At 51.3% G+C, this 115,343-nt stretch carries 103 protein-coding genes (2 of these 103 only partly in view); 56 read left to right on the top strand and 47 right to left on the bottom strand.

The window, feature by feature from the left end; translation table 11 throughout:
• The 6 genes from rpmI to ACKU4E_RS01830 form a co-directional block, all read left to right on the top strand.
• Positions 1-6, top strand: partial view of a 50S ribosomal protein L35 gene (gene rpmI, locus ACKU4E_RS01855; RefSeq protein WP_320169391.1) — the 3' end only. Its footprint begins 192 nt before the window's first position; only the last 6 of its 198 coding nucleotides appear in the window; the start codon falls outside the window, past its left edge; its stop codon occupies positions 4-6.
• 90 nt (positions 7-96) lie between these two features.
• Positions 97-450, top strand: a complete 354-nt coding sequence (rplT, locus tag ACKU4E_RS01850) for a 50S ribosomal protein L20 (protein WP_320169390.1) — start codon at positions 97-99, stop codon at positions 448-450.
• A 1-nt stretch (position 451) separates the two neighbouring features.
• Positions 452-1,501, top strand: a complete 1,050-nt coding sequence (locus ACKU4E_RS01845) for a phenylalanine--tRNA ligase subunit alpha (protein ID WP_320169389.1) — start codon at positions 452-454, stop codon at positions 1,499-1,501.
• Between the two features lie 422 nt (positions 1,502-1,923).
• A complete protein-coding gene (gene pheT, locus ACKU4E_RS01840) occupies positions 1,924-4,323 on the top strand; it encodes a phenylalanine--tRNA ligase subunit beta (RefSeq protein WP_320169388.1) in 2,400 nt (799 codons plus the stop codon).
• Between the two features lie 208 nt (positions 4,324-4,531).
• Complete coding sequence (locus tag ACKU4E_RS01835; RefSeq protein WP_320169387.1) at positions 4,532-5,149, top strand: TetR family transcriptional regulator; 618 nt, start codon at positions 4,532-4,534, stop codon at positions 5,147-5,149.
• A complete protein-coding gene (locus tag ACKU4E_RS01830) occupies positions 5,131-5,946 on the top strand; it encodes a hypothetical protein (protein WP_320169386.1) in 816 nt (271 codons plus the stop codon). The genes ACKU4E_RS01835 and ACKU4E_RS01830 overlap by 19 nt, the downstream gene beginning before the upstream one ends.
• Positions 5,947-6,181: 235 nt before the next feature.
• Here the strand turns inward: ACKU4E_RS01830 and ACKU4E_RS01825 are convergent, their stop codons facing one another.
• Complete coding sequence (locus tag ACKU4E_RS01825; protein ID WP_320169385.1) at positions 6,182-7,381, bottom strand: aminopeptidase; 1,200 nt, start codon at positions 7,379-7,381, stop codon at positions 6,182-6,184.
• Between the two features lie 342 nt (positions 7,382-7,723).
• Between ACKU4E_RS01825 and ACKU4E_RS01820 the strand changes: the two genes are divergently transcribed.
• The 7 genes from ACKU4E_RS01820 to pgm all read left to right on the top strand — a co-directional run bounded on the left by ACKU4E_RS01820 (position 7,724) and on the right by pgm (position 13,210).
• Positions 7,724-7,912, top strand: a complete 189-nt coding sequence (locus ACKU4E_RS01820) for a ferredoxin (protein WP_320169384.1) — start codon at positions 7,724-7,726, stop codon at positions 7,910-7,912.
• A 338-nt stretch (positions 7,913-8,250) separates the two neighbouring features.
• Positions 8,251-9,021, top strand: a complete 771-nt coding sequence (locus ACKU4E_RS01815; RefSeq protein WP_320169383.1) for a YkgJ family cysteine cluster protein — start codon at positions 8,251-8,253, stop codon at positions 9,019-9,021.
• Between the two features lie 76 nt (positions 9,022-9,097).
• A complete protein-coding gene (locus ACKU4E_RS01810) occupies positions 9,098-9,400 on the top strand; it encodes a hypothetical protein (protein WP_320172603.1) in 303 nt (100 codons plus the stop codon).
• Positions 9,401-9,468: 68 nt separating this feature from the next.
• Positions 9,469-10,089 carry a tetratricopeptide repeat protein gene (locus ACKU4E_RS01805; protein ID WP_320169382.1) on the top strand — a complete coding sequence of 207 codons (621 nt, stop codon included), beginning with the start codon at positions 9,469-9,471 and terminating at the stop codon, positions 10,087-10,089.
• A 272-nt stretch (positions 10,090-10,361) separates the two neighbouring features.
• The gene (locus tag ACKU4E_RS01800; protein WP_320169381.1) at positions 10,362-10,823 is read left to right on the top strand and encodes a DUF3795 domain-containing protein; all 462 of its coding nucleotides are present in this window, start codon (positions 10,362-10,364) and stop codon (positions 10,821-10,823) included.
• A 14-nt stretch (positions 10,824-10,837) separates the two neighbouring features.
• Complete coding sequence (locus tag ACKU4E_RS01795; protein WP_320169380.1) at positions 10,838-11,281, top strand: hypothetical protein; 444 nt, start codon at positions 10,838-10,840, stop codon at positions 11,279-11,281.
• Between the two features lie 279 nt (positions 11,282-11,560).
• Positions 11,561-13,210, top strand: coding sequence for a phosphoglucomutase (alpha-D-glucose-1,6-bisphosphate-dependent) (gene pgm, locus ACKU4E_RS01790; protein WP_320169379.1), 1,650 nt, complete (start codon positions 11,561-11,563; stop codon positions 13,208-13,210).
• 148 nt (positions 13,211-13,358) lie between these two features.
• On the opposite strand, the gene ACKU4E_RS01785 is transcribed toward pgm, so the two are convergent.
• The 13 genes from ACKU4E_RS01785 to ACKU4E_RS01725 all read right to left on the bottom strand — a co-directional run bounded on the left by ACKU4E_RS01785 (position 13,359) and on the right by ACKU4E_RS01725 (position 29,519).
• Positions 13,359-15,836, bottom strand: a complete 2,478-nt coding sequence (locus tag ACKU4E_RS01785; RefSeq protein WP_320169378.1) for a response regulator — start codon at positions 15,834-15,836, stop codon at positions 13,359-13,361.
• Positions 15,837-15,839: 3 nt separating this feature from the next.
• Positions 15,840-16,895: a chemotaxis-specific protein-glutamate methyltransferase CheB gene (gene cheB, locus ACKU4E_RS01780; RefSeq protein ID WP_320169377.1), complete on the bottom strand. Its 1,056-nt coding sequence runs from the start codon at positions 16,893-16,895 to the stop codon at positions 15,840-15,842.
• Positions 16,896-17,144: 249 nt separating this feature from the next.
• Entirely contained in the window at positions 17,145-19,469 is a 2,325-nt protein-coding gene (locus tag ACKU4E_RS01775; protein ID WP_320169376.1) for a response regulator, read from the bottom strand.
• A gap of 21 nt (positions 19,470-19,490) precedes the next feature.
• Positions 19,491-20,063 (bottom strand): chemotaxis protein CheW, encoded by a 573-nt coding sequence (locus ACKU4E_RS01770; protein ID WP_320169375.1) that lies wholly within the window; start codon positions 20,061-20,063, stop codon positions 19,491-19,493.
• An 8-nt stretch (positions 20,064-20,071) separates the two neighbouring features.
• Positions 20,072-21,619, bottom strand: a complete 1,548-nt coding sequence (locus tag ACKU4E_RS01765) for a CheR family methyltransferase (protein ID WP_320169374.1) — start codon at positions 21,617-21,619, stop codon at positions 20,072-20,074.
• Positions 21,620-22,102 (bottom strand): chemotaxis protein CheW, encoded by a 483-nt coding sequence (locus tag ACKU4E_RS01760; protein WP_320169373.1) that lies wholly within the window; start codon positions 22,100-22,102, stop codon positions 21,620-21,622.
• A gap of 103 nt (positions 22,103-22,205) precedes the next feature.
• Positions 22,206-22,748, bottom strand: a complete 543-nt coding sequence (locus ACKU4E_RS01755; RefSeq protein ID WP_320169372.1) for a lytic transglycosylase domain-containing protein — start codon at positions 22,746-22,748, stop codon at positions 22,206-22,208.
• 121 nt (positions 22,749-22,869) lie between these two features.
• A complete protein-coding gene (locus tag ACKU4E_RS01750; RefSeq protein ID WP_320169371.1) occupies positions 22,870-25,284 on the bottom strand; it encodes a tetratricopeptide repeat protein in 2,415 nt (804 codons plus the stop codon).
• Positions 25,285-25,396: 112 nt separating this feature from the next.
• The gene (locus ACKU4E_RS01745; protein WP_320169370.1) at positions 25,397-25,975 is read right to left on the bottom strand and encodes a hypothetical protein; all 579 of its coding nucleotides are present in this window, start codon (positions 25,973-25,975) and stop codon (positions 25,397-25,399) included.
• 348 nt (positions 25,976-26,323) lie between these two features.
• On the bottom strand, positions 26,324-26,794 hold the full coding sequence (locus ACKU4E_RS01740) for a hypothetical protein (RefSeq protein ID WP_320169369.1): 471 nt from the start codon (positions 26,792-26,794) through the stop codon (positions 26,324-26,326).
• A 168-nt stretch (positions 26,795-26,962) separates the two neighbouring features.
• Positions 26,963-27,235, bottom strand: coding sequence for a hypothetical protein (locus ACKU4E_RS01735; RefSeq protein ID WP_320169368.1), 273 nt, complete (start codon positions 27,233-27,235; stop codon positions 26,963-26,965).
• A gap of 230 nt (positions 27,236-27,465) precedes the next feature.
• Positions 27,466-28,566 carry a radical SAM protein gene (locus tag ACKU4E_RS01730; protein ID WP_320169367.1) on the bottom strand — a complete coding sequence of 367 codons (1,101 nt, stop codon included), beginning with the start codon at positions 28,564-28,566 and terminating at the stop codon, positions 27,466-27,468.
• Complete coding sequence (locus ACKU4E_RS01725; protein ID WP_320169366.1) at positions 28,566-29,519, bottom strand: ParB N-terminal domain-containing protein; 954 nt, start codon at positions 29,517-29,519, stop codon at positions 28,566-28,568. Before ACKU4E_RS01725 ends, ACKU4E_RS01730 begins: the two co-directional genes overlap by 1 nt.
• Positions 29,520-29,718: 199 nt before the next feature.
• Between ACKU4E_RS01725 and fusA the strand changes: the two genes are divergently transcribed.
• The 13 genes from fusA (at position 29,719) to ACKU4E_RS01660 (ending at position 43,492) form a co-directional block, all read left to right on the top strand.
• Positions 29,719-31,782 (top strand): elongation factor G, encoded by a 2,064-nt coding sequence (fusA, locus tag ACKU4E_RS01720; protein WP_320169365.1) that lies wholly within the window; start codon positions 29,719-29,721, stop codon positions 31,780-31,782.
• A 244-nt stretch (positions 31,783-32,026) separates the two neighbouring features.
• A complete protein-coding gene (locus ACKU4E_RS01715) occupies positions 32,027-32,644 on the top strand; it encodes a lysophospholipid acyltransferase family protein (protein ID WP_320169364.1) in 618 nt (205 codons plus the stop codon).
• An 87-nt stretch (positions 32,645-32,731) separates the two neighbouring features.
• The gene (locus tag ACKU4E_RS01710) at positions 32,732-34,435 is read left to right on the top strand and encodes a ribonuclease J (RefSeq protein WP_320169363.1); all 1,704 of its coding nucleotides are present in this window, start codon (positions 32,732-32,734) and stop codon (positions 34,433-34,435) included.
• 111 nt (positions 34,436-34,546) lie between these two features.
• Positions 34,547-35,302, top strand: a complete 756-nt coding sequence (locus ACKU4E_RS01705) for a fumarylacetoacetate hydrolase family protein (protein ID WP_320169362.1) — start codon at positions 34,547-34,549, stop codon at positions 35,300-35,302.
• A 192-nt stretch (positions 35,303-35,494) separates the two neighbouring features.
• Positions 35,495-36,277 carry a 30S ribosomal protein S2 gene (rpsB, locus tag ACKU4E_RS01700; RefSeq protein ID WP_320169361.1) on the top strand — a complete coding sequence of 261 codons (783 nt, stop codon included), beginning with the start codon at positions 35,495-35,497 and terminating at the stop codon, positions 36,275-36,277.
• Between the two features lie 2 nt (positions 36,278-36,279).
• Positions 36,280-36,900, top strand: a complete 621-nt coding sequence (gene tsf, locus ACKU4E_RS01695; protein WP_320169360.1) for a translation elongation factor Ts — start codon at positions 36,280-36,282, stop codon at positions 36,898-36,900.
• A 438-nt stretch (positions 36,901-37,338) separates the two neighbouring features.
• On the top strand, positions 37,339-38,058 hold the full coding sequence (gene pyrH, locus ACKU4E_RS01690; protein ID WP_320169359.1) for a UMP kinase: 720 nt from the start codon (positions 37,339-37,341) through the stop codon (positions 38,056-38,058).
• Positions 38,059-38,064: 6 nt separating this feature from the next.
• On the top strand, positions 38,065-38,622 hold the full coding sequence (gene frr, locus ACKU4E_RS01685; RefSeq protein ID WP_320169358.1) for a ribosome recycling factor: 558 nt from the start codon (positions 38,065-38,067) through the stop codon (positions 38,620-38,622).
• Positions 38,623-38,626: 4 nt separating this feature from the next.
• On the top strand, positions 38,627-39,322 hold the full coding sequence (locus ACKU4E_RS01680) for an isoprenyl transferase (RefSeq protein ID WP_320169357.1): 696 nt from the start codon (positions 38,627-38,629) through the stop codon (positions 39,320-39,322).
• A gap of 408 nt (positions 39,323-39,730) precedes the next feature.
• Positions 39,731-41,473, top strand: a complete 1,743-nt coding sequence (locus ACKU4E_RS01675) for an SH3 domain-containing protein (RefSeq protein WP_320169356.1) — start codon at positions 39,731-39,733, stop codon at positions 41,471-41,473.
• A 21-nt stretch (positions 41,474-41,494) separates the two neighbouring features.
• Entirely contained in the window at positions 41,495-41,707 is a 213-nt protein-coding gene (locus tag ACKU4E_RS01670; protein ID WP_320169355.1) for a hypothetical protein, read from the top strand.
• A 4-nt stretch (positions 41,708-41,711) separates the two neighbouring features.
• A complete protein-coding gene (locus ACKU4E_RS01665; protein WP_320169354.1) occupies positions 41,712-42,827 on the top strand; it encodes a hypothetical protein in 1,116 nt (371 codons plus the stop codon).
• A 23-nt stretch (positions 42,828-42,850) separates the two neighbouring features.
• On the top strand, positions 42,851-43,492 hold the full coding sequence (locus ACKU4E_RS01660) for a hypothetical protein (protein ID WP_320169353.1): 642 nt from the start codon (positions 42,851-42,853) through the stop codon (positions 43,490-43,492).
• Positions 43,493-43,533: 41 nt separating this feature from the next.
• On the opposite strand, the gene ACKU4E_RS01655 is transcribed toward ACKU4E_RS01660, so the two are convergent.
• Positions 43,534-45,270, bottom strand: a complete 1,737-nt coding sequence (locus tag ACKU4E_RS01655) for an HD domain-containing phosphohydrolase (protein ID WP_320169352.1) — start codon at positions 45,268-45,270, stop codon at positions 43,534-43,536.
• Positions 45,271-45,721: 451 nt separating this feature from the next.
• Here ACKU4E_RS01655 and ACKU4E_RS01650 point away from each other — a divergent pair, with 451 nt between their 5' ends.
• The 17 genes from ACKU4E_RS01650 to rpe all read left to right on the top strand — a co-directional run bounded on the left by ACKU4E_RS01650 (position 45,722) and on the right by rpe (position 64,067).
• Positions 45,722-46,525: a phosphatidate cytidylyltransferase gene (locus tag ACKU4E_RS01650; protein ID WP_320169351.1), complete on the top strand. Its 804-nt coding sequence runs from the start codon at positions 45,722-45,724 to the stop codon at positions 46,523-46,525.
• A gap of 38 nt (positions 46,526-46,563) precedes the next feature.
• On the top strand, positions 46,564-47,766 hold the full coding sequence (locus tag ACKU4E_RS01645; protein ID WP_320169350.1) for a 1-deoxy-D-xylulose-5-phosphate reductoisomerase: 1,203 nt from the start codon (positions 46,564-46,566) through the stop codon (positions 47,764-47,766).
• A 9-nt stretch (positions 47,767-47,775) separates the two neighbouring features.
• Complete coding sequence (rseP, locus tag ACKU4E_RS01640) at positions 47,776-48,843, top strand: RIP metalloprotease RseP (RefSeq protein ID WP_320169349.1); 1,068 nt, start codon at positions 47,776-47,778, stop codon at positions 48,841-48,843.
• Positions 48,844-49,656 carry a tRNA (adenosine(37)-N6)-threonylcarbamoyltransferase complex dimerization subunit type 1 TsaB gene (gene tsaB / locus ACKU4E_RS01635; RefSeq protein WP_320169348.1) on the top strand — a complete coding sequence of 271 codons (813 nt, stop codon included), beginning with the start codon at positions 48,844-48,846 and terminating at the stop codon, positions 49,654-49,656. It abuts the gene before it with no gap.
• A 215-nt stretch (positions 49,657-49,871) separates the two neighbouring features.
• The gene (locus tag ACKU4E_RS01630; RefSeq protein WP_320169347.1) at positions 49,872-50,753 is read left to right on the top strand and encodes a flagellin; all 882 of its coding nucleotides are present in this window, start codon (positions 49,872-49,874) and stop codon (positions 50,751-50,753) included.
• Positions 50,754-50,895: 142 nt separating this feature from the next.
• Positions 50,896-52,629 carry a flagellar filament capping protein FliD gene (gene fliD / locus ACKU4E_RS01625; RefSeq protein ID WP_320169346.1) on the top strand — a complete coding sequence of 578 codons (1,734 nt, stop codon included), beginning with the start codon at positions 50,896-50,898 and terminating at the stop codon, positions 52,627-52,629.
• Positions 52,630-52,703: 74 nt separating this feature from the next.
• Complete coding sequence (fliS, locus tag ACKU4E_RS01620; protein ID WP_320169345.1) at positions 52,704-53,246, top strand: flagellar export chaperone FliS; 543 nt, start codon at positions 52,704-52,706, stop codon at positions 53,244-53,246.
• 218 nt (positions 53,247-53,464) lie between these two features.
• Positions 53,465-54,580 carry a glycosyltransferase family 4 protein gene (locus ACKU4E_RS01615; protein ID WP_320169344.1) on the top strand — a complete coding sequence of 372 codons (1,116 nt, stop codon included), beginning with the start codon at positions 53,465-53,467 and terminating at the stop codon, positions 54,578-54,580.
• Complete coding sequence (locus tag ACKU4E_RS01610) at positions 54,577-55,761, top strand: glycosyltransferase (protein ID WP_320169343.1); 1,185 nt, start codon at positions 54,577-54,579, stop codon at positions 55,759-55,761. Before ACKU4E_RS01615 ends, ACKU4E_RS01610 begins: the two co-directional genes overlap by 4 nt.
• 90 nt (positions 55,762-55,851) lie before the next feature.
• On the top strand, positions 55,852-56,940 hold the full coding sequence (locus ACKU4E_RS01605; RefSeq protein WP_320169342.1) for a zinc-ribbon domain-containing protein: 1,089 nt from the start codon (positions 55,852-55,854) through the stop codon (positions 56,938-56,940).
• A gap of 20 nt (positions 56,941-56,960) precedes the next feature.
• Entirely contained in the window at positions 56,961-57,296 is a 336-nt protein-coding gene (locus tag ACKU4E_RS01600) for a hypothetical protein (protein WP_320169341.1), read from the top strand.
• Positions 57,297-57,439: 143 nt separating this feature from the next.
• Positions 57,440-58,570, top strand: a complete 1,131-nt coding sequence (locus tag ACKU4E_RS01595) for an OmpA family protein (protein WP_320169340.1) — start codon at positions 57,440-57,442, stop codon at positions 58,568-58,570.
• A 449-nt stretch (positions 58,571-59,019) separates the two neighbouring features.
• Entirely contained in the window at positions 59,020-60,204 is a 1,185-nt protein-coding gene (gene ahbC / locus ACKU4E_RS01590; protein ID WP_320169339.1) for a 12,18-didecarboxysiroheme deacetylase, read from the top strand.
• 535 nt (positions 60,205-60,739) lie between these two features.
• A complete protein-coding gene (gene hemB, locus ACKU4E_RS01585; RefSeq protein WP_320169338.1) occupies positions 60,740-61,723 on the top strand; it encodes a porphobilinogen synthase in 984 nt (327 codons plus the stop codon).
• Entirely contained in the window at positions 61,723-62,934 is a 1,212-nt protein-coding gene (ahbD, locus tag ACKU4E_RS01580) for a heme b synthase (RefSeq protein WP_320169337.1), read from the top strand. Before hemB ends, ahbD begins: the two co-directional genes overlap by 1 nt.
• Positions 62,935-63,399, top strand: coding sequence for an AsnC family transcriptional regulator (locus tag ACKU4E_RS01575; protein ID WP_320169336.1), 465 nt, complete (start codon positions 62,935-62,937; stop codon positions 63,397-63,399).
• Positions 63,399-64,067, top strand: a complete 669-nt coding sequence (gene rpe / locus ACKU4E_RS01570) for a ribulose-phosphate 3-epimerase (protein ID WP_320169335.1) — start codon at positions 63,399-63,401, stop codon at positions 64,065-64,067. The genes ACKU4E_RS01575 and rpe overlap by 1 nt, the downstream gene beginning before the upstream one ends.
• A 102-nt stretch (positions 64,068-64,169) precedes the next feature.
• Here the strand turns inward: rpe and ACKU4E_RS01565 are convergent, their stop codons facing one another.
• The 12 genes from ACKU4E_RS01565 to ACKU4E_RS01510 form a co-directional block, all read right to left on the bottom strand.
• The gene (locus ACKU4E_RS01565) at positions 64,170-64,793 is read right to left on the bottom strand and encodes a 2-oxoacid:acceptor oxidoreductase family protein (protein WP_320169334.1); all 624 of its coding nucleotides are present in this window, start codon (positions 64,791-64,793) and stop codon (positions 64,170-64,172) included.
• The gene (locus ACKU4E_RS01560) at positions 64,793-65,629 is read right to left on the bottom strand and encodes a 2-oxoacid:ferredoxin oxidoreductase subunit beta (protein WP_320169333.1); all 837 of its coding nucleotides are present in this window, start codon (positions 65,627-65,629) and stop codon (positions 64,793-64,795) included. The genes ACKU4E_RS01565 and ACKU4E_RS01560 overlap by 1 nt, the downstream gene beginning before the upstream one ends.
• A 2-nt stretch (positions 65,630-65,631) precedes the next feature.
• Positions 65,632-66,783, bottom strand: a complete 1,152-nt coding sequence (locus tag ACKU4E_RS01555; RefSeq protein ID WP_320169332.1) for a 2-oxoacid:acceptor oxidoreductase subunit alpha — start codon at positions 66,781-66,783, stop codon at positions 65,632-65,634.
• A gap of 11 nt (positions 66,784-66,794) precedes the next feature.
• Complete coding sequence (locus tag ACKU4E_RS01550) at positions 66,795-67,121, bottom strand: 4Fe-4S dicluster domain-containing protein (RefSeq protein ID WP_320169331.1); 327 nt, start codon at positions 67,119-67,121, stop codon at positions 66,795-66,797.
• A gap of 417 nt (positions 67,122-67,538) precedes the next feature.
• Positions 67,539-70,364 carry an EAL domain-containing protein gene (locus tag ACKU4E_RS01545; protein ID WP_320169330.1) on the bottom strand — a complete coding sequence of 942 codons (2,826 nt, stop codon included), beginning with the start codon at positions 70,362-70,364 and terminating at the stop codon, positions 67,539-67,541.
• 161 nt (positions 70,365-70,525) lie between these two features.
• Positions 70,526-71,200, bottom strand: a complete 675-nt coding sequence (locus tag ACKU4E_RS01540) for a precorrin-8X methylmutase (RefSeq protein WP_320169329.1) — start codon at positions 71,198-71,200, stop codon at positions 70,526-70,528.
• A 3-nt stretch (positions 71,201-71,203) separates the two neighbouring features.
• Positions 71,204-71,857 carry a deoxyribose-phosphate aldolase gene (gene deoC / locus ACKU4E_RS01535; RefSeq protein WP_320169328.1) on the bottom strand — a complete coding sequence of 218 codons (654 nt, stop codon included), beginning with the start codon at positions 71,855-71,857 and terminating at the stop codon, positions 71,204-71,206.
• A 425-nt stretch (positions 71,858-72,282) separates the two neighbouring features.
• A complete protein-coding gene (locus ACKU4E_RS01530) occupies positions 72,283-72,978 on the bottom strand; it encodes an amino acid ABC transporter permease (RefSeq protein WP_320169327.1) in 696 nt (231 codons plus the stop codon).
• A 12-nt stretch (positions 72,979-72,990) separates the two neighbouring features.
• Positions 72,991-73,692, bottom strand: coding sequence for an amino acid ABC transporter permease (locus ACKU4E_RS01525; protein ID WP_320169326.1), 702 nt, complete (start codon positions 73,690-73,692; stop codon positions 72,991-72,993).
• A gap of 88 nt (positions 73,693-73,780) precedes the next feature.
• Complete coding sequence (locus ACKU4E_RS01520; RefSeq protein ID WP_320169325.1) at positions 73,781-74,596, bottom strand: ABC transporter substrate-binding protein; 816 nt, start codon at positions 74,594-74,596, stop codon at positions 73,781-73,783.
• Between the two features lie 57 nt (positions 74,597-74,653).
• Complete coding sequence (locus tag ACKU4E_RS01515) at positions 74,654-75,382, bottom strand: amino acid ABC transporter ATP-binding protein (RefSeq protein WP_320169324.1); 729 nt, start codon at positions 75,380-75,382, stop codon at positions 74,654-74,656.
• Between the two features lie 565 nt (positions 75,383-75,947).
• On the bottom strand, positions 75,948-77,750 hold the full coding sequence (locus ACKU4E_RS01510; RefSeq protein ID WP_320169323.1) for a DegV family protein: 1,803 nt from the start codon (positions 77,748-77,750) through the stop codon (positions 75,948-75,950).
• Between the two features lie 223 nt (positions 77,751-77,973).
• On the opposite strand from ACKU4E_RS01510, the gene ACKU4E_RS01505 reads away from it, so the two are divergent.
• Entirely contained in the window at positions 77,974-79,125 is a 1,152-nt protein-coding gene (locus ACKU4E_RS01505) for an efflux RND transporter periplasmic adaptor subunit (RefSeq protein WP_320169322.1), read from the top strand.
• A gap of 2 nt (positions 79,126-79,127) precedes the next feature.
• Positions 79,128-82,211 (top strand): efflux RND transporter permease subunit, encoded by a 3,084-nt coding sequence (locus tag ACKU4E_RS01500; RefSeq protein ID WP_320169321.1) that lies wholly within the window; start codon positions 79,128-79,130, stop codon positions 82,209-82,211.
• Positions 82,212-82,292: 81 nt separating this feature from the next.
• Here ACKU4E_RS01500 and ACKU4E_RS01495 read toward each other — a convergent pair whose 3' ends face one another.
• The 4 genes from ACKU4E_RS01495 to gdhA all read right to left on the bottom strand — a co-directional run bounded on the left by ACKU4E_RS01495 (position 82,293) and on the right by gdhA (position 88,134).
• Positions 82,293-82,700, bottom strand: coding sequence for an STAS domain-containing protein (locus ACKU4E_RS01495; protein ID WP_320169320.1), 408 nt, complete (start codon positions 82,698-82,700; stop codon positions 82,293-82,295).
• Between the two features lie 176 nt (positions 82,701-82,876).
• Complete coding sequence (locus ACKU4E_RS01490; RefSeq protein ID WP_320169319.1) at positions 82,877-83,281, bottom strand: STAS domain-containing protein; 405 nt, start codon at positions 83,279-83,281, stop codon at positions 82,877-82,879.
• A gap of 209 nt (positions 83,282-83,490) precedes the next feature.
• Positions 83,491-86,442, bottom strand: a complete 2,952-nt coding sequence (locus ACKU4E_RS01485) for a PEP/pyruvate-binding domain-containing protein (protein ID WP_320169318.1) — start codon at positions 86,440-86,442, stop codon at positions 83,491-83,493.
• A 345-nt stretch (positions 86,443-86,787) separates the two neighbouring features.
• Positions 86,788-88,134: an NADP-specific glutamate dehydrogenase gene (gdhA, locus tag ACKU4E_RS01480; RefSeq protein ID WP_320169317.1), complete on the bottom strand. Its 1,347-nt coding sequence runs from the start codon at positions 88,132-88,134 to the stop codon at positions 86,788-86,790.
• A gap of 616 nt (positions 88,135-88,750) precedes the next feature.
• Between gdhA and ACKU4E_RS01475 the strand changes: the two genes are divergently transcribed.
• Positions 88,751-88,912 (top strand): symporter small accessory protein, encoded by a 162-nt coding sequence (locus ACKU4E_RS01475; protein ID WP_320169316.1) that lies wholly within the window; start codon positions 88,751-88,753, stop codon positions 88,910-88,912.
• Complete coding sequence (locus tag ACKU4E_RS01470) at positions 88,912-90,510, top strand: sodium:solute symporter family protein (protein ID WP_320169315.1); 1,599 nt, start codon at positions 88,912-88,914, stop codon at positions 90,508-90,510. Before ACKU4E_RS01475 ends, ACKU4E_RS01470 begins: the two co-directional genes overlap by 1 nt.
• Before the next feature lie 321 nt (positions 90,511-90,831).
• On the opposite strand, the gene ACKU4E_RS01465 is transcribed toward ACKU4E_RS01470, so the two are convergent.
• The 16 genes from ACKU4E_RS01465 to ACKU4E_RS01390 all read right to left on the bottom strand — a co-directional run bounded on the left by ACKU4E_RS01465 (position 90,832) and on the right by ACKU4E_RS01390 (position 107,020).
• Complete coding sequence (locus ACKU4E_RS01465) at positions 90,832-91,395, bottom strand: type I restriction enzyme HsdR N-terminal domain-containing protein (protein WP_320169314.1); 564 nt, start codon at positions 91,393-91,395, stop codon at positions 90,832-90,834.
• 190 nt (positions 91,396-91,585) lie between these two features.
• Positions 91,586-93,082 (bottom strand): MFS transporter, encoded by a 1,497-nt coding sequence (locus ACKU4E_RS01460; RefSeq protein ID WP_320169313.1) that lies wholly within the window; start codon positions 93,080-93,082, stop codon positions 91,586-91,588.
• 264 nt (positions 93,083-93,346) lie between these two features.
• On the bottom strand, positions 93,347-94,768 hold the full coding sequence (locus ACKU4E_RS01455; RefSeq protein WP_320169312.1) for an NADH-quinone oxidoreductase subunit N: 1,422 nt from the start codon (positions 94,766-94,768) through the stop codon (positions 93,347-93,349).
• 19 nt (positions 94,769-94,787) lie between these two features.
• Positions 94,788-96,323, bottom strand: coding sequence for an NADH-quinone oxidoreductase subunit M (locus ACKU4E_RS01450; RefSeq protein ID WP_320169311.1), 1,536 nt, complete (start codon positions 96,321-96,323; stop codon positions 94,788-94,790).
• A 15-nt stretch (positions 96,324-96,338) separates the two neighbouring features.
• Positions 96,339-98,111, bottom strand: coding sequence for a Na(+)/H(+) antiporter subunit D (locus ACKU4E_RS01445; protein WP_320169310.1), 1,773 nt, complete (start codon positions 98,109-98,111; stop codon positions 96,339-96,341).
• Positions 98,101-98,361, bottom strand: coding sequence for a hypothetical protein (locus tag ACKU4E_RS01440; protein WP_320169309.1), 261 nt, complete (start codon positions 98,359-98,361; stop codon positions 98,101-98,103). The genes ACKU4E_RS01445 and ACKU4E_RS01440 overlap by 11 nt, the downstream gene beginning before the upstream one ends.
• Positions 98,362-98,372: 11 nt before the next feature.
• Positions 98,373-99,866 carry a monovalent cation/H+ antiporter subunit D family protein gene (locus ACKU4E_RS01435; RefSeq protein ID WP_320169308.1) on the bottom strand — a complete coding sequence of 498 codons (1,494 nt, stop codon included), beginning with the start codon at positions 99,864-99,866 and terminating at the stop codon, positions 98,373-98,375.
• A gap of 4 nt (positions 99,867-99,870) precedes the next feature.
• Positions 99,871-100,179: an NADH-quinone oxidoreductase subunit NuoK gene (gene nuoK / locus ACKU4E_RS01430; RefSeq protein WP_320169307.1), complete on the bottom strand. Its 309-nt coding sequence runs from the start codon at positions 100,177-100,179 to the stop codon at positions 99,871-99,873.
• Complete coding sequence (locus ACKU4E_RS01425) at positions 100,176-100,691, bottom strand: NADH-quinone oxidoreductase subunit J (protein ID WP_407944122.1); 516 nt, start codon at positions 100,689-100,691, stop codon at positions 100,176-100,178. The genes nuoK and ACKU4E_RS01425 overlap by 4 nt, the downstream gene beginning before the upstream one ends.
• Positions 100,691-101,269, bottom strand: a complete 579-nt coding sequence (locus tag ACKU4E_RS01420; RefSeq protein ID WP_320169305.1) for a 4Fe-4S binding protein — start codon at positions 101,267-101,269, stop codon at positions 100,691-100,693. Before ACKU4E_RS01420 ends, ACKU4E_RS01425 begins: the two co-directional genes overlap by 1 nt.
• Positions 101,270-101,428: 159 nt before the next feature.
• On the bottom strand, positions 101,429-102,397 hold the full coding sequence (gene nuoH, locus ACKU4E_RS01415; RefSeq protein ID WP_320169304.1) for an NADH-quinone oxidoreductase subunit NuoH: 969 nt from the start codon (positions 102,395-102,397) through the stop codon (positions 101,429-101,431).
• A gap of 13 nt (positions 102,398-102,410) precedes the next feature.
• A complete protein-coding gene (locus ACKU4E_RS01410) occupies positions 102,411-103,562 on the bottom strand; it encodes an NADH-quinone oxidoreductase subunit D (protein ID WP_320169303.1) in 1,152 nt (383 codons plus the stop codon).
• A gap of 133 nt (positions 103,563-103,695) precedes the next feature.
• Complete coding sequence (locus ACKU4E_RS01405; protein WP_320169302.1) at positions 103,696-104,235, bottom strand: NADH-quinone oxidoreductase subunit C; 540 nt, start codon at positions 104,233-104,235, stop codon at positions 103,696-103,698.
• On the bottom strand, positions 104,235-104,771 hold the full coding sequence (locus tag ACKU4E_RS01400) for an NADH-quinone oxidoreductase subunit NuoB (protein ID WP_320169301.1): 537 nt from the start codon (positions 104,769-104,771) through the stop codon (positions 104,235-104,237). The genes ACKU4E_RS01405 and ACKU4E_RS01400 overlap by 1 nt, the downstream gene beginning before the upstream one ends.
• Positions 104,750-105,127 carry an NADH-quinone oxidoreductase subunit A gene (locus tag ACKU4E_RS01395; protein ID WP_320169300.1) on the bottom strand — a complete coding sequence of 126 codons (378 nt, stop codon included), beginning with the start codon at positions 105,125-105,127 and terminating at the stop codon, positions 104,750-104,752. The genes ACKU4E_RS01400 and ACKU4E_RS01395 overlap by 22 nt, the downstream gene beginning before the upstream one ends.
• 573 nt (positions 105,128-105,700) lie before the next feature.
• The gene (locus ACKU4E_RS01390) at positions 105,701-107,020 is read right to left on the bottom strand and encodes a diguanylate cyclase domain-containing protein (RefSeq protein ID WP_320169299.1); all 1,320 of its coding nucleotides are present in this window, start codon (positions 107,018-107,020) and stop codon (positions 105,701-105,703) included.
• Between the two features lie 150 nt (positions 107,021-107,170).
• Between ACKU4E_RS01390 and ACKU4E_RS01385 the strand changes: the two genes are divergently transcribed.
• The 9 genes from ACKU4E_RS01385 to ACKU4E_RS01345 form a co-directional block, all read left to right on the top strand.
• Complete coding sequence (locus ACKU4E_RS01385; RefSeq protein WP_320169298.1) at positions 107,171-108,118, top strand: UDP-glucuronic acid decarboxylase family protein; 948 nt, start codon at positions 107,171-107,173, stop codon at positions 108,116-108,118.
• Positions 108,119-108,633: 515 nt separating this feature from the next.
• A complete protein-coding gene (locus ACKU4E_RS01380) occupies positions 108,634-109,050 on the top strand; it encodes a GtrA family protein (RefSeq protein WP_320169297.1) in 417 nt (138 codons plus the stop codon).
• Between the two features lie 86 nt (positions 109,051-109,136).
• Positions 109,137-109,631, top strand: coding sequence for a YkgJ family cysteine cluster protein (locus tag ACKU4E_RS01375; RefSeq protein WP_320169296.1), 495 nt, complete (start codon positions 109,137-109,139; stop codon positions 109,629-109,631).
• Between the two features lie 111 nt (positions 109,632-109,742).
• Positions 109,743-110,138, top strand: a complete 396-nt coding sequence (locus tag ACKU4E_RS01370) for an OsmC family protein (RefSeq protein ID WP_320169295.1) — start codon at positions 109,743-109,745, stop codon at positions 110,136-110,138.
• A 188-nt stretch (positions 110,139-110,326) separates the two neighbouring features.
• Positions 110,327-110,719: a cupin domain-containing protein gene (locus tag ACKU4E_RS01365; RefSeq protein ID WP_320169294.1), complete on the top strand. Its 393-nt coding sequence runs from the start codon at positions 110,327-110,329 to the stop codon at positions 110,717-110,719.
• Between the two features lie 6 nt (positions 110,720-110,725).
• The gene (locus ACKU4E_RS01360; protein WP_320169293.1) at positions 110,726-111,580 is read left to right on the top strand and encodes an AraC family transcriptional regulator; all 855 of its coding nucleotides are present in this window, start codon (positions 110,726-110,728) and stop codon (positions 111,578-111,580) included.
• Positions 111,581-111,709: 129 nt separating this feature from the next.
• The gene (locus ACKU4E_RS01355) at positions 111,710-112,021 is read left to right on the top strand and encodes an iron-sulfur cluster biosynthesis family protein (protein ID WP_320169292.1); all 312 of its coding nucleotides are present in this window, start codon (positions 111,710-111,712) and stop codon (positions 112,019-112,021) included.
• Positions 112,022-112,176: 155 nt separating this feature from the next.
• Positions 112,177-114,411 carry a transglutaminase domain-containing protein gene (locus tag ACKU4E_RS01350; protein ID WP_320169291.1) on the top strand — a complete coding sequence of 745 codons (2,235 nt, stop codon included), beginning with the start codon at positions 112,177-112,179 and terminating at the stop codon, positions 114,409-114,411.
• Positions 114,412-114,458: 47 nt separating this feature from the next.
• Positions 114,459-115,343, top strand: partial view of an EAL domain-containing protein gene (locus ACKU4E_RS01345; protein ID WP_320169290.1) — the start only. It continues 2,235 nt past the right edge of the window; the window shows 885 of its 3,120 coding nt (coding positions 1-885); it begins with the start codon at positions 114,459-114,461; the stop codon falls past the right edge of the window.

Raw genomic sequence — 115,343 nt, 5'->3', positions numbered from 1 at the left:
TCCTAATACGCTGTCTGCAAGAACAACAATAATTGAACACTCCAGTTCGCGGAACTACGTTCGTGGCTGGTTTTAGAAGATTCCTGGAGGAATACAATGAGAGTAAAACGTGGTATTGCCGCTAAGAGGCGTCATAAAAAATATTTGAAGATGGCCAAGGGGTTCCGTGGCTCCGGATCCACCCTTTACCGTACCGCCAGAGAGCGTGTTGAACGCTCGCTCTGCATGGCCTACGTCGGCCGCAAACAGCGCAAACGTCAGATGCGCAATCTCTGGATCCAGCGTATCAACGCTGCAGCACGCCTCAACGGCATGTCCTACAGCCGTCTCATTCACGGGCTGTCCGCTGCCGGTGTGATCCTGAACCGTAAAGTCCTCGCCGATCTGGCCGTAAGCGATGCAGCAGCATTCGCCAAAGTGGTTGAGACCGCTAAAGCTCAGGTAAACTAAAGTGTCGGACGTAAAGTCCCTGTTACAGGAACTTGAAGGCCTGGTCCCGGAGTGCGAAGCTCGCCTGGATCAGGCTTCTTCTTTGTCTGAACTGGAAGAAATCCGTGTCGATCTGCTTGGCCGCAAAGGCCGCGTTGCAAAGATCATGTCCGGACTGCCCTCTCTTCCGAATGAAGACAAACCAGTAGCAGGTAAAAAAGCAAACGAGGTTAAGGCCGCTCTCACCGACATAATTGAGGGAAGACAGAGCCAGCTTGAAAAAGCAGCTGCCGCTGAGAGCCTTTCACGTTTCGACCCGACCATGCCCGGCCGCAGACCGCCCGAGGGTTCTCTGCACCCGGTTACCCTTGCCATGGATGAAATCTGCGATGTTTTCATCGGGCTGGGCTTTGAAGTAGTCTCAGGACCGGAAGTCGAAAACGACTGGTACAACTTTGAAGCACTGAACATGCCGCCGGAACACCCTGCCCGCGATATGCAGGACACGCTCTACATTTCCGACTCCATACTGATGCGCACCCATACATCTCCTTTGCAGGTACGCACCATGCTGGCCAATGTTCCTCCTGTGGCAGCCATTGCACCGGGAAAGGTCTACCGTCGTGATTCCGACCTGACCCATACCCCGATGTTCCATCAGATCGAAGGTCTTCTGGTTGACCGGAACGTAAGCATGGCCGACCTGCGCGGAACGCTTACCGCGTTCGTGCAGCAGCTTTTCGGCCCCAAAACAGCTGTGCGCTTCCGCCCCAGCTTTTTTCCCTTTACCGAGCCCAGCGCGGAAGTGGACATTTCCTGCGTTATGTGCGGAGGCAAAGGAACCGTGGACGGGAAACCCTGCCGCGTCTGCAAGCAGACTGGATGGGTGGAAATTCTCGGCTGCGGTATGATTGATCCCAATGTTATGAAAGCAGTTGATTACGATACCGAGAAATTCTCCGGTTTCGCTTTCGGACTCGGCATCGAACGTGTGGCCATGCTCAAATACGGCATCGGCGACCTGCGCATGTTCTTTGAAAACGATGTCCGGTTCCTTGAACAGTTTTCCTGATTATAGATTCGCTGCAACTTGACGTTGACAGCTTCCGGAAGCCCCACAGGGCTGATTTTGAGATATTGATGATTTGATTTCGCCTCCGGCGGGCAAAGGGGCTAACCCCCTCTGCACTCCCTAGCAGGCTTTCGCTCCTGATAAACGGCACATTGCGCAGAGAAGTAAAACAAGCTTCCTTATCAATGTCCACCTTACGGAATCTTTCTTCAATCCATATCCGGATAATTTTAACGTCAACGCCTGGCGAAGCCATAATAAAAGTTTTTGAAGAGTCCAGAGAAACTTTTTACAAAAAATTTCTTTGGCCCCCGGAGGGCCGCCGGAGGCATAAAACCGTAGGCGGCTCACCGGGTAAAACTGTTTTGCTTTCAGATAAATATAAATATCACGCAGTGAGATAAAGACTGCTGGAGGCTCAAATGCTTTTAAGCATGCAATGGCTGCGGGAGTTCGTTCCTTACGAGGGCGAAATCCAGGAGCTTGGCGACAGGCTGACCATGCTCGGCCTTGAGCTGGAAGAAATTTTCAATCCGTTTGAAGCGATCAAGGACATCGTTGTCGGCCATGTTGTGGAGTGCGGCAAGCACCCCGAAGCCGAAAAACTGTCCATCTGCAAGGTTGATGTTGGTGAAGGCGAGCTTCTCGACATCGTCTGCGGTGCGCCGAACGTGGCGCAGGGCCAGAATGTGCCGGTCGCCAAGGTGGGCGTTACCATGCCCGGCGGTCTCAAGATCAAAAAGGCCAAACTTCGCGGAGTAAAATCACACGGAATGATCTGTTCCGAACGCGAACTTGAACTTTCGGACAGCCATGAAGGCATCATGGTGCTCCCCGAAGGTATTAAGCCTGGCGCAAAATTCACCGAAGCCATGAACATGGAAGACACAGTGCTGGATCTGGGTATCACCCCCAACCGTGCCGACTGCCTGTCCATGCTTGGAATCGCCCGTGAAGCCAGCCTCGCTTTCGATATTCCGCTGACCCTTCCGAAGCTGAACCTTACGGAATCCGGCGGCAATGCCAACAACCTGCTCAAGATCGAAATAGATGATCCGGATATCTGCCCGCTCTATCAGGCCAGAATACTTCAGGGAGCGAAGATCGCGCCCTCTCCGGACTGGATACGCTACCGCCTGCTCTCCGTGGGAGTCCGGCCCATCAGCAATATCGTTGATGTAACCAACTACATACTTTTCGAACTGGGCCAGCCCCTGCACTCTTTTGACGGAGATCTGGTCAAGGGTGGCAAAATCCGTGTGGGCTTCGCACCCGACGGAATGAAGTTCACCACTCTCGACGAGCAGGAACGCAAACTTATCGGTTCCGACCTGCTGATCTGGGATGCGGAACGCCCTGTTGCCCTGGCCGGAGTTATGGGTGGGATGAACTCTGAAATCAGCGACAATTCCACCAACGTCATCATTGAATCCGCTGTGTTCAAACCGGCTTTGATCCGCAAGACGGCCCGCCGTCTGGCACTGCCTTCCGAAGCATCCTACCGTTTCGAACGCGGTGTCGATCAGGTGCTGAACACCTATGCCATGGACCGTGCCGCTCAGCTGATGAGCGAACTGTCCGGAGCAAAAGTGGTTTCCGGGGTGGTCAAAAACGAACCTGCTCCGTGGCATGACCGCACCCACAAGTACCGCCATGCCCGCTGCAACGCATTCCTGGGTCTGGAACTTGAACCGGAATTCAGCAAAAAGGCTTTCACACTTATGGGGCTTGACGTTGACGACTCGGATTCCGAATGCTGGAAGGTAAGCACGCCTTCATACAGGCTCGACCTGGAACGCGAGGCCGACCTTTACGAAGAGGTTGCCCGTTACTACGGCATGGACAAAATTCCATCCGTGCTGCCCCGCATATCCAAAACATTCGAATCCTCCGTTGCGGCTGATACTCCGTACGGCTTCAATCGCCGCCTCAAATACTGGGGACGCGGGGTAGGTCTGCACGAAGCCATCAACTACAGTTTTGTGGGAGATGAGGATCTGGACCTGCTGGGTCTCCCGAAAGAAGGCCGCGTCAACATCGCCAACCCTCTTAGCGAAGACCAGAATGTTCTGCGCACCGAGATCGCTCCCGGTCTGCTCGGCACCGTCAGACACAACATAGCTCAGGGCAACTCGCATATCCGTATTTTTGAGATAGCCAAAAAATTCCTCAAAGACCCGGAATCCGATACCGAGACCAGAGAACAGTCCCGTCTGGGAATAATGCTTACCGGCTCACGCAGCAAGGCCGAATGGCCGAACGAGCACGGCGATGCCGATTATCTTGATGTGAAAGGACTTGTCGAGCATCTGCTGGTCAGCCTTAAACTGGGTGAAGCGCAATTTTCTCTCGCAGAAGAAAGCAGCTACCTCGAACCGTGTGTCAAAGTATCGCTGGGTGACAGGGAAATAGGAATTATCGGAATGGTCACACCGGCCATTGCCGACAAATACCACGCCAGAAAGGAAGTATGGATGGCCGATCTGAATGCTGATCTGCTGCGCGAACTTGTAATGGCGCATAAAATCCAGTTCTCTTCCCTGCCGGTATTTCCGCCCTCCAGACGCGATGTGACCGTTATCGGTCCGATATCCCTGCATGCGGAAACCATCAACAAGGCAATCCTTGATCTCAGACTGCCCCTGCTGGAATCCGTGGAACTGGTCAATGTCTTTGTTCCCGAAGGACAGGACGAGGAACGCAATCTGTCGTTCCGCCTGACCTACCGCCATGGACAGAAGACCCTGACCGACAAGGCTGTAGACAAGGAACACGCAAAAGTTCTTGCTGCCCTTGAAAAAGCTCTTCCGATCAGGTTCTAGCCTCCGCAAGTCATAGCAATAAATCACCCCCTGTGCAGCGCTCGTTGTGCAGGGGGTTCTTTGTAGGAAAAATCTCCGGCAACACCGCTAATAGATTATTACTGTGAAGCTTGCCGTATTCCTGCTCATCGGCTGGACTTTGCCTCCATCTCCTTGTAATAGATGTGATCTACATAAAAATAATCAGATTTTATACATAGGAATAGAAATGGCCAGAAAAACAAAGGAAGAAGCCGAAAAAACCCGCCAGGCTCTGCTGGATTCGGCTTTCAAGGTATTCAGCGAAAAAGGTTACGCCAAAACAACGCTGCAGGATATAGCTCAGGATGCAGGCGTTACCAGAGGAGCAGTGTACTGGCACTTCAAGAACAAGACAGATCTTTTCGAAAAACTCTTCGACTGTGCGTTCATGCCGGTCCGTGATCTGCTGTTCAGCAAATTTGAAGAGGACCTGTCTCCGAAGGAAATGCTTGCCGGGCTCATGAGAGTCTGGATTCTGCATGCCGGCGGAGATAATAATTTCAGGGCCGCCTTTGAGATAATGTTCAATAAAACAGAATGGTCCGAGGAACTCATGCCCTTTAAAATGAAGTTTCGGGAATATGAATACAAATTCATCAAACGGGCTGAAAAGATTATAGAACAGGGACAGGCAGACGGTGTATTCAGGGAAGATCTGGTCCCCGAAGTAGCTGCTGCGCAGTACTTTTCCATTCTTCTGGGACTGGTTCAGTACACGCTCATTTTTCCCAAAGAAGTTGATATTGAAAAAGAAGTTGAACCTTTAATAGCGATGTTCATGAACTCATGTTTAAAAGAAAACTGATTCTGTTTGTCACTGCAGTTCTGCTGCTTGTCTCGTCTGCCGCATTCGCAGGCGAAAAAGGACTGTTCCCGCAAAGCGAGTTCAAACTCGGCTACGAGGGAATGTACATGTATTACGATGAGCCGGACATAATGCATGAAAAAGGATTCCTCAACGGCGGATTCGGTTCCTGGACAGGATATTTCTCCGAGTACAATATCATGGCCAATGCGGAGCTTGAAGGGCTTATGGGATCGCTGAAGTATGACGGCCAGTACAGTGACGGCACCAAGGCTACTGCGGATAATGACGATTATTTCATCAGCGGCAGGGCCACCGTGGGAATGGGTTTTGATTACGGCAACACCGGAATAACGCCCTACACCGGAATCGGGATGCGCTACTGGTACGACAAGATAAAATGCTCCGGCGGTTATGAACGCAAAATCAGCCAGTACTATCTTCCGCTCGGCGTCAATATCCTTACCAGAATGGACGACGGCTGGTCCATAGGCGGTACGCTCGAAGCGGACCTACTGCTTGGCGGTACCGTTAAAAGCAAGCTTTCACAGGTAGGCTCTTCCTATGAAGACGCCGAAAATACGCAGGACTTCGCATCCGGTGGCGGCGGACGCATTTCCGCATTCCTTGAATATGACTTTACGAACTACGCACTGGGGTTTGAGCCCTACTTCCGCTACTGGTACATAGGTGAATCGGACAAGGATAATGTCCGCTACGGAGCAGGCAACGCAGATGTTGTCGAGCCCGAAAACAAATTCTACATGTCCGGGGTCAGGATATACGTCAAATTCTGATATCCTGATTAGATAATTTCATGTGGAGGCCGGGCGTCTGTAGGATTGACCTTTTCCGCCCTGCCGGACATGAAGCCTGAACAGACAAGAAACGGGCCGCGATATTAAATATAGCGGCCCGTTTTTCATATTTAAACCAGCTGGGATTCCAAAGGGTCGCGGCCCCTTTGGCCGCCGGCGGCGAAATCAAATCATAAGAAACGCGAAGCGCTTCAAATAATAAAAACAGGCTTCCTTAAATCTGAAACTCTCCGGACTTGTATATGACGACCTCGCTGCCGTCTTTGAGTCTGGCGTAGACAGTCTTGTCCTGAGTATTGACCAGATCCCAGTGCAACGCGGATGTGTTGTAGCCGAGTTCATCCTTGCGGGACTCGTCCAGTTCTTCCTGATCCCCGGCATAAGTATCGGCATAGGAAGCGCCGACAGCAACATGGCAGTTTCCGAATTCACCACCGTAGTTTTCATCATAGAGGGTGTTGGCCATAAACTTGTCTATGCGGGAAAAACGACGGTCGGTAAGTGAAAATTCGCCAAGACGGGAAGCCCCGATATCCATGGCCAGTTGTTTTTTAACAAACTCCTCGCCTTCCTTTGCACTTATCTGTGTTGCCACACCGTCCTCGAAAACGAGCCTTACGCCTTCCACGTAGTTCCCGGACCGGAATGAGGGCTGATCGGCATAGTACACACCGGATGTGCCCCGCCAGTCAGGGGATATGAAGAGTTCAAAGCTCGGAATATTGTGCCCGGATACACCTATCCACTGGCGCAACTCGCCGTGCTTTACCACCAGATCCATATCCTCGGTAACCACACGGTACGATTCTATGCCCAGGCCGTTCAGCCAGGACTTCACTTCTGCGGCCTTCTCGAATACTCCGTTCCAGCACGCGGCCGGATCTTCCTCGTCAAGATAGCAGGCTTTGACTATCTGCGCGGTGAATTCCTCAATGGACAGTCCTGCGGATTCGGCCATGGCCTTTGTGGGATAGGAACAAAGGGTCCAGCCCAGTTCGCCCTTCTGCTCGCGCACTTCCATTATGTCGCGCAGAACCTTGCGGGCCACAGCGCATTTTCCCATGCGGGAGGGATCCACTTCGGCAAGGTGGGTCAGGGAAGCCGGTGCCAGCAGCACAATAAGTCCATGAAGATTGTCGGTGAACTCCTTGTCACCCGGCGCAATAAATTCAAGCTGGTCATCGTTCCCAAGACCGTAAAAACTCTTTTCCATGTCCGGGCTCAGCGAAAGACGCGGAACCGGATTCATTCCCTTTTCAATAAGGTGGCGGAACATGACCTCGGCAAGCGGCTGTGCCTCCGCTTCGTAACGGATTAAAATCATATCGCCTTTTTCGTAAGGCTTTGTTCTGGCGGTTGTAAGTCCCCACCACAGGGCATCAACATATTTCTCAAGCTGTTCCTTGCTCAGCATAGCTACTCCTGAAAAATTCGGCTAAAATTACTGGTAAAGAATTCTATTAAATAAATGCTCCGCCAAAGTCACCATTCTGCGGCCCTAAAAATATCTTTCGTCAAATGTATTTAAATTCACGGTTTAGCCGAGCCGAAAACGATGGCAGGTTTATTGTATTTTTCCCCGATGTGTTCTTGACATGGACAGGTGTTGTGGATATCCCAATTCCAATAGCCCTGTGTCGGGGTATAGACCGGGATTGTCCGGCAAAACCTTAAGAATATATACTGCGTCGCCGTATGGCATAGTGTACGCAGGCGATCAGTGGCTGAAAAAATCAATCTTTTGGAGGGTAACACTATGAGCTACGTTATCACTATTGATACCGACAAATGTAACGGCGACGGCGAATGCGTTGACGTATGTCCTACCGAAGTTTACGAACTTCAGGACGGTAAGGCTGTAGCAGTAAACGAAGACGAATGTCTCGGCTGCGAATCCTGCGTTGAAGTATGTGAGCAGGGCGCTATCACTGTTGAAGAGCAGTAAGAAGCTCTTTTTCAGCAGAAAGACCGAAAAGGCGGGAATCATGGGTAACCGGATTCCCGCCTGCTCTTTAATTGACGGATGCAATCCACAGCAATAATTTGATCCTGCCGGTGTCTAGATTCCATATTCGCCTGTCTCCCCCTTCCAATTTTTTGCGCCGCAACGGTTTTCTACTCGTACCGGGACGGAAATTCATTCCGCATGCTGCACACATGAAAGAACCGTTGATTATTTTCATGCAGGCGATTGACTGCTGGACTTTAAGACTTAGTTTATTTGAGTTTACGCTTTTTTCGCGTCATGCTCTCCGGTCATATACGTTTTAGGGAGGTTTTACTTTGGAGTTCAAAGAAGTTTTTGAAAAATATGAAGCTCTTGTCGCAGAGGTGGACAAGGCCTTCAATAAAATCGCTGAACAGACAGACGGCGGCATCAAATGCGGGAAAGGATGCAGCGACTGCTGTCACGCCCTTTTCGACCTTACACTTGTGGAAGCCGTTTACCTGAACCACAAGTTCAATGAAAAATACAGCGGTATGGAACGCTCTGACATCATGCAGAAAGCGGACGTTGCCGACAGGCAGGTGCACAAGATCAAAAGACGCGCTTTCAAAGCAAGCCAGGCCGGGAGTTCCGCAACTGAAATTCTCAGGGAAGTATCACTGGCTCGTGTCCGCTGCCCGCTCCTGAATAAGGATGACCTCTGCGCAGTTTACGAATCCAGACCCCTTACCTGCCGTATTTACGGCGTACCCATGAATATCGGAGGAGAAGCACACTCCTGCCAGAAATCAGGATTCGCACCGGGTAAATCATACCCCACAATGAATATGGATACCCTGCAGTCCAAGCTTATGGAATTAAGCGAGGAACTGGCTGCATCCGTAAACTCAAGCCTGCGGGAACTGCCCGAAGTGCTGGTTCCGGCATCCATGGCCCTGCTTACCGACTATACTCCGGAATATCTGGGAGCCAACACAGGTGAAAAGGTTGAAAAACCGGCTCCGGCCAAGGCTCCGTCCGAGGCGTGCAGCACATGCAATGAAGACAAATCGGCATGCGCCACCTGCAACTACTCCGTTGAACTCGGTGCTGCGCCGAAACAATAACCCCAGTTCGTTTACGCAGAGGAGCTATCAAGTGGCCAACCCCAGCCTGGAAGAAATTGAAGAACAAAAGCGGATCATGTACGAAAAACTGTCGCCGCGTCGGCGCAGGTTTGTTGACAAAATCGGATATGATGAATGGGATCCGTTCCAGTTGCCTTTCGACCCTATCGATATGCGCAAAGACATTACCGGAAGAACTTCCCAGCAGCTCTGCGAGGAATTTGTCCGCGAAGTCAAGGCGAACCGCAACTCCGAGTATGCTCAGGCAGCGGCTGAGTTCGGAGTAATGCTGGCCATGAACTTCGAAAGAGTCCGCCCCATTTTTGACTTTTGTGTATGGTATAACGAACTGCTTGAAAAAGAAGGCAAAAAGGTTTGATCCCCTTCACGGCAGTACGCCCCGGCCACGACGGCAACAGAACTTTTGAAATATTATGAGGTGATTCCGTGCAGAAATTTGATAATCTTGATGACTATATAGCAGACCTGAAAAAGAAACAGGAAGCAAGTCCCACCTGCAGCAACACCCGCTACAATCTGGGTGTGGCATATCTTGCAAAACGGGATTTCATGGAAGCGGAACGCGAGTTTCTCGCCGCCATCGATGAATCTCCCAAAATGGCCGAAGCCTACGTTCAGCTCGGCGGAATTGCAATGCAGCGCGGCGACCTTGACGGCTGCCTGCGTTACAACATATCCGCCACACAGCAGCGCCCCTTCTTCGCCGTCCCCTGGGGCAACATCGGCTATGTTTACATGCAGCAGGGTGAAGTGGACAAGGCTATCAAAGCCTTGAAACGCGCCGTCAAATACGACCCCAACTTCATCCAGGCCCTGTCCACACTCGGCAGTGCCTACTACAATGAAGGAGAGATAGACGACTGCATGGAAGTATGTGAAAAAGCCCTGAAGCTTGAAGAAAACTTCGGCCCTGCCTGGAACAACCTTGCCCTGTGCTATGTTGAAAAGAAAGACTACAAAAAAGCCGTTGAATGTGTAGACAAGGCCATAAAAACCGGCTTTGAAGTATCTGCCGACTTTCTCAAGGAACTGGAACAGTACCGCTAGAGTCGCAACCGGCAGATAAAATCCGGTGCCTACAGACAGTCTCGGTCAAACGAATTTCTTTCATGACCGGAAAAAACAAATAGGCCGCCCGGATTAACATATTATCAGCAAAAGCCTCCTTCTCTTCAGGAAGGAGGCTTTTCTCTATCTGCCGGCCACAATAATTTTTCAGCGCCGATACCTCTCGTAATTTACGGTGATCTGATTTATATTCGGACCTACAGGCCAATTACAATCATTAATCTTTCCAATCCTGAACCTGGATATTGAAAATGCACACTCCACAACCATTCCCAAGACATCTGCTTTCTCCGTGCGGCCTGGACTGCTCCCGCTGCGTAGGCTGCGCCGAAGGCACTGTTTCCAACCATGCAAAGAAAATAGCAGAGATTCTCGGTCCGAACTTTGAAGTATACGCTCAACGCCTGGAAAGCTTCAATCCGGCCATGAGTCACTACGCGGAATTCCGAGCACTTCTGGAAAGCCTGGCCGCACCGAAATGCGGCGGTTGCAGATCCGAAACCAGAATATGTCTGCCACAATGCAAGGTGGAACAATGCGTACGGGAACACGAGATCGAATTCTGTTTCCAATGCAGAGAATTTCCGGACTGCGGAAAGACCGGGTTGCCGGAAAATCTGCTGGGCAGATGGCAGCGGAACAACCAGCTCATGCAAAAACACGGCGTGGATGAATTTATAAGATTCCAGGCCGATAAACCGCGTTATCCCTGAGACGGATCAGGCACATGTTTAATCCCGCACACCTGCTTAATCTGGGTGGAACAATCTGTTTTTTGGTAGCGATACTGCACGTGGCCATTATAATCGCAGGCCCTGCCGCCTACCGCTATTTCGGTGCAGGTGAAGACCTGAGTTCAATGGCAGAACGAAACTCCAGCATCCCGGCGCTGGTTACCGCATTCATAGCCACGGTAATCGCCACATTCGGACTTTACGCCTTTTCCGGAGCAGGCGAAATCCACAGACTGCCCTTTCTGGGGCCGGTGCTGCTGCTGATCGGCACAATCTTCGGCCTGCGCGGACTTGCGCTTCCCCTCCAATTGTACTTTGTTATGACCGGATCTCGCAGGGTGCAGCCCAGGGAGATTGCCTTCTCCTTGGTATCGCTGCTGACAGGTTTCTGTTTTCTTTACGGGACAAAACTGAACTGGGACTTTATATTCAACTGATCACGCCACCAAATACAACAAAATCACAGGCACCCCGCACGGAATAAAAATCCGGTTCAATCGGGAAAACAAACCTGAGAACCACTGAAGCTCAATGATTTTCACCGGACTGGGTCTGCAGGCGTTATAGACAAAGGGAGGCCCGACCTGTTAACTGTAACAGATACACGAGCACAAGGATTGCCGGAAGTTACAATCAATCAAAAAAAATCCGGCAACTGTTGTTTTTTTATATTTCTTTGATATTCTCCACTCGTACAGATAACACCGGAGGACGAAATGTCACTCAGCGCACTAGCAGGAAAGCCGGCACCGGCTGAAATCCTTGAAAACATACCAAAACTTGTCTCGGCCTACTATACCGTCAAGCCTGATCCTTCCGTAGACTCCCAGCTCGTGTCTTTCGGGACTTCCGGACACAGAGGATCATCGCTGGACGGTTCATTCAACGAAGACCATATCCTGGCCATAGCTCAGTCGATTTGTGAATACAGAAAATCCATGGGCTACACCGGCCCGCTCTACATGGGTAAAGACCCGCACGCCCTTTCCGAACCGGCACAGATTTCCGCGCTGGAAGTCTTTGCCGCAAACGGCGTCACCGTTCTTATCAACGACAAGGGATATACCCCGACACCGGCAATTTCTCACGCCATCCTGAGGTACAACAAAGTACGCAAGGACGGTTTTGCCGACGGCGTTGTAATAACTCCATCGCACAACCCCCCGCGGGACGGAGGATTCAAATACAACCCTCCGAGCGGCGGGCCTGCCGGAACGGCCGTAACCAGCACCATACAGAACAGGGCCAACGAAATTCTGAGGAACGGTCTCAAGGATGTCAAAAGGATACCGAGAGGCAGGGCCATGGCCGCGGAGACAACCCGCGAATATGATTTCGCCACACCCTATATCAACGACCTTGAAAACATCGTGGACATGGAGTCCATTGCTGCGGCAGGACTTAGCATCGGGGTGGACCCTCTCGGCGGCGCAGCCATAGATTTCTGGGAACCCATTGCGGAACGCTACAAACTCAACCTGAGTGTCGTGAACAAGAAACTTGATCCCATGTATGCCTTCATGCACGTGGACAAGGACGGCAAAATCCGCATGGACTGCTCTTCCCCCTATGCAATGGCCGGATTGATAGAACTCAAGGACAAATTCGACATCTCTTTTGCCAATGACCCGGATACCGACCGCCACGGGATAGTCACCAAGAGTCGCGGACTTATGAATCCGAACCATTACCTTTCCGTTGCCATAGAATACCTGTACAAGAACAGGCCCCAATGGCGGGAAGACCTTACCGTGGGCAAGACTCTGGTTTCAAGCTCCATGATAGACCGGGTGGCAAAATCCATAAACAGACCGCTTATGGAAGTACCGGTCGGTTTTAAATGGTTTGTAGACCCTCTTTTTGCCGGGACATGCGGATTCGGCGGAGAAGAAAGTGCCGGAGCATCATTCCTGCGCAAAGACGGCACGGTCTGGACTACGGACAAAGACGGAATCATAATGAACCTCCTTGCCGCAGAAATAACCGCGACCACCGGGAAAGATCCGGGAGAACATTATACCGCCCTTGAAAAAGACTTCGGAAGTCCGGTTTATAAACGACTGGATACTCCAGCCACTGAGGAACAGAAAAAAGCCTTCAGCATCCTTACTCCTGAAATGGTCCAGGCCAAGACCCTTGCCGGAGAAAAAATTGAGGAACGGCTGACCGCTGCTCCGGGTAACGGCGAAGCCATCGGCGGACTGAAGGTGGTCACTGAAAACGGATGGTTTGCAGCACGCCCTTCCGGCACGGAATCAATATACAAGATTTACGCGGAATCATTTAAAGGACTTGCCCATCTCGTGGCAATTCAGGAAGAAGCGGCGACCATTGTCAACGCTGCGTTCAAGGTCGCATTGAAATAAGAAGTGATTAAAAAAATAAACCAATAAGGGCTGCGGGAATCCTCGCAGCCCTTATTGGTTTCGAATTGAAAAAAATTACCTTGCAACAAACTATGCCGGGCAGATCTGGAGAACAACGGACCTCGGCACATGTCGCGCCCTCGCCCTGTTACTGTTCGGTGGTAGCCAGCGCAGTTCTGATCTTTTGCGACTGCTCCCTGAAACGCTCCAGACAGTAGTTGACGGCATTCGGATCATCAGCCAGAACGGCCTTTTCCAACTCCATTGCAACAACCCGTGCGTGCGGAGCGCAAATCGCCGCGCAACTGCTCTTCAGGGTATGGGCAATCCTGCGCGCGGTGTCCCGGTCGTCAGCGCTCCAGGCGTGATCAAAACTTTTTATCTCGTCTTCAACATCGGTGAGAAACATGGAACATAATTCGGAATAAAGCTCGGAATCTCCGTGATACATGTCGGACGCTTTTTCCAGATCTAAAATCGGAGCCGTCTGGACTCCGCTGATGACCTCAACCGCAGGTTCCTCCGTCCTTGTTTTCATAGTATCCTGAACAATCCGATGCAGTTCATTATACCGTACGGGTTTTGCTATGTAATCGTTCATGCCGTACTTAATACATTTTTCCTTGATTCCGGACATGGCATGAGCCGACATTGCTATTATGGGGACATCCCTGTTGGCCTCCCCTGCAATGCCCATCCGAATATTCCTGGATGCGTTGAAACCATCCATTTCAGGCATTTCAAGATCCATCAGGACAAGGTCCACAGACAGCCCCGGCAGCATACTTATTGCTTCCACACCGTTACCGGCAACCGTTACACTGTGTCCCATCTTGGTCAGAAGGCTGGTGGCCACTTTCACATTTATGGGGTTGTCCTCAACCAGCAGAATGCTGACCTTGCTGTCGGCTCTGGAAACAGTCTTCTTTTCCTTCCCGTTGGATATAAGGGTTGAAGGATCTCCGGGCTGCAAGAAAACCGTAAAGGTAAAAACACTGCCGCACCCTTCGGAACTGCGCACTCCGATCTCGCCCCCCATCATCTCCACCAGTTCTCGGGAAATGGCGAGTCCGAGTCCGGTTCCCCCGAACTTTCTAGTGGTGGTGTCGTCGGCCTGACGAAAACTTTCAAAAATAACGGCCTGCTTATCCTCTGGTATGCCTATGCCGGTGTCCCTTACGGAAACCTGCAGCAGCACCTGCCCGGAATGAATGCATCCGTCCAGAGTTGAAACCTGAACGAAGATTCCGCCCTGATCGGTAAATTTGAGCGAGTTGCCGACCAGATTGTACAGAATCTGTTTCAAACGCCCTTCATCGCCGCAAACCACTTCAGGCACATCTTCATCAAGATCCAGACTGAGAACCAGCCCTTTATCCTTTGCCTGCTGCTCCATGCTTTTCACCACGGCATACAGGGCTTCGCTAAGGCTGAAGTCGTTTTTCTCAAGCTTCAGCATCTTTGCTTCAACCTTGGAAAGGTCCAGAATATCGTTAATAAGGGTCAGCAATTGCGAGGCGGAAACGCGTACAATATCCAGATTCTCAACCTGCTCGGCAGTGAGTTCCGAACGCAGGGTCAAATCGGTCATCCCGATAACAGCGTTCAGCGGGGTGCGTATCTCGTGGCTCATGGAAGCGAGAAAACGGGATTTAAACCGATTGGCCTTTTCCGCGGCATCCCTGGCCTCGATAAGCTCCCTCTCCATATTCTTGCGTTCGGTTATTTCAATAAAAGACGCAACCGCCCCGCCGGATTTCCCGCGCATGGGGGTCACCTCAAGCATATACCATGAAGCTTCCGCTCCGGCCTTATGCTCAATGGAATACTCATGCGAAAACTTACCCGTGCTACCGGTGATGACTGACCTCACCCCCTCAAGCAGGGCGTCAAGGGATTCCGGCATGCACCCGGATTCGGCAATGGCTTCCGCAAAATCACGACCGGTAATATCGGTCTCGCTCTGGCCGGGAATAAAAAGAGCACGCCAGGACTCATTGGTGGCCATAATCTTCAAATCAGGACCAAGAACCGCGATTTTAGCCGCCATGGAAGATAGAACCGAACTGAGTTGCTCTTCATGGGAAACAAGTTTGCGGTGGGCTGCATCAAGCTGGCGGGATTGCAGCAACGTGTTCTCATAGGTAGTAAGCAGCAAATGAAAAACCTGACTGAAATCGGCCCGTAAAACATGTTTTTCACCATGAAAATCAAAACTTACTTCCTGTGTTGCACGCTGATCCAGATCAAACCGGCCGTCTCTCAGCACAGAATTGATACGGCCCAGCAGAAAATCTTCATCATAAGGCTTGGTTACAAAGTTGGTGGCTCCACTTTTCAAGCCCTTGATAATATCTCCCGGATCGGAAAGGCTGGTCAGCAGAATAACCGGAACATTACCGTAGTTGGAATTGCCGCGGATACTCTCGCACAATTCGTAACCATCCATACCCGGCATTATTACGTCGCTTATAACCAAATCTATATTTTTGCCGGCCATAAGTTCAAGGGCATCTTCACCGGTTGACGCAAGTGATACCGTGTACCCTTTGCCAACCAGAAAGAACTCAAGCTTGACTGCCTGTGTAAGACTGTCCTCAACTATCAGGATATGGCTGTTTAACACTACTTATTCTCCCGCCCCGGAATAAACTATTTTCGTGATCTCCGGGCCGATTCTGTCAAGAGGCAGCACTGAAACGGCCCCCCCTATTTTTACTGCCTCTCCGGGCATTCCGAACACAATCGATGTCTCTTCGTCCTGGGCTATTGTATGGCCGCCCATTTTGCGTATTTCAAGTAATTCAGCAGCACCGTCCCGCCCCATTCCCGTCAGCAGTACTCCTACACAGGCCCGCCCCAGATTCCTAGCAGCAGAGGCAAAAAGAGATGATACAGACGGCCTGATGCCGTTCATGGGCGGATCTTCGGACAGAACGGCAGTGCGAGTAGCGGAAATTTCAAGGTGATATCCTTCCGGTGCGAAATAAACGACACCGGGCTTGAAAACATCACCGGCCTTGGCAATCATTATATCGTGCCCGGTATTTTCGCGCAGCCAGTTGACCATGCCCTGAGTAAATCCGCAGGACATATGTTGAACAATAATTACGGGAGCGCTGAATCCGACTGGAATATCCATGAGCACCTGTTTGACTGCCTGCGGCCCCCCTGTTGACGCTCCTATGCAGACAACCTTGCGCGTGTTTCCGGAAAACGCAGTCCGTGCCGGAGCAACTTTTCCGGATTCCCTGCTGCTGTGCCGGAAACGGCTTTTACGTCTTACCACCCGGACTTCGGACATAAGCCGCACAGACATGATAATTTCCTTCATGCTGTCATGGAAATCAGGGCTCCCGTATGCGGGCTTGTCATGAAAAGCCAACGCCCCTGTATCAAGCAGTCTGAATCCCAGTTCGGCATCCTGGGAACTGTAAAAGGCGCTTACAATAACTATCGGAACCGGACACTCTTCCATAATCATGCGCGTAACGCTGAAACCGTCACATCCCGGAAGGTTAACATCCATGGTGACGACATCAGGGCGGAGTTCTCTGACTTTCTGCAGAGCCTCGTCACGATTTCCGGCGCACCCGACCACCTCGAAATCACCTTCACGCCCGAACATTTCCGTAAACAATTCCTGCACCACGGCTGAATCGTCCACAATCAATACCTTGATCACTTCCACCCCGCAGCAATAAGCAAATAACAATACGAGAATGAATTCCACGTACTGAAAAATTCAATCATCCAGAACATGATCTTCATCCAATATTCGGTAGCACACCCAACTGACATGTTCCTGTAAAAGGACATGCCTTACGCAACACCAAAAAACAAACATCCATTACCATAACCTTCAAATCAGCGATCCCGGTAACAGGAAAAATTTCTGAAAATTCCGACCCTACGCACGAGCCTGAATACAAACTCATCCTATCAACCTGGAAACAACATCCAGCAGGCTGCCCTGATCAAAGCTTGATTTGATGATATAAGCATCTGCACCGGACTCAACACCGCGTTTACGGTCCTCCTGTGATCCCAGAGATGTAACCAGCACGATAGGCAGACTCGCAGCCTGAGGCATTTTCCTTATGGATGCCGTCAGTGTAAAGCCGTCCATGTGCGGCATTTCCACGTCCGAGACCAGAATGTCCGGCAACTCCTGCTTTATGGAGCTTAAAGCGTCACGCCCGTCCACGGCAGTGCGCACATTATACCCGGCAGCTTCCAGCACATTCTTAAGCAGCATACGCGAAGTAATTGAATCCTCTGCAATCAGGACCGTCTTTTTCTCCTTTTTACCGGCCAGATGCGAGAAAGAGTGTGTCCTTAACCCGGACCCGACACCAAGGGCGGTACGAATCATATCCGGACCGTGCAGGATAGGTGCAAGTTCTCCGCTGCCGAGCATTGAAATACCTGAAATGTTGCGCACCCTCTTCAACATGGGCCCCATGGTTTTGGCCATTACGTCCTCTTCGCCGCAGAGTCCCTCCAGACTTATCGCCACTGTCTTCCGACCCTTGCCCATTATAAAAACAGGAAATGACTTGCGCTCTGTCTCCCCGGAATCAAGTTCCAGAATATCGGCAAGCCCGACCAGCGGAACAGGACGCCCGGAAAACACAATCGTTTCTCGTCCCCCGGCTGTACCTATATCCTCCTGCCGAATCAGCAGAACCTTGCGCACCACGGACTTGGGTACCACAAAAGACCTTCCGCCGGCCTCTGCCACTATTCCCCGGAAGGAGGTCAGGGCTACCGGGATATTAATAACTATTCTTATCCCCTTTCCCTCCGGACTGGCAACCACTACGCTGCCTCCAACCGACTCGATCTTGTCCCTGACGATGGACATACCAAGTCCGCGCCCGGAAATATCCGTAATTATTTCACTGGTGGACATGCCCGACACAAAAACGAGCTCCAGAATTGATCGCCGGTCCATTCCCTCAACTTCGTCAGCGGAAAAAAAGCCCTGTTTCACTGCTTTTTCACGCAGTTTCGCGTAGCTCACCCCTCGTCCATCATCACCGTAAACGATCTTAACCACATCCCGGTCTGTCTGGGTGACGGAAAACATAATCTTTCCCGCCTCGGGTTTACCGGCTTCTACACGCTCATGAATACTCTCAATGCCGTGGTCTATTGAATTCCTGACCATGTGCATGAGCGGATCATTCAGAATATCCAGAATTCTCCGGTCAATACGCACATTTTCACCGGAAATTTCCAATTCGCACTTTTTGCCCTGCTCCGCTGCCAAAGAACGGACCATACGCGGAAACATTTCCAGCAGTGAAGAAAAAGGCAGCAACATTGAACTCTTGAAATCAGCCAGAAGAGAATCAACCTTGGAGCCCAGCTCCCACTGGGCCTTGCGGGTTGTTGCGGCAAGCTGAGACAACCTGCGAGCGAAGGCGTCAAGCTTCTTGTCTGCGTCAGCGTAGGCGGAAACCTGTTCTTCATCCGCTCCCTGCCTGCCATCCCCCAAAATATCCTGAAAAGCGGTACGGTAGTCGGCGAAAACCTTTTCAAGATCACGAATGTCCCGCACCCGTTCAGCCTGAGCATTTTTTACGGAAATCAAATCCTCGGAGCGAAGCAGCAGCCCGGTTATAAATGAAGAACTCAGGCGCACGTAGTCATTTCGAGCAGCCCGCATTTCAACCGGAACCACTTTTTCGGGAAGACCTTTTCCCTTCGCCGGTCCGGTTTGTACAGCAGCCCGATTTCCGCCTTTTTCCAATATCCCGGCGGGCGGAACTGTCTCAGAAACTACCGTGGCACCGGTCTGCTCCTCTGGAACATATTCCGGCACATCATTTCCGGAATCCCGTCCCTCGGCCATGTCCTGCATCCGGGACATGGCAACGGCAACAGCCGGACCGGATAAAGCCGACTCGGACTCATCCTCCCCGGCCATGAGATCTTCAAGTATGTCCAGCCAGCCCAGCATTACCGAACAGACATGCTTAGACGGAATCGCACGCTTTTTCTTGAATGCGGAAAAAAAAGATTCGAAGGCCTGGCAGAATTTTTCCAGTGAACCAAGGCCCACAGCACGAGAAGCTCCCTTGAGACTGTGCAACTCCCTGTATGAAGACTCGATCAATTTCAAAGCCTCGTCCTCTGGAGCGCCTTTTTCCAGCCGTAAAAAATCGGAAGAAAGCACACGCATCCGCTCCGCGCTCTCACTTCTGAAAGCAGCCAGCAGTCTCTTCTTCAATTCTTCTTCGTTCATGGACATCTTACGCCTTCCGCGAAAACCTTAAATTCCACCGACAAATTCATTGACCACAAAAGCCTCTTCTCCAAGCAGCACCTTGGCCCGCAAAAGCACCATACGATTCTCGGTCATACCGAAGGAATAGCGGGATATGGCACTTTGTCCTTCTGCCAGCGGCTTGTGGGCGAAATCATCAACAGGGATTACATCCCTTATTTCATCCACAGCAAGCGCTAACTCCGTATCTCCGTCATTTAGCAGGATAGCGCTAGGAAGTGACCCGGATGACAGCCGACCTATCCCCCAAAAACGACAAAGATCTATCACCGCCCAGATTCTCCCGCGGACACTGATCACCCCGGACAGAAATTCGGGAGTGCATGGAAGCTGAACCAGATTTTCCGGTTCATACACCTCACTTACATACGCAGCCTCAATGCCGTAAAGGTCTCCCCCCATAACAAAGGTAACGTAATCCTTGGCATGGACCGAGCGCACCTCGCCGATTTTTTCAGCTTCTACCTTGCGGGCCAGCCTGGCGGCACGCTCACGCAATAATTCGCGGTCACTTTCCCTGCAAAAAAATTCCAAAGACCTGCTATCTTCCATGGTCATCAAGCTCCCTAGGCGAGACTACGCTGTACAACACCGACCATACTTATCAGTCCGGCAGCAGTGGTTCCGTCAGAATACGGTACTATTTCAACGGCATCCAGAACTTCCAGTTCCTGCAACGCTATACGAAAATGGCGTACGGCAGAAGGATAATCATTCTGTTCAACAAAAATATTACCCATCAGGACGTGCGCCATAATAAATGCGGGATCAAGAAAAACAGCATTGCGCAACTCGGCCAGTGCCTGCTCCGTCCGGCCCTGCAATTCCCTGATCTGCCCCATCAGAAAATGAAATTCGGAAACTATCTGATCGATATCGATTGCGTGCTCACAGCATTTTGCGGCCTCTTCAAGCCTGCCCGTATCTGCCAGAATCCCGGCCATTGCAAAATAAACCGAAGCTTCAGAGGCTCTGCCACCGCGTTCAATTTCATTGCGCAGCAAAGCCAAAGCTTTTTCCTCCTCCCCATTTTGCTGAAGCCTTGCCGCTTCGGCCAGGCAGTCATTACATTCCGCAGGAGAAACTTCGGAATCATTTTCACTCCTGCTCTCAAAATACCCGGAACTCTCCTCATGCATAAAGTTCCCGGCAGGGTCTTCAAAATCGCTTTCACCGAGACAGAATCCGGCACCGGACTCATAACTGCAAACTTCTGCATACGGGGCTTCCGAGTCTGAACCCTCCTGCACAGAGAAGGCCGGATAAAGACTTTCCGGGACATAGCCTTCATTCTTGCGAAAAAAAGTTACCTGATCATGAAGGACCGGCTCGAACCGCCCCCTTGACGAGACCAGGGCAGACTCGCTCGGTGTTACTACCAGCAGGCCTCCCGGAGCCAGGCTGGACCATATTTTCCCCAGCACCTTATCGACCCCGGAATTTGAAAAATACATCAGCACGTTACGGCACAGGACAATATCCATATTCATAAATGAAGACGGGACCTCATCACCGATGAGGTTGAACCTTGAAAGGGCAACCATGCCCCGTATGGATTTGTCGAGCAGAAAACCGTTAGGCCCTGTACTGCGGAAATACATGTCCCGAAAGGCCATGGACCCGGTACGGAACGACCATTTCCGGTAGCAGCCCTCAGCGGCCTTAGCCAGAGCCATGCTGTCTATATCCGTGCCGATAATTTCGCTGCGAATATTCGACCTCCGGCAGATCATGGCCATGGTGTACGGTTCCTCGCCTGTAGCACAGGCCATGGACCAGATACGCACAGCTCCGCCCATTCCGCTGCCACGCCCGTTCATTCCGCGCAGCACTTCGCGCTCAAGTACATCAAGGGCTTGAGGGTCCCTGAAAAAATAAGTTTCCCCGATTGTAAGCCGATTGATGAACATCTCCAGATCGCGACTGGAAACACCTGTGGAGAGGATGTATTCCAGACACTCCTCTGCAGAAGAGAACCTGTCGCAATCTGTATGAAAATTCTGTACTGCCTGTCTGAGGTCGCGCCACCGGTCCGGGCCGAAATCAAGTCCGTATCTGCCGCGTACCATTTCCGCCAGTTTTCGGATATGTCCATCATCAAGAATGTCACACATCTAGTCGACTTCCTCCGTCGACCGCAGCCGCAAAGCCCTTAAAATATCATCCAGCTTGAGTTCCAGTTCCGAATTCAAAACAGCATCCATATCCTGCACAAGCACAACGTCCCCATCAATATCGGCCACGGACTCGATAAACAGAACTCCCGGCCATATTTCTGCAGAACTGCGGCACTTTTCCGGGGCAATCTCGCTTACGGCTTGAACACTATCGGCAATGACCGCAATTCTCCTTCCGCAACTGCGGCAGAAAAGCAGCCTGTCGGAAAGGCGGATATCCCGTTCCTTCATCCCGAACCGGGTACGCAATCCTAGAACAGGCACTATTTCGCCACCGTCACTGACCACTCCGAGAACAGACTCCGGACCGTCAGGAACGGCTGTAAGCTGCACGGCACGCTCCACCTTGTCCACCACGGAGGAAGGCACTGCCAGACGGACATCATCTATCTCGAAAACCACATAGTCGTATTCATTCATATCATTACGCCGTAAACAGGTTCAGGGCTGCAACCGGCAGGCAAAAGAACCGCACAGTCCTGCCCTTCACAATTATTTAAACTTTCAGAGCATGCTCATGCAATCATTTTCCGTTACCGGATTCCGCCAGCAGATCACGATACCTGTTCATGACTTCCACTGCGTAGGCTCTGGACCTTTCGGGAAGATTTTTCGGAGAACCGGTATGATAGGCCCCCACGGCTTTCCAGTTATAACCGTACCGATCAAGACAATAGCGAAGAATCCAGGCTCCCAGACGCAGATTTTCCTCCGGCTCCAGCGCGTCCTTCACGCTCAGTCCGAACTTGTCAATCCAGTAGGAATTCACCTGCATCAAGCCGACATCGAAACTTCTTCCGCGATTCTTTTCTATAATCTTAAGCGCCTCTTCACGCGTCTTCGGATATACGCTGCGTCCTTCAATATTCAAAGCCCAAGGGTTGTACCCGCTTTCATAGGCCGCTATGGCATGCAGAATTTCCGGCTGCAGGGAAAACTCTTCCGCAACCTGACTGAAAAGAGGAGTAACCGGCCTGCGTTCCTTTCCGGCCACAAGAACCCTCTGCTGCACCTTGAACCGCATGCCCGGAGCATAACTGCGCTCGGCTTCATCCGGTATAATCATGCGGAAAAGCAATACTCCGCTGATAATCAGGTACAATACAACCGCAATCCTCAACAAGGGTCCGATACCTTTCCTCTGTTTGTCCCCGCTGCCGCCACAGCCAGCACGTTATGCCGAAAAATCAGAACCGGGAACGAACTTCGGCCGCTTCCTCGTATTTTTCCTGCACCTCAAGAGCCTGTGCCAGTGTTTCCCAGAACTGGTCCTTCCCGGGTTTCAGTGCCGCACTCTGCCGGGCAAGCACTTCGGCAATCTGGGGATCCTCCCCGCATTCAAGGTAAATCCGGGCCAGCATATTCATGGCCGCGGCATCGTTGTGGTTGGCATTCAAAGCGCGGTGCAGATACTCACGCGCCTTGTCCACATCCTTACGCGCATAAGCGATCCGGGCAAGATGCCGCATGGCCAGGGAATCTCCTCCCTTCAGTTCCGCAGCACGCAGAAAATAGGCCTCGGCCTCTTCAAGTCCCTGATCATGCTCGGCCAGAACTCCCAGCCTTACGAGAGAAAAGACATTGTCCGGCTCAAGCTCCAGACAGCGTTCGTAAGCTTCACGGGCTTTTTCCGGGTTACCGAGCATCTGGCAGGTCCACCCGAGATTATACAGGGCCATTATGTTGCGCGGAGTTATGGACAGCACTTCCTCGAACTGCTTGCGGGCCTGCTCCGGCTTGCCGACCTGAGCATAACATATCCCAAGTGAATTGCGGGCCAGAATATTATCCGAGTCAGCCAGCAGCGCCAGACGAAATTCTTCGATGGCACCGTAAATATCGCCGTCAACGTACAGGCGGTCTGCGGAAATATTGAGCGAAACGGAATCGAACTGGGCCACCATGGGCTTCTCAAGCATGAGGGAATGATCCAGCCCCTTGCGGCAGTTATCCAGAATTTCACTGCGCCGGTAATTAAGAAAAGGAAAAGAGGCCACCCCGGCGGCGAGTTCTATTTCAAAGTCGTTTGAACATTCGCGCACCAGCCGCAGAATATTTTCCACAACCGCATCGGAATCCTCATGCGGGAAAAAATAAATCAGGCTGTTCAGGCTGTAACGTCCGCCCATGCATGATTCGCAGAAAAAGGTTTCAGCACGTGAGGAGACCTTCTGGACCTGGGCATCGGTCAGCTTCTGGAAGTTACCGCCGTGTTCGGTCGGATTGGAAGCAAGGCGAAGGACGGCGACGGAAAACCTGTCCATGTTCTGGCGCATCCGGCTGTAGCGGCTTATGAATTCCCGGTAATTATACAGCCCGGTAACCATATCGCGCTGCGGCCCGCCAGGAGCTTCCGGCCCTGCCTGCACATCGAAAAAGCTGTCTTTTTCATTGAGCATGGTCAACCGGTCGCCCTCTGCAACAGGCCATGCGGGATCACTCAGATGCAGAATCTCGGCAAAGGCTATTTCTTCCTGCACCTCTATTATCACCACCTCAGCCTTGTACATGGTCGGGTAGGAACCGGAAATTCTCTCGTCCTCGGTAATGCGAACCTGCGTCCCGGCCTGATAATCAGGTGACCAGACCAGAAAACGTCCGCCCTCACGCGCATCAACACTTCCGCCGATGCTCAGGGCCAGACGCTGCAGGGGCAGCACCTCAAGTACTTTCGCGCCCTTCTTGAGAATATCGGAATAAGCAAAAACGCAGTTGCGACCGAAATCCTTGGCTGTTGCAACGGCCTTGGCCCCCTTCCTCATGAGGATACGGGCCTGCTCCCCGGCACTGCGTTTGAAATGCGGCCCGGACAATGACTGCGGATAATTGGCAAACCCCGCGCTCGCGCTGATCCGAATCACATCCCCGGTTACAGGATCGGTTATGTTCATCGATTCTATCAGGGCACGCAGTTCCCCGGCCAGACCGGCACAGGTCTTCGGGCGCCCGTCCGGTATAAGCAAAGCAAATTTATCGTCAAAAACGCGGGCACAGACAACGGACTCGAACACGGCATCACTGATCCGGGAAGCGACATCGGCGATAATATCGTCGCCCAGCTTGTATCCGTAGCGGTCATTGATGCGCTGAAAATTGTCCATATCCAGCAGCACAATCCCTACCGAACCGCTGAATGTGGGAATTCCGGGGTCCTTGCAACCTCCCGGAGCCGGCATCATGCAGTTCTGGATAAGGTCAAGCTCCTTGATCAGTTTCGACATGAAATAATCACTTGTCACCATGCCGGTCAGAGGATCGGTGATTGACCCCTTGTACAGAAGCATCTTTTCAAGGACGGATTCACCCAGAGCTTCCAGATACGGAGCCGCAAGTTGCGAATTCTCCAGAGTTACGCCCCTGGCTATGAAATAGCACATTCCTCGTCCGCGCAGACGCAGCGGCAGCATCAGCTGTCCGCTGTCTTCATTGTAGTCAAAAGCAAATTCCGCACGGAATTTACCCTTTGGCGGGCGGGGAAAAAAAAGGCTGTATGATTCAAAGGGCAGGAACTCCCGAATCAGGTCCTTGAGCATATGTTCGTAGCGAATCAGATCCTGCGGGGCAAGATTGATCCCTTCTTTGAAAAGGTTGTCCTTGTGCATGGCAAGGGCATAACCCGCAACAGGATTCAAGACAAGCGGGAGTAAAGGATGGAGGGCAATTATGTGGGAACAGGCAGGCCCGATAAAATGTACCGGGACATAGAGCCAGGAACTATCGGCCCCGCTTTTTCTTCGAGTTCTTATACCATTCCTGTTCCCCGTAAAGCTCGTCTGCACACGATTCGCAAAGTCCGTGGCTGAACTGCGACTCGGTATGGCTTTCTATATATGTTTCAAGTTCCTTCCAGTAGCCGTCATCATCTCGGACCTTTCTGCACTTGGCACATATGGGCAGCAGGTCGTTCAAGGTCTTTATACGGTCTTCCTGCGTTTCAATCTGCCTGATTTTGCCGGACAGAATAAGACCAAGGTAGACCACCGAAACAAGGGACAGTACTGTGACAACAAATCCTGGAACTTCGCTCAATGCGTTTGTCAGCTGATTTCGGGGAAGAACATTTGTCCAGAGCAGAAAAGTCATAGCCTGCCTGACCGCCATGAGTAAAAACATGCCCCCCAGAAACAGAACCTTCCACTCCCTGTATTTCAATGCAACATATACGGCGATGAAAAAGGAAACCAGCCTGATAAGAATGGAAACAACTATTTCGGGCCTGGGCACGGAAAACCAGACGGCAAAAAAGACTGCAACAAAGGCTGAAATTGAAAATATTATTGTATTGCGAGACATGTTGCTCCAGTAGAAAAGTCGGCAGTCATAGATTTTAAGACAATCTCAACTGTTTGTTTTATACCCCACAAGCACAATAAAAACCAGAATGATTCTGCAAGACCAAAACAACATATTACTATCATAATAAATGTTACCAGATACAACAAAAGATGACAGCGTTATGTCATGACAGAACAAAAAAGAGATCAAGACCGGGGCATCACTTTACATAGTGGCTCTACATTACATTTTCAGCAAGGTTATGCATTTATAGGGAAACAAATTAGCGGCTGGAAACGTTAAGAAAAAAAGAAATATTCCTAAAAAGGACCGAACGCGCACTCACAGCCCATTGACGGGCGGAACCTAATCCACAAAAGCTACGGATTTCAAAAGGGTCCGTTCCCCGAAAAACTTTTCCAGTCTTTCCCGCTCGGAAGACAGTATACGGATTTCGGCCAGACCGATCTCTGCCTTCACCCCGCCGTAAATCTTGAGGGCCTGATCTATAAATCCGGATTCCACGAAACAGACCTGCATGGAATAGGTTCGCTCGTCCCACTTCATACGTATTTTTACAATCGGATTGCGCGTCTGCTGATCCGTGACCAGATTGCCGGTACGCACGAGGGTATCCCGCACGTTCTTCTGCAGCATCACCCCGAAACGGCTGAGATTTTCCGTGAATGCAGGTTCAAAAGCCACGTAATAATAAGGGTCAACCTTCAGGGCAATGGATTTCCCCGGAATGTTCAGGATAAAAGGATTTTCTGCAAAGGCCTTGCCGAGGCCTTTCTGGAGGCGGTCTATTCTGCTTTTGTAATCTTGCAAGGACATAGGTATAATCCCCCTTTAATCGAGTTATTACACCAAGTTTTGCAGTATATCAAACCGGATTATGCCCGGTGCGGTCATTGAAAGAGAATATACACCCTTACAGCGGAACGGACTCTTGTCTTTACAAAAAAAGCCCGCCGCTGAAGATATATCAAGGTGCGGAATGAGCTACCTGAGCTCGTCCTTCATGCGGGTATAGATGCTCTCGTCAATTTCACCGGAAGCATAGCGCTTCTTCAGAATATCAAGAGACGTATCCGAACGGACTCCGGTATCAGGCCGACGGAACAAGCGTACGGTAAAATAAATAATCAGGCCGATGACCAAAAGCTGCAGAATGCCTCCGAAATGAAACGGCATCCATCCGCTCATTCCGTACCCTGCGCCGTGACCGAATGAAAGACCGCTGCACCAGTTGCCGAAAGAACTCAGAATTTCCATAACACACCTCGCTGTTTCCTTTTACCTGAACAAATACATATAGTGTGCCATGCCAAAATATGATGCAATAGCGGCAAGATACGCAAATGGATAGAGCCTTCCCCCGTAACAATGTGCACCATCCTGCACAACAAACAGACAAAACCTGCACATTATTTTGTGCAATACGGCTTTTATCTTTCAAAACAAAGGAATGCTCTGCAAGACTGCAACAGCAAACAATCTCGGTATCAGTCTCCGAAGGCCTGACTCATCAGATGACGACCCAGCCCGCCAAGATCCTTTGGCGTGTATCCGAAAACATCCTGCCAGTTTTCAGTGGATTCCATGCAGAAATAAAGCTGCCTGTCCATCCCATGGCTGCGCAATCTGTCGACCATGAATTTGAACTGGCGAACGCGCAAAGGCCGGAGCAACCGCAACTTGTTGTCATTCCCGGTAATGAACTCATCGTAGATGTAGGTTGTTTCTGGAAAGTTGCGTTCAATAATCGGCTTCAAGTGCGGCATATGCCGGAACGATCCGAGACTCATGTAAGCGATCTGTTCGGGCTTCAGGTAATCGAAAATCATGTCGATAATCTCAGCGTATCCCTCCCGCCAGCCTTGAAAACGGATGATCGGGTCGAAATGCAGACAGACCCGGAAACCGGCTTCCGCACAAGTTCGCGCGGCCTCAAGACGCTCCCGCAGGGTGGACACCCCGAACTCCTCATGCTCGTTAACAAACGGTGCATTGAGCGACCATGCCGGCAGCACCCGGTCAACTCGTTTGACCACGTCCATCCAGGAAAGATCAATCACCTTGGACTTGAGTTCCAGACAGACATTGGGATGATCGCCGAGAAATTCGATCAGATCACGGCTGTATTCGGTTACCGCCTCGAGGGCCAGAGAATCGGTGAACTCTCCGGTTCCGACCCTGTAGCGGGTGGACGGATCGGCGGAAAACGCCTTGCCCAGTTCGCTGAACAGATCACTCTGATTGGCCCAGACCTTGAGCAGCCGGTCCTGAAAATAAGCCTGCAGAATGCAGTAGGAACAGGCCATGGGGCAGTTTTCCCCGATGTGAATAATCCGGTAGCCGCAGCAATGATAGTAGCGCGTACCGGGGCAGAAACGCAGGAACTTTCCCTTGTATTCCTTGAGGTACAGAGCCTGTTTCCCACCGGCTTCAGCATGAGGAAAATCGTCCGGGTCGACAATTTCCACGGGCAGGTCCGGCAACCGGGACTGTACCCTTGCACTGAGCGGGGTTTCGGCCATGCTCCGGTCAATATAAATTTTTTCCAATCCCTTCAGGTGTGCGGGAAGCTGAAATGTACCTGCCATTACTTATCCCTGCCCAGATCGAAAATATCTTCCCAGCCGGCAAACTTTTCGATTGTTTCAAGGTCGGCCACGGCCTTGCGCATCATCTCACGGGATTTGAAACGGGTCTGCATAACCACCTCGCCGGTCTCGAATATTCCGGATGGCTCCACCTTCCAGCGGGTTCCGGCACATATCTCGGAGACCAGTTTCGCATGAGCGCACTCAAGCTCGACCAGATGCGGATATCTGAGCATCCTTGCCGCCCTGCACAAACGGGACACGGCATCCTTCGGGGATTCGCCTTCCGTGGCAGGCGCAAGTCCTGAAGATTCTATGAGTCCCGAAACGGTCTGGCCTTCCCGCCTGGCTGTTTCATATAACCAGGTAAGAAAATTCACTGCATTGGATCGGGACCAGCCGATCTTTTCAAAAAACGGCAGCACAGCCGCTCTGTCTCCTGCCGACATGCGGCCGAGAACGGCAACCGCAGGCAAAGGGATATTTCCGGCTGCGAGCAGGGTGTCAAAAACAGGTTCCAGATCCAGCCAGTCCAGCCGGAACGTCATTTCCCGCGAATTGGGACTGATCCCGAAAAGCGCTCCAAGCGTCTTTGCCATGTCCGCTTTTTCCATGCGCTCGGCAAAAAATCTGAAGGTATTACTTTTTACGCATTCGTCGGCTGTTCGAGAACTGTTTTCTTCAAGATGCGCAACAGCACGTGAAATATCGTCCGGGGCATCAATGTATATTCCAGTGACTTTTCTTCCCAGTTCACGGGCGGCAGCCACACGCGCCCGGCCTGCAACGAGCAACGTCTTTTCACCGTCTTTTACCAGCAGAACAGGAACAAGCTGTCCCCTTTTCGCAAAGGACGGAACAATATTCGCCACAGGCGTGGAATCATGAAGAAGCCACGGCCCGGAACACTCTATTTCAGCCGGATCAAGGCTGTATACTATTGGATCATTCAATTTATCAAACCTCTCAAAAAGAAAAAAGACATGTACAGTGACCCGTTGTGCACGAAATTAAATAAATTATCTACGCTTGACATGTTAGCAGGGGTGTACCTATAGGGATCATTAGGAAGAATTATAAGTTGCACCTTTAGACCTTTAAGCCGGATTGAAAAATCCAGGCTGGAACATTCAGAAGAAACGGAGTTGTTGAATGTCTGAAGCTTTACAAAATCAAAGGACTTTTGCACTTGTAGGCCACGGCGGTTGCGGCAAAACCTCCACCGCCGAGATGATTCTTTTCAGTACCGGGGTCATAGACAGACTCGGAAAAATAGAGGACGGAACTACCGCCCTTGACACCGAGCCGGAAGAGATAAAACGCCGCGGCTCCATTCAATCCGGTTTCGCAGGATACAAGTGGAAAAAAAACGACCATTATCTCATCGACACTCCGGGTGATGCGAACTTCTGCGGAGACCTGCCCTACTCTCTAGCGGCGTCCGACGGCGTTGTCTTCACCATTGACGCCGTGGACGGAGTAAAACCGCTTTCCCGCAAAGCCTGGGCCGCTGTTGAAAAGGCCGGACTTCCCACCGTTATCTTCATCAATAAAATGGATCGTGACCGTGCAGATTTCGATGCAGCATTCAACAGCATCGGCAACTCCCTCGGAATCAGCCCTGTACTGCTCCAGTATCCGATAGGAAGCAAGGAAAATTTCACCGGCGTGGTTGATATGCTTTCCGGACAGGCCTACAAGTTCGAAGAGAACGGAGAGGCCTCCAAATGCGATATCCCCGCCGACATAGCCGAGGAGATTGAAGTCCTCCGCGAAACCATGATTGAGAACATCGCTGAAAGTGATGAAGATCTTATGGAAAAATACCTTGAAGAAGGTGAACTTACCGAAGAAGAAATAGCTAAAGGCCTGAGTGCCGGAGTAAAAACACGCTCCCTCTTCCCGGTCTGCATCGGCTCCGCATTAGAGAACAAAGGCGGCAGCCTCCTTCTGGATGCAATCCAGACATATCTACCCTCCCCGCTCGAACATGCCCAATGGACAGGTGAAGACGGCTCAACTCTTGATTCTTCCCCGGAGGCCCCGGTGGCCTGCTTTGTATTCAAAACACTGGCGGACCCTTTTGCAGGGCAACTGACCATCTGCCGCGTGCTTTCAGGAACGGTTTCCGGAGACCTCACCCTTTTCAACTCCAATACCGATGCCCATGAACGCCTCGGCAACATACAGCTAAGGACCGGCAAGGACCAGAAAGCTGTAAAAGGATCGGTCGGTCCCGGCGCTATCATCACTCTCGCCAAGCTCAAGGAGACCTTCACGGGTGATACCTTAAGTGATGAAAAGCATCCCTTCACCCTTGAAAAGCCGACTCTGGCCCCGCAGTTGATCACCTTCGCCCTTTCTCCTGCGGAAAAAGGGGATGAGGATAAGGTCTTCCAGGCCATCCAGAGACTGCTGGCCGAAGACGTCAACCTGAGTCTGTCCCGCGATGAGGAAACAGGAGATATCCTGCTTTCCGGCATGGGTCAGAACCATATTGAAATCTCCGTTGAAAAAGCCAGAAGGCGTTACAAGGCTGAAATTGTGCTCAACGCACCCAAGGTTCCTTACAGGGAAACCATCAAGGGGTCTGCGGAAGTGCAGGGCCGGTTCAAGAAACAGTCCGGCGGGCGCGGACAGTTCGGCGACTGCTGGATCAAGCTTGAGCCCATGCCCAAGGGCGGGGGCTACGAATTCGTCAACAGCATTGTCGGCGGTGTAATTCCCAAGCAGTACATTCCGGCGGTAGACAAGGGAGTACAGGAAGCTGCTGCCAGAGGTTTTCTGGCCGGTTCACCGATCATAGACTTCAGGGTAACCCTGTATGACGGCTCCTACCATACTGTAGACTCCTCAGAAATGGCCTTCAAAGTCGCCGGTTCCATGGCTTTCAAAAAAGCCTGTGAACAGGCCGGGGTATCTCTTCTTGAACCGCTGATGAACGTCATCGTCGAAGTTCCGGATGAATTCATGGGCGACATAATCGGCGACCTTTCCAGCCGCCGGGGCAAGGTGCTCGGTTCCGACTCCACAGCCGGAGTCACGGAAGTCAAGGCCCATGTGCCCATGTCCGAAATCCTGAAATACGCACCGGACCTGCGCTCCATGACCGGCGGACAGGGAACATTCACAATGGAAATGTCCCATTATGAAGAATGCCCGCCGCAGATAGCGGAAAAGGTCATTGAAGAGTACAACATCGGCAAAGAAGAATAACCGCTTCTGCACATCAGGCAAAACATCCGGGCCGGAGCTTCAGTTCCGGCCCTTTTTTGGTTATTTTACCATGCCCCCTTGTTTACCGACAAAAATTAAACTACTTATTTGGTTGCTTTTGAGTGAAAAAAATTTCATGAACGGGCTTTGCTTTCGCAAAACGCAAAACATCAACTCCCCCGGAACCCTGCCGGGATGGAGGAATTTTGCGCGTATTTTAAACCCTCAACCACATGTAACAGCCGTGAGTTTTTTAAGAACCTTATTTTTTTATCTGGTGTTTTTCCCGGCAACTATTTTTTTCTCCGTTGTTGCCATAATAGGACGCAACCAGACTTCAAGCCACTGGTGTGAACGCAACTGGGGCAAACTCGTTGTATGGCTCTGCGCGAGCAGAAATCATGTGGACCTGAGCGCCCTTGATGAAAACCAGACTTACGTTTTCATGGTCAACCACCAGAGTTTTTACGATATCCCGGTACTGTTCAAATTTCTGGAGCCATGGCAGTTCAAATTCGTGGCCAAGAAATCTCTCTTTGACTTCCCGGTATTCGGCCACGCCATGACAGCAGGCAACCATATTTCCATCGACCGCGAAAACCGCAGACAGGGAATGCGGGACATTCAGAATGCAATAGATGTGGCCAACAACGGAAACTCTCCGCTGATCTTCCCGGAAGGAACCCGAAATCCCGATCCGGCCCAGCTCCTTCCTTTCAAAACAGGCGGACTTGTGCTGGCCCTCAAATGCCAGAAGCCGATCGCCCCGATCGTCATGTGCGGAGCAGACAAGGTCTGCCCAAAGGGAAGCCTGTGGATGAACCCCTTCATGGACATCAAAATCAAGGCCCTCCCCCGATAGATATTTCCGAATACAAGGTGCGGGATCGCAACAAACTCAAAGAGCAGCTTGAAGACGTCATGGGAAAAGCCTATGCGGAGCTGAAACATGAGTGATGCCCAACTGACGGTCTGTCCTCTGGGAGGACTTGGTGAAATCGGCCTCAACTGCATGGTTCTGAGCACCGAAGAGTCGGTCGCCATCGTGGACTGCGGGCTGATTTTCCCGGATGACTCCCTGTTCGGCGTAGACATAGCAATACCGCGTTTCGACCATATTCTGGCCATAAAGAACCGGATAAAAGGGATCGTGCTTACGCATGGGCACGAAGACCATATCGGCGCCCTGCCCTGGCTGCTTCCTTATATAGATGTACCGGTCTACGGTTCCAAATTCACTCTCGGCCTGGTGGAAAACAAGCTGCGTGAGCATAATCTGGACGCGTATGTCGACCTGCGCGAAGTAAAACCGTATGACCGGGTGAAACTCGGCGATATGACTTTCAATTTTTTCCCTGTCTGCCATTCCATAATAGACGGATACGCGCTTGGAATCGAAACCCCGGTCGGCAGAGTGGTTCATACGGGAGATTTCAAGATCGACCGCAACCCTCTCGGCGGACACGCCACCGACCTTGAGGCAATCCGCAATTTTTCCGAACAGGGAGTAACGCTTCTTTTTTCCGACTCCACAAACATAGAGCAGGACGGATACGCGCTTACAGAACGCGAAATCAAAAGCTCCATGCGCGATATTTTCGAAGAAGCCGAAGGCAGAATTCTGGTAACGCTCTTCTCCAGCCACATCCAACGCATGCAGGAAATATTCGATCTTGCCGATGAAACAGGCAGGGTTGTCGGCATCAGCGGGAAATCCCTGTCCAGAAACATAGAACTGGCCCGCGAAATGGGTAAATTGCGAGTACCTTCCCGCAACATCATCGATCTGGAAAATCTTTCCGACTATCGCGACGACGAAATAGTGCTGCTGGTGACCGGCTCTCAGGGAGAATCCCTGGCCTCGCTTTCCCGGCTATCCACAGGCGACCACCGCCAGCTTTCCATAAAGGAAGGGGACCTTGTCCTCATGTCCTCGCGCTTTATACCCGGAAACACCAAGGCCATCACCAAGGTCATCAACAGGCTCTACAAGCTGGGGGCCGAAGTCCTTTATGAAAAGGTACAGGGCATTCATGCTTCCGGCCATGCGCATCGCGAGGAACTGCGCATAATGCTGGAGACAGTCCGACCCAAATATTTCATCCCGGTTCACGGCGAATACCGCCATCTCATCAAACATTCACGCCTTGCAATTGAAACAGGCGTGGCCCCGGAACGGTCACTGGTAATTGAGGACGGCGAACCGGTAACCTTCCTGCTCCACGGCATCCGCCTTGAAGAAAACGTACCGGTTCAGTGTACTCTCGTAGACGGGAAAGGCGTCGGAGATGTCGGCCAGACAGTCCTCAAGGAACGCCAGTTGCTGGCCGGAGAAGGACTGGTCATAGTCGCCATCGTAGTCGATGTGGAAACAGGAGAAATTCTGCGCGGCCCGGAAGTTACGTCCAAAGGATTCGTATTCGAGCAGCAGTATTCGCATCTGCTGGAAGATGCCAAATGCATTGTCCTTGACGTATACGAGAATATTCCTCCGGGCCAGACCGGCAAACTGAAAGAAAGAATCCGCTCCGCCCTGCGCCGGTTCTTCCGCAAAATCCTTGGTCGCGACCCGGTTGTGATTCCCCTTGTCATTTCGATCACCGGAGACGAAGACAAGGACATAGACGCCAAATGCGAGAAATGCATTCTGTAGAACAGTCCGCAATGTTCCGGCATTTAACGCCCCGCAACATCCGAGGTTGGGCTTTATCCGCAGATTGTGATACGGTTCCTCTTATGCCCAAACAAACAACGGAGTAACCTGATGAAGGTATTCAGAATCAAGCATGGCGAAAAAGTATTTTACGCATCTCTTGACGGTGACCACTTCCGGAGCCTGATAGCGGGACGGACCGAAGACAACCCCATTCCACTGACAGAATGCCTTATCCTGCCTATAGTCGTCCCTTCCAAAATAGTGTGTGTCGGACTTAACTATAGGGAACACGCCGAAGAACTGAACATGGACATGGAAGAAGATCCCATGATTTTCCTCAAGCCGTCTTCAGCGGTCATAGGCAACAACGATGCCATAGTTCTACCTTCCGTCTCGGAGCAGGTGGATTACGAAGGAGAGCTTGCGGTTGTCATCGGGCAGACAATAAAAAATGTTGCCCCGGACAAGGTTGCTCCGCTGATATTCGGGTACACCTGCGCAAACGATGTCACCGCGAGGGACTTCCAGCGCAAGGACAAACTTTTCACCCGCGCCAAGGGATTTGATTCCTTCGCCCCGGTCGGCCCCTGCATTAAAACAGACCTGAATACAGCCTCTCTTGGAATCCGAACCATAGTAAACGGAGTCGTCCGCCAGGAGGGAAACACTTCCGACATGATCCGCACACCGGCGGAACTGATCAGCTTCATCTCGCACATAATGACCCTCAACCCCGGCGATGTGGTCATGACCGGCACTCCCAAGGGAATCGGCACTCTCAATGAAGGAGATACGGTCGAGGTGGAAATTGAGGGAATCGGAAAACTAAGCAACAAGGTCATTGCGGAGTCGCCGGTCCAGTAACAGGTGTGTATACGACCTGTTTGAGACATTATGTAAAATATTTTTTCAAAAACCGCACCGGGACTTGATTTTGAGTTCATTTCCCTGTAATGGTGCGTAGCCAAATTCGCACATCCCGCCTTTTACAAGGGTGCCCGCAACGGTTGCGGGTTCAATGGTCGGCGGGATGGAGGAAAAACCCAGGAGGAAATCATGGCATACGTAACTATGAAACAAATGCTGGAGACCGGTGTTCACTTCGGTCACCAGACCCGCCGCTGGAACCCCAAAATGCGCCCCTACATTTTCGGCGCACGCAACGGCATTCACATCATGGACCTGCAGCAGACCGTAAAACTGTTCCGCAAGGCTCATGACTTCATCGCCGATACCGTTGCAAAAGGCGGAAAAATCCTTTTCATCGGCACCAAGCGTCAGGCTCAGGAAGCGATTGCTGCAGAAGCATCCCGTGCAGATATGTTCCACGTAACCCACCGCTGGATGGGTGGAACTCTCACCAACTTCCAGACCATCAAAAAGAGCATTGATCGCCTCAAAAAGCTTGAAGAAATGTTCGAAGACGGCTCCATCAACCGTTTCCCCAAAAAGGAAATCGTAATGATGGGTCGCGAGGTAAAGAAACTGAACCTCGCACTCGGCGGCATCAAGGACATGAACGGTTCTCCCGCAGCAGCATTCGTCATCGACCCCAAGCGTGAACAGATCGCTATTCAGGAATGCCGCAAGCTCGGTATCCCCGTAGTTGCAGTAGTAGACTCCAACTGCGATCCCGATATGGTTGACTACATCATTCCCGGTAACGACGACGCTATCCGCGCCATCAAACTCTTCGCAGCCCACATGGCTGATGCCTGCCTCGAAGGCGCCGCTCGCTGCAAAGAAGACAAGGCAATGGAAGCAGAATCCACCAAAGCAGCCGAGAAAGCTGTAGAAACTGAAGAAAAAGCAGAAGAAACTCCTCAGGAGGCAGAATAGTCATGGCTATTACCGCACAGATGGTTAAGGCCCTGCGCGAAAAAACAGGCGTAGGAATGATGGATTGCAAAAAAGCTCTCGCCGAATGCGACGGAGACGAAGAAAAAGCAATCAAATACCTGCGTGAAAAAGGTCTTGCCAAGGCAGCCAAAAAGGCCGGACGCGCAACCAGCGAAGGTCTTGTCGGCACCTACATGCACAACAACGGCAAACTCGCAACCATGGTTGAACTCAAGTGCGAAACCGACTTCGTTGCCAAAGCCGAGCAGTTCATTCAGCTCGCCAAGGACCTCGCAATGCAGGTTGCAGCAACCAACCCCATTTGCGTAAGCCCCGAAGAGCTGCCCCAGGATCTGCTGGAAAAGGAAAAAGAAATATACAAGCAGCAGGCCATCGCTGAAGGCAAACCTGAGAAGATTGCCGAAAAGATCGTCGAAGGCCGCGTCAACAAATACTACAAGGAAGTATGCCTTCTTGAGCAGCCCTTCATCAAGGACGACAAGAAGACCATCAAAGACCTCGTCAATGAAACCATCGCGGTTCTCGGCGAGAACATGCAGGTCGGCCGCTTCGCCCGCATCAACCTCGCGGAAGCAGCAGCCGAAACACCGGCTGAAGACTAGAACTTCAAACGGGCCGCAAGGCCCGTTTTTTTTGTCCGATTTTTAACAAGCGGACCAATATCCAGACAGGGACGACATTTGCAAAGACGAAACTCGCTCCCAACTGAACCGGATTATTCATACAAGCCTGTCTCCGCAAACCGGTATCCGGCAAAGGAAACAGGATGTATGCAGATTACGCGTATTTCAAAGCTCAAATTCAATACGGACTTTCCGTTTTGGATTTGAGCTTTTTAAAGGGCAAATATTTATGGGCAGCAGGATATCCCGGTCAGTATCGGCCGAAGTTTCCATGCCCGGAACAGGAAAATGAAGCGGCCCGCATTAAACAAAACCGGGCACCGACAATACGCAGGAACAAACCGGACTAAATAATCCGGGAAATAACACTCCAGCATTCACAAACGGACAAGTTCCGCTTAAAAAACGGGGGAAACTATGGACAAATTGCACTATTCACGGGTAATGATCAAACTCAGCGGAGAGGCACTGGCCGGAGATCAGCAGTTCGGTATTGAGCCTTCGGCCATCAGCCAGTTTGCAGGCGAAATTGCCGAAGTGGCCAAGAAAGGTCTGCAGGTTGCTCTGGTCATCGGCGGCGGTAATATTTTTCGGGGTATGTCCGCTTCTGCAAAAGGCATGGACCGTGCTTCTGCCGACTATATGGGAATGCTCGCAACCATCATGAACGCCCTTGCTGTACAGGACGCGCTTGAAAAAATGGGCTGCGATACCCGGGTGATGTCCGCAATTCCCATGCAGGCTGTTGCCGAACCGTATATTCGCCGCAGAGCCGTGCGCCACCTTGAGAAAGGCCGGGTTGTTATCTGCGCTGCCGGGACAGGCAACCCCTACTTCACAACCGATACCGCTGCAGCACTGCGGGCCATGGAACTCAAGACCGAGGCGATCATTAAAGCCACAAAGGTCGACGGAGTATACGATAAGGACCCCATGAAGCATGACGATGCAGTAAAATTTGAATCTATCACCTACATCGAGACTCTGGAAAAGAGACTTGGCGTAATGGACTCCACCGCCACTTCTCTGGCCATGGACAACAATATGCCCATCATAGTCTTCAACCTTTTCGAAAAAGGTAATATCGAACGGGTTGTCAAAGGTGAAAAGATCGGAACAATTGTTCACGGAGGATAATTTTTTATGATTAATGAAGTTCTTGCCGACGGTAAAAAAAGAATGGACGGTGCACTCAGCGCCCTGGAAAACGACTTCGGAAAACTGCGCACCGGACGCGCTTCCACATCTCTGGTGGATCAGGTTCTGGTCGATTATTACGGCACCCCGACTCCCATCAACCAGCTGTCGTCCGTAGCCGTCCCCGATTCCCGTTCTATTACCATTCAGCCATGGGATAAGGGTGCTTTTCCGCTTATCGAAAAAGCCCTTATGCAGTCCGACCTGGGACTCAATCCCGTTAATGACGGCAAGCTCCTGCGCATAAGCATTCCTCCCCTTACCGAGGAACGCCGCAAAGAACTCGTCAAGATAGCCAGAAAATATACCGAAGAATCCAAGATCGCTATCCGCAATGTGCGCCGCGACATGAACGACACCCTGAAAAAGCTGGAAAAAGACAAAGATATCTCAGAAGATGAACAGCGCAAGGCTCAGGACAACGTACAGAAAATCACGGATGATTACGTTAAGAAATGCGATGGCGCATGCGCCGAGAAAGAAAAGGAAATAATGGAAATCTAATAGAATGCTGCCCCGACATTTAGCCGTTATAATGGACGGTAATGGACGGTGGGCCAAAGCACGCGGTCTGGATAGAAGTGAAGGTCACAGAGCCGGAACCGAGGCCGCAAAGAATATCGTTACCCGATGCAGGGAGCTTGGAATCAGGCATCTGACCCTCTATACGTTTTCCAAGGAAAACTGGGCCAGACCCAAAGATGAAATAAGCACCCTCTTCGATCTGCTGACGATTTTTCTGAAAAAAGAACTGACCAACCTGCGCGAGCAGGATATCAGCCTGAAAATATTGGGCGAACTTTCCGAGTTCCCCTTCGGTGTCAGGCAGGTTGTGGCCCACACCATAAAAAAAACCGAAAACTGCAAGTCCATGACTCTCAACCTGGCACTCAACTATTCCGGCCGGGATGAACTGGTCCGGGCCTGCAGAAAAATGATCGCAGAAGGAATCAGCGAAGAACAGATTACAGAGGAAACGCTGTCGGATTATCTGTACACCGCCGGGCAGCCGGACCCGGACCTGATAATACGCACCAGCGGAGAACAGCGGCTCTCCAACTACCTGTTGTATCAGGCCGCCTACTCTGAACTGTACTTCACCGATGTCTTCTGGCCGGACTTCACTTCCGAAGAACTAGACAAGGCCCTGGATGACTTTAAAAGTCGCCAACGCCGCTTCGGAAAAACCGGAGACCAGATCTGAACAGCCCCGTGGAGTTGACTCCACGGGGTTTTTCAATACCTGCCGACACCCTCCCCGTATTCAGAGAAATTTTTAACCGCAAATGTTTCTCCGTGACTCTTCAAAAATTATCAACAAGATTCGCCCGTAGGACCAACCAGACGTTATTTCTGCTGGATTGTTTTATTCTGTCCCTATTTTTTACGGACATATCGGAAATTACTCAGCGCCACGCGAAACGTAAATGACGCACTCTACAGATGACAGCACTATTTTTTTTTGCTGTATGGCCCAAAAAAAATGGCAAACCTCTTTATAATAACTACAAAATGTGCAAAGTATTTTCTTTAGAAAGCTTATAAAAACTTTTTCTAATAACAAGTTGATCCAGTCCGCTTCATTTCAACCGCACGATCATGGGGAGGTTTTATGTCATCAAAATTGTGGGGCTGCATAGCCATATCCATCATCCTTTTTCTGCTGCCTGCCGGCTGTATACCAAAACAGCAGAAAAAAACACCTGAAGCCCCGGTAACCACCGCCGTCAGGACCGAAACAGTAGTTATTACCCCGATAGTCACAGGACGCAGTGTCATGAAAAGCAATGTCCGTGAAGTCTCATCATCCAAATCAGACATTGTTGATGTCCTGGCCAAAGATACCCAGGTCGAAATTACGGGTAAAAACGGTAACTGGTATAAAATACAACGAACCGACGGAACAGGTACTCCGGGATTCGTGTATCATAAACTGGTCACGCTTGATTTCGGAAACTATATGGGAACAAGAGGAAGCAACAAGATAAAAGCCACTGTTCACGATGCTCCGTCCAAAAGCCGCCCCACTCCTTTGACTCTGCCCCCGCACACTCAGTTTGACATTATCGGCTACGAACAGGGTTACTACGAAGTGAAAGGTGAAAATTTTACCGGCTGGCTGGATTCGGAAGTATGCGTTGCCGATCCGCTCGCGCCCATAGCCAAAACCGAAACACGCACCGTTACCTGCAAAGCCGGAACGGCTACGGTTAAACATTCAAGCAGCGGAAAACAGATTGCCTCTGCTCCGGAAAAACCCAAGAGTACGAAATCAGCTTTCAGGTCCAGCACCAAGACCAAAAAAACCACCAAAACCAAAACGTCCTCGGATAACAGTGTGGGCGCGGCCCTTTTCGGAGCATTTGCATCCGCTCTGCTGGGCGGACCTCAGCAGAATGCACAGCCGCAATCACAAAACGATGCCCTCAAGGACATTCTCAAAAGTATCAGCGCCAGTAAGGAGCTTGCTCAAAAAACAGTCGAGATACGCGAACAGATGCTGAGCGCTTTGAACGAAACAAGAGCCCTGCAATCACTTGTGGGCGCAACAGTTGCGGCAATGAACAACAACTACAAGGCTGCTGCTGATACCGCCCGCGGAGTCCGCAACACCGGCATGCAGAAAATATCCATAAAGGCATTTATTCAGGACCTGTCATATGAACCGACCACATCCATTGAGGGTGCGGCGGTAAAAATAGCTGAAAACGGCAGGATGCTGAGCGCACTGGAAACAAAAATCAAGTCGGAAGCCGACAGTTTTTCCCAGTTGAATGCAGAACAGATTCAAAACCTCAACTCCATAATAGATGCATTTTCAGCAAACCTGCACGCTTCAAACGCCCTCTATGACCTGAGCATCGACAAATCCGGCAACGTAATTGTCGGCATCGACAGGGCTATGACCGCATATGACGAGAAAGCAGGACCCATGGCTGCAGAAGTAACCAAACAGGCCGGGATCATAGCCCTGGCCACGGCTGAACTTGTGGCCCAGATCAGTAACGCCCAGAACAACCCGATAGGCGCCCTTACGGCAATTCCACGGCTCATCGAGATTCAGGAGGAATTGACCAACCTCACAACACTGTTCAGCGACTTCCAGCAGGATTATGAATACATTGAAAACAACTCGGCCCTGATAACCGGACAAGGCCGGGAAATCAGCAAGATAATCATGACCGCAAGGAGAAAAAACACCCAGGTGACAACCATGCTGGAGGCATACTACCAGCAAAGACTGAGCCTGAGCAAAAGACTCAAGGATAAACTGGCCGGACAGGCCGTGGCCGGATTCAAGCAGGTTGAGAAGAAGGCCTCCTCTGTCGCTTTGGCGGAAGACATGTTAGACTGATAAAAAACAAGGAGTTTACCGGTGAAAAAAATCTATCTCATCATCCTTTGCATAACACTGATGCTGGCATTTGCGGGCTGTGGATTCAAGAATGCCGAGTCGGCAAAAGCATCAATGCATGATGTCAACCAGTCCGCGGAAGGACTCAAGGAAGAAACTGAATCATCCAGAGAAAAAACCGAGGAACTCAAGGAACAGGAAACCAATGACTCCGTGCAGGGTCATCAGTGGTAAGGTCATGACCTGCAGATTCTGCTGCATACTGGTTCTGTTTGCCGCGCTTTTTACTGCCGTATGTGCCGAAGCGGGAGAACTCTATATCATCCCCTCGGCCATCGGCAAGGTGCGCAACAAGGAGAACGACAGACACAAAGCAGAGCTTGAGGTAATTCTGAAGAACAAGGACTTCCGCAAATCTCTGCGCAAGGGAGTGCTGGGATTCCTCAGAAGAGCTGCGGCCAAGAATGAAGGGGTAAATATCAAACGGGCGGAATACAATACCGAATTCGACCCGAATTCCATATTGGTCCCCCTGCTTTTTGTGGATAATGTAGTTTCCTTTGTTGATGAATTCGGTTCTTCCGAGCAGAAGCTCTACAAAGGCAGTGTATACATCGGCCTCAACTTCCTGCTTTTTCAGGCTGCGTCCGAATCACTTGTATATTCGGCTCCGATGCTTGTTTCAGTGCCATACCTGAACAAGACTCCTAACTTCAGTCTGGAGCCTCTGGCAGGTCAGATACGCGCAGCCATAGTCGGATTCTTTACCGACAAGAAAAGACTCAAAGTAAATGCGCAGGACGAACTCGGAAAATGCCTTGCCGATCTTGACCATCTGTTTTCCAGCAGTACCTGCGAGATTAAAAGCATCTCGCTATCCAAGGGAACGCAGAAAAGAATCGAAAACCAGGATAAATACAAGGCACTGGCCCAGATGCTGGCCTCACAGGCCCTGTCATCCGAACACATGGTCCTGCCGCCGAAATCAAGGTTTCCGGCTTTCCGCAGGGGACTGCACGCAGCAGTATCCATGTTCGGCATATCCTTCCAGCAGGGAGCGGAAAAATCAGGCTTTTCGGAACGGGACAACGTCTACCAGACAAGCATGCGCATGCCCAAACCCCAGACCGAATACTCTCTGACCATAAAAACCGGGACAAAAGACAATGACCTGGGTCCGTTCATTGAACGGAATTACACGACTGCCGCAATCCTGCAGGGAGACGGTGAGACGATAAAATGCATCAAAGGGGTTGTGGCAACAATTGCCAAGCGGCATAATAAAGTTTCGGATGTCTATTTTTACAACAGCCTGATCAACGCCTTGAGCGATCTGAACCAATGCAAACGCTGACCCTGGAAAGCAAGGAGAAGAAGATGAGCAAGACCAAGTTTACCCTGTCCGCCCTGCTAGGGATAATAATGCTGTCCGTTTTCGCCACAACAGGATTCTGCGGCAGCAAGGACGGGTACAAGATATACGCCCGTAAGGGCAAACCGACCATAGTATTTTCATTGGTTCCGCGCATCAAGGGAGAGAACCTTTCCCCGCAGGAATGTGAGAACCTGATCCGCAACCTCAACAACTCCCTGCAGCAGGAATTCAACGAAGCCGGGTTCGAAACACATCGGGACCGCATGATTACCGGTTTTCTGCTCGATTCCTGCAAGCGGTCTTACGCCACATCGCAACAGACCGTAACAGAAGATGAAATAATTGATATCGCCCGCGAAAATTACGTGGACTATGTGGTCATTGGCGCATCGGAAGTCGACATTCAGTTTGACGAAGATTACGAGCAGTACTCGGCGCTGGTTGATATCAACGGTGAGTTTCTCGGAGTGGAATCAGATCCCCCCACCTCATATGCCCTGAACCTCACCGGGGAATACATGCACCCCAACAAGGACAGGCTGATCAAACTGGCTATGATTGATATCGCAAGGAAAATAGCAAGATTAAGGACCATAGATACCGTGCTCAAACACTGGGAGCAAAACAACAAAAAGAAAAAATAACGGTCCGGCAGCCGCTCACGGCTGTCGGATATGCTTAAAAATCAATCGTCTTCAAGCTGCGTGGGATCAAGTTCCGCCTTTGCGTAATCCATATGCATTCCCGAATCTATGAACAAGCTGCAGATATCGGGATCAATGTGGCGGTCTTTGACCATGAAACCTAAAATTTTAACGGCCTGTGAGAGTTTCATGGGCTTCTTGTACGGCCGGTCCTTGGCAGTGAGCGCCTCGAAAATATCGGCAACAGCCATTATTCTGGCCTGCAGAGGCAGTCTGCTTTCGTCCAGACCGTTCGGATATCCCGATCCATCCAGCTTTTCATGATGGCCTGCTGCATATTCCGGAACACGGGTAAGTCGTTTGGGGAAAGGCAGTCGCGAAAGCATTTCATGAGTAATGCGGGCATGGCTTTCTATGACCTTGCGTTCTTCGTCTGTGAGAGTTCCCTTGCGGATACAGAGGTTTTTCACCTCATCCTCAGTAAGCCAGTTGAAAGTTTCGCCGTTGCTCTGGTAGGTCCGGGCAGCTATTTCCTTCACCCGCTCTATGCGGTCATCGGACATGAATTCCTTGGGGATATTGCAGCCAAGAATAAAATTGCGGGCTTCCTCCGTCTCGCTCAACACATCGGCATAACGGGAATCTATTTCCGAAATTTCATCTTCTCCCGCCCCGTTCTTCATGGCCTCGACGGTATCCTGAAGCTTTCTGGTCTTTATTGTTTCGGCAATAAGCCTGAACCGGGCATCCACAAGTTCGGCACGGTCGAAAATGGTTTCGAGCTTGGTGGACTTGTCCACCACATGCTCCGGAATGGAAATCTTGCCCACATCGTGCATCCATGCCGCAAGCTTCAATTCTTCCATCTCATCTTCGCTAAAGCACACATCGGCATATTTACCATCAGTCATGGAGTTGACCTTCTCGGCGATCATCATGGTAATGGTCACGACCCGTTCGATATGCCCGTTTGTATAAGGAGACTTTGCGTCAATTGCCGCTGCGATACTCTGGATTACAGAATAAAGCAGTTCCTTGAGCCCCTGGATAAGCTGGGTATTGGTCAGCGCAATTGCCGCCTGTGAGGCCAGGGAACCTATAATATCAACCACGTCCCCGGAAAATTCTATAACCTCGCCGTCTTCGGTCAAAGCGTTGAGGAGCTGAAGAACGCCTATTATGTCCTGCTCGTGGTTCTTCAGGGCAATGACAAGCATTGACTTGGAACGATAGCCAGTAGCGGCGTCATACTTGCGGGGACCGGTAAAGTCGAAACCTTCAGCTTCGTAAACATCTGCAATGTTGACGGTCTCCCCTGTCAGCGCACAATAGGAGGACACATTCGATTTGTTGGGCTTATTGCCGGGGCCGTAAAGGGGTACGGGAGGAAGGGTTATCTCGTTTCCGCTTGTTCCGCCCATCCGTACTTTCATGGTATCATTCTGGAGAATGGAAAATTCGAGTCTGCGGTTTTCCCGGTCTACAATGTAAAGAGTTCCCGCATCGGCACGGGTCAATACGCGCGCCTCATCAACAATCATTTCCAGCAGCCGTTCCAGGTTGGTTTCCCCTGAAAGGGCCAACCCTATCTCGGTAAGCCTGTCCACCAGATTCAGCTGCATCCCGAAAAGATCGCTGACACTGTTGCGCAAGGGACACGAACCGCTCTCCATAGCTCTGCGGCAACCGGCCTTACCGGACTTCTCGACCACCTCGTTGAGAACATCCTCAATGCCGGCAGAACCGATAGCAGTCATATCAACCTTTATTTTCGACAAGACAAAATCCTCCGAGAATAGCAACCACGACCACCCAACATAAATATATCTTCATAATCCAATACAACCAAAACCTGCATAGAGCAAATTTAAATATAAAGTTCAACCGGTCAGGGACACGGGAACAAAATTTCTTCAACAGACAAAGAGCCGCCCATTCAAGCTCCTTTTAGTTGTGACACCATTTTTCAGCAGGCCAAAAACAGCTTCAAACAACGCATGCCGGACCAATTATCCTTTCTTTAACACACAAAATTAACTCTGGATAACTTGCCCCTCATCAGTTAATGGATTATAAAAATGGAGTTTTTTGCGGATATAAATTCAATTTTGCCACACAGAACAGATATTTTCTATTTTTCGCGAGTTGTTTTTTCCGCCGATTACATTATATAAAACTAAATGATCGAGGTCCTTCAATCATATTTCCGGGACTTCAACCGAGGACTTCATGCCCTTAAGCAGCCTTCAACAACGGATAATTACATCTCTACTGCTCATCGCCACACTGGCCGCCGCCCTCATCATGAGGGGAAAGGTTCTCACCGGGGCGCTCACTGTTTTCTGCATAATCGCCATGCACGAGTTCTACGGCATGTTCTGGCAGGACAAAGCCAACAGAATAGCCAGATACATGGGCATGTGCGCCGGGGCGGGAATAGTCATGACCTCAGCGCTGGTATCCCCTGTCTGGATGCTGCTCACACTTATCGGGGCATTCTGGCTTTTCAACTTCAGATTTCTGATCTCGTTCAGCGCAAGGGGAGATCTGGCTTCCTATCGCGACAGCCTGATCCTCTTCGCCGGGGTTGTATACATACCGGTAACCCTGCAGTTCATTAACTCCATGACCAGTCTGGAGATTTTTTTCGTACTGCTGTCATCTTCCGCCTCCGATACTGTCGCCTTTTATACCGGGACATTTTTCGGCAAAAAGAAGATCTGGCCGCAGATAAGCCCGAAAAAATCGTGGGCCGGTTCCATCGGCGGATTCCTCGGCTGCATAATATGCTGCACAGTATACGGGCTGCTGCTTGGAGATGCATCGATCACCGAATGGCTGATTCTCGGTGCCGCTCTGAACATAGCAGCCCAGATGGGCGACTTTTTCGAATCGGCACTCAAACGCAAACTCCAGATCAAGGATTCCGGCAAGATTCTGCCCGGTCACGGCGGAGTGCTGGACCGCATCGACAGTCTGGTGCTGGCCCTGCCGGTCTATGTTCTGGCAAAACAGATTCATGCATATTTTTAACTGAGCAGAACAGCTCCAAACAAAAACGGAAACATAAGTTGCAGACATACATTTCACCCTGGCCGGTAACAGCGGAACTGCCGGAATTTCCCAGAACGGTTTCCATTCTGGGCAGTACAGGTTCCATAGGAACAAGCACCCTCAAAGTCATCAAACAACACCCGGACCTGTTCAGGATAAAAGCGCTGGCAGGAGCAAGGAACGCAAAACTCCTTTCCGAACAGGCTGCCGAACACCGTCCGGACTATCTGGCAGTTCTCACTGAAGAAACAGCCCGCGAACTGAAAAGCATGCTGCCTGCCGGATACGAACCGGAAATACTGACCGGCCCGGAAGCGTACATCACACTGGCATCTCTGGATGAAGTGACCATGGTGCTCTCTTCCATAGTTGGAGCTGCCGGATTCGAACCGACTCTGGCCGCTGCCGAAAAAGGCAAAATGATCGCGCTCGCCAACAAGGAATCCCTTGTGCTGGGCGGACACATCATCCGCGAAGCCTGCAAGCGCACCGGCGCGGTGATCCTTCCTGTCGACTCCGAACACAACGCCCTGTTTCAGGGACTGGCCGGACACAGTGCAGATGAAGTAAGCAGACTCATACTTACGGCATCCGGCGGACCTTTCCGCGGCAGAACAAAGGAATTTCTCAAGACCGTGACCCGCGATCAGGCACTGGCCCACCCTAACTGGGACATGGGCGCAAAAATCAGCATCGATTCCGCAACGCTCATGAACAAGGGGCTTGAATTCATCGAGGCATGCCATCTGTACGGACTTCCGCCGGAACAGGTGGATGTGGTAGTGCACCCGCAGTCCATAATTCACTCGCTGGTCGAATATGTGGATGGATCACAACTGGGGCACCTCGGCCTTCCGGACATGCAGATTCCCATAGCCTACTGCATGTGCTTCCCGAAACGTGTTCCTCTTGAACTGAAGAAGCTCAACCTTGCGGAAGTCGGAACCCTGACCTTTGAAAAACCGGACCTTGATGTCTTTCCCTGCCTCAAACATGCAGCAGATGCATTTTCAGCCGGGCAGAGCCATCCCATTGTGCTGAACGCGGCCAACGAAGTGGCTGTTGATCTGTTCTTAAAGGAAAAAATCGGCTTTACCGACATTCCCTCAATAATCGGGAAGGCCCTTGATGCGCATCCCGGCTGCAATGTGGAAGAAGCCGGATCGGTACTGGAATTGGACGCCAAAACAAGGCGTGACGTAACTGCATCGATTATTTAAGGAAATGCAATGACGTGGATACTAGATTTTATCCTGGTCCTCGGAGGCTTGATTTTTTTCCATGAACTTGGACATTTCCTCGCGGCAAGAATGCTGGGGATCGGGGTCAAGACCTTTTCTCTGGGATTCGGGCCGCGTCTTGCCGGAATAACATGGGGAAGTACCAACTACAGACTCTCGCTTATCCCTCTGGGGGGCTACGTAAGCCTGGCCGGAGAGGAGAGAGACACTACAGAAGACAGCGGATTTGAGGAAAAAGAGCTTTTCATGGGACGTCCGCCGTGGCACCGCATGATTGTAGTGGCAGCAGGCCCCTTGTTCAACTTTCTGCTGGCATGGCTCATCTTCTGGATAATCATCCTGACCCACGGACAGATGGGACTTGCTCCCGAAGTGGGTAAACTCCAGCCTGAAAGCCCGGCTCTCGCTGCCGGACTGCAGGAAGGGGACACGGTTCTTTCAATAGACGGCAAGAACATAATTTTCTGGTCAGACCTTGCCCAGACCATACAGAGCAGCACCACCGACAGCCTTGATTTCGTCATCAATCGTGACGGCAGGGAACTGAATATAGTCATCAGACCGCAGGTTCAGGAACTGAAAAACATCTTCGGCGAAACAATTCGCCGTCCGGTTGTCGGGATCATCGCCTCCGGAGAATCCAAGACCCTGAAACTGGACGGAATTTCCGGAGCAGTTGCTGCGGCGGAACAGACCTGGAGCGTGACAAGACTCATCTGCACCAGCATCGTGAAAATGGTCGAGCGAGTGGTGCCCATGGACTCCATAGGCGGTCCCATAATGATCGCCCAGGCCATCAAACAGCAATCGGAACGCGGACTGCTGCAACTGTTGCAGTTTACCGCTTTCATCAGCATCAACCTGGGGCTTTTGAACCTTTTGCCCATCCCGGTCCTTGACGGAGGACACCTGCTCTTCTTCGGCATAGAGACTGTGATGCGCCGTCCGCTGAATGAAAAACTGCAGGCCGTTGCCACCAAAGCAGGTCTGATATTCCTGCTTTGCCTGATGACATTCGCCATAATCAATGACCTGACCCGTGAAGTATTAAAATAGATGAATTTCTTTTGTGACGAAAAACCGGACCTGCTGCTGGCCATCAACGGCACCGAGGAAACCCTGCAGATCATACTCGCCCGGCGTGAAGACGAAAGCGAGCCCTACTCCCTGCTTGAGACAAAAACTCTTATCGTACCGGGGCGCTCCGTCAATTTCATGATTCCGTCAATCCGGGATTCCCTGAACCTTTTCGGATTCGTTCCGGAAGACATTAAACGGATAGCCCTGATTTCCGGTCCGGGCAGCTTCACCGGACTGAGGCTGACCTTCTCGGCCGCAGCCGGGCTCATTGCCGGGAGCAACGGAATAATAGCAGGCATGGAGTATCTGCCGATACTGGCAAGAGGAGCAGCTCTGGCCAGCGGTCTACCGGTGTGGACAATTACGCACTCACGCAGAATGCAGGTATACCTGCAGGGCTTTGAATCAATGTCCTCATCTGAAGAATGCACACCCTCGCCCATTACCCCGCCCCTGCCCGTAACAGTGCAGGAGGCAGCAGAAATCATTACTTCATACAAGCAGAAGCTGGCGGCTGTGACCGGAACCGGAATCATTAAGAACAGCAATTTCTTCGATGGATTTCTTGAGGATAACCCACAACTCAAAGCTCTCCCGAAACAATTCAATACACCGGACCCGGAAGACATCATTCTGGCAGCCAATCACGCCGATTACAGCCGGATCATGCCTGTACCCATGTACCTGCGCGGATCGGATGCCGAGGAAAACCTCGAAGCGATAACCGGCAAAAGAGGAATCTCACTGGATGAGGCAAAACGCATACTTGCCCACGTTACGCCTCATTGATTGTTTTTTATAAAAATTAATTCTTTAAAAAGGGATCTCCATAAACGGAGGTCCCTTTTTTCATTAACAAACACTTTTTTCTTTCTCTACCATAAAGATATCTAAACAACAGACGATCAGAAAAGCAAAGAAGGACCAGATAGCTTTGTGAACCTTGGGTCTACAAGGCAAGTTTTTTGGCAAGGAAGCCAAGCATCACTTTCAAGGAGGAAAGCATGTCTTTAGTAATTAACCACAACTTGATGGCAATGAATGCGACCCGCAATCTGCAGGATTCGTACAGCAACCTTGGAGTATCAACCCGTCGCCTGTCTTCAGGTCTTCGTGTCGGTACCGCAGCTGACGACGCCGCCGGTCTCGCAATTCGCGAACTCATGAGAGCGGACATTAAGTCCCTTAACCAGGGCATCCGCAACGCCAACGATGCGATTTCCATGATCCAGACCGCTGACGGCGCTCTGGGCGTCATCGATGAAAAGCTCATCCGTATGAAGGAACTCGCAACCCAGGCCGCAACGGGTACCTACAACTCCGACCAGCGTCTGATCATCGATTCCGAGTATCAGGCCATGGCTTCGGAAATCACCCGTATTGCCAACGCAACTGACTTTAACGGAATCCACCTGCTCAATGGTAACATTTCAGGTCAGAGTTCTGCGCACGACGGCTCCGGTTTGACCTCTACTGGTCCGGTCAAGGTTCACTTTGGTGCCGGTAACGACTCCGCAGAAGACTACTACTATGTTTCCATTGACACTTCTACCGCTTCAGCACTGGGTGTCGGTCTTGCCGCAGGCAACTCCATCTCCACCCAGGAACTGGCACAGCAGTCTCTGGACAAGCTGAACAATGCGATCATTTCCAAGGACAAGATCCGTGCAAACCTCGGTGCCCTGCAGAACAGGCTGGAAAACACCATTACCAACCTGTCCATCCAGGCCGAAAACGTACAGGCATCCGAATCCCGCATCTCCGACGTGGATGTTGCGACCGAAATGACCGAATTCACCAGAAACCAGATTCTGACCCAGTCTGCGGTAGCAATGCTGTCTCAGGCCAACAGCATGCCCAGAATGGCAATGCAGCTTATCGGCTAACCGCCGCTACGCTGAAAAGGTCGGATGATTCAAAGAAGAGCCGGGTCCGAAATATTCGGCCCGGCTTTTCCGCTACTGGCACTATCTTTGCAAAAATTGAGGTGAACTTAACTTTCAGGGAAAATTGTTCCCGGAGAAAATTATGTCTGATTACACCTCAGGAAATATCAGTTTTGCCGGACTCGGCTCGGGAACAGACTTCGGCACCATGATCGATGGTCTGATCAAGCTCGAGCGTGTGCATATCAACAGGCTTGAAAGCTGGAAGTCCTCTTGGGAAACCAAAGTAGAAAATTTTCAGGAACTTGAGACAAAATTACTTTCCCTGCAGACCACCCTTAAGTCCATAGACACCCTTGACGAATTCATGACCAAGGCGGTGTCCAGTTCCAATTCCGACAGTCTCACTGCAACCGCAGACAGCCAGGCAATCGTCACCTCACACACAGTTGAAATCAACCAGTTGGCACAGAATGACCAGTTGGTAGGCTATTTCGGAACATCAACAAACACAGAAGTAATTTTCAGTAATACAGGTACCTTTACTTTTTCTTACGGTGGAGAGTCTGTGACTCTCAGCAATATTCCTGCCGGTACCACCCTGCAGGGATTCATCACCATGATCAACAACCATGCTGATACCAGAGATAAAATCAGAGCTTCCACCATTAATGATGGAGACCTTTACCATCTGCAGATTTACGGCCTTGATCTAGGGGCCGACCATAGAATTGTCATATCGAATACATCGGGAATGATTTTCCCGGACGGGAACCTTATCCACTCGCAGCACGCTGTCAATTCACAAATTAAAGTTGATGGTTATCCATACATTGCTGACTATTGGATTGAAAGAGATACCAACAGCATAGATGACGTAATTGACGGCCTGACCTTAAATCTGAAAAACACAACACCGGCCGGATCACCGATCACGGTCGGAATAACGGTCGACAATGAAGGGATTAAGGAAAACATCCAGAATTTCGTTGATATCAACAACGAAATACGATCGATGATCAAGGATATGACCGCCATCACGACCAATTCAGACAACGCGGAAGGCTCCATCCTCACAGGTAACTACGGGGTTGAACTGCTTGTCGGCCAGAGACTTAAGGATATCATATCCAGTCGCGGGCTCGGTTTCGGATGGTACACCGAAAACCCGGACGGAACCACTTCCGGCGATATATTTTCCTCACTCGCCCAGCTTGGAATATTGACCAATGCCGATTCTGACGGCCCGAACATGGGTCTTCTGGAACTCGATACCGACGAGTTGAACAAGGCTCTCGATGAGGATCCTACCGCCGTTGCCATGCTTTTCGCCGCGAACTATGCGGGCAGCAGTTCGTCCCCTAATGTTCAATATCTGTCATGTATTACCGGGACAACGCAGCCGGGTGAATATAATATTCAGTACGAGGTATCCGGCGGATCCCTCGTATCAGCCACAATCAACGGACAGACTGCCAGCGTCAACCCGAGCACATGGGAAATAACCGCTGCTGCCGGAACAGCTGCTGCAGGTATGGCTATCCGGGTTGAAAATCATGCGGACGGCACATACGGCAATTCCAACAGCAGCGCCTCCGATGCCATCAACGTATACCTCAAGCTCGGTAAAACCGGCGAGATGGTAAAGGCACTGGGTGATATGTTGAGCGAGCAGGGCCCACTCAATATCCTTGAGGACAACTACAATGACATCATGGATAATATCGATAAAAAGATAGAGAGGGAGGAAAGGCGCGTTTCGAACAAGGAAAAGATGCTCAAGGAAAGATATTCCCGTCTGGACACCCTGCTCGGGCAATACCAGAGACAGCAGACTTCTCTTGTTTCCAGCATCAACGAGCTCACAAAGAGTTAAGGTTAAAATAAATCACTTTTAACCCTAAGGTTCCGTAAAACCCTGCCGATCAGTAACTCAGGAGGATAAAATATATGCAAAGAGCAGCACAAGCCTATCTCTCAACTCAGATCCACACCACTTCCAAGGGTGAACTCCTCATCATGCTTTACGATGCGGCCATCAAGTTCATGAAACAGGCCAAGGTAAAAATAGATGAAAAGGACTACGCAGCCAAAGGCATTCTCATTTCCAAGGCGATAGAGGTCATTTCCGAACTGACTTCCAGCCTGAACAAGGAAAAAGGCGGAGAACTCGCTGAAAACCTGAGCCATCTGTATCTCTTCTGCAACACGCAGTTGCTGCAGGCCAACCTTAAGATGGACACAAAAAAGATAGATGATGTAATAAAGATCATCGATGGCATAGCTTCCGCTTATCGGGAAATTATACCTACCGCGGAAGCACAGGCGGCTGTTCCGATTGAAAGCCAGTCCACTCCCAGCAGCGGTTCGGTCAACATTAACCGCAGTTTCGCAGATACACGAAACTACTCAATGCCCACCCCGCAGCCCGGCATGCCTGCACCAAACGCCATGAGGCTGAAAAAGGCTGCCAATGCATACGGAAGCGTATAGGCCCGAGATCCTCCTGATAAATTGGAAGACAAAACCCCTGTTCATGCAGGGGTTTTTCAATTTGTAGCACTTTTCCCTGTGAACAGGCTCTTCTAAAAGACCTGCTGCATAACCGAAAAGACTCGTCCTGCATGGGGGAGCTTCTGAAAAATACGAAACAAACCGGTAATGTTCGACATTCTTTACTTACCCTTTTTTATCTGTCATTTATCTGAATCATGATTGATTCCAAAATCAGAGTACTCCATGTCGCGCCGTCGCTGGGTTCTGGCGGAACGGAAAAAGTGATGCAGTCCTTTGCCTGCAATATGGACAGGGAACAATTCGCTACAGCGGTGTACTCACCTGTGAACGGCCCAAGGGGCAGACTCCTGCGCCAGTCCGGCATTGATACATATATAGGAACGGACCTGCTCAGAGTGCTGGAAAAATTCAAGCCACAGATTGTGCACCTGCACCGGGCAGGCTGGACAGAACCCGGCAGCCTGCGTCCGTTCAAACTGGCCGGAACGCCGGTGCTGGTAGAAACAAATGTATTCGGACACCACGATCCCAGCCCCGAAGGGGCCCTCATAGACTGCCACCTCTTCGTTTCCGAATTCTGCGCCTCCAGATTCGAAAAAATCAATTCCATAAAGGTCAGCTTTCCCAAATACGGAGTTCTCTACAATCCTGTGGATACTGATTTCTTCCTCGCCCACTGCCCGCCCGGAAGAAAAATCCCCACCAATGTTTTCGGGCGCATTTCCCGAGCGGACAAGGGCAAATGGTCCCGGCTTGCATACGATTTTCTTCCCGCGCTGCAACACCTTGTTGAACAACGCAAACTGCCGCCCTTCACCTACAAAATTATCGGCGGAATACCGGATGCTGAAAAATTTGTTGCGGAAAACGGTCTTACCGAATTCGTCCGCTTTCTCCCGCCGGTACTGGATGATGCTGAAATCGCCGATTTCATGAACTCAATAAGCTTTCTGGCCCATGCCAATGATACCGGGGAATCCTTCGGTCTGGTCATTGCGGAGGCAATGGCGGCAGGGCTCCCGGTCATAACCCACCCAAGCGCGGGACTAAGGGACAACGCCCAGCTTGAACTGGTGGATGACGGCAAAACAGGCATAATCGCACGGAACACTCGGGAATATGGTCAGGCAGTGCATTTTCTGCTCACGCACCCGGAAGAAGCGCACTCCATGGGCGAACAGGCCCGCGCAAAGGCAGCACGCCTGTTCCGGGCGCAGGATATCGCCCGCAGGCTGGGAGAAATCTACCATGAACTGCTGAGCCGCAAAGAGGCCGACGGCAGAGCCGGACAGTCCCGGAGTGCGATATGACCCACCCTTTTGAAATATACTCGGAACAAGTGCTGGCGTTCAAACTCGGAGGGCAGGACGAGGTCGAATCGTTTACACGTCAGAAAAAGGCGGAAAGCACGGCGGCACGTCACCTGAATTATGCGGAAAAACGCGGGGCAAAAGCTGTTGTCCTGTTCGGCCTTGGCGCCGGAGACATGGCACAGATTCTGGCAGAGAGTAAACCGGATGATCTGGAATTGATAATCTGCGACACCTTTCCCGACCACGTGCGGAAAATGAGGCAGAACCTTCCTGATTTGTTTTCCGCACGGAGTAATGTCCGGCTGCTGACGGACTTATCAATCTGGGCCATGCTTTTGCTGCTGCTCCAAAACGGATACACAGCTGAAAACTCCCATCTGGTTCTGAACCCGGAACTTCAAGGCCATGCACGCGAAACAATGCGCTCCCTGCAACGAATTTTCTCCGGGCTGCGTACAGTCCCGCTCCCGGAAAAACCGACAGCCCCTTCCATTTCCGCAGCCGCCATCCTCAGCCCGGATGAACCGGACCTTGATTCATTCATTAAATCCTTTCCGGAATGGCTGGACGAAATCATCCTGGTCTGGGATTTACCCGAAGGCGCACACCCTCCGGAACTAAGACACCCGCATGTACCGGTAACCGGTTACTGCCATTGTCTGGCGGATAATTTCGGTGCGCAGCGCAATCGCATGCTTGAACACTGCACAGGAGACTGGATCATATATCTTGATGCGGACGAGCGGCTGGACAGCCGGGAATGGGAAAACCTGCGCAAGGCAACCGCAATTGAAGGCTGCGAAGGATGGTTTCTTCCCCGTCTGACCCTTTATCCGGACAAAAACAACTGCCGGGCCGGATACGGATTATGGCCGGACCTGCAATTGCGTTTTTTCCGTAACACGGGCAAATTGAAATTCATAAATCGGATTCATGAGCGCATAGAAGGAATAAACGGACCTTCCGGTATACTGCCGGGAACACCGCTCCGCCATCTGACACATCTGCTGAAAAGCAGGAAAAAAATCGAGGCCAAACTGAACTCATTCAACAGGGCCGCAGAAGGAGAGTTCAGCCATCGTCTCGGGACGGAGCTTCCGCATGTGGATTGCTCTGTTCTGTATCCTGACGGATTGGAATTCTTTCCCGCCGTAATTCTTCCGGAATTTAATTTGTAATAACCGACACCGTGAATTGGCATTGCCTAACAGTGTAAAATTTATTAGGTCTGACCAAAATATTCAGACAACAATTTCCAAGGATCAAATATGAAAGTTACCTGTCCCGAATGTAATTTCAGCAGTGAAATTCCAGAGGAAAAAATACCCGCAAACGCCCAGTTGGCAACCTGTCCGAAGTGTGGAATAAAATTCCAGTTCCGGGAACTTCACCCCGCTGACGACAGTTCAGCAGGAGATATCGAAAACTCCCCCTACACTACTGAAGATGAAGTTCATGAGAACACATATGCGCAGGATGCGTACAGGGAAGAGCAGTACACCTCCCCTGCGGACAGTTCCGAACAGCAGTATGACGCGGAGTACTCAACGACACCGGACGAAACTGAAACACCTTATACCGAAACAGAAGACAGGGTGGAACCGTCCCAGTCCCGGAGCATAGGCGCTGAAAACCTTCAGAATGATGAGAAAGCGGATATCTGGCAAAAGCTTGACTCCATGAGCCCGGAAAACGGTGCCGCAGAAGAAAAAGCACCCGGTTCCACGCCCAAGGGAACCGAAGTTCCCTTTGAACATCTTGAAACGTACGGATTTTTCCCCGGTATATTTCTGACCATAAAAAAAATTCTGCTCTCTCCGGCAAGTTTCTTCACGGATATGGAATTGACCGGTTTCATCAAGCCGCTTATCTTTTTCATCCTGCTGGCGGAATTTCAGGAAATATGCAATTTCATCTGGGCCACCGCCGGGGTTGACTCCGCCGTGACATCCGATGTGAGCCGGATGGTCGGCGATTCGGTCATTGCCGAATCCCTGAGAGACGGTACTGCTTCGGCCCTGTTCTCACTGCTGCTCTATCCGCTGATGCTGGCCGCGCTGAGCTTCCCTCTCATAGGCTTCACGCATGTTATGCTGATGATCTTCGGAGCGGGAGAAAGAGGCTACCAGGCAACATTCCGGGCCACCACCTATTCATACGCTCCGATAATTTTCTGCGTTATCCCCATAGCCGGAAATATGATCGGCGCCGTGGCAAGCGCGGCCATATCAATAATAGCCTACAAAAACATTCATAAAACTTCATACCTGCGAGTTGTTCTTTCAATGGTGATGCCTATTGTGCTATTATTGGTCATTCTGGGATTTTATATGAATTTCAACCAGCCAACAATTTAACGAGTTTCGCGGGGACCAGCATGTTCGGATGGATGAACGGGATAGTTTCAAATATCAGGCGACGCATCAGGATCGCCAAGGAGATCACTCCCAGAAGTTTTCGGGCCATGGCCGGGGAGATTTCCGATCTTGCCGATGCCTGTGCCCAGACCTGCTCCCCGCAAAGCGATATGCTCGGCAGGGTGGAACGAATCAAATACGAAATGTCCCAGCTTACCGAACTTACCCGCCAGCCGAAATTCAAAACACTGTCGGTGCAACGCAAAATGGAACTGAGGGAAAGCCTGATTCAATCCCGGGACCAGATTCTGAAATCCATGCAGGATGCACCCTCTCCCACTAAAATCATACAATAAACAAGGGCGGCTTTTCATACGGAAAGCCGCCCTTTCATATTTTTATTCCAGAACAACGGAACGGTTATTGCAATAAAGTTGACACCTGTAGTATGGTCAATTTTCGGACACCAATGAATCAAATCCGCCAGACGGTTAAAGACATGAAAAAAATTCTGCTCGTAGTCATACTTATGTTATCGGCCTGCACGCATTTCGAACCGCAGATTTCCACCCAGTCCATCTATTACGAGGACTCGGATGTGCAGCTTTCCCAGTTGATGGTCTACTCCAGGCCGGAAAAACCGCACTACGGACCGCTATCAGCCTTGTTTTATCCCTTTCACGTAACCCAGACCATGTACAAATCCAGCGACTGGGGCAGGCAGATTGCCAAAGGTGTCTGGCAGAACTGGACCGGCCTGCAGATATTCCCTTCCATGGTTTATGATGAAAGCCTGCACTACCGGGGACTTGAAGAAGCACTTTTTACCGCCAGATCACGAGGATACGACCTGCTTGTAGTCGGCTTCGTTCCCTACCTGTATCTGGGGCACACAATGGACGATTCCGCCATGACCCTGCAGGTGAAAATCTATGAGACAAAGCGTGGACAGATGCTCTGCTCTTTCGAACAGTCAGGCCGGGTGGAAAAGAAAATGGATGACGATTTCATCATCGTCAAACGCGAACACCGCATGCCTGATTCAGCATTCTACAAGATAGTACAGGCCATTGCCACGGACATGGCCGTTCCGCTCACATCCTGGGCAAGATATGAAAAAAACAGCAAGGGCATGATCGCCGGGCTCAAGCCGAACATGGTTGAAATGGCCCCTCCGGCAGCAGGTATACAGCCGGAGGACTCGATACAACCGGCCGAAGCTCCGGCCACGGTAAAAACTCCTACTCCGGCGAAGACTCCGGACCAGACCGCAAAACCAAAACCCAAATCGATAAACCTTGCCGTGCAGTTCGACAGTGATTCATCCGTGATCAATCAGGACTCATATCCGTTGTTGAATGAACTGGGCAAGGCGCTTATAAGCAACAACCTCAAGAACAAGCGCATACTCATAGCCGGTCACACCGACTCCGATGCCTCGCCGGAATACAACCTGAAACTCAGCAAGGAACGCGCCGAGGCCGTAAAACAATACCTGACCCAGAACTTTCCAATTCCCCCGCAGCGCATAGGGACAACCGGATTCGGAGAATCGCAACCATTGGTACCCAACACTACAAAATACAATAAACTTCTCAACCGCAGGGTCCAGGTCTCCATAATCCCGTAACAGACACGCAATAAGTAAGGGAGCCTGCCCGTGCACATATTTAAAACATGCACGGGCAGGCCTTCAGCTTGAACTCCTTTCCTGCTCCCTTTCCACGAGAGCAGATCGACACAGCGACGGTTTGCACTGAAATCCTGTCAGCTTCCATAAACAATGACCAACCCAACCGGGAGGTTTTTACAGTTCCAGCCCACTCTAATTTGTGTATAATTTCAACACTTATCCCTTAAATTCCGACACATTATATCAACACCAACTTACGCTCACTTTGCCCTTTTCCCCTGCTCACATTTATGTTACTCCAAATTTCGCATTCTGTTACGCATACCCGATTGTTTTCCGCTTGACTAAAGCCAAACAGTAATTATTATCGCTTTTACTCATCAGGGAACACATCGCTTCAAACCGACAGCCTGGCGCAATTTTGCAGCTAGGGAGGACTTTATTAAATGATTGGTATTTCAAAATTATACTGTGGAGCAGTAGAATCTTCCGACGCACTGCGCTACGGACGTGATTCCGGCAAACTGCCTTCTCACCTTCTGCAGTTTTCCAAAGATAAAAAGCCTGTTGTCGTCTGGAACATGACCAGACGCTGCAACCTCAAGTGTGTTCACTGTTACGCTCAGGCTGTCGACCCTGACGGTCAAGACGAAATTTCCACGTCACAGGCAAAAGAAATCATAGATGATCTCTCCGCATTCGGTGCACCCGTAATGCTTTTTTCCGGTGGAGAACCCCTGGTTCGCAAAGATCTGGTCGAACTGGCCAGCTACGCCACAAGCAAAGGCATGCGTGCGGTTATTTCCACCAACGGAACACTAATCACCAAGGAGAAAGCCCGCGAACTCAAAGGCGTAGGTCTTTCCTACGTAGGTATCTCCCTTGACGGCGGGGAAGAAACCCACGACAAATTCCGCGGCGTTCCCGGTTCCTACAAGAAAGCCCTCCAGGGTGTTGAAAACTGTAAAGCTGAAGGACTCAAAGTCGGTCTGCGTTTCACCATCAACAAACGCAACTGGACCGAAGTTCCGACAATTTTCCGTATTCTCAAGGACCTCGAAGTTCCCAGAGCCTGCTTTTACCATCTGGTATACTCCGGTCGCGGTTCCGAACTGATCAAGGAAGACCTTGACCATGCAGAAACCCGTCAGCTCCTCGACCTGATCATGGACGAGACCAGAAAGCTTCATGATGAAGGAAACCCCAAGGAAATCCTCACCGTGGACAACCATGCGGACGGACCCTACGTTTACCTGCGTCTGCTCAAGGAAGACCCCGCACGTGCGGAAGAAGTCCTCAAGCTGCTGCAGTTCAACGAAGGCAACAACTCCGGACGCGGAATCGGCTGCATCTCCTGGGACGGTCAGGTCCACGCCGACCAATTCTGGCGCAACCACACCTTCGGCAATGTTCTCGAAAGACCCTTCTCCGAAATCTGGACCGATGAAAATATCGAACTGCTGCACAAGCTTAAAGATAAAAAGGCCCACGTGGGCGGACGCTGCGCCTCCTGTCGCTACCTGAAAATCTGTGGAGGTAACTTCCGCGCCCGCGCTGAAGCCTACTATGATGATATCTGGGCTCAGGACCCGGCCTGCTATCTCACTGACGAAGAGATCAAGAAGGACTAGACTGCCGGCTTTATAAATCGCAGTTTTATAGCTTTGATGCGCTTCGCGCTTTTGAATAATTTGATTTCGCCGCTGGCGGCCAAAGGCCCATTAGCCCTTAGGCGAGAAGCGCGATTTGAGTCTTAGGGATATGGAGAGCAGAGATGGCTAAGCCCCTTTGGAATCCCTAATCGCTAAGCGACAGGCACGGCGTAGCCTAATTAAAAGGTTTTGGGATTCTTAAACCCTTTTGTAAAAGGGTTTGAGGCCCCCGGCAGGGCGCCCCGCGAGGCCGCCGGAGGCATTCAATTACAAAATCTCGGTTAATGTCGACGATAAATATACCATCCCGGCGGGCTTACTAAGGTCCGCCGGGATTTGTTGTTTACACGGGATTCGATCCGCGCAAAAATGCCGGGAAGAATCCATACGGAGACAATTTCCGTCGGTACACTCTGCCGACCAACGGCAGACGGACCATTAATAAAAACAAGATCGCCGCACACCCGTAAAACGGGCATGCATGCGGCCAACACAAGTATAAGGAAGGCTGAAAATGATATTTGACTTCCACAGGGGACGCAGACTCAGGCGCACCCCGGTCATTCGCGACATGGTACGGGAAACTTCCCTTTCTCCTGCAGACCTGATGATGCCCTACTTCGTAGTGGAAACCGATGATCAGGACTTCAAGAGTCCTATTTCATCAATGCCGGGCCAGTTCCAGCTGAGCCTGAAACAGCTTGAAAAAACAGTCGGCGAAGCAGTTGCCAACGGCCTGAAGAGCCTCATCCTTTTCGGCATTCCTGCGGAAAAGGACCCCGTAGGCACTCAGGCATACGCCGAAACGGGAATAGTTCAGCAGGCAATAAGCATGATCAAGGACCGCTGGCCGGACCTGCTGGTCTGTACCGATGTATGCCTGTGCGAATACACCTCGCACGGTCACTGCGGACTCATCAAGGACGGCATAGTCCTCAATGACCCGACCCTGGAACTGCTGGCCCAGACAGCTCTTTCCCATGCGAAGGCCGGGGCGGACATGGTTGCACCTTCCGACATGATGGACGGACGTGTTGCCGCCATTCGCGATGCCCTTGACAATAACGGCTACGAAGACCTCCCGCTGATGTCCTACGCCGTCAAATACGCTTCCGCCTACTACGGACCGTTCCGCGATGCAGCTGAAAGCGCACCGCAGTTCGGAGACCGCAAGACGTATCAGATGGACCCGGCCAACGGGCGCGAAGGACTGAGAGAAGCTGCTGCCGACGTGATGGAAGGAGCGGACATCCTTATCGTGAAACCTGCCGGTCCTTATCAGGACATCATCCGTCAGGTCCGGGACAACTTCGACGTTCCGGTTGCCGCTTATCAGGTCAGCGGAGAATATTCCCTGATCAAGGCCGCAGCCCTGAACGGCTGGATTGACGAAGAAGCAGTGGTCATGGAATCCCTTATCGGCATCAAACGCGCCGGAGCGGACATAATCCTGACCTATTTCACTGAAGACGTACTCAAACGCATGGGTAACCGATAATGAGCGATAAAAAAATGACACATCCGGGCGGACATCCCGGCGGACATCCCGGCGGACATCCGGGCGGACATCCCGGAAAACAGGGGCACCCCGGTGGACATCCGGGTGGACATCCCGGAGTAAATCCCCTGCCCGGCAAAAACGCCGATGGCTCCCCCCCCCTGCGCCTCATAGCCTGGGAAATAACCCGTTCCTGTAACCTCGCCTGCAAGCACTGCCGTGCCGAGGCACACCCGGAACCGTATTCCGGAGAGCTTTCCACAGCCGAAGCCAAGGCGCTCATCGACACCTTTCCCGAAACCGGTAATCCCATCATCATCTTCACCGGCGGTGAGCCTCTGCTGCGCCACGATGTTTTCGAACTGGTGGAATACGCCAAGGGAAAAGGACTGCGCTGCGTAATGGCCCCCAACGGGACCCTGCTTACTGCCGAAAACTCGGTACAGCTCAAGGAAGTAGGCATCGAACGCTGCTCCATTTCCATTGATGCCGCCGAAGCGAAATACCACGATGAATTCCGTGGGGAAAAAGGCGCTTTCGATAAAGCCATGCAGGGTATTCAATACCTCAAGGATGCCGGCATTGAATTCCAGATCAACACCACGGTGACCCGCAACAACCTGCATATGTTCAAGGACATCTTTCACCTGGCCAAGGATCTGGGCGCGTCGGCCTGGCACATCTTCCTGCTGGTTCCCACCGGGCGCGCGGCCGAACTCGGCGCGGAAATCATTTCTGCCGATGAATATGAAGAAGTGCTCAACTGGTTCTACGATTTTCAGAAGACCACCGACATGCAACTCAAGGCCACCTGCGCCCCGCACTATCACCGCATCCTGCGCCAGCGCGCCAAGGAAGAGGGAATACCGGTCAACTTCGAAAACTTCGGGCTCGACGCAGTAAGCCGCGGATGCCTTGGAGGAGTAGGCTTCTGCTTCATCTCCCATCGCGGACAGGTGCAGCCCTGCGGCTATCTGGAACTGGACTGCGGGAACGTCCGCGAAATCCCGTTCCCGGAAATATGGGCCAAATCCCCTCAGTTCCTCAACCTGCGCAATCCCGAAACCTATGACGGAAAATGCGGCCACTGCGAATACGAAAAGGTTTGCGGAGGCTGCCGCGCCCGTGCCGCCACCATGGAAGGCAGCTACCTCGGTCCCGAACCTCTGTGTTCCTACGAGCCGAAGAAAAAAGGAAAGAAGGATAAGTAGATGGATGCAGTAGACAAAGACATTCTGGGCATAATCCAGTCCGGCTTCCCCATAGTTTCCCGGCCCTATGATGAAATAGGACAGCAGGTGGGCATATCCGGAGATGAAGCCCTTGCAAGGGTCAACACCCTGCGCGAACAGGGTGTCATCCGCCGCATCGGTGCCAACTTCGGCTCCCGTGAACTGGGCTGGCATTCCACCCTTTGTGCAGCCAGCGTTCCAGAAGACAAGATGGATGAATTCGTTGCCGAAGTTAACAGCCATCACGGAGTTACCCACAACTATCTGCGCGAAAACGAATTCAATATCTGGTTCACCTTCATCGGGCCGGACAAGGAAACCGTAACGGCGACACTTGCAGAAATCACCGAGAAAACCGGAGTCCGCATTCTCTACCTTCCTGCCAGCAAGCTGTTCAAGATCAAAGTCGATTTCGATATGTCCGGCGAAAAGGAGGATGAATAATGTCTGAACGTGAAGTAATAATATCCCCGTCCCTGCTCTCCTGCGACTTCAGCAGACTTGCCAACGAACTCAAGGCACTGGAAGAAGCTGGACTCAAATGGGCACACCTTGATGTCATGGACGGCAGGTTCGTTCCCAACATCACCTTCGGTCCTCCGGTAATCAAATCCATGCGCAAGGAGTGCGGCCTGTTCTTCGACTGTCACCTGATGATCGAACAGCCGGAGCGCTACATAGATGAATTCGCCGATGCCGGGGCAGACCTGCTCTGCATCCACGCGGAATCCACCGTGCATCTGGAAAGAGCCGTGGCCGCAATCGCCGAAAAAGGAATCAAGCCGGCTGTCGCGCTCAACCCGGCAACGCCCCTTGAATCCATCAAATACCTCGTCCCGCAACTCTACATGGTCCTGATCATGTCCGTGAACCCCGGATTCGGCGGTCAGAAGTACATCCCCTTCTGCACCCAGAAGGTCCGCGACCTGCGGGAAATGATAGACGGCATGGGAGCCGACACCCTCATCCAGCTTGACGGCGGAGTGACCATGGAAAACTGCCGCGAACTGGTCGAAGCAGGCGCAGACGTCCTCGTCTCCGGATCGGCCTTCTTCAAGTATCCACCCTACGCCGAACGTCACAAAATGTTCCTGAAAACATGTGCCGGTTGATCCCCGGATACGTGACTGAATAAACAAGACCGCAATATGCAACATATTGCGGTCTTTACTTTTTTGTCTACCGGCGGTCCTACTAATCACTAACTATACGGGCTAAATGGAATCGTAATCCTCATCTTCATCCGTAGCGATAATGGCATTGGAACGCCAGAGTTCATCGGGATCGCCGAAGCTTTTCTTTGCTTCGCGGAATCCGAGATTGAACGCCTTGACGTTGATTTCCCTGATCTTGGCCGGGAGGATTTCTTCCAGATTCTTACGCATTACCCTTTGCTGGGCAAAGGGGAGCAGATAGGTAGCGGCACCGAGCACAATTGTGTTCATGGCCTGTACCAGTCCGATTTTTTCCTTGGCCAGATGGGTAAAGGGCAACCCGATATACTGGTTGACCGGCGGCTGTTTGACAAGATCGGTCTCGATCATCAGCAGTCCGCCCGGCTTCAGGTTGCGGTAATACATGTTGCACGCTTCCTGACTCAACGCAATGAGCAGATCGAGTGACTCGGCTTTGGGGTAGCTTATTACGCTGGAACTGACCACGAGGTCGGACCGGCTGGCACCGCCGCGAGCCTCAGGTCCGTAGCTCTGTGTCTGGGTAACGAAATAGCTGTGCCCGAGGGAAAGCCCGGACCCCATAACCTTGCCCAGAGTCAGAATCCCCTGCCCGCCAAGCCCGGAAAGCCTAATTTCAAAACGATTGAGGGGCATGTCGGCCATTATGCACCTCCCTGGCAGTGTGCGGCCATTTCATAATATTTCTCTTCAAGGGCCGGCGTATCCTTCTGTACAAATACTCCGGAGGGCACAAACTTGGCCTTTTCCTCCTCACTCAGTGATTCGTAACGTTCAATGGGAATTACTGTTTTCTTGAGCATCTGAAACATTTCCACAGGACTCTTGAATTTGTTCTTGCGCCCGTACTGAGTATGACAGGGAGTCAGAATTTCCACCACACCGAAACCGGGATTGCTGATACCTTCCATGATCAGCTTGTCCAGTTTCTGAACATGGAATACCGATCCGCGGGCAACATAATTGGCCTTGGCAGCTTTCATGAGTTCAACACAGTCGAAACTCTGCTCCATCTGCCCCATCGGGGTAGTCATGGAAAAAGCCCCGCCCGGGGTGGTAGGCGAACACTGCCCGCCGGTCATGCCGTAAATGTTGTTGTTCAGAATAAGGGCTGTAACGCCGATGTTTCTGCGGGCTGCATGGATCAGATGGTTGCCGCCGATGGCCATGGAGTCTCCATCCCCCATGACAACAATGACATGCATGTTGGGCCTGGCCATCTTGATGCCGGTGGCAAAGGTCAGTGCGCGCCCGTGAGTTGTATGCACGGTATTGAAATCCACATAGGCGGCCAATCTGCCGGAGCAGCCGATGCCTGCCACCACGCAGACCTCGTCCTTGGAAAGCCCCAGACCGTGGATGGAGCGGATCAGTGAACCGAGAACAATGCCGTGTCCGCAACCGGCGCAGAAAACATGCGGAAACTTTTTGTTATGCCGCAGATATTCATGAATGAGTTGTGTTCCTTTCATATCAGCCATGGCTACACCCGTGTTAAGACTTTGAGGATTTCAGCAGGAGTGATTATCTGCCCGTCAACCTTGTTGATGGTCCGAACGCTCACCTGACCGTTGTTGACCCTTTTGACCTCTCTGGAGATCTGCCCCATGTTCATTTCCGGCACAACAATGGTTTTGGCTCTGGCCATAATCTTTTCCGTGGCCTTGCGCGGATACGGGAACAGGGTGGACAGTTTCAGCAACCCGGCCCTGACGCCGAGTTCCCTGGCCTGTCTCACGGCAAGCTCGGCCGAACGGGCCACTGTTCCGTACGCGATAACGCAGACATCGCAATCATCTGTTTCAACTTCGTCCACAATCTGCACATCGTGCAGAAACTGATCAATCTTGCGGAACAGACGTTCGTTAAGATCGCGCACCTCGTCCGGTCTGGAAGTGGGAAAGCCGTTCACGTCATGGGTGAGCCCGGTAACGTGAAAACGGTATCCCGAACCGATGGCAGGCATGGGCGGTACACCGCGAACTGTTTCTTCGTACGGCTTGTACCATTCCGGCGGCATGGTGGGAACAATACGGTTGAAGACCTCGTATTCATCATCATTGGGGATGATGATCTTCTCACGGGTGTGGGCGGTAATCTCGTCAATAAGCAGGATAACCGGGCTGCGATACTTTTCCGCAAGGTTGAACGCCTCGATGGTCATATCCAGACATTCTTGAACATTCGATGCGGAAAGGACTATTATGGAATGATCCCCGTGGGTTCCCCACCGTGCCTGCTGCACGTCGCCCTGTGCAGGAGATGTGGGCAGTCCGGTACTCGGTCCTCCGCGCATAACGTTGACGATTACCAGCGGAGTTTCGGTAATACATGCGTACCCGAGGTGCTCCTGCATCAGCGAAAATCCAGGCCCGGATGTGGCGGTCATGGCCTTTCTGCCGGCGAGAGAACCGCCGATAACAGCTCCCAACCCACCTATTTCATCCTCCATCTGGATAAAAGTTCCGTTGGGAATAAAGGGTAGCCGTTGAGCCATGATTTCCATAATTTCCGAAGAAGGGGTAATCGGATAGCCGGAATAAAAAGTACATCCGGCCAAAAGCGCACCTTCAACAACGGCCTCGTTGCCCAGTGCAAAAATTTCCTTGTTTTTTACTTTCTTTGGTCTGGCCATGGAAGTTCACCTTATCCCTTTTCCGAGCCGGAACTCTTGGTTTCCGCAGCGCCGCTTTCCGCTTCGGACTCGGCCTTACGGACTGTTTTTTCAAAAACAGCCCTGCACACTGCGGGAATTTCGTCATCAACCTTGGGGCTGACCATTATGGCGAAGTCCGGACAGTGCAGTTCACAGAAGCCGCAGTTTATGCACTCCTCCTCTCTGACCACCTCGGCCTTGCCCTGGTCGCTCAATTCCATGACCTTACCCGGACAGAAGGCAACGCATATGCCGCAGCCCTTGCACCAATCCGGAAAAATCGTAACCGTGCTTTTTCCCTTGCGTTTAACACTCATAATCTGATCCAGATTGAAGTTACTGAATCCGCCGGTTTTTCCTCTCCAGTGAAAAACTGACGTCCTCCAACAAACCACCCTGAAATACTTGAAAAGTTAACAAGGTGTAAATTCGGCCCTAGCATGGCAATACAGTACATGCAACAGGAATCGAAACTTTTATTTTAATATTATAAAACAAGTCGGACTTAATTGACATGAATATGCTTTGCTTCAAGTTTCATGTACAATGTGGTCCCCATACATCAATATAAACGGATGACTCAAATATATTCCAAAAAAAAGAGTCCCCATAGGGACTCTCTGTATTATACGTAAAAATGCATCCGTACATGCTTTATTTCGCGAACATCATCAAGCAACTGAATCCCGACCGGGCGTCCAGTCAACAAACGGAGAATGAAGATTCTTTTCCGCTCAAACAGTTTCGTTGCCAAACTTGATATCACCATTTAAAAACGCTTCCGCTTCCTTGACGCTGATCGGTTTGGAAAAAAGATAGCCCTGGCCGAACTCACAGCCGAAGGACCGGAGCATTTCTTCCTGACTTTCGGTCTCTACACCTTCCGCCACCACGTTCAATCCGAGGTTATGGGCAAGGTTGACAATGGCCTTCACTATTTCCGTATTCTCTGCAGAATCAAGCATCTTACGGACAAAGCTCAGATCTATCTTGAGCTGGTCCAGCGGGAATTCCTGCAGATTGCTCATGGACGAATATCCGGTCCCGAAATCATCAATGGAAACGAGCACCCCGGCATTCTTGAGGCGGTTGAGCATCTCAACTGCCTGCTTGGCCCTCTCCATTATTGCTGTTTCGGTTATTTCCACCTTGAGATTGTGCGCGGGAAGATCAAACTCGCTCAGGTTTGAAAGTATATTGTCTACCAGAGAAAGCTGTGAAAACTGCCTTCCCGATATATTGATGGACATCATCATGTTCGCTGCGGACTCGTAATTGCTGACCCAGCTCTTCATTCTACGGCAGGCTTCGGTAATCACCCAGTTTCCGAGTTCGAAAATAAATCCCGACTCCTCAGCCATGGGAATGAACTCGCCGGGCATAACCAGCCCGCGCTGCGGATGATTCCAACGGATAAGAGCCTCGAACCCGGCCACTCTGCCGGTCTTTATGGAATAAATAGGCTGATAATCCAGATAAAATTCATTGCCGCCGATAGCCGAACGCAGGTCGCTCTCAAGCTGCATGGCAAGAACGGCCTGATCCAGCATGCGCCGGTTGAAGACCTTGATGCGGTCCCTTCCCGATTCCTTGGCCTGATGCATTGCCACGTTGGCATTCTGGATTATCTCTTCCGGCTTATCGTATTCGGTCGGGCTCAGCAGCACGCCGTAACTGGCAGCTACGTTTATTTTATGGCCCTCTATGCTAAGCGCAACATTGAGGTTCTCCCTTATCCTGCGCACAATACGGATACCCTCACGGGGGGACGCAAGCTCTTCAAGCACAACGATGAACTCATCGCCTCCGAACCTTGATACCGTATCCAGTTCCCGGATTGACTGCAGCAGCCGCTTGGAGACCTCAACCAGCAGTTTGTCGCCTATGTTGTGTCCGAGGCTGTCGTTGATGATCTTGAACCGGTCCAGATCCATGAAGATCACTGCATAATAGTAATTTTCACGTCTTCTGGAACGTTCCACCGCCTGCAGAATCCTGTCACAGCACAAGGTTCTGTTGGCAAGACCGGTCAAAGGATCATGCAGCGCCTCATACTGCAACTGCTTTTCCATGAACTTGCGCTTGGTTATATCCCGCAGGGAAACGCGGAGTCCCAAGGAAGTTCCACTGTCGGACATAACCTGATGCCCGGTCAGGGAAACCCAGCGCAAAAGACCGTCACGCCGAAAAAGACGCATATCCGTTCCATCGGGAGAGAGGAACTGGCCGTTCATGGCCGCCTGCCAATATTCCCGATCATTCTTGTGCAGGATGTTTTCAACCCGCATGGGGCCTTCCATGAAATATGCTTTTGGATAACCGGAAATACGCTCACAGGAAGGGCTTACGTATTTTATGGCTCCGCTCGGGGCAATCCACATTTCCCAGTCAAATGTGTACTCAGCTATAGTCCTGTATTCCTCTTCCGAGGCCCGCAGGGCCTTTTCCATAAGCTTGTAGGTGGAAATATCGGTAATGAAAGCAAAAGTAAGCTTGACCTGATCGTCATCATAAAGATGGGTGGCATTGACATAGATATCCACATCACGCCCGTCCATGTTTGTAAAACTGAGTTCAAAGCGGTACTCGTCCCGGTTCCGATCTGCAAAACGTTCTTCGGCATAATCTCCCAGAACATCGGAGACGGTCCGGCCGAGCAGTTCCTCCCTTGTCCGGCCGAGCAGTCTGCAGAAAGCGGGGTTGACATCAAGCAGCACCTGCGTGCCGTCAATCATGAAGAAACCTTCCGGCGTTGTTTCCACCAGTGCCCTGTACCGCTTCTCGCTCTTGGCAAGGGACTTGGCAGCCTTTTCACGCTTTTCAATTTCTGCCTGCAGAGCCTTGTTGACTTCTTCCAGCCTGCTTTCACGGCTGGCAATTTCCTCGGTCATACGGTTGAACCGGGCCCCGATTTCAAGAAGCTCAATATACTGAAATTCCTCAAATCGATATGAAAAATCCCCCATGGCGACCTTATCCATCCCCTTGCGCAATCTGGCCAGGGGATTTCGGATAAAATAGTCCAGAAGGAATCCTGTAATCACATAAATTACGGCAACCGAGGTAAGAAACGTAAGACTGGACACAAACAGAATCCAGTCTAGATTGCGGATATACGCCCTGCTTGAAAGCTCCAGCCTGATATGGCCGATCTTTTCCTTGTCGATATAAAGGTCGCGGGTGCGGACGATGGGATTTTCGTCCTCTTCTCCGGGACGGACAAAAGTAAAAAGGGGGTCGCCGTTTACATCGGTAATCAGCAGCTTGGAAAAGAGGTCGTTTTGAGTGTAGGCACTGCAAACATGCTTGACCGATCCCATATCAAAATTCCAGATCGGGAATGTAACGGACTTGGAGAGCTGATCGATATAGTTATCCGCTTTTTCTTCGAATTCCCTGCGGAGCATCTTGGAACGACCCATATATTCATAGGCAGTCACAAGCCCTATTATAATGGCGAGCGCAAAGACCAGACACGCTGAAAGATCCCTGGAGATAGACCTTTCACCTTTTCTAAAGAAAAAAAATGACCGTTTAGGGGTTTCCCTGGGTTCCGACATATTTCAGCGCACCATATACAATTCCGTTGCAGGTAAGTCATAAAAAACAGGTATGAGCATGATATTCATATCCAACAGCTGCAGCCTACAACATTAAAACAATTATAGGAAGTTACATCGGAAAATTTCACAAAATTAATTCACTGACAGATAAGCAAAATCTACAATTCCGAAGAAAGTCCTTTTTCCGCAAGAACAGCTTCGGCCAACGCATTTACAACACAAGCGGCAAGGGCCGATCCTCCCTTGCGACCTTCTATTGAAATATAAGGAATTTCCGCGTGTTCCATAAGCAAGGCCTTGGACTCGGCTGCATTGACAAAGCCGACCGGCATACCAACGACCAGAGCCGGAACATCCATACTGCCGTCATTTACCATTTCGACCAGCCGCAACAAAGCCGTGGGCGCATTCCCGATTACATGTACTGCCGGCTTGAGGCTTGAGGATGCCATTTCAAGGGCTGCATACGCCCGCGTGGTATTCCCGGCCTTTGCAGCAGCAATAACCTGCGGATCGTTCATCAGACAGCGGACCTCACAGCCGAGCGGATTCATCCGGCGCAAAGGTATTCCGCACCGGGCCATTTCCGTGTCGGTAACAACGGTACAGCCGGTGCGGAGTGCATTCAGACCGCTTTCCACTGCTGAGGGATGAAATCTCACCAGATCAATCAGTTCAAAATCCGCTGTGGTATGGATCATGCGCCGGACAATCTGCCAGTGCAGTCCATCAAATTTTCGAGGCTCCGGAACTTCCGAATCAATAATCTCAAACGACTTTCTTTCAATGTCGCCGGGCTTGCGCACAGCGATCAGTTCAACTTTAGCGGACAAAAATCAACTCCCGACAATTTTTACAGAAGACGAAGTTCCAAGGCGGCTCGCTCCTGCATTCAACAGTTCACAGGCCTGCTCGAAAGTTCTGATTCCCCCGCTGGCCTTGACCCCGATGGAATCTCCCACAATTGAGCGCATCAGGCGTATATCATCCACAGTGGCCCCGCCGGGGCCGAAACCGGTACACGTTTTCACAAATGACGCTCCCGCTGTCACGGCCAGTTCACAGGCCAGCTTTTTCTCCTCGCCGTCCAGAAGTCCTGTTTCGATTATGGCCTTGACCGGAGCATCCCCGGCACCCTCCACGGTCATGAAAATATCCTGCATGAAAGCCTTGCGGTCACCGGCCTTGAGCGCGGATATGTTCACCACCATATCCAGCTCCTGAGCCCCCTTGGCTACAGCGCGCATGGCTTCAAGCATCTTTACATCCGGCATATTGGAACCGCACGGAAAGCCGATGACGGAACAGACCTTGATGCTGGAACCCTCCAGGATTCCGGCAGCCTGAACAATGTGACAGGGATGAACGCATACGGATGCAAACCCATACTCCAAAGCCTCATTGCAAAGCCGCTCAATGTCCGCATGACCTGCTGACACATCAAGCAGCGTGTGGTCAATATAACCAGCCAGATTTTCAATTTTCTCCATGACCGACTACCTCACTGAAATCCGCAGAAAAAATATGTAACACGGCATTCCGCTCTGCGGAGCTAATTTTGTTGATCCCCGTAACTTCCGACAATTTTTTTCACTATTATGCCCAACAGACTCTACTCACGGACAAAAAACAGCTACCCATAGAAAACGTTCCTGCCGAAGATGAACGTTTTACGTACGAACAGCAAGCCAGTTTCATGAACATAATTCGATAGATCAGGTAGCCATGAGAATAAAGAGCCTACCCGCCACCGTACCACAAAAACACTGCCGAAAAGAAAAGCAAATCTCCCAGTAAACAAACAGTATGTTAATTAGAAAATTCGGTCAAAAGAAACTTTCAGTATGATGCATAAGAAAGCCCCGGCAGAACCGGGGCCTTGTAAGCTGGAACATGTACCGACCGGAGAACCGTGCTAACGGTTCCTGGCCTGATAGCGGGCAAGATGAGCCTCCATCCTGCGGCTGATATAAGTCAGCACATAGCAGACTATGAAGTAAAGGATTGCGATTGTTAAAAATATCTCTGTCGGAGCGGTAAGGGTTCTGTTGTTGACCTGCGTTGCAGTGCGGGTCAATTCGTTAACGCCTATGATGTAAGCCAGGGATGTGTCCTTGGTAAGGGATACAAACTGGTTCACGAAAGATGGAATCATGTTTCTGAGCGCCTGAGGCAGGATGACAAAACGCATGGCCTGAAAATGGGAAAGACCGGTACCCCGGGCGGCTTCCATCTGCCCTCTGGGCAGGGCCTGAACCCCGGCTTTGACAATTTCACCGATATAAGCGCCGGTGAAAACGATGAACGCCACCAGTGCACAGCTGAATTCCGGCAGCGGCTGACCGAAAAGGACCGGGGCGAGAAAATAGAACCAGAAAATAAGCATCAGCAACGGAATGCCGCGAATGACCTCAATATAGAAAACGGACACGGCCTTGACGAGCTTGTTGCGGGAAAGACGCATCAACCCTGCGGCAAGCCCTATCCAGAATGCGCCGAAAATTCCAAGCAGCGCCAGGATTATGCTGACAGCCAGGCCGCCCAGCGGGCCGTTGGGATATGCTCCCCAGAGAAAATAATCAAAGTTGTTCCAGACTACATCCCATTGCACGTGAGGTCACTCCTAGTATTTAATTTGCAGAAGGAAATGCTTGTTATACATATTGATCATGAGTGACACGATCAGGGAAATACACAGATAAATCACCGTCGCCACTGTGAAGGACTCAAACCCGTGGAAAGTATAGGATTCGATCTGGCGGGCCATGTAAGTCAGGTCCATGACACCGATGGTCATGACCAGCGAAGAGTTCTTGATCAGGTTAAGCGACTGTGAAATAAGCGGCGGAATGATGATCCTGAATGCCTGCGGCAGAATAACGTACCGGTAGGACTGCAGAAACGAAAGCCCTGTCGCACGGGAAGCCTCAAGCTGATTCTTGGGAATGGAATAGATTCCGGCCCTGATTTCCTCGGCCACGAAAGCGGCAGTGTATACAGTCAGCGAAATAACACCGGCGGCAAACTCGAAATCATGGTCATAAAGCCATTCGTTGACCGCTTCGGGAAGTATTGCGTAGGAGCCGAAATACCAGAAAAAAATCTGAATGAGCAAAGGCGTATTGCGGAAAAACTCTACAAAAGCGAAGCTGAACCACTCAAACGGCTTGAACTTGGACATGCGCATTACCGCAATAGCCGTTCCCAGCAACAGGGTCAGTACTATGGACACCCCTGAGATCTGCAGGGTGGTAACCATCCCGTCAATAATCCACTGGCCGTATTTACCGCTTAGAACCAGGTTCCAATCAAACTGATAATTCAAAACGTCTACCCGCTGTTTTGAGGGAGAGGCGTGAAAAAACCGCCTCTCCCTTTTTTATTCATCTTAGGATCAAGACCGAAAAAGCGGCTTAGGGCCAGACTTCCATGTCCCAGGTAAGGGGCAGGTAATACTTGGTGTCGGGACCGAACCACTTGTCGTATATTTTCTTGTATTCGCCGCTCTTCCACATTTTGATGAGAGCAACGTTCACGGCATCGCGGAAGTTGGATTCGTTTTCAGGCAGGCCGATGCCGTAAGGTTCGGGAGAAATGAACTCACCTACGATTTCCCAGTTATCAGGATTGGGATCGGAATTCTTGAGACCGAGGAGAATGGTGGAGTCGGTGGTGACAGCCTTTACCTTGCCCTGCTTCAGAGCGAGGAAAGCCTGGGGGTATCCTTCAAAGGAAAGGACCTTGCAGTCAGGCTGTGCAGCAAGGATGTTCTGTTCGGAAGTGGAACCTTTGGCGGTACCGACTTTCTTTCCTTTCAGGTCTGCGGCGGATTTGATGCCGGAACCTTTCTTGACCAGGAGCTTCTGGCCGTCCATGAAGTAGGTGATGGAAAAGTCGATGGTGTCATCACGGGCGATCTTGTGGGTCATGGTAGCTGCGGACAGATCGATGGAACCCTGGACAACCATGGGGATACGGGTTGCGGAAGTTACGGGTTTGAATTCGGCCTTAACGCCGAGTTCATTTGCGATGTAGTTGCAGATGTCGATATCCATCCCAACAAGTTTCTTGGTAGTTTCGTCAATGTAGCCGAAGGGAACTACAGCATCCTTAACACCGCAGATCAGGACGCCGCGGTCTTTCACTTCCTGCAGTTTGTCGGCCATTGCGGCGGAAGCGCAAAGAGCCAGAGACAGAACCATGGCAACAACAATGGATAATCTTCTCATCAGGTCCTCCCGGACAATTTAGGGTTAGCTCAATCCCATCGGCGGCCGTTCAGCCGGCTACAGGATTTCCTTCAAGAATAACTTGGTTCTTTCATGACCGGGGTTCTTGAAGAACTGCTCCGGAGGAGCCTGTTCAATGACCTCCCCGCCATCCATGAAAATAACCCGATCAGCCACTTCGCGGGCAAAGCCCATTTCGTGGGTGACACAAAGCATGGTCATGCCCTCGCGGGCAAGATCCTTCATAACATTCAGAACTTCGTTGATCATTTCCGGATCGAGAGCGGACGTGGGTTCATCAAAAAGCATGGCCTTAGGCTTCATGGCCAGTGCCCGCGCGATGGCCACACGCTGCTGCTGCCCGCCGGAAAGTTCGGCCGGATACTTGTGGGCCTGGTCGTGGATACCCACTCTTTCGAGAAGATAAAGGGCCGTTTCTTCCGCCTCTCCCCTGGGCACATTGCGCACCTTGAGCGGTGCCAGGGTGACGTTATCAAGAACGGTAAGGTGGGGATAAAGGTTGAACTGCTGAAAAACTATTCCTATTTCGGCCCGCAGATCATTGATGTTTACACTCTTGTCAAGAATGTCCTTTCCGTCAAAGGTGATTGTCCCTTTCTGATAGTCTTCAAGCCTGTTGATACAGCGGATGAAAGTACTCTTTCCCGACCCGCTCGGCCCGCAGATAACAAGTACCTCGCCCTTGTCGACATGGTCGTTTATGCCTTTGAGAACATGGAACTCCCCGTACCACTTGTGGAGATTCTTAATTTCGATCATGGCCATAATGTTAAACTCCGACCTCCCGTGCCGTTTACAATTTAAGAGCGCGCTGTTTCATCAAAATAATGCCGTTTTTTAATAAACGGACAGCCATTTTAATATTCCCGGTCCAAACGCCCAAAATTCAAGAGTGAAAAATATTCATAGCTTAAAACAGAAAAAAGTCAAGGAACCCATTGGTTTTTTCCATTTATGTATAATAAAAAAAATAACTTCCCCATATTGCAAAACGAAAACACATTCTCAAAAGACAGCAAAAACAACCGGAGTGTGAAAACACAGTAATGACAACGATTGTCATAGCGATGCAATTTTAAGCGACAACATTTAATCTTGGGAAACAAATCTACAAAAAAGAGAATTTATCTTTTCAAAACATGAAAATCGCCATTTATTTTTCTTAAATTTTTTAAAAAAAATGTCATATATCCATTTCCAACTCAACGATACAACCGAATCCGCCCTACCCTGAGCCCAAAACAATAAAAAAACGGGCTCGGAAAAACCGAACCCGTTATACAAAAACAATCTGATCTGCTGGCGGAATCACTATGCCATTTCAACAATCCTAGTCATCCACCAGAAAAGCAACAGCACAGGCTCCGGGGCCACTGTGCAGTCCAAGCACGGGGGAGGCCTCGGTAATGTATTCCGGGGCAACACCGAACTCGTCATGGAGAATGCGGGCAAAACGCTCAGCGGTTCCTAAGGCATCCGCGTGCGCGATGGCATAACGCAGGTTTCCGCGACCATATGCATTTTCGCGAACCAGTCTGAGCAGAGAATCTTCCTGCCGCCTGCGGCCGAAAGACTTGGCCACAACCTTGGGCTTGCCTTCATCTACAAACTGCAGAATGGGCTTGATATTGAGCGCCTTGGCCAGAAATCCCTGCCCCTTGCTCATCCGCCCGCCGCGGACAACGTAGTCCAGAGTATCTATGGTGACAAAAATTTTAACGTTCTCAATGGCCCGCTCGGCCACGCGCCTTACCTCGGCAGCAGAAGCACCTTTTCCGGCTGCCCTGGCTGCTTCAATAACAGGCAGACCGAGTCCGACGGTAACCATTCTGCCGTCCAGAGCGGTCACGTTATCAAGTTCACCGCTTACGGTCAGAGCATTCTGGTAAGTTCCGCTGAGCACTCCCGCGACATGGATCGAGACTACATCTTCATAGTCTGAACACACCGAGGTATAAGCCCGTTTCAGATCGCCGGGTGAAGGCTGCGAAGTTCTTGCCGTTCTGGAACCAGGGAGTCTTCTGTAAAATTCTTCAGGTGAAATGGTCACCTTGTCCACATACTCGCAATCATCAATGGACAGGCGCAAAGGAACCGTGCGGATATCCAGTTCATTCTGAATATCCAGAGGAATGTCGCTGGTGCTGTCGGTCAGCACACCGACCTTGCGTCCTTCAACAAGAAGACGTTTGTGCTGCACCAGCATATCGTCAACCTTGCGTTTGACGACCTCGGCGAATCCGGAAACCACTTTCTCTACAGTGCCGGGTTCGTTGGTGTGGATATGAACCTTTACCGAACCGGGCAATCCGGCCACGATTAGGCTGTCACCGAAACCGCTTATGGCTGCGCGCACGGCTTCCCGGTTTATATTTTCGCCTTTCAGAAGAAATTCGGTGCAGAATCGGAATTCAAGCTCATCCACAGCAACCCTGTCCTGAACCCCGGGAACGGAGACGGCTCCCTTGCCCACGGAAAGGAATCCCTTTTCTATGCGTCCGTGTTCAAGCAGATCGACAATTCCTTCAAGGAGATAGACAAAGCCCTGGGCTCCGGCATCGACAACGCCGGCGTTTTTTAGTTCAGCAAGTTTTTCTGTGGTGGAGACTGCAGACTTTCTGGCAAAATCCAGAGAATCCGAAAGAAGATGGTAGAAATCACCGTAGGTCTCGCCATTGGCATGCAGATGGGCGGCCCAATCCCTGATAACACTCAGGATGGTTCCGTCCTTGGGTTCGGAAATAGCTTCGCAGGAACGTTTGGCTGCCATGGACGCGGCCCGGACAAAGTCGGCGGGAGACACCTTGGGCAAATCCTTAACCCCTTCAGCAAAGCCGCACAGAAACTGAGCCAGAATTGCCCCGGAATTACCCTTGGCCCCGTCAAGGGCAGATTCGGCGATGATTGCGGACATCTTTTCAAGGGAACGTTCCACTGATTTACCGGTGGAACTGACTATACTTCGCATGGTCCCGGCCATATTGGCCCCGGTATCACCGTCAGGAACGGGAAAGACATTGATTGCATCAAGATGGGGAGAATTGGCTATGAGCCTTCCGGCCGCTGCTACGACCCCTCTCCTGAACCGCACACCGTCGACATAATCGATTCTGACTGTATTTGCTGTTACCATACTGGGAATGAATTTGTTTTTATTCTTGTTGGCGCAAACATGTAACACATGTCACATGAACTGCCCCTAATTGCCTTTTTAGAAGCCTTAAATCAAGCTATTTTACAAATAAATACAAAAACGTCTTTATACTTTTGCTGCACTTGCCAAAAGATGCTTCAAAGCAACAGGGGTTTAGGGTATAGCTTGAATCAAATATACCCAGTTGAAGGAGAAGGTCCCCATGAAAGCCCCCGCCATTCAAAACAGCGCACTGAGACTGATTGTCCTGCTGCTTATCGCCACCACCGGCGTATTTCTGATCGGCTGCAAGAAAAAAGAAAAAGTACAGCAGATGCCACCGGCACCAATCTCAGTCGCCAAGGCGAAACTGGTGGACACGCCGTATTATCTGTCTGCAATCGGTACGGTCAAAGCCATAAAATCAATCACGGTCAGGTCGAGAGTAAGCGGATATCTGAGCAAAGTATTTATCAGCAACGGTGAGTATGTCACTCAGGGGCAGCAGCTCTTCACAATGGATCCATCTCCTTACGAAGCGTCCATAAGACAGCTCAAGGCTGAACTTGCTTCGGACATAACCAAATACGAACAGGCAAAAAGGGACTACAACAGGTATCGCGATCTCGTACGGCGAAAAGTGGTCAGCGAAGAGAACTTCGAACAGAAACGACTGGACATGAAAACAGCCAGCGATGCCATTGCTGTGACTCAGGCCAAGCTCAAAGACGCGCAGAACGACCTCAACTACTGCTTCATAAGGTCGCCTATCGACGGTCTGGCCGGATACATCTACCCCACCGCAGGAAACCTCATTGAGGAAAACAAGGACAAGCTGGTGGTCATAAACGAAATTTCACCGATTGCAGTGGATTTCTACCTGCCTCAGAGATATCTGCCGGAAGTGCAGAGATACGCCGCCAACTCCACTCTTGAAGTTATTGCCATCTCCGAAGATCAGGGCAAACCGGAGACAGGCAGACTCACTTTCATAGACAACAACGTGGATATCAACACCGGCACCATCTGGATGCAGGCCAGTTTCGACAATGCGGACAGAATACTCTGGCCGGGAAACTACGTCAGCATCAGGCTCAACCTCTACAAGGAAAAAATAATCCAGGTTCCGATGCAGGCCACCTGTACCGGCCCGAACGGGAAGTTCATCTGGGTCATGCACCAGAACAGCACTGTTGACATGCGCCCCGTCACCGTACAGCGCAGATCTGGAAAAGTGGATATAATAAGCGCGGGGCTCAAGGATCAGGAGACAATAGTCACCGACGGACAGCTGCGCCTCTATCCCGGCGCCAGAGTCGTGTTAAAGAATCCCCATACGGAAGAAACCGCTGCCAAAGACGGAAACGGTGAATAACAATGAACATCACGGAAACATTCATCGGACGCCCGGTCATGACCACTCTGGTGGTCATCGGCATGGTTTTCTTCGGCATTGTGGGCTACCTGAGTCTTCCGGTCAGCTACCTGCCAGCCGTTGAATTTCCCACTCTGCAGGTTACGGCCTCGCTGCCGGGGGCAAGCCCTTCCACCATGGCTTCTTCCGTCGCCACCCCGCTGGAAAAGGAATTCACGTCCACTCCGGGGCTGCGCTCCATGAGCTCTGTAAACTCGCTGGGGCAGACTCAGATAACCCTGCAGTTCGATCTTGACCGCAATATTGACGGTGCGGCTTCGGATACCCAGGCGGCCATTTCGAGAGCATCAGGAAACCTGCCCTCCGACCTGCCCCAGCCGCCGTATTATGAAAAGGTAAACCCCGCGGACGACCCGGTGCTCTATATGGCGATCTGGTCTGACTCACTGCCCCTCTACAAAGTCAACGAGTACACCACGACATTTCTCACCGACACCATCTCCATGGTCAACGGTGTTTCCAAGGTTCAGGTATACGGGGAATCCAAACTGGCGGTCAGGGTTCAGGTCAACCCTGAAAAACTGGCTGCACGCGGTATAAACCTGGAGACCCTCCGTCAGGCCATTGCCAGCCAGAATGTCAAGGAACCTGTGGGTACACTGGACAACAAACTGCAATCCATGACCGTGGAATCCACAGGCCAGCTTAAAACGGCCGAAGAATTCATGCCCATGATCTTCGAATCGGATGAAGGGCGGACCGTGCGGCTCTCCCAGGTCGGCACAGTTCTAAACTCTATCCAGTCGGACAAATCCGGATCATGGGTCAACGGTAAACGCGCCATAATCATCGCTATCCAGAAACAGCCGGGTTCGAATACCATTGATGTCTGCGAAACAATCATAAAAATGCTGCCCACCATCAGGCAGCAGATTCCGGCAGGCATCAACATGCAGGTCCTTTATGACCGTTCCGAGCCCATCAAGGCCGCGGTAAACGATGTGCAGGAAACCCTGCTGCTGGCCATTTTCTTCGTCATCTGCGTTATATTCTTCTTCCTGAAAAACATATCAGCGACCCTCATAGCATCAATCGCCGTTCCGGTCTCGATCGTGTTCACCTTTGCGATCATGTATGTGCTGGGGTACTCGCTGGATACTCTGTCACTGCTGGCTTTGACCCTGTCGGTAGGATTCGTTGTGGACGATGCGGTTGTCATGATCGAAAACGTGGTCAGGCACCTTGAAATGGGCAAAAAGCCATATCAGGCCGCACGAGACGGAGCCAAGCAGATTACGTTCACCATCATTTCAATGACCCTGTCGCTGGCTGTCGTATTCATCCCGCTCATGTATATGTCCGGGATTATCGGACGTATCCTGCATGAATTCGCCATGACCATCACTGTTGCAATCCTTGCTTCCGGGGTTGTCTCGCTGACCATGACCCCCATGCTGGCAAGCCGGATGCTGAAGCCGGGCAGCAAAATTTCGGAATCCGATCCGGTTTTCGATTTCCTGCTTCACCAATACGAACGAGCACTTCATTTCGTCATGCGCCACCGCAGGGCAACCATGTTTGCGGCACTTCTCATACTGCTGGCCACGGTGCATTTCTTCATTGCCATCCCCAAAGGATTTCTGCCCACGGACGACATGAGCTACTGCCAGGGCTTCGCGCAGGCCAAGCAGGGAATTTCCTATAATGCAATGAAAGATCACATCAAAAAACTGGAACCGATACTGGCGGCCGACAAGAACATCAAAAACTTCATCACCGTTGCAGGCGCACCGATCAAAAACCAGGGCTACGTATTCCCGATGCTGGTTCCGCCGGATGAACGCAAACTGACCGCCGATGAAGTGGCCCGCGAACTGATGTTCAAGCTCAACAATGAACCGGGTATCATGTGCTGGATACAGAACCCGCCCATGATCCGCCTTACGGCTAAGTCGACCAAGAACCTCTACCAGTACACCATACAGGCTCCGAACCAGAGCGAACTGTTCGCCATCGCGCCCGTTTTCGAAATGGACCTGCGCCAGATACCGTTCCTGACCGGGCTTACCTCCGACCTGCTGGACAACAACCCGGAACTCTGGGTCAAGATAGATCGAGATAAGGCTTCATATTATAATGTAACGGCGCACGACATAGAGAACACCCTCAACTCCGCATACTCGGAGCGCAAGGTTTCTACCATCTATGGTGATACGGACCAGTACTGGGTAATTCTGCAGGTGCTGCCCTTCAATCAGCGCGACCCGCGAGACCTGATGAAGCTGTACGTTCCCAACAAGAACGGCGAACTCATCCGGCTGGACACAATCGCAACCTTTGAAGAAAAACCTGGCCCCATGCAGGTCAACCACACCGGTATGCTGCCCTCGGTAACATATTCCTTCAACATCGCTCCCGGATATTCATTGAGTGATGCCACGGCCGCAATCAACAAACTGGCCCTGGACAAGCTTCCGGACACCGTTGTCTCCAACTTTGAAGGAACAGCGGATGAATTCCAAAAATCCATGTCCAGCGTGTTTTTCCTGCTTGGAGTGGCTGTTTTCGTCATCTACATGATCCTTGGTATCCTCTACGAAAGCGCAATCCACCCAATAACCATCATCTCCGGGCTGCCCTCAGCAGCCATCGGCGGGCTGCTGACTCTGACCCTGTTCGGAAAGGATCTGGACCTGTTCGGAATCGTGGGGGTCATCATGCTGATCGGTATTGTTAAAAAGAATGCCATCATGGTCGTGGACTTTGCTCTGGAGGCCGAAGAAAAAGATCATCTGTCACCGGAGGATGCCGCCATAAAAGGCTCTCTTGAAAGATTCCGGCCGATCATGATGACCACTATTGCGGCCATTGCCGGAGCCATGCCCATCGCTCTGGGACTTGGGGCAGGAGCACAGGCCCGCCAGCCCATGGGACTGGCCATTGTCGGCGGCCTGATTCTCTCGCAGGTTGTAACCCTGTTCCTTACTCCGGTCTTCTATACTTATATGGATGCTTACCAGAAATGGTCGTACGAACGCGGACGGGCGAAGCGAGATCTGCTGGGCATACCGCACAAGCACGACTAAGCTAACCGCCTGCACCACAAAATAAAAAACCCGGATCGAGTTACCTTGATCCGGGTTTTTCAGCTCTATCGTGTAGAGATACTAGCTGGACATCATCTCCACGGCCTCTTTCATATCCGAAGCCATGTTCAGAAAACGGTCCATATAAAGCATTTTCATGGTTTTGAAAATTCTTTCATTCATCTCCGTGTAAACAATCATCCCCCCCTTTTCGACCGCCTTTTTGTGTGCCGAGATCAAAGTTCCCAGGCCTACGCTGTCAATGGAATCCACGAAGCGCAGATTAAAAATAATTCTGCATCCGGGCTCCTCGGCAGCATCATACAGACGGTCCTTGAACAGCGCACGTGTAGCATTGTTCAGTCGCCCTTTCGGGGCAAAAACAGTAAAGTCACCCTTCTCGCGCACAATCAGATCGAACGGGGCCTCGACAACATAATCCACCACATGGTCTATGCCCTGCTCTGCGCCATTTTTTTGAACGCTCATGTTTGTCAATAAATCCCGAGCATTCCGGCCTAAAACAATCTTGGTATTTCTTTCAGCTATGTCAGTCATGAGTACAAATATGCATTATCTATACCATGTCAATCTGTCATAAAAGATCAGGGGGAGAGCATTTGAAAAGTCACGATCAGAAAAAGAACTTCAGGGTGCTATATCGCCTACCAGTCCAGCAGATTTAAGGCGCTCTGCAAATCGGGAGTAATTTTCAGGAACTTATCCATGTTAAGAAGCTGCATATTTTTCAGTATCATAGGCTTCATGGAACAATAAACTATCATTCCACCGTACTCGTCACAGTTCTTGTGCGCCGTGATCATTGTACCCAGACCGACACTGTCGATAAAATCCACATCTTTCATGGACATGACTATCTTGCAGCCCTCTTCACAACTGAGATCGTAAAGACGATTTTTCATATATTTGACAGTGGAGTTACAGATGCCGCCACACGGGGCAAGCATGACGTACCCTTCATGGTCTTCTTCCGTAAAATCAAAAGCTATCGGACTCGGTCCGTCCACTGCACCGGTACTGCTTCCGGGAGTAAAATCTGAAACACTCATATTATTAAACTATAAACACCTGTATTATCGGTTAACAACCATTCACGCACGGTAATAATATGCATGCATAATTATCGCCGTTCACACAACACAAGAAACATTAACATAACTTTATGCAGGATAAAAAAGATAAAAATCATAAGTCAATCAAAGCCAGCACACATCCAATTCCCTATTAAATAATACGCCTGCGTGAAAAGGCAACACCATCAACTTTCCGGAGGGAGAACCACCGCCTGCGAGCTTCTTCCGTCAACCTTAAGCAGCAGAGGAGCGGACAGCTGAAGATGTGTAACGAATTCACCGTGCTGAACAGCCGGCTGCACAGCAAACCAATCCCAATCAATATAGTTTCCGGGCTTATCCAGAACCATCAGATAATTGATTCCAAGGGTGGTTATGTTGTGGAAGAAATGCGATCCCTGCGACGGCTCCATTTTAAATCCTTCTGTCGAAGTCTCGACTATGGCTGAGACACCTGAAATATCCTGCCATTCCACGGGAATACCAAGCCAGGGGTCGGCAGAACCCCATCGTCCGGGTCCGACCAGCAGATACTTGCGCTTCCGGCCGACAAGCTCCCTGTTTATGGCGGAAATTTCAAGAGCCATGCGGCGTGTCCCGGCGGCATCAAAGCTATCCGGCCGGACAATCAGAATGTCCTCTATATCTGTTTTTTCGGCATTGCCCAGAGCATGTGTGGAAACACATACGGCTTTCTTCAGATCCTCGGCACCGATATTCACCCGGTCGAGGTCTGCACGGGCACTCATCGGCCGCAGCTGCAGCAGACTGAACGCAGGCTGGCGCCCGTCCTCATACATATTTACGGCAAACTCTATTTCCACAGGCCCGCCCATGCCTTTCTCGGCCAGCAGCAGAATATCTCCCAGCACCGAAGCTAGCGGCACGGTCTTGTGTTTTAACACCGGAGCGAAAAGTATGAGCTTCGGCCCTTCCACATGGGCTGTATCCCTTATACGCCCCTCTTCCGGGATATAAGTAGATGCCAGCAGACGTACGGGTGCGCTGTCTTCAAAATCAGCGATATTAAGCCGTTCCAGGTTTGCGTTTCCATGTATGTCCTCACGCTCCGCCCCTCTCATCCTAAGACCGTAGAAAAGAGTCTGGGCATTTTTCAGCGAATCAGCAAGGGTCGGACACTGGGGCAGTATTTTGGGATAACGGGGGGAGAAACGTATGCACTGCTCTCCGTCCACCACCGACTTGCCTATACCCAAAGCAACCGTGGCAACGCCCTGTTCCGGTTTCATCTTGCCGAACGGGTAGTAGTTATAGGACTGTCCCACACCGGAAATGGCCGGGAAATAATAATCGCCGTAACGTTCGCCCACTATCTCCTGTATGATGACCCCCATCTTCTCTTCGTCCGTCCGCTGATTGACCCGCCGGGAAAAAGACTTGGGAGCATTGTAGCAGGTGGAAGCCCATACGAGTTTGACAGCGGAAACAAGCTGTTCAAGCCGCTGTTCAATGTCCGGATGATCATTGGGAATCATATAGGTGGAATACAACCCGGCATAGGCCTGATACTGTGCGTCCTCCAGCAGGCTGGAAGAACGTACCGCAAGAGGATACCCGACTTCATGGAGATAAGACCGCAATTGGGTTTCTATCCAGCCCGGAAAAAATGCCTCGGAAAAGATTTCGGCAACCCGCTTATCCGCGACCTCTGAGGTGGCAAGGTAGGAAAGATCGTTCATCTCCATGAAATCGTCAAACCCGGAAGTTCCTATGGTCAGGGTACGCGGAGCGGATATCCTGATATCGGGATACTTTTCGTGCAGCCAGGGGTTGCGGTTCAGCATGGAACAGATAAAAGCCATGCCCCTAGCCTTTCCGCCCAGTGATCCGGAACCTATTTTCAGAAAATCCGTATCCGGATCAAAATCCTTCGGGTTGAAGGAGACTATGACTCCCTGCTGCCGTTGCATGCGCCTCTCCCGGATCATTCCGATCAAATGAGTCCGGTGGGTTTCCCAGTCCGGAAAATCCTTCTCCCTCAACGGCCTTATGCGGTTTGCCAGAGCTATCTCAGTGCGCGCGTAAAACCAGCGGGAAAAATCATTACGCCTGCAATGCCTGATGAAAATACGTTCCGGCATATCGCGCAGAATCCGTTCAAGGGAATACAGGCTCCCGGCCCTGGCGATCTCCCTGTCCTCAAGATCGCGGACCACAAAGTCTCCGAACCCCAGCTGTTCCAACACGAAACGGCGAACAGCGCTCATCATGTCCGGCGAATTCTTATCCACGAAACAGGACGGAATACTCTCCGCCCGCTCCCTGTTTTCCGGTTCGTTACTGGCAAGCAGAAGCGGTATATCTTCCCGGTGCGCTTTGAGATTCTTAAGCAGGTCTATACCGGCGTTGCCATCAGGCTTTCCCCGGCGCGGAAAACGGACATCGGAAATAACACCCAGAATGTAAGGCTCGTATTTTTCGAAAAGCCCCATCGCCTCTTCATAGGTACGGGCGGTCAATATCTTTGGACGCGCCCGCATGGTAAGCAGGCGGTGTTCGGCATTAAGCCCCTCTTCCATCAGTGCCTGAGTCTGGCGGACCAGCTCCTTGTACAGAATGGGCAGAAAAGAGGCCAGATAGCGCGGGGAATCCTCCACCACTATGATCACCCGGATTCCGACCTCACTGGTATCGTGCTCAACGTTAAGCAGGTCTTCCATATTCTTGACCATGGCAACCAGCAGCTCGGCATCTCCGGACCATACGAACTGACGTTCCGTTCCTTCGCTGAAATCAGCATCGGAATCGGCCAGTTGCCTGTGAACAAGCATGACCACGGGCAGTCCCGGAATCCTGTCCTTTATCATCCGGGCCATCCGGCAGCAGTTCATATCAGTTAGATGAGGCATCAGGATGACCATGTCGAAGACCATAACATCCAGCAGTTCGAGAGCCTCTTCAATGGTTGAAACCCAGGAAAGCCGCGGCGGGCTGCTCAGATTCAGCCCGCGATATTCGCTGACTATGCGTTCCGAAATGCGGCTGTCTTCCTCCATTACCCAGGCATCATAAGGACTTGATATCAACAGGATATCATGCACTTTGACCCGCATGAGATCATGGTACAGGTTGAACTGGCTGTTCCGGCTGCCCAGAAATTTCATTTTTTCTTCCACGGCGCTCCCCCTCATCTCCGGACGCAACTCAGTATAGCACTATAAAAAACTGCCCGTATCTTCCTGCAACGTGGACAGTTAAGAGGCTGGATTTGATGCGCTTCGCGCTTTAGGCAATTTTATTTCGCCTCCGGCTGCCAAAGGCCCACTAGCCCTTAGACGAGAAGCTCGCTTCGAGTCTTAGGGATATGGAGAGCAGAGATGGATAATCCCCTTTGGAAACCTTAATAGTTTAAGGCCCCCGGCAGGCCTTAAGGTCGATTAACGAAAAGCTTTGCTTTGAGTTTTAGCGACCCGTTGCGAACAGAGGTGTCACCGGAGGCATCCTGTCACCTCAAAACCGACTTAGACCAATCCCTGATCCAGCATTGCCTGAGACACTTTCACAAAACCGGCGATGTTTGCACCCATCATGTAGTTGAACGGCGCACCGTAATGTTCGGCTGTTTCGGCGCAGGCCTTGTGGATGTTGTGCATAATGACCTTGAGCCGCTGATCGACCTCTTCCCGCGTCCAGTTGAGCCGCATGCTGTTCTGGCTCATCTCCAGCCCGGATACGGAAACTCCGCCGGCGTTTGCAGCCTTGCCCGGACCGTAGAGTATCCCGTTGTCGAGGAAAATATCTATACCGTCCGGAGTGGTGGGCATATTGGCGCCTTCGGACAGAACCTTCACTCCGTTGGCCACAATATTTGCCGCGTCCTTACCGTTGATCTCATTCTGCGTAGCGGAAGGGAAAGCGCAGTCCGCCTTGTGAGCCCAGAGAGGATTGTAATCCAGCCCCGGATCAACTGGAGTGTAGACGGCTTCGGGGAACTTGTCCGCATATTCCTTGACCCGACCGCGACGTACGTTTTTGAGCAGCTTGATATATTCAAGCTTTTCAGTGTCCACGCCCTTTTCATCAAAAATATACCCGGATGAATCCGAAAAAGTGACCGGAGTTGCTCCCAGCTGAATCAGTTTTTCCATGGTAAACTGTGCAACATTGCCGGAACCGGAAACAAGAGCGGTAGCACCTTCGAGGGTCTTGCCTTTGGCATTGAGCATTTCCGCGGCAAAATAGACCGACCCGTAACCGGTCGCTTCGGGACGGATAAGGCTTCCGCCCCAACCGAGTCCCTTCCCGGTAAGCACGCCGGTGAACTCATTGCGTATTTTCTTGTACATGCCGAACAGAAAACCTATCTCACGCGCGCCAACTCCGATATCACCGGCCGGAATATCCGTGTCCGGTCCGATATGGCGGGCAAGCTCAAGCATAAAACTCTGGCAGAAGCGCATCACTTCCATATCCGACTTTCCCTTCGGATCGAAATCGGACCCGCCCTTGCCTCCTCCCATCGGAAGGGAGGTCAGCGCGTTCTTGAAAACCTGCTCGAAGGCCAGAAACTTGAGAATGCCGAGGTTGACCGAAGGATGGAAACGCAAACCGCCCTTGTACGGCCCTATCGCACTGTTCATCTCGATACGGAATCCCCTGTTGACGTGGACATCGCCATCATCGTCCGCCCACGGGACGCGAAACATGATCACCCGTTCCGGCTCCACAATGCGGGCCATTATCGCGGCACTGCGATACTCCGGATTGCGGTCCAGCACCGGTTTGATAGAGTCCAGAACCTCGCTCACAGCCTGATGAAATTCACGTTCATTCGGGTCCCTGCTTTTGACCAGTTCCAAAATATCCATCCAGAGCCTCCTGATAGCCCTTAAGCTGTTGAAAAAATAAATTGGTTGTCCGACTACTGTTTTATTCCTTTATTCCATCACTAAACGACTAAGTCCACACATCTTTTTTAAAAAACAGAACGCCGGCAGCTAATAAAAAATTTACCAAAAATGTAATCACTGACATCTATCCCGCGGAATCAAAGGCCGATACCTCAAAGAATTATATCCAACATACCGGGACAAAAAACAAATTAAAATTCTTCTTTCATGAATTATGAACAAGATTAACCGCAGCACAACTCTTTATTCGGAATTCCGGCACCACGGAGACAGCAGCAGACATGACGGCAGCGTGAAAAAGTTGACAGTAAGTAATTACTTGTTTACATAATCTGATCATGAACACCCGCGAAGCTTACTTTTTCTTTTTTAGTTTTTTTAGCTTTACCAGCCCTGTGGTCTGGAGGTGTTTACTCGCATAAGCGAAAAGCGAAAGAGTTTTACCCAGGCCGCAGGCACCAAGCCCGCGGCCTTTTTTATTGCCCGGGCACCCCGCCATGCTCCATGGAAAAATTCTATTCGCATTCATCCTGTGAAACCTGTTTTAACAATTTTAACAAACCGGAGGTTCAAAATGATGCTGGGACTGGGAAGTGTGGAGATAGCCGTGGTCTACTGGCTGTGCATTCTGTCTTCGCTGGGCTGCGTGGTGTATGGAATCATCAACTGGAACAATAAGGGTAAACCGGATTCCACGGCCCTAAATATTGACGTCAAGGGCGGAGGGGACAAGTAATGGTCACGAAAATAGTTATTACCGCCGTCTATCTTGCCGTCATCTTTTATCTGGGCTTCAGGGGCTGGAAATCGACCCGCCAATCCACGGACTACATGCTGGCCGGACGCCAGATGAACCCGTTCATCATGGCCATGTCCTACGGAGCCACCTTTGTCTCGACTTCGGCCATCATCGGATTCGGGGGAGCAGCAGGTCTATTCGGGTTTCCCCTGCTCTGGCTGACTCTGGCCACCATCGTGGTGGGTATATTCGTGGCCATGGTCTTTTTCGGCAAACGCACCAGACGTATGGGACTGGCGCTTGAAAGCCACACTTTCCCGGAACTGCTGGGCCGGCGCTACAACTCCCGTTTCATTCAGGGGTTTGCCGGAGGAATCATCTTTCTGTTCATCCCGGTTTATGCCGCTGCCGTGCTCATCGGCATTTCCCGCATGATGGAAATTTCATTCGGCATACCTTATGCCACGGCCCTGATCGTAATCAGCATGATCCTGGCCATTTACGTTATTTCCGGCGGAATGAAAGCCGTAATGTACACCGATGCCTTTCAGGGCCTGATCATGGCCGTAATGATGCTTATCCTTATCATTTCCACCTACGCCATGCTCGGCGGAGTAACCGAAGCGCATCAGGCTTTGACCGATATGATAGCCCTTGTTCCGGCCAAGCTCCAGAAAGGTGGAATAATAGGCTGGACTCAGGGCGCTGAATTCGGTTCCCCGCTCTGGCTGGTCATCTACACCACCATCGTGTACGGCGTGGGCATCGGAGTGCTGGCCCAGCCTCAGCTTGCAGTCCGGTTCATGACCGTTCCCTCCGACCGTGAACTGAACAGGGCCGTTCTCTACGGCGGAATATTCATCCCGCTGATGACCGGAGTGGCGTTCATAACCGGAGCGCTTTCCAACGCGGTATTCTACAAGGAGGTAGGGAAGATATCCATAGCCGTGGCTGGTGGAAACATGGACAAGATCATACCCATGTACATAGAACAGATGATGCCCTCGTGGTTCTCCACACTCTTCCTGCTGGCCATGCTTGCTGCGGGCATGTCCACCCTTTCATCACAGTACCATGTGGGCGGAACGGCCCTCGGGCGAGATTTCTTCGAGCGGTTCGTAAAGGTATCCAGTGAAAAATCGGTCAAAATCACCAAGATCGGGGTTTCCATTACGCTGCTGGCAGCAATTGCCTGGGCCTGGATACTGCCGCCGTCCATAATTGCCCGTGCCACGGCCTTTTTCTTCGGCCTGTGCGCGGCATCCTTCCTGCCCATCTATCTGCTCGGCCTGTACTGGAAGGACATGACCAAAAAGGCCGCCAAGGTATCCATGGTCGGCGGGTTCTGCGCTTCCATGTTCTGGCTGCTTTTCGTGCACGCCAAGGAAGCCGCGGCCATCGGGCTCTGCAAAATGCTCACCGGGCAGGATACCCTCGTGTCCGCTGCGGCAAAAGGTTCCTGGGTATGGCTGCTGCAGTGGGTCGACCCCAACGTGGTGGCGCTTCCCGTATCCCTTGCGCTGGCTCTCGGCGTGGCACTCGTCACACCGAAAATGGACCGGGATCACATCAGTCTCTGCTGGTCAAATATATAAAAGGCCCATTCTCCCTTAGGCGAGAAGCTCGCGTCGAGTCTTTGGGATATGGAGAGCAGTAATGGATAACTCCCTTTGGAATCCCTTATTTGATTATCTCTTTATTATTAAAACATACTAGGACGATAAGTAGTTCAAAGCGGCGAAGCCTTAATAAATGGTTTTGGGATTCTTAAACCCTTTTGCAAAAGGGTTTAAGGCTCCCGGCAGGGTCGCCGAAGGCTTCATAAAACAAACAGGGGACCGAAAGTATAATTCTTCCGGTCCCCGACTAAAATCTTCAATCAAGACTACCCCGGCCAATCGGGAGAGTTCTTGACCCTACTTACGCGGAGGGAGCGAACAGGATTCGCTGCAGCAGGTTCCCTGCAGAAATCCGGTATAGGTATAGAAAATACGCTCTATCTTGGCCCGCCTTTCCGCGGGCAGCGGCTGCCGGACATAATCAGCGGTCATGCGCATGAGTTCCTCATACGGTGGTACGGACCTCATGCCATGGGCAAGGGTTTCACCGGAAATCGCATCCAGCAGGAAGGCATCCATGGAATCGCTGATCACTACATACGGAACCGGACCGTCCTGAAAGAGCTTACCGGCGCATACAGCCTCACGCTCGTAGCTGCCTACATCCCCGGCGCAAAACATCACCAGCAGAACCGGCAATGAATTAGGATCATAAACCACAAGATCAATAGTCCGGCACATTTCCTCGCCGTCTATTTCAAAGCACAGATCCACCTTGGCCTTGAGCGAATCCTTGGGGTAGCCCAATTCTTCCACCAGCAGCTTCGCGAGTGCCTGCCGGAACTCCTCATAGGTAGTTTCATCTATTTCTTCGCCGCTCAGGTAATCGCGCAACGTTCCGCCCATGCTTACTTCATGCATCTTTATACCTCCAACGGTCCACGGACACCTATAATTTCAGACAGGTCCGCACCGGGAATTATCCCGACCGTTTAAACTTCCCGGATAACCGTCATTTGCTGTTTAATACTTTCTCGTAAATATATAAGCATGCCGAAGCATTATGCAAGCGGAACAAGCAGGAAAACAAATTTCCACGCACTCCAAGAATTTACAACTCTTCCAGATTCACGCCGCTGGTCTCGATTCTGAAAATCCAGGTGATAGCAGCTCCAAGGAGAGAACATCCCACCAGAACGGCAAGTATCGGCCCGGCTCCGAAATCCTTCAGGAACACGGGGAAGAAAAACGCGGTTGTCACGGCTCCAATCTTGGCAAAGGATGCCGCCAGCCCTGCCCCCTTGCCCCTTACGCAGGTAGGGAACACCTCACCGGCAAGCAGATAGGTGATGGCGTTCGGCCCCATGTTGGTCATGAAACTGAAAAGCATGAACCCGCTGAAAAGAAGCACCATGGACACGGAAGAAGAAAATCCGGCCATCATGGAAAGGGATGCTATAAACAAACCTACGGCACACCCTATGAAACCGACTACCTGCAGCTTTATACGCCCGACTTTATCGGCCATAAGAACGGCAGCCAGTATGCCTACGAGCAGAAGCACATCAATGAATGCGGCCCCTTTTGCAGCCAGCAGATCGTTACGGATCAGATCGGCGATATTGCGCGCGTATACGGACTCAGCGCCGAGGACGGTCCCCAGAATGGTCGGGGTGAAAATTCCTATGCCGTATGTTCCGAGATCCTGGAGGAACCACGGGACGGAGGCAAGAATGGTGGCCCGAATGTTCCGCCTGCGGAAAAGATCAGAATAGGTCCCGCCGTTATCCCCGTTCTCATCACAGGAAGGAGGCTCAATCCTGATCACTTTCGGGTAATGCGGTTCTCTGCGCAGGAGACGCATGAGAGCTTCTTCTGCCTCCTTTATCCTGCCTTTGGAAACGAGCCAGTGTCCGCTGTCCGGAATACGAAACCTTCCGATGAGTACAAGAAAAGCAGGCAGGACCGCAGCGCCGTACATGTATCTCCAGGCCTGCAGTTCCGGCTCCTTGTAGAGAATCAGGTAGCCGACAATCGTCCCGGCCAAAGCCCCTACAGCCTGAAAGGCAAAAGCGCTCAGCACCAGCCTCCCCCGGTCGGAACTGGGGATGGATTCCGAAATGATCATGTGCGCTGTGGGATAGTCGCATCCGAGAGCCAGCCCCATCCCGAACAGACAGGTTACCATCATTATATAACCGGGGCTGAAAATCAGGGCAACAAGGCAGACAATGAACAGAATCATTTCAACGATGAACATCCGCCGCCGACCGTAACTGTCAGCCAGTCCTCCTAGGGCGGTCGCTCCAATGAGAATTCCGAAGAGAGTAGCTGCGCTTACGGCCCCCTTCTCCATCGCTCCGAGCCCGTATTCCCTGACGATGAGCGGCAGAGCCACCCCAGTCATGAATACCACCATGCCCTCAAAAAACTTTCCGGCCGAAGCAAGAAGCCATATTCTCCACTGCATTGCGGTCATGGGTGAAGACGGGGCACTGGTCCCATCGGACCAGAACGGAGTCTCATCAATATACTCCTGAACAGATTTCCGCTCTAAACGGCCCGTCCCATCATCATTCATGACGGCTGCACTCCTGACTGTATTCATCAAATTTCTCCTCCTGTACCATATTTGTCTGCAGCTGCCCTGAGAACATGATGAGCCTCCCAATGCACTACAGCCGTATTACAGCATAGCGACATTATGTTAATAACTCATATATTGCAGACTCCGGCCTGCAGTACAATCTGTAAACTCTGTCATGGAAGCTAGAGTGTTACCGGTGCAATCCGGAGAAAAAAGGATACGAAAAAGCCCTGGCGGACTGAGTCCGCCAGGGCTTTTTCGTACTATGTTCAGGAAACCTTCAGGCTAGGGAATAAGCGTCTTCACCTGCAGAGCGAAATCGAAAACTCCGGCAGGCATGAGCCCAAGACCGAGCACCAGCATGGAAAGCAGAGCCGCACCGGCAAAGCTGAAGGTTGAGGTATCCGGCAGCGGCAGATCGTCCGCGGCTTCCTTGGTATAGGCATGGCGAACCATTCCCAGATAGTAATAAATGGAGATGGCGGTGTTTATGCCTGCTATGATCACCAGCCAGTTGTAGCCGTGGTTCCAGCCGGCCGAGAAGAGGAACAGCTTGCCCATGAAACCGGCCATGGGCGGAAGTCCGACAAGTGCGAACGCTCCGACGGCAAGGGCAAAGGCAAGTGCCGGTGCGCGCTTGTACAGCCCGTTGAGATCGTCAAGCTGCAGGTTGCGGCCGTCAACGGAAACCCGGCTGACCACCCAGAAGCAGGTCAGGTTCATGGCCACGTAGGCCAGAGCGTAAAACGAAGCGGCTGCGAGGCCTTCCGCAGTTCCGGCAACCAGGCCGATCATTATGTATCCGGCATGCGCAACAGAGGAGTACCCCAGAATGCGCTTCACGTCCCGCTGTGCCAGCGCAACGAGGTTTCCGAATGTCATGGACAAAGCCCCCAGCACGGCTATGATGGAGGTAATATCATAGCCGGGCTTGAACATGGCCGCCAGACGGATGAGGATGACTACTGCTCCGAGCTTGGGCAGGGTTGCCACAAAGGCAGCGGTTTCATTGCTCGCTCCCTCGTAGACATCCGGACACCAGAAATGGAACGGAAACAGAGCCAGCTTGTAGAACATTCCGGCGAGGAACAGGCTCATACCGGTCACGGCCATGGGAGAGGCTGCAAAAGTCCAGTTCTTATTGACCAGTTCGGACAGATACGTTGTCTGCATTCCGGCCAGTATGTAGGAAAATCCGTACAGTGCCAGAGCCGTGGAAACGGCTCCGAAGAGGATGTATTTAATAGCCGCTTCCGCCGCCCCCTTATCCTTTGCACGCAGGGAAATGACTGCGTAAAGGGAATAGGAGGAGAGTTCAAGGGCCAGATACATTGTCAGCAGTTCCACAGCCGAGGCAAGCATCATGAGTCCCCATGAGCATATGGCCAGGAAAAGAAAGTAGTCGGACCGTTTTTCTTTATCCAGAGTGGGCTGGCGGGTGGCATTTAGCACGGTTACGCAGAAACCGACCGCAACAGCGGCCTTGAAGAACTGCGAAAGTCCGTCGACCCTGTAGGCCCCCTTGAAGACAAGGCCTTCCTGTCCGAGAGAAAGCAAGGCCACAACCACCCCCAGCGCGGACGCTATGGGAAGCCATACACCTACATTCTCCCGCATCTTCGCGCTGCCCACAGCCTGTACGAACAACAGGGCAATGATCAGGAACGTGAACAGTTCCGGCATGAAGAGATTTGGCTGAACATTCATTTCTATAATCTCCTGTTGCTTACTTCATGATTCCCTTGAGGGAATTGAAGGCCATTTCCATGGGCCTTTCCTTTTCAATGGAAACCACACTTGCGCCCTTTCTGACATCCTTTTCTAGCTTGAGAAGGGATGCATCCATGACCTTGAAACACAGTCCCGGTGCCAGACCGATGTAGAAAACGAAAACGGCAGGCACTACCAGATACGTCCACTCGCGCAGATTCAGGTCCGGCCACTGCTTCCAGCTGGAAGGACGGCCCCAGGCCAGCTTGAGGGAAACCCTCAGCATGTAGGCGGCAGCAACCATGGCGCCGGGCACCATCAATGCTCCGACCCACGGGTTCTGTTCAAAAGCACCCACGAAGACCAGAACTTCGCCGACAAAACTGTTGGTGCCGGGGAAGCCGAAGGAGGACAGAGCGAACAGCCCCCAGAAGAACATGTAGGCGGGCATGTACTGTCCGAGTCCCATGTTATCGGTTATTTCGCGGCTGTGGCTGCGCTCGTAGACGGTTCCGATCATCATGAACAGGCCGCCGGTGGTGATGCCGTGGTTAAGCATCTGGAAAAGAGCGCCCTCAAATCCGCGCAGATTGAAGAGGAATATACCCAGGGTAACAAACCCCATATGGCCGACTGATGAGTAGGCGATAACTTTCTTGATATCGCTCTGCCCAAGGGCAACCACCCCGCCGTAGATGATGCCGGCTATGGAAATGGCGATCATTACCGGAGCGAAATATTCGCTCGCTGCCGGAGTCAGCGGAAGGTTGAAGCGCAGGAAACCGTAGGTCCCCATCTTGAGCAGCACCGAGGCCAGAATGACCGAACCTGCGGTGGGAGCCTGAACGTGTGCGGCAGGAAGCCAGGTGTGGAACGGGAACATGGGCACCTTGATGGCGAAGGCCAACGCAAGAGCCAGAAACGCCCAGAACTGGAATCCGAAGGAAAAGGTCTTTTCCATCAGTTCCGGTATGGCGAAAGTTCCGCCGGCAATCCTGAAAGCGACTATCGCAACAAGCAGCAGGGCTGAACCGGCCAGAGTGTAGAGAAAGAACTTTAAGGATGCATAACGTTTTTCCGGTCCGCCCCATACTGCGATGAGCAGATACATGGGCACCAGCATGGCTTCCCAGAACACATAAAAGAGCACCAGATCAAGAGAGGTAAAGACGCCCACGCATGCCGCAGTCATAAAGAGCAGGCAGAAATGGAATTCCTTTACCCGAGTGGTGATGTATGTCCAGGAACAGAGTACACACAGCGGCAGCACGGCAATGGTCAACACGACCATGAGAAAGCTGATGCCGTCAGTGCCGAGATAATATTCTACTCCCCATTTCGCCACCCAGTCCGTTCTTTCGACGAACTGGAAGGCGGCGGAATCAAGTTTGAATCCTGCAAACAGCGGGAGAGAAAGCGCGAGTTCAATTACTGACGCGACCAGAGTGTAAATCCTGACGGTGTTTTCCCCCCGGAGAAAAAAGAGTCCGAAGGCCGCCAGCAGCGGGAAGAACACGAGGACGGTCAGAACAGGATAAGCTACTTCTTGCATTGCATTGTCTCCAGTTTATCCAAAGTACCAGACAAGTCCGTAGATGCAGAGCGCGATGACAACAGCCAGACCAAGGTAGTCCTGCAGTCGTCCGGTCTGTATCTTCGCTCCCGTCCTGCCGATATTACGCACCGTATACGCGGTGCCGTCCACAACGGTGTCTATCCCCTTGCGGTCGAACCAGGATGATCCGGCGGCGGAATCCATGAGCCAGCGCAGACCGATCACGCGATACACGGTGGTCCAGATGGAATCCGCCCAGGCAATGGGCCGGCAGACGAAACGCAGGCCCGAGTTGCCGATAAAACGGTAAAGCTTGTCGAAATCAAGGTTGCGGCCGTGGTGCGGCACGATGACCTTACGCATGATCCAGAATCCAGCTCCGGTGAATGCCAGCAGCATGGAAGCCTGCAGCAGGTGCCACTTGGTGTAGGGCACATAATCAACTTCGAAAGGCAGCAGCCGGTAAAGCATTTCGGGGTAAACGCCCTGAGCGAAGCAGAGAGTTGCTGCTATTCCCATGGCGACGAACATGTTCTTGGGAATCGGCTTCAGCTTGATGTCCGTCTTCGCCGGCTTATTCCAGAAGGCGAAGTACGGCAGCTTGATGCCGACCGAAAGGAACGTACCGACAGCGGCTATTTCAAGTCCGATTGCAAGCAGGGTGTGATGGGATTCCGCGGCTCCGGTAATGGTCATGGTCTTGCTTATGAATCCGTTGAAGAACGGCATACCGGAGATGGATACGGCCCCGACCATGTACAGAAGCATGACTACGGGCAGTTTGCCTACCAGCCCGCCGAGACGGTCAAGATCGGCGGAACCGACTGCGTAAAGCACGGTTCCAACACCCATGAACAGCAGTCCCTTATAGAGAATGTGGGCATAGGCATGGGCCACGGCCCCGTTGATGCACATGGCCGTGCCGATACCGATACCGGCAACCATGTAACCGACCTGCGATACAATGTGGTAGGAAAGGATGCGTCTGGCGTTGTTTTCCATGGACGCGTAAAGCACACCGTAGACAGCCATGATTGTTCCGGCCACGGCCAGGAAGTAGACCCCGGCAAATCCACGGGCGAGAACGTACACCGCCGTCTTGGTAGTGAATGCGCACATGAATACCGCGCCCGGAACAGTGGCTTCGGGATATGCGTCCGGAAGCCATGCATGCAGCGGAACAACCGCGGCGTTGACGCAGAATCCGGTGAGGATCAGCCAGTCATAGTACTGCATGGCATGCGGGTCCACAGGCAGAAAGGCGAAAGTACCTGTTTCGTGATACCGGAGCAGCAGTCCGCCGAGCAGGAAGAGCCCGCCGAGCATGTGGAACAGGAAGTACCGGAAACCGGCAGCCGAAGAAGTCTTCGTGCGGTGCAGCCAGACCAGAAAGGTCGAAGCCACGGCCATGAGTTCCCAGAACATGAACAGGGTCAGGTAATCGCCGGCAAAAACGCAGCCGAATGAACCCGCCACATAAAGGGCCGCTGCCGCATGGTGAGCCTTGTCATCCATGTGCAGGGCATAGATCATGCCGATCAGCGACTGGATGGCAAATACGTTGGCAAAGACCAGCGAAAGTTTGTCCACCCTGCCGAGTACAAGTACGTTGCCGAGATAGGGAAGAACCCCGAAATTACCCATGGTCGCGGTAAAGACAACCACTATGGCAATCACCGGCGGAATGAGCAGCAGCCATTTCCACTGCCTGCCCCGAAAGAACGGCAGGGCCACGGCCAGTGCTATAAAAGCCAGCGCGGGATGGAGAAAACCGTTAATTGTCATCGTCTTCCTCCGGACCTACGAGAAATGGTTGGATAAGGATCTTCATCAGGAAAACCATGCCCACGGATGATACCAGAGCGAAAATCTCCCAGAACCCCGGATAGATATCATAATGATACTCCGCGTGATGGGGATGAATGAAGAAGTTGAGGGCCACCAGCACGATCAGAAAAGCCACAAACAGGATTTTCCAGAACTTCAGATTTTCCGTGCGTTGGGTTTCAAACCAGTTTCCGAATTTGTTACTCATGGTGACTCTCCTTAGAATTTACCGAACACGTTGATGAAGTTCAGGAAAGTCTGGGGATAAAGTCCCAGCCAGACCGATATGAGGGCCGTGGTACACAGGGGAATGACCATGCACAGCGGAGCCTCGCTGTATTGCTCCAGATTCGCATCAGGGGCGGGAGCCTTGAAGAAGGCCCGGTAGACAATCGGTCCGAAGTATCCGGCGTTGAGCAGAGTACTGGCCAGCAGCGCGGCCAGAAGCCACCACTGACCGATACTTACGGCCCCTTTGACCAGATACCACTTGGTCGCGAACCCGCAGACCGGGGGAACCCCGATCATGGAAAGGGTCGCTATGGCAAACGCACCGAAAGTCCAGGGCATTCGCCGTCCGAGCCCGTCCATCAGACTGATTTTCTTGAGATGGGTGGCCACGTATATTGAACCGGCCCCGAAGAACAGGGTGATCTTGGAAAAGGCGTGGTGGGCGATGTGCATCAGCCCTCCCTGAACAGCGTCAGGGGTCAGCATGGCAACACCTATTATAATATAGGAAAGCTGGCTGACCGTGGAATAGGCCAGCCGCGCCTTGATATCGTCCTTGGTCAGGGCGATCAGCGAAGCGACCACAATGGTGAAGGCCGCCAGATATGCTGTCGGAAGCCCCAGCCCAAGTTTATCCATGAGGTCCACTCCGAAGCCGGAGAGTATCACTCTGGACACGGAGAACACACCGGCCTTAACAACCGCCACCGCATGCAGCAGAGCGGAAACCGGAGTCGCTGCGACCATGGCTGACGGCAGCCAGTTATGGAACGGCATGAGTGCGGCCTTGGCCAACCCTGCTATGTAGAGAACATAGGTGATTGTGACCAGTGTCGGATCGGCGTCTGCGGGGAAAATTCCCTGAGAAATGTCGCCGAGATGGAAATCGAGAGTACCGGCCAGCACGTAGGTAAGCACCATGGCCGGGAGCAGGAACAGCTTCGATGTACCCATCAGGTAAACCATGTATTTACGCGCCCCGTTGAAAGCTTCGTCATCCTGATGATGGGCGACCAGCGGGTAGGTGAATACAGAAATTACTTCATAGAACAGGTAGAGGGTGAATATGTTGCCGGAAAAGGCCACACCTTCCGCCCCGAAGATTGCTACCGCGAAGCAGAAATAATACCGGGTCTGCGCATGCTCGTTTAAAGTGCGCATGTAGCCGATGTTGTAGCTTGTGGCGAACACCCACAAAAACGATGCTATAAGTGCGAAGACGAAAGCAAGTCCGTCCGCCGCGAAGGAAACCGTCACACCCGGAAAAAGGGTGAACAGGGTATATGTTACGATACGTCCGGCCAGCACATCGGGGATCATGGAAGCGACCGATATGAAGGTAAGTATCCCGGCCCAGATGGATGCAGCCTCACGTTTGTTGATATTCTTCCTGAAAAACCAGATGAAGAACGGAGCGACAAAGGTGATGCAGATGGGGATCAGGACACGCGAACTGGTGATGAATTCTGTGCTAACTGTCATGAGATCACCCTTTCAGCCTTGATACTGCGTCTGTTTCGGCAGTTTTGAACCGCTTGACAACTACTACTATGATCGCCAGCACAAGAGTCGCCTCGGCTGCGGCCAGCCCCATGACGAAAAGTGCGGCAATCTGCCCTGCTCCGTTTCCCGGCGTTGTGAGCTGCGAAGCGGCGACTATGGACAGCCCCGCCCCGTTGAGCATCAACTCAACAGAAATAAGCATCCCGACAAGGGATTTGCGCCAGACAATCCCGTACAGTCCGATCGCCAGCAGCACCAGGGCCACCAGTTGATACATCAGAAGAGGACTCATTGAGCTTTCCCCCCTTTCTTTTCAAATGTCAGCAATACTGCCCCGGACATTGCCGCCAGCAGCACAACCGATATCAACTCGAATGCAACCGGGTAATCCTCCAGCAATCCCTTGCCGATCACTTTCAGCGGGATCTCCATGGGAATGCTGACCGATGCGGGCTGAAACTTTGCCAGTACAACACCGATCACGAAAACCGGGGCAATGAAAGTCAGAGCCGAAAGAGCGGCCTTGCCGGGTCTGCGCGTACCTGATTCAACCCCCTGGTCGTCAGCCCTGGTGAGCATGATGGCGAAGAAGATGAGCACGCATACCGCCCCCACATAGATAAGGATCTGCATGAAGGCCATAAACGGCGCCGCCATAAGCATATACATTCCGGCCACGCCGAGCAGGGAGGCAATAAGCCCTGCCATGGCCCGGATCAGACTATGGGCTCCCACGGCGGCACACCCGCCGCCGACTATCAGCAGCGCGTAGACAGCGAAAGCTATTTTTGCGAGCAGTTCCATCATGAGTCTTTCCTTGTTGAATTTTCAGATGGTTCAACAGCGGCTTCCTTTGCGGCTCCTGCCCGGTCTGCAAGCCTGGCTAGCAGGTCCATCTTGAAATCCTTGCGACTGAATCCCGTAAGATACACATTCGAAGAATAGCGCAGGGATTTGACAGGACAGTTTTCAACGCAGGATCCGCAAAGCGAACACAGGGAGAAATCGTACAGGAATTTGGCCGGTTCCTTTGGGGCCGAAGGCTTCTTGACCTTCTCCCCCCTTTCCTCCGCCTCTTTCATGGCCTGCAGTTCGGCCTCGGTGGGCTTCGGAGCCTTGGCCTTTACAACCGTTATGCATTTGCTGGGACATGCGGTAACGCACATCATGCAGGCTATGCACTTCGGCTTGTCAGGGGTCTTGGGCTTACCGATCAGCTCCAATGGGCCCCTGAACCCTTCAAGCTGGGCATCACTGACCGTGGCCCGCGGATAATGCAGGGTGACCTGCTTATCCATATAGTTCTTACCCGTGACCTTGAGCCCCACAATCAGGGACCACAACGAGGCCACGTTATCCCACACCTTTTTCATTGCACTCATATTCCACCGCCCTTTTAACCTGTGCTGCCTTCTGCAACCGGACCGGGATTTGTTAAGTCATCCCCCTGCCTGTCCGGACTCAATAAAGCTTCTCCACAGTTGACGTTGAATTTTTCTTAAAATGATTCCCCACTTCCGAAACCGATCATGCTCCGCAGCTTAAAGCTTGACCACAAAAGCAGTGATGAACAGATTCGCCAGAGCAAGGGGCATGAGCCACTTCCAGTTGATGTTCAAAAGCTGGTCAAACCGCACACGGGGGTAGGTCCAGCGCAGCCAGATCATAACCACCAGCAGCACGTAAACCTTGGCCAGGAACCACCATGAACCGTTAAAGAACGGTCCCTGCCATCCGCCGAGAAAGAGAGCCGCTGCCACGGAACAGACCACGATCATGTTCGCGTATTCGGCCAGGAAGAACATACCGAACCCCATACCGGAATACTCGGTATGGAACCCTGCGGTAAGTTCGCTTTCCGCTTCGGGCAGGTCAAAGGGCGCCCGGTTTGTTTCGCCGAGGGCACTGACAAAATAGATGATGAAAGCAAGCGGCTGCACAAAAGCGTTCCACTGCCAGGGCCAGCCTCCCTGCCCTTCAACCACCGTGCTCAGATTCAGGCTCCCGGTCATGAAGGCTATTGCCAGCACCGAAAGCAGCAGGGGAATCTCATAGGCAACGGATTGGGCCACCGCCCTTGCCGCACCGAGAATCCCCCATTTGTTGTTAGAACCCCAGCCTGCCAGACATAGGGCGAGGACATTCAGGCCGGAGAAGGCCAGAATGAGAAGCAGGCCGAGGTTCATTTCCATTCCGGTCGCAATGGGACCGAAAGGGATGGGGAGGAAGAGAAGCAACACCGGAAGAAAGGAAAGAACCGGTGCCGCCCAGAAGAGCAGCTTGTCCGCTCCTGTCGGAGTAAACAGCTGTTTTCCGATAAGTTTGGCTGCGTCGGCCAGAGGCTGGAGTATTCCATGCGGACCGACTTCATACGGCCCGGGCCTGCGCTGGACATGCCCGGCGATTTTACGCTCAAGGTAGACCAGTACCAGCCCGTTCAGGCCCACAAATGCAGCAACCGCCACCAGTGCGATGAGCAGTTTAACGAGTTCAACGGGAATTTGAGACATTTGAAACTCCTGTCTACCTGTCGATTTCGGGTATTACCATGTCCAGACTGCCGAGAATGGCGACTGCATCTGCCAGCATTGTTCCTTTCGCACATTCGGCGAACAGGGACAGGTTGGAAAATCCTGGTGCGCGCAGCTTGATCCGGTACGGATTCTTGCTGCCGTCGCTTACCACGTGAACCCCGACCTTGCCCCGGGCGCCTTCGGTGGAAAAATAGGCTTCACCTACCGGAGGTTTCCATGTCGGTTTCGGGGCTTTCTTGATTATATGTTCACCTTCGGGAATCTGATCCAGAGCCTGCTCGACTATCCTCAGGCTCTGCTTGATTTCGTCCATGCGAACCATGTAGCGGGCCATTGAATCAGCCTCGTGATATACCGGCACTTCCCAGTCGAAACGGTCATAGATGGAATAAGGTTCCGCAACGCGGGTATCGAACTTGACCCCGGCCCCGCGGACAACAGGTCCGCTTGCACCGTAACGGGTGCACATGGCCTCATCCATGTAACCGATCTCTTCAATGCGTTTACGCAGAATCACGTTGTCCGTGACCAGATCTTTGTACATGGGCAACCGGTCACGCAGACGCTTGATGAAAATTCTGCATTTGTCCGCAAACCCGTCGTCCAGATCGTGCACGACACCGCCGAAACGGAAATTGCTGTACGTGAGCCTTGCACCGGTAACCTTCTGCATCATATCCAGAAGGTATTCGCGATCATCAAACGCATACATGATGGGAGTAAAGGCTCCGAGGTCAAGCAGATATGCTCCCCACCAGATCAGATGCGAGGAAATGCGGTTCAATTCCGTAGTGATTACCCGGATGAATTCCGCGCGTTCGGGAACCTCGATTCCGGCCAGCTTTTCCACCGCACCCACATAGGCATGGTTCCAGGCCAGCGGGTGCAGATAGTCCACCCGACCCATATTGGGCATGAACTGCACCCAGGTCTTGGTTTCGGCCATTTTTTCGTGCATGCGATGCAGGTAGCCCAGAACCGGCTCGGCGCGGACAATATACTCGCCGTCAAGTTCCAGAATGACCCGCAAAACTCCATGAGTGGAAGGATGCTGCGGCCCCATGTTCAGAATCATGGTATGTTCATCCGCACCCTTCTCGAAATGATTGGTATAGAAATCACCTTCAAGAAATGTATTCATAACAGCCTGCCGTGTTGAAAGTGATGCGCTGCGCGCTGTTGATTGATGTTGAAGGAACCTGAGTTCGGATCAAAAACCCCATCCTGACGTTCATACAGAACGATCTTTCCCGCACGTAAGGTTTCATGAAGGGTCACTGTTCCTGCCCCTCTGCCTGTTCAGGGGCGGGCTCTTCCTTGTCGAAAAGGTTGAAGCCGTCAGCCTTGAAAACAATTTCACCCGGACTAAGCACTTCCTTCAGGGCCTTGCGGGAACTGTCATCCTTCAGCAGCACCCCGCAGGGAATTTCAGGATCTAGAAGCAGCGGAAGGAGGTTGGGATGTCCGCTGAACTCCAGTCCATGGAAATCCCGGCACTCTCTTTCGTGCCAGTCCGCTCCCTGAAAAACGGATGAAATGGACGGTATTTTCGCCTCGTCCCGCGAGACCATGACCCGGTGGGCTATGCGCCCGGATTTTGTGAAATGGGCATAATGATAAGTGACCAGAAGACCTTCCGTCACATCCACGGCATCAATATTTTCCAGATGATACCCCTGCTGAAGCATTGCTTCTGCAGCCTCGACAATATCATCGGCAAGAAGAAAAACATTGAAATTAACCCCTGAAACAGCCGGATTACCCTTGCCAACCATCAGCGGACTGACCGGTAGATTGAAATCTTTCCCCATCATTACGCACGCTCCTTCTTCAGGGATTCCGGAACCGGCCACCAGCGTTTTCCGGTCACCTTTTCCTGAATCTGGAACAACCCTTCAAGCAGGGCCTCCGGACGAGGCGGACAGCCGGGAACATAAACGTCGACCGGAATGAGGTTGTCCACTCCTTCCACAATTCCGTACTGTCCCTTGAATTTGAAAGGACCGCCGGAAATTGCACAGTTGCCCAGAGCCAGAACCCACTTCGGAGCGGGCATCTGCTCGTACAGTCTGACAACAGCCGGAGCCATTTTCTTGGTTACCGTACCGGCAACGATCATCAGGTCGGCCTGACGGGCGGAAGGACGAAAGACCTCGGCGCCGAAACGGGCCATATCAAAACGGGCCATCCCGCAGGCCATCATCTCGATGGCGCAGCAGGCCAGCCCGAAAGTCATGGGCCAAAGCGACATCGACCGACAGATATTCATGGCGTCTTCGGCCAGTTCGAGGCGGACAATTCCGTCCTCGACCACGTGCCCACTGGGTGTCAGGAAATCTTGCGGGGCCATGTGAACACTCCTTTTTTCCAGAAGTAGATGATTGCGACAGCAAGAACGGACAGGAAGCCGGCAACCTCTATAAAAGCGTAGAGGCCGTCAGCTTCCGGATACCAGGTGGCTACCGGGAAGAGGTAAAGAACGTCGACATCAAAGGCCAGAAACAGCAAAGCATAAACGTAATAGCTTATGCCGAACTGATTCCATGCCCTGCCGTGCGGACGCATGCCGCACTCAAAAGGCATGCCCATGTCCCCGCCTTTGGCCCTGGGAGCCACAAGAGCGGACAGGATCAACGGCCCACCGGCAAAAAGTAGCCCTCCTATGAGAAACAGGAAGACGGCAAACTGCAGCCAGGAAAAAACCATCCTTTCACCTCTCTTATTTTTAAAAAATTAGTAACACGAAAAGAATACTTATATCATTTTAGTTTTACAAACAACCAAAACCTAGGGAACACATTGAATTCAGGAAAAATATTTTTAATCAAACATATCTCACCGGTCATTTGTAGTGTCAAGAAACCGGACCGCAGAAGTCGCTTCGATTAGTGATAAAACTGTTGTCAGTTCAATATATCACATTCTTTTGGAGTGAAAATTCAAACTATTACGGAAAAGAAATATATGTTTGAAAAATTTGAACCCTTTTTAACATATATTACAGCTTCTACAAGGGCATTTTCCCCGAAAAAAGTTGACACACTATAGACAAATGCATGCTCGATTCTTTTATGACGGGGTTTAGGAGTTAGTAATTTTTTTCACAAAAAAATTTTTCCAGTAGATAGGCGTATCAATTCGACACAACCGACCGGACCGGTTCAATTCTACCCATAACTATCCACAAAAAAAGTGTTTCCTCCTGAATCAGGAAGAAACACTCTCAATAACGCCCGACAGTGCGGCGACAAATGGATACAGTGAAAAAACAGCCTCCGATCAATCCTCCGAGGAATAAAACCCGTATTTCCTGTCTGCCCTCTCCTTCACCCTGTACATGGCATCATCCGCCAGTTTGATCAGTTCATGGGCATCACCGGCGTCCTGGGGAAACCGGCTGATTCCTATTGATGCCCCGACCTTGCACCTTTCTCCATCAAAGCAAAACGGTTTATCCAGACAGGTAATAAAATCTTCCGCAATCATGGTTATGCTGGCCCGGTCACCGGGTCTTTCCAGCAGCACGCAGAATTCATCCCCGCCCAACCGGGCAAGGGTATCCGAAGCACGCAGCCTTGCCTTAAGCCTGTTGGCCACACGCCCAAGCAGAAGGTCCCCGGCATGGTGACCATAGCTGTCATTTATTTTCTTAAAATCATTCAAATCTATGAACAGCAAGGCGACCTGTTCGTTGTAACGTCCGGCATTGGCAATGGATTTGTGCAGCCGGTCAAAAAACAGGTAGCGGTTGGGAATACCGGTTAGAGCATCAAGGGTAGCTTTTTCCTGAAGCTCAAGTTCACAGGCTTTTCGATGGGAAATATCCTCTATCACTCCTTCCACATAGAATTCACCGTGTTCTTCAAAAAGCCTGCTGCTCTCTGAAATCCAGATCAGCGATCCGTCCTTTCGCCGGACCTGCAGCTCATAATCCTTGAGTCCCCTTTCACGCATCAGGTCTTCAATGTACCGCTTCCGTTCTTCAGGATCGGCAATTGTCCCGGTCGAGGTTGTACATTCAATTACATCTTCCGGAGAATCATAACCCAGAATACGGGAAAGAGCAGGGTTCACCTCCTCGAACTTACCGGCAAGTTCGGAGCGGAAAATGCCCTCCACCGCATTCTCAAACAGGTTGCGATATTTTTCCTCGGCCTTGCGCAGGGCGTTCTCTATACAGATACGCTGTTCTATCTCCTTCTCCAGAAGGTCCTTCTGATGCTTGAGCTCAAGAAAAACTCCGACCTTTCCGCGCAGAATTGCCGGTTCTATCGGACGGGTGAGAAAATCTACTGCTCCGGCCTCGTATCCCATCCGGGCATAGGACGGATCCTTGTAAATTGAAGTAAGAAAAATTATCGGAACAAGTCGGCAGCGCTCAATCTGTTTTATCTGTCGCGCAGTGTCGTAACCGTCCATTTCCGGCATCTGAACATCAAGAAGAATAAGTGCGAAATCATGATTTCTGCTTAATTCAACAGCTTCTCTGCCGCCAAGAGCTTTAAAAATCTCAAGAGAATCCAGCCGCAACAGTTTCTCAAGCAGAGTAAGATTCACTGCATTATCATCAACAATCAGTATTTTGAGAGATTTTTCCATACACTGCTGAATAATACAATTCTTTGAAAGTATAAACCCTCGCAGAATGTTTTTTAAGAATTGGAAATGGTTTTTTACCTGTTGTTTTATCTTTGTTTTCAAGCTAGTTATACTTATAACTATAATTTTGTTCCATTGTCGGAGGAATAGATGAAACAATCCGGGCATTACACAGTAACAGGCGGAGCCGGTTTTCTGGGGTCCAGACTCTGTGAGAAACTCCTTGAGCTTGGACATGAAGTCCTGTGCGTGGACAATTTCTATACCGGACGCAAATCCAATATTGTCGGGTTGCTGGACAGCCCCTACTTCGAAATGATGCGGCACGATGTAACTTTTCCTCTTTACGTTGAGACGGATAACATATTCAACCTGGCCTGTCCGGCATCCCCTATTCACTATCAGTTTGACCCTGTGCAGACCACCAAGACATCAGTTCACGGGGCCATCAACATGCTGGGACTGGCCAAAAGGGTCAAAGCAAGAATATTCCAGGCATCCACATCGGAAGTATATGGAGATCCGGCCTGCCATCCGCAGACCGAGGACTACTGGGGCAACGTGAATCCCATCGGTCTCCGGGCCTGCTATGATGAAGGAAAACGCTGCGCCGAAACCCTTTTCTTCGACTACCACCGGCAGCACGGGGTACCCATCAAGGTCGCGCGCATATTCAATACATATGGGCCCCGCATGGCTGTTGACGATGGCCGCGTGGTCTCGAATTTCATTGTCCAGGCCCTGCGCGGAGACCCGATAACAATTTACGGTGACGGTTCTCAGACCCGCTCGTTCTGCTACATTGACGACCTGATAGATGCATTCATCCGGGTAATGGACACCGATGATTCGTTCACCGGCCCCATAAACCTCGGCAACCCGACAGAATTTACAATAAAAGCCCTTGCGGAAACGGTTATAGATATGACCGGTTCCTCTTCCAGACTTGTCTACCGCCCGCTGCCGGAAAACGATCCGACCCAGCGCCGACCGGATATATCTCTGGCCAGAAAAGTGTTGGAATGGGAACCTTCAACACCTCTGAAAAAAGGATTGAAGCCGACTATAGAATATTTTGACCGTATACTCGCAGAATAGACAGACACTTAAAAATTAGAAAAACGAAATAAGTCCGGACAGTTGAAAGCTGCCGGACTTTTTTTCACTGAATCAAGACTTTTAAAATATCAAACTGACACAAATTATATATTAGACATATGGAAAACGCATGCATATAAGTTCTTCAACAAGACACGGAAAGGAATCCGGGAAAATCGAAAGGAATGTCGATATAGAACCGACAGACATTCAAAAAGGATATTCGGTTCACCGGACAATAATATATTTCACTCACACTCTTTTGTTCCTTCCCAGAACAAACATCCTTTCTTCCAGACGGCAACCGGGGGGTTTGGCGCAACCTGACCCGAACGCCGCAAGCCCCGTTGGCAAGGATTTCACCCCCTTGACCAGCGGGGCTTTTCTTATCCCCTCTCTACGTTACAAAACGGTTATCTTTGCTCCTCGACCTTGACTTTTCCTGTGCTGACAGGCTTTTTGTATTCCATGCAAAATCTTTCAGCCGCATTACTGCCCCGAACGAAAACGGCAATATGAACTTTCCGAGAATTGATTCAAAAGGACTGGCAAGATTCCTCCGATACGGATGTGTAGGCGGCGGAACATTTCTGCTTGATCTCGGCCTGCTTTACATCTTCACTTCCTGCCTGGGCTTATCTCCGGTTATCGCAGCCGGTCCGACCTTCCTCATTGCGGTATCAATCAACTACCTTATAAGCAGAAAAATGGTTTTCAAAGGCAGCTCACGACCTTTGAAACACGGGTACCTCGGTTTCCTGCTGATTGCGGGGACAGGACTTGTGATCGTAACCGGCGGCATGCTTATTCTTGTGAATTTTCTGCACTGGCAGTACCTTATATCGCGGGTGGCTGTTTCATTAATCACCGGCATGTGGAATTATCTGCTGAATCTGTACGTCAATTTCCGGGTAGCCGGCAGGCACATCTGAAAGCTAGATAGACCTTGCAGCAATACGCTTGTCTTCTTTCCAATCCGAGACTACCATCGCGCAAATCCCAACATGCGATTCATCAAATGAGCTTTCTAACAGATTTCATAGACTTCCTGAGCGCACTGGTCCGCAGGCACCGGCTCAAAAAAAACAACCGAATGGTCGTCATTCGCGGTTCATGCAACATGTGCGGAAACTGTTGTCGGGGCATCAGTCTTTACATTGACGGGAAATGGCTCAAAAAAGAAAAGCAGTTCTCGAAAATGCAGGGCAAATACTCATATCTGCGGCGCTTTGAAATATGCGGACGAACCGATTCCGGACTGCTGAAATTCAGGTGCACTTGCCTCAGCAATGACGGCACATGCAATGACTACGAAAACCGCCCGGAATTATGCAAAAATTTTCCTGCACCATCAATCTATCTTATGGACGGATACCTTCCCGACGGCTGCAGCTTCCGCATGTCAACGGAGACGGATTTCGAAAAAATCCTTGAACATGCCATAAAAGATACAGCAGGTTTCAAGGCCGTTCCCTGCTCCGACAAAAAAAAGTCCGGGTTTTCCGGCAGCTAATTCGCTTTTTCGCTCTCGGAACCATTGCTTTTTTACCGTCTCGGATGCATTTTAAAGCCGTTGTGTTTCAATAGCATCTTTTACTAACATTTTGGCCTATCTGGAGTCTGAATGTCCAAGGAAATGATTATTGAATTCGGTCCCGGCAAGACGGTGTCGGCAGCTTCCGATGGCTTCACCATTGTGACAGACCTGCCGGACTCTCTCGGCGGGGATGGTTCAGCACCCACTCCCATGAATCTGTTCATGGCTTCACTGGCAACCTGTGCAGCTCATTTTGCCAGAAACTTCTGCGAAAGCAGATCAATATCCATGGATGGAATGGGAATGAAGGTCGAATACACTGCGGACCCTGAAACCAAACAACTGACCAAATTCAACTACCAGTTGACGCTGCCGGAAGGGTTTCCCGAAAAATACAAGGCGGCTCTGCTCCGCGCAGTGGATATGTGTCCGATCAAAAAACAGCTGCTCACTCCCCCATCTTTTAATCTGGAAATCGTCTAACTGCCGATTTCGACCATCCGCAGGCAGTTCCTGCGGATCACCTGAAAAGGTATGAAAAAGAGCGCTCTGATCATCAATGGTCGGGGCGCTCTTTTGTACAATATGCCAAGATCGTACAATACGTTTTCCCGCAATGGAAATAAGCAGGGTTCATAACACATCAACAATCCCCAAAAAGGAGAATTACCATGATCAGTGATGAATTTGCCATGCTTGTTTCAAACGGTTGCGTGGAAACTGTGGACGGTCCCATATTCTGCACGGAACTTGACTGGAATCCCCACGCCGCGTTTGAAGGGGTTGCGCTCAAGCATATTGTCACCGGAGAAAACACAGCTGGTCAGCTGAGTTGCCACATCGTCAGAATAGAACCGGGCTGCGTTCTTGAATCGCACACCCACGACCCTCAATGGGAACTGCACGAAGTAATCAAAGGAAGCGGGGTTGCCACTGTTTCAGGCAAAGAATCAGATTATCATCCGGGAAAATCGTCGGTTATACCTTCCGGGCAGACCCATAAAGTGCAGGCCGGAGACGAAGGGCTCATCCTGCTTGCCAAGTTTTTCCCGGCCCTGCTATAAAAAATCATGTCCGATAAAAGCGAAAAAATCATTTTTTCCGAACCTGAAGGTCTTCCGCAGGTCAGCGCAGTACAGGCCTGGAACATAGCCAACCGTTTCCCGCGCCATGTTCACACAGGCTACATATTCACCTGTATCGACCGGGGTAGACGCAAAATGAAATTCGCTGCCGAAACCGTAATGTTCAATGCCGGGGAGATGTGCATACTTCCCCCCGGCACGTCTCACAACTGCGAATCGATTTCAGGAGATACTTTCGGTCCGCACTCATACCGGGCGCTGTGTGTTTCTGCAGGATACATGAAGCAGCTAGCAGAAGAAATCACCGGCCGCCCCGGCATACTTCCCGGTTTCAGCCCCGCAGACACCCATAAAAACTTCGACCGGGAGTCGTTTGATATTTTTTTCAGCCTGCTTGAATGCGGCGGAGAAATCATGGAAAGGGACATCGCCCTTAGGGAATTCCTGTATCATGCCATACTGAACCTGAGCACAGGCAATTTTGTTCCCGAAGAGGCCGGAAATCAGCAACAGGCTTTGGAAAGAGTCCGCAACCATATTCAGACAAATTTCCGGGAAAGGACAACTCTGTCCGACCTGGCCCGCACGGGATGCATCAGCCCGTTTTATTTACAGAAACTTTTTGTGAAGCATTATGGGGTGTCTCCGCAGGAATTGCTCATAAACTGCAGAATCAGGGAAGCGGAAAAACTGCTGCAGCAGGGAATTCCACCGGCGGAAGCCGCTGTTGATTCAGGCTTTGCGGACCAAAGTCATTTTTCCCGCCATTTTAAAAAAATAAACGGAATATCGCCGGGACGTTTTATTAATGACAACTGTGTTCGGGACAAAAACCAATAGACCTAATCTATCAAAAAACCACACATCCAGCAGAGCTTTAAATAGTGATGTGTTTTTGAGCACTGCGTGTTGACATCGGAGAGATGAAGGCTATCCTTTATGTAAACCAACATCAAAAGGAGACATTTAATGCTCAAGATCACAGATAAAGCAAAAGAAGTGCTTGATCAGCATTTTGCAGAAAAGGAAAAAGAACCCATTCGTATATACGTAGCCTCGGCATGCAGCGGAACCCGCCTTGCTCTCGGCATAGACAGCGCAAAGGATGGAGATGAAACCATCGCTCTTGAAGGTTACGACTTCGTAATCGACAAAGAACTTCTGGAACAGGCCAAACCGCTGGAAATCGACCTGACCCCGATGGGAATCGAAATCTCCTCTTCCATGGTCTTTGAACAGACCCCCGGAAGCTGCGGAAGCTGCTGCGGCGGATGCAGTTAAAAAGTATTTCGAAATACAGGAAGAAACAGGCCGGAATCTTATGATCCCGGCCTGTTTCTTTTTCATATATTTTAAATGGTAACAGTAAATGAGGCTCACCGGGACGTATTGTTTTTCACCATGACAGCCGGACTCCGGTATGATAAAGGCTGTCCATGATTTTCAAAAAATTTATCTGTCTTTTCCTGCTTGCGGCATCCATCTCAATCAGCGGATGCTCCTCTCTACTTGTCCCTGTTCAAATTTCACCTTACACGAACAGGGTTGACGAAATTCTCAAGACATCGGGCAGCAACAGACCGCAACTTGAAAAATTCCTGACCGGCTTTGATTCACCGGAAAAAAAACAGGCCGCGCAATTCATTGCAGCCAACCTTCCTCCCTGCGACAGGGCCGGACTCTCATCCGGTCTGCTGACGGATAACCTTGAATACGCTTTCCTTGCCAGGGCGACCACTCCTTGGGGAAAAGATGTTCCGTGGTCGGACTTTCTGCACTATGTGCTCCCCCACCGGGTAAGTCAGGAAAAGGCTGTCGAGTGGCGCAAACCGTTCTATACAGAACTGCTGCCCGTAGTATCAAAATGCAATTCGATGGAAGAAGCGGTACTGGCGGTAAACCGCTGGTGCTTTTCCAAGACAGGATTCAAATCAACCCAACGCTGGGATCAGAATCCACTGATGACAATCAACCGGGGCTGGGGAAGATGCGAAGAAGCGGTCATCCTCACGGTCTGCGCACTGCGCAGCGTTGGGATTCCGGCAAGACAGGCGATGGTCCCGGCATGGCAGCACTCCAACGACAATCACACCTGGACAGAAGTTAAAATCGGCGGGAAATGGCACTACATTGAATCCGCAAACCCCGACTACGGACTGGACCACGCATGGTTCAGCGGATCGGCCCGCAAGGCCCCACTGGTTATCTCATACGCATACGGCCAGCTTACCAATCCCGAAGAACCTATTCTGAAACGCACTTTCGGCTGCACACTGCTCAATACCACGGCCCGCTACGCTCCTGTTTCCAGAACTACAATTGCGGTCCGCGACAATTCCGGTAAGCCGGTACCTGAAACGGCTGTTTTCTTCTCAGTATTCAATTACGGCAGCTTCTCACCGGTTGCCGTTAAAACAACGGATGCGGAAGGCAAAACGGACATCCTGCTTGGTCCCGGATCGGTTCTCGTCTCTGCGGCGCAGGGCAATGCTTCGGCATATACGGGTTCAACATGGATTCCCGGAGAACAGAAAAAACGGGACAACATCCTGCTTTCACTAACCCCGGAGAATAAGCCCGAGGGGAATATTCTCTTCCGTTTCGACTATAATGATTCCCAGGCAGCCTCAGCCCCCCCGGTAAATTCCGAAGGGGCTAAGAAAGCAACCGAGGACACACTGAAGAAATCAAGATTGGACCGGTTACAGGGAATGAAGGATGCCGCATCCAGATTCAACCCGGACCTAGGCCCGCAAATAGCGCTGGCCGGCTTGAATGTTCCCCAGATACTTCTGGCGCTGAATACATGTCCGACACAGTTTTTACCGGAACTGAAAGCCGAAATTAAAGCACTTGCTCCTGCCGATCTTATCTGCGCAACCGGCAGTGAGCTGGTTTCAAATACAGTTTTAGCAGTACAATCAAGAGCGGAAGCTGAAGACGCAGGGCTCAATTACAACGACAAAATATTCAACGAATATGTCCTTAATCCCCGAATAATGTATGAGCAGATGCGTCCCTGGCGCAGTGTTCTGCACACGGAATTCAACTTTGACAAAGGTAAAAAAATTGCTCATATTCTTGCTGAGATCGGAAAAACTGCCAAAAATCTGGACAGTTCTCCACGTGGGCCTCTAGGCAGCAGCCTTTCCCCATTGGGAGTATATGAATCCGGTACAGCGTCCAACAACTCCGAAATCTGTCTTTTTGCCACAGCTGCAATGCGTGCGGCAGGAATCCCGGCCCGCTATCTGGACGAACAGGGGTGGACAGAATATTTCGATGGAAAAGACTGGCAGCCGTTTTATCCGCAATCCCCGGAACTAACCGGCAACCGCAATGCCACCGATGAAAGCAGATCCTACTATTCACCATGGCAGACCATAAAATTCCGGCTCCCGGGATACGGCAAAGAGGACAAGCATGCCCGTTATTTCAGGGATTTTACCGTATCAAGACTGTACGGACGCAAGTTTTTCAGAATTCTCGAAAAAACAATAAACGGACAACTGGATGAAAAAAACAATATCTGGGAAATAAGTGTTCCCACTGGAGAAAACTACCTGATCAGTGCCAGGCGAAATAACAAAAATGAACCGAACATATCGGTAATTAAAATTATCCAAGCACCAATCGGCACATTAAATCGCCAGAACACAACGAGAAAGTGAGTACTCCGCTTGCCTGAAAAAGAGATATAACGTATCGAGTAGCGATAATGCCTGAAGAATTCAAAACTCAAACAGAGATAAAAAAAGAACACGCCGATGATAATCCGGAGAAAAAAGAAAATAGGCAGGGCGGATTGACCCGACAGGACACATTCATCGCGGACGTTTCAGAACTCAACCCGGCATCATCCTTTATAAAATTTCTGAACTTTCTGCCTGACCCGGCCTTGGTCATCAACAGGGACGGTGTTGTTGTTGCATGGAATCCGGCTCTTGAAGAACTATCCGGCATACAGGCTGATGAGGTAGTGGGTAAAGGCCATTTTGAACACGTCAAGGTCATTCACGGCTATCGCTCTCCCGGACTTGTGGATATGGTCTGCGGATGCACGGAAGTCGGCCAGATAGAATACGAAGCCATAAGCAGACGCGGCAATTCGCTGGCGGCAGAAATCAGAATAGAAAATCTCGGGGACAGAAAAAGCACCAACCTATGGGTTCAGGCTGCGCCTATTTTGGACAAGGCCGGCAGAATCATCGGAGCAATCGAATCACTTCGCGACATATCGGCACGCAAACAGACCGAGAACATAAACACAATACTCTACAATATTTCCAATTCTCTTAATAAGGCCTCCGACACATCCGAACTGCTCCACCTGGTCCACAACAGCCTGAAAAAATTCGTCGAAGCGGACAACTTCTTTGTGGCACTTTACAACAGGGAACAGCAGCGGTTCTATTTTCCGTACTACAAGGATGAGCTGGATTTCATTTCACCGGACAACACTCTCTCGGTTGCTGACGGCAAAAGTCTGAGCCTGCAGGTCATCAAAGCGGGACGTCCTCTCCTGCTTGACGAAAACGAACTCAGTGAAAAAAGGGTCAACACGGACAAAGTAGAATCGGCCGCAAAATCCTGGCTGGGTGTG

It is taken from the genome of Maridesulfovibrio sp. (assembly GCF_963677005.1).
GTDB lineage: Bacteria > Desulfobacterota > Desulfovibrionia > Desulfovibrionales > Desulfovibrionaceae > Maridesulfovibrio.
Note: the sequence above shows the minus strand (reverse complement) of the source record. Positions and strands in the feature narration are given on the sequence as shown.

Excerpts from the sequence above, each read along its gene's own strand:
- rplT (WP_320169390.1), top strand. The coding sequence starts at position 97 with ATGAGAGTAAAACGTGGTATTGCCGCTAAGAGGCGTCATAAAAAATAT.
- pheT (WP_320169388.1), top strand. The coding sequence starts at position 1,924 with ATGCTTTTAAGCATGCAATGGCTGCGGGAGTTCGTTCCTTACGAGGGC.
- ACKU4E_RS01835 (WP_320169387.1), top strand. The coding sequence starts at position 4,532 with ATGGCCAGAAAAACAAAGGAAGAAGCCGAAAAAACCCGCCAGGCTCTG.
- ACKU4E_RS01830 (WP_320169386.1), top strand. The coding sequence starts at position 5,131 with ATGTTTAAAAGAAAACTGATTCTGTTTGTCACTGCAGTTCTGCTGCTT.
- ACKU4E_RS01825 (WP_320169385.1), bottom strand. The coding sequence starts at position 7,381 with ATGCTGAGCAAGGAACAGCTTGAGAAATATGTTGATGCCCTGTGGTGG.
- ACKU4E_RS01820 (WP_320169384.1), top strand. The coding sequence starts at position 7,724 with ATGAGCTACGTTATCACTATTGATACCGACAAATGTAACGGCGACGGC.
- ACKU4E_RS01810 (WP_320172603.1), top strand. The coding sequence starts at position 9,098 with ATGTACGAAAAACTGTCGCCGCGTCGGCGCAGGTTTGTTGACAAAATC.
- ACKU4E_RS01800 (WP_320169381.1), top strand. The coding sequence starts at position 10,362 with ATGCACACTCCACAACCATTCCCAAGACATCTGCTTTCTCCGTGCGGC.
- ACKU4E_RS01795 (WP_320169380.1), top strand. The coding sequence starts at position 10,838 with ATGTTTAATCCCGCACACCTGCTTAATCTGGGTGGAACAATCTGTTTT.
- pgm (WP_320169379.1), top strand. The coding sequence starts at position 11,561 with ATGTCACTCAGCGCACTAGCAGGAAAGCCGGCACCGGCTGAAATCCTT.
- ACKU4E_RS01775 (WP_320169376.1), bottom strand. The coding sequence starts at position 19,469 with ATGTCCATGAACGAAGAAGAATTGAAGAAGAGACTGCTGGCTGCTTTC.
- ACKU4E_RS01770 (WP_320169375.1), bottom strand. The coding sequence starts at position 20,063 with ATGACCATGGAAGATAGCAGGTCTTTGGAATTTTTTTGCAGGGAAAGT.
- ACKU4E_RS01765 (WP_320169374.1), bottom strand. The coding sequence starts at position 21,619 with ATGTGTGACATTCTTGATGATGGACATATCCGAAAACTGGCGGAAATG.
- ACKU4E_RS01760 (WP_320169373.1), bottom strand. The coding sequence starts at position 22,102 with ATGAATGAATACGACTATGTGGTTTTCGAGATAGATGATGTCCGTCTG.
- ACKU4E_RS01755 (WP_320169372.1), bottom strand. The coding sequence starts at position 22,748 with ATGATTATACCGGATGAAGCCGAGCGCAGTTATGCTCCGGGCATGCGG.
- ACKU4E_RS01750 (WP_320169371.1), bottom strand. The coding sequence starts at position 25,284 with ATGCACAAGGACAACCTTTTCAAAGAAGGGATCAATCTTGCCCCGCAG.
- ACKU4E_RS01745 (WP_320169370.1), bottom strand. The coding sequence starts at position 25,975 with ATGTCTCGCAATACAATAATATTTTCAATTTCAGCCTTTGTTGCAGTC.
- ACKU4E_RS01740 (WP_320169369.1), bottom strand. The coding sequence starts at position 26,794 with ATGTCCTTGCAAGATTACAAAAGCAGAATAGACCGCCTCCAGAAAGGC.
- ACKU4E_RS01735 (WP_320169368.1), bottom strand. The coding sequence starts at position 27,235 with ATGGAAATTCTGAGTTCTTTCGGCAACTGGTGCAGCGGTCTTTCATTC.
- ACKU4E_RS01730 (WP_320169367.1), bottom strand. The coding sequence starts at position 28,566 with ATGGCAGGTACATTTCAGCTTCCCGCACACCTGAAGGGATTGGAAAAA.
- fusA (WP_320169365.1), top strand. The coding sequence starts at position 29,719 with ATGTCTGAAGCTTTACAAAATCAAAGGACTTTTGCACTTGTAGGCCAC.
- ACKU4E_RS01710 (WP_320169363.1), top strand. The coding sequence starts at position 32,732 with ATGAGTGATGCCCAACTGACGGTCTGTCCTCTGGGAGGACTTGGTGAA.
- ACKU4E_RS01705 (WP_320169362.1), top strand. The coding sequence starts at position 34,547 with ATGAAGGTATTCAGAATCAAGCATGGCGAAAAAGTATTTTACGCATCT.
- rpsB (WP_320169361.1), top strand. The coding sequence starts at position 35,495 with ATGGCATACGTAACTATGAAACAAATGCTGGAGACCGGTGTTCACTTC.
- tsf (WP_320169360.1), top strand. The coding sequence starts at position 36,280 with ATGGCTATTACCGCACAGATGGTTAAGGCCCTGCGCGAAAAAACAGGC.
- pyrH (WP_320169359.1), top strand. The coding sequence starts at position 37,339 with ATGGACAAATTGCACTATTCACGGGTAATGATCAAACTCAGCGGAGAG.
- frr (WP_320169358.1), top strand. The coding sequence starts at position 38,065 with ATGATTAATGAAGTTCTTGCCGACGGTAAAAAAAGAATGGACGGTGCA.
- ACKU4E_RS01680 (WP_320169357.1), top strand. The coding sequence starts at position 38,627 with ATGCTGCCCCGACATTTAGCCGTTATAATGGACGGTAATGGACGGTGG.
- ACKU4E_RS01675 (WP_320169356.1), top strand. The coding sequence starts at position 39,731 with ATGTCATCAAAATTGTGGGGCTGCATAGCCATATCCATCATCCTTTTT.
- ACKU4E_RS01665 (WP_320169354.1), top strand. The coding sequence starts at position 41,712 with ATGACCTGCAGATTCTGCTGCATACTGGTTCTGTTTGCCGCGCTTTTT.
- ACKU4E_RS01660 (WP_320169353.1), top strand. The coding sequence starts at position 42,851 with ATGAGCAAGACCAAGTTTACCCTGTCCGCCCTGCTAGGGATAATAATG.
- ACKU4E_RS01650 (WP_320169351.1), top strand. The coding sequence starts at position 45,722 with ATGCCCTTAAGCAGCCTTCAACAACGGATAATTACATCTCTACTGCTC.
- rseP (WP_320169349.1), top strand. The coding sequence starts at position 47,776 with ATGACGTGGATACTAGATTTTATCCTGGTCCTCGGAGGCTTGATTTTT.
- tsaB (WP_320169348.1), top strand. The coding sequence starts at position 48,844 with ATGAATTTCTTTTGTGACGAAAAACCGGACCTGCTGCTGGCCATCAAC.
- ACKU4E_RS01630 (WP_320169347.1), top strand. The coding sequence starts at position 49,872 with ATGTCTTTAGTAATTAACCACAACTTGATGGCAATGAATGCGACCCGC.
- fliD (WP_320169346.1), top strand. The coding sequence starts at position 50,896 with ATGTCTGATTACACCTCAGGAAATATCAGTTTTGCCGGACTCGGCTCG.
- fliS (WP_320169345.1), top strand. The coding sequence starts at position 52,704 with ATGCAAAGAGCAGCACAAGCCTATCTCTCAACTCAGATCCACACCACT.
- ACKU4E_RS01615 (WP_320169344.1), top strand. The coding sequence starts at position 53,465 with ATGATTGATTCCAAAATCAGAGTACTCCATGTCGCGCCGTCGCTGGGT.
- ACKU4E_RS01610 (WP_320169343.1), top strand. The coding sequence starts at position 54,577 with ATGACCCACCCTTTTGAAATATACTCGGAACAAGTGCTGGCGTTCAAA.
- ACKU4E_RS01605 (WP_320169342.1), top strand. The coding sequence starts at position 55,852 with ATGAAAGTTACCTGTCCCGAATGTAATTTCAGCAGTGAAATTCCAGAG.
- ACKU4E_RS01600 (WP_320169341.1), top strand. The coding sequence starts at position 56,961 with ATGTTCGGATGGATGAACGGGATAGTTTCAAATATCAGGCGACGCATC.
- ACKU4E_RS01595 (WP_320169340.1), top strand. The coding sequence starts at position 57,440 with ATGAAAAAAATTCTGCTCGTAGTCATACTTATGTTATCGGCCTGCACG.
- ahbC (WP_320169339.1), top strand. The coding sequence starts at position 59,020 with ATGATTGGTATTTCAAAATTATACTGTGGAGCAGTAGAATCTTCCGAC.
- hemB (WP_320169338.1), top strand. The coding sequence starts at position 60,740 with ATGATATTTGACTTCCACAGGGGACGCAGACTCAGGCGCACCCCGGTC.
- ahbD (WP_320169337.1), top strand. The coding sequence starts at position 61,723 with ATGAGCGATAAAAAAATGACACATCCGGGCGGACATCCCGGCGGACAT.
- ACKU4E_RS01575 (WP_320169336.1), top strand. The coding sequence starts at position 62,935 with ATGGATGCAGTAGACAAAGACATTCTGGGCATAATCCAGTCCGGCTTC.
- rpe (WP_320169335.1), top strand. The coding sequence starts at position 63,399 with ATGTCTGAACGTGAAGTAATAATATCCCCGTCCCTGCTCTCCTGCGAC.
- ACKU4E_RS01565 (WP_320169334.1), bottom strand. The coding sequence starts at position 64,793 with ATGGCCGACATGCCCCTCAATCGTTTTGAAATTAGGCTTTCCGGGCTT.
- ACKU4E_RS01560 (WP_320169333.1), bottom strand. The coding sequence starts at position 65,629 with ATGGCTGATATGAAAGGAACACAACTCATTCATGAATATCTGCGGCAT.
- ACKU4E_RS01555 (WP_320169332.1), bottom strand. The coding sequence starts at position 66,783 with ATGGCCAGACCAAAGAAAGTAAAAAACAAGGAAATTTTTGCACTGGGC.
- ACKU4E_RS01550 (WP_320169331.1), bottom strand. The coding sequence starts at position 67,121 with ATGAGTGTTAAACGCAAGGGAAAAAGCACGGTTACGATTTTTCCGGAT.
- ACKU4E_RS01545 (WP_320169330.1), bottom strand. The coding sequence starts at position 70,364 with ATGTCGGAACCCAGGGAAACCCCTAAACGGTCATTTTTTTTCTTTAGA.
- deoC (WP_320169328.1), bottom strand. The coding sequence starts at position 71,857 with ATGGAGAAAATTGAAAATCTGGCTGGTTATATTGACCACACGCTGCTT.
- ACKU4E_RS01520 (WP_320169325.1), bottom strand. The coding sequence starts at position 74,596 with ATGAGAAGATTATCCATTGTTGTTGCCATGGTTCTGTCTCTGGCTCTT.
- ACKU4E_RS01515 (WP_320169324.1), bottom strand. The coding sequence starts at position 75,382 with ATGGCCATGATCGAAATTAAGAATCTCCACAAGTGGTACGGGGAGTTC.
- ACKU4E_RS01510 (WP_320169323.1), bottom strand. The coding sequence starts at position 77,750 with ATGGTAACAGCAAATACAGTCAGAATCGATTATGTCGACGGTGTGCGG.
- ACKU4E_RS01505 (WP_320169322.1), top strand. The coding sequence starts at position 77,974 with ATGAAAGCCCCCGCCATTCAAAACAGCGCACTGAGACTGATTGTCCTG.
- ACKU4E_RS01500 (WP_320169321.1), top strand. The coding sequence starts at position 79,128 with ATGAACATCACGGAAACATTCATCGGACGCCCGGTCATGACCACTCTG.
- ACKU4E_RS01495 (WP_320169320.1), bottom strand. The coding sequence starts at position 82,700 with ATGAGCGTTCAAAAAAATGGCGCAGAGCAGGGCATAGACCATGTGGTG.
- ACKU4E_RS01490 (WP_320169319.1), bottom strand. The coding sequence starts at position 83,281 with ATGAGTGTTTCAGATTTTACTCCCGGAAGCAGTACCGGTGCAGTGGAC.
- gdhA (WP_320169317.1), bottom strand. The coding sequence starts at position 88,134 with ATGGATATTTTGGAACTGGTCAAAAGCAGGGACCCGAATGAACGTGAA.
- ACKU4E_RS01475 (WP_320169316.1), top strand. The coding sequence starts at position 88,751 with ATGATGCTGGGACTGGGAAGTGTGGAGATAGCCGTGGTCTACTGGCTG.
- ACKU4E_RS01470 (WP_320169315.1), top strand. The coding sequence starts at position 88,912 with ATGGTCACGAAAATAGTTATTACCGCCGTCTATCTTGCCGTCATCTTT.
- ACKU4E_RS01465 (WP_320169314.1), bottom strand. The coding sequence starts at position 91,395 with ATGCATGAAGTAAGCATGGGCGGAACGTTGCGCGATTACCTGAGCGGC.
- ACKU4E_RS01460 (WP_320169313.1), bottom strand. The coding sequence starts at position 93,082 with ATGAATACAGTCAGGAGTGCAGCCGTCATGAATGATGATGGGACGGGC.
- ACKU4E_RS01455 (WP_320169312.1), bottom strand. The coding sequence starts at position 94,768 with ATGAATGTTCAGCCAAATCTCTTCATGCCGGAACTGTTCACGTTCCTG.
- ACKU4E_RS01450 (WP_320169311.1), bottom strand. The coding sequence starts at position 96,323 with ATGCAAGAAGTAGCTTATCCTGTTCTGACCGTCCTCGTGTTCTTCCCG.
- ACKU4E_RS01445 (WP_320169310.1), bottom strand. The coding sequence starts at position 98,111 with ATGACAATTAACGGTTTTCTCCATCCCGCGCTGGCTTTTATAGCACTG.
- ACKU4E_RS01440 (WP_320169309.1), bottom strand. The coding sequence starts at position 98,361 with ATGAGTAACAAATTCGGAAACTGGTTTGAAACCCAACGCACGGAAAAT.
- ACKU4E_RS01435 (WP_320169308.1), bottom strand. The coding sequence starts at position 99,866 with ATGACAGTTAGCACAGAATTCATCACCAGTTCGCGTGTCCTGATCCCC.
- nuoK (WP_320169307.1), bottom strand. The coding sequence starts at position 100,179 with ATGAGTCCTCTTCTGATGTATCAACTGGTGGCCCTGGTGCTGCTGGCG.
- ACKU4E_RS01425 (WP_407944122.1), bottom strand. The coding sequence starts at position 100,691 with ATGGAACTGCTCGCAAAAATAGCTTTCGCTGTCTACGCGCTGCTGATA.
- ACKU4E_RS01420 (WP_320169305.1), bottom strand. The coding sequence starts at position 101,269 with ATGAGTGCAATGAAAAAGGTGTGGGATAACGTGGCCTCGTTGTGGTCC.
- nuoH (WP_320169304.1), bottom strand. The coding sequence starts at position 102,397 with ATGTCTCAAATTCCCGTTGAACTCGTTAAACTGCTCATCGCACTGGTG.
- ACKU4E_RS01410 (WP_320169303.1), bottom strand. The coding sequence starts at position 103,562 with ATGAATACATTTCTTGAAGGTGATTTCTATACCAATCATTTCGAGAAG.
- ACKU4E_RS01405 (WP_320169302.1), bottom strand. The coding sequence starts at position 104,235 with ATGATGGGGAAAGATTTCAATCTACCGGTCAGTCCGCTGATGGTTGGC.
- ACKU4E_RS01400 (WP_320169301.1), bottom strand. The coding sequence starts at position 104,771 with ATGGCCCCGCAAGATTTCCTGACACCCAGTGGGCACGTGGTCGAGGAC.
- ACKU4E_RS01395 (WP_320169300.1), bottom strand. The coding sequence starts at position 105,127 with ATGGTTTTTTCCTGGCTGCAGTTTGCCGTCTTCCTGTTTCTCATAGGA.
- ACKU4E_RS01390 (WP_320169299.1), bottom strand. The coding sequence starts at position 107,020 with ATGGAAAAATCTCTCAAAATACTGATTGTTGATGATAATGCAGTGAAT.
- ACKU4E_RS01385 (WP_320169298.1), top strand. The coding sequence starts at position 107,171 with ATGAAACAATCCGGGCATTACACAGTAACAGGCGGAGCCGGTTTTCTG.
- ACKU4E_RS01380 (WP_320169297.1), top strand. The coding sequence starts at position 108,634 with ATGAACTTTCCGAGAATTGATTCAAAAGGACTGGCAAGATTCCTCCGA.
- ACKU4E_RS01375 (WP_320169296.1), top strand. The coding sequence starts at position 109,137 with ATGAGCTTTCTAACAGATTTCATAGACTTCCTGAGCGCACTGGTCCGC.
- ACKU4E_RS01370 (WP_320169295.1), top strand. The coding sequence starts at position 109,743 with ATGTCCAAGGAAATGATTATTGAATTCGGTCCCGGCAAGACGGTGTCG.
- ACKU4E_RS01365 (WP_320169294.1), top strand. The coding sequence starts at position 110,327 with ATGATCAGTGATGAATTTGCCATGCTTGTTTCAAACGGTTGCGTGGAA.
- ACKU4E_RS01360 (WP_320169293.1), top strand. The coding sequence starts at position 110,726 with ATGTCCGATAAAAGCGAAAAAATCATTTTTTCCGAACCTGAAGGTCTT.
- ACKU4E_RS01355 (WP_320169292.1), top strand. The coding sequence starts at position 111,710 with ATGCTCAAGATCACAGATAAAGCAAAAGAAGTGCTTGATCAGCATTTT.
- ACKU4E_RS01350 (WP_320169291.1), top strand. The coding sequence starts at position 112,177 with ATGATTTTCAAAAAATTTATCTGTCTTTTCCTGCTTGCGGCATCCATC.